Below are 111,985 nucleotides of genomic sequence, written 5' to 3'. Positions count from 1 at the left end.
CCGTACCACGCCTTTTGTCATTGATTACGAACATCAGACGCTGCGCGCCGTAAACAACGGCAAGCCCGCCCCGGCGGCGGGCTGGTTCAGCCAGGTGGAATGGCGAGAAGGCGCGGGCCTGTATGCCACCGGTGTGGAGTGGACGGATAACGCGGCGGCCATGATTGCCGCCGGTGAGTACAAATTTATTTCCCCTGTTTTTGCCTACAACAAGCGCGGCGAAGTGCTGGAGCTGTTACATGCTGCGCTGACCAATACCCCGGCGCTCGACGGTATGGACGCGGTCATGCTGGCTGCGGCCAGCCGTCTGGCGAGTCTGTCAACTGAAACGGAGAACACAACGGTGGATGAAGAACTGTTAAACGACTTGCTGTCCAGTCTGCGCTGGATGCTTAACCTCCCGGTTACCTCAACGGCGGAAGATATCAAAAACGAGCTGCAAAAGGTCGTTGACATGATTTCGAACGGTCAGGGAACGGCGGCGGCATCCGTCAGCCTGCTGGCCCTGCTGAATCAGAAAGACGAGCAAATCGCCAGCCTGTCAGCCAGTGCCTATGACCCGTCAAAACACATTTCCCTTGCGGCCTTTGAAGAACTTCAGGGGCGTTATGCCGCACTGGCGCAACAGTCCGGTGAGGCCGAAGCCGGGGCACTGATTCAGGCGGCGCTGTCTGACGGGCGACTGCTTCCGGCGCAGGAAGACTGGGCGAAAGATTACGCCAGCCGCGATATCAACGGCTTTAAGTCCTGGCTGGATAACGCACCAAAACTTGTTGCACTCAGTCAGACCCAGACCGGCGGTAAACCACCCCAAACGCCGTCGCCTGCCCCGGCGCAGATTAAAACCGGTGATGACATCGATGTCGATATCGCCATTTGTTCAATGATGGGCGTTGATCCAGAGGATGTCGCCCGTTACGCAGGAGACAAGTAAATGGATCGCAATACCCCCTATCGTGACGGCGAGCTGAACCCGGTGCCGGTTGCCGCTGCGACCGAAATTTTTGGCGGCCATATGGTGGCCGTTAACGCATCCGGTTATGCCGTTCCGGCCAGTGCCACGGCCTCACAGATTACGCTGGGCGTGTCTGATGGCTGGGTGGATAACAGCACCGGCAGCGATGGCGACGCCACCGTTCTGGTGCGTTGCGGCAAAGCCTTTCTGATGGCGAACAGCACCTCAGACCCGGTCACGCAATCGCAGGTCGGCAAGGTGTGCTACGTGGAAGACAGCGTGACCGTGGCAAAAACCGACAACAGCAGCGCCCGCCCTGTCGCCGGGAAAATAATCGGCATCGGTGACGATGGCGTCTGGGTTCATTTCAGTTAAGGAGCAAAACGTGATAGTCAACGTTAAAAACGTCAAACAGATTTTTATCAATCTGAAGGCCACCTTCCAGAAAGCCTTCGACCAGTCACCAACTGACTGGCAGAAGGTGGCAATGGAAGTGCCATCAAACGGCAAGGAGAACGACTACAGCTGGTTAAGTCGTTTCCCGAAAATGCGCGAGTGGATTGGTGACAAGGTCGTTAAATCACTGGCGGCATTTAACTACACCATCCGTAACAAGGACTGGGAAGCCACGGTTGAAGTCGATCGTAACGACATCGAGGACGACCAGATTATGGGCTATGCCCTTCAGGCGAAAGGGGCCGGACAGTCGGCGGCAGAGCTACCAGCAGATATTGTGGCGTCCCTTATCAGTAACGGTTTTACCAATCCCTGTTACGACGGCCAGCCGTTCTTTGATACCGACCACCTGGTCGCCGGTAAATCGGTGTCCAACAAAGGCACCAAAAAACTCAAAGTTGGCTCGCTTGCCGAGGCGAAAGCCTCCTACGGTGCCGCCCGTACATCCATGCGCAGCCTGAAAGATGACGAAGGCGCATCCCTTAAAATTCGCCCGAATCTGCTGGCTGTGCCACCGGCACTGGAAGATGACGCGAACTACCTGATGACCGCCGAGAAGTTCCCGGACGGTACGCCGAACCCGTACCGCAATACCGCCGAAGTGCTGGTGATGCCGGAGCTGGCGTCGGATTCTGCGTGGTTCCTGTTTGACACCACCAAACCGGTGAAACCGCTGATTTATCAGCTGCGTAAAAAGCCTGTTTTTGTGGAGCAGACGGACTACAACAGCGACAACGTGTTCAAGAGTAAGAAGTTCCTGTTTGGTGCCGAAGCGCGCTGTAACGGCGGTTACGGCTTCTGGCAGATGGCATTTGGTTCTGATGGTACGACGGAGTAATGCATGGAAAAGGTGATTGAAATTACCGCCCGCCGTGAGGGTTTTCGCCGCTGCGGTGTGGCACACAGCGCAACCACGAAGGAATGGCCTGCGGATGCGTTCACCCCGGAACAGCTGGCGGTGCTGAAGGCTGACCCCATGCTGATTGTGGTGGAGCGCGATAAAGCGTCCGGCCAGAACGACGCGGCCCGGGGTGATGAGCTGGCCGCACAGCTGGATGCCGAGCGTCAGAAAGTCAGCGAACTGACGGCGCAACTGGAAGAAGAACGCCAGAAAGTCAGTGAACTGACCGCACAGCTGAACGCCGCACAGAAAACACAAAAAGCGGACAAAAAGGAGAAGTAACCCATGTCTTACGCCACACCGGAACAGTTCATCAGGGCGTTCAGTGAACGCGAGGCGCGCACACTGACGGATGAAGACATGACGGGATTCATCGACGAAGAAAAGCTGGCCTCCGCGCTTGCACGTGCCAGTGCCTGGATTGATGGCTATCTGGTGGGGCGTTACCGGACCCCGTGGCCTGACAGCCCGGGGATACTGGTGGGTTACTGCTGCGATATCGCCCGTTATCACCTGGCGACCGATTACCGTATCTGCTCAGAAGAAATTCAGATGCGCTACCGGGATGCCATCCGCTTTCTGGAGAAAGTCGCGGCAGGACAAATCAACCTCGGACGGGATACGTCCGGCAGCGTGATCCAGTCATCGTCACAGGTGCGTATCCGCTCCGGCTCCCGTCAGTTCGGGCGTGAGTCCACGCGGGGAGGTGCATTCTGATTACTGACATTGAACGGGCGCTGGTTGAGCGTCTGCGCTGTGGTCTGGGGCATATGGTGCAGGATGTCCGCACCTATGCCGGTGAACTGGATGAAGACCCGGGCCGGATTGTTCGCAGCCTTCCGGCAGCCTGGGTGACGTTCGGCGGCATCGTGAAAACCGAACGCTATTCCACGTCACGCCGGAAATACATTGCCACCGGACGCTTTGTGGTTGTGGTGGGTGATTACAACACCCGCAGCGAACAGAGCGCCAGACAGGGAGGCACTGTCCGGGATGAAGTCGGGACAAACCAGCTTGTTGAATCCGTCCGTCGCCTGCTGACCGGTCAGGATTTGGGGCTGGAGATTGATTATTTCGAACCCGGGCGGGTCAGGACGCTGTTTAACACCGGCGTGGCAGAGCGGGCAATGTCCGTATTTGCCTGTGAGTTCGATACCCGCTGGGTGGAGCACGCGCTGGAGAACGGCAAATGGCCGGAGCGCGGCGCAGAAGCGGACCGCCTCTTCAACCGCTACCACGGCAGGCTGTCAGACCCTGACCCGGAACTGCTGAACCTTGGCATCCTGTACCAGATGCAGGACAGCGACGCTGAAATATCAGGGCTGACTGAATTAAGAGAGCAACAGCATGAACAAAATGAAGGTTAAGGCGGCTCCCGGGATGAAGTTCCCGATGGAGGATAACGCCCGGAAATACATCACCACGGAAGCAGTGACCGTTGAGAACACCGCTTATTACCGGCGCGCCGTTCAGGACGGTGACCTGATTCTGGTGAAGGATGAGCCTGAAACCACCGTGACGGCTGAACAGGACGCCGTGCAGGTAAAAGCGAAGGCGAAGAGAGAGAAACAGGTGGATTCCGATGAGTGAAATTCAGTTTGACACCATTTCGGGCGGCATCCGTAAGCCCGGTGTGCATTTTGAGTTCAATACCCGGCTGGCCGTTAACACGCTGCCGGGTAACGAACAGCGTGTTCTGGTGATTGGCCCGATGCTGTCAGGCGGCACCGCCACGCCCCTGAATGCGGTTTCCGTGTATTCCGAAGACGAAGCGGATTTGTATTTCGGGGCCGGTTCGCTGGCCGCTGCAATGGCGCGCGCGGCTATTAATGCCAACAGCTATCTGCAACTGGATGTTATCGGTATTGCAGACAGTGGCGCAGGAAAGGCAGCAACCGGCGCGGTTACCGTCAACGGTACGGCAATCAGCAGCGGCACACTGTCGGTATGGGTTGCTGGTGAGCAGGTCACGGTGGATGTGGAAACCGGCGATGAACCGTCGAAAATCATTCCTGCACTGGTGGAGGCAATGACGCAGACGCCATCGCTTCTGGTCACGGGGGAATACAAATCAGAAGCCTCTCAGCTGACGGTGACCACCCGGACCAAAGGAGCCTGGGGGAATGACATTACCCTGTCAGCATCCACCACGGCAGGTGGTCTGACCGTGAGCGCCACGCCGATGGCGAACGGTGAAATGGACCCGGATATTCAGCCCGCACTGGATGCGGTCTTTGCCGCCGGTCACAACATTCTGATTTGTCCGTTCAGTACCACGCCAGCCCTTGCCGCCCTGAAGCAGCATCTGGAGAAAACCGGGAACGCGATGGAACAGCGCGGCGCGATTGGCTGTGCGGGCTGGACGGGCAGTCTCGGAAACGGGATCACCCTGGCAGCCGGTGTGAACAGCGGGCGCGTGTCCGTCCCCTGGTATCGCGGCTCCGTGAAGCTGCCAGCGGTACTGGCTGCCATCTACGGCGCTGTGATGGCGGGCGAGGAAGACCCGGCGCGTCCGCTGAACTCGCTGGCGCTGTCCGGGCTGGATGTGGTCGCCATGTCACAGCGTGAAAGCCGTAACGAGCAGGAAAACGCCCTGCATAACGGCCTGACGCCGGTTGAGGTTGGCCCGGGTAACACGGTGCAGATTGTGCGTGCGGTCAGTACGTACACGGTTAACGCACAGGGCGTGACTGACGTCTCGTTACTGGATATCACGTCCATCAGAACGCTGGACTACACCCGCAAGGCGTGCCGCGAACGCATCAGCCTTCGCTTCCCGCGCGAAAAACTCAGCACCCGCACTATCGCAAAAGTGGAAAGCGAACTGTATGACGTGCTGATTAAGCTGGAGGAAGCGGAAATTCTGGAGAACGTGGAAGCGAACAAGGCAAAGCTGCGCGTTCAGCGAAACGGGAAAGATGCAAACCGTCTCGACTGCGTGGTTCCGGCGGATGTGGTTAACGGCCTGCATGTGTTTGCCGGTCGCATCGACATGATTTTGTAAGGAGCGCGGTAAATGTCCATTAAAGAATATGTCGGCTCGATTGTGCTGGAGGTGGACAGCCAGGAAATCGAGATCACCGACTTCGATGTTCAGATCAACACCGGGCGAAAGCTGGTCAAGACCATGAACAAAACTGGCAGGGCAAAAGGCTTTGCCCGTGGCATTGCCACTTACGATATTTCAGTTTCGGCGGTTATCCCTGATACCAACGAGCCGGACTGGGAAAATCTGGAAGGTGTGAAAATTTCAATTTATCCGCTCAGCAACAGCGGCAAGCGCACCTCCTATCTGGACTGCTTCACTGTTGAAGTGGGTGAGAAATACACCGTCGACAGTGAAGCGAAAATTGATATCAAAATGGCTGCACTCAGGAAGGTGACAGGATGACTTTGATTAATACACAGACCGGCGAACTGTCTGATGGCGTGGTATTTAACGGCACCGTTCATAAAAACTTTGAGCTGCGTCTGCCGGTCATGCGTGATAACGGGCAGGCACTGGAAGAAACCGAAGAACGCTTTCAGACGGTGGACGGCTTCGCGGCAGATTATTACTACCGTTGCGCAGTGATGGCGGCAACGCTGGTCCGTCTTGGGGATATCCCGCAGGAAGAACTGACGGCGGATCTGTTGCACGACAACATGACGCCGGACGATTTTAATATTCTGCTGGCATCACGCAACGTCCTGAAGGTAAAGCGGAACGGCGGGAATCCCGGCTCGCCGGACTCCGGCTCGCAGTCCTTATCCTCGGGCGCTACGGAATAACCGAAGAGCAAATCATGACCATGAGCCGTCCCGAGCTGGACGGCTGGCTTGCCGCCGTTGACAGGCTGAACGGCGGCGGTTCAGGAAGAAAGGACACCTCACAGACCACCCGCCAGTCATTTAAATCCCTCAGAAAGAAACGCAGAAAAGGTAAGCAGAAAAATGGCCGGTAATTTCAAAGTTGGCATGACCCTGACTGCGAAGGACGAAGCCTCGCAGGTTCTGGAAAAGGGACAAAAACAGGTTATCAAAGCCACCGAAGGTGTAACAAAGGCAACACGGAAGGCAGGCGCAGAGCAGAAGCGTACCGAGCAGGAAAGCATTAACAGCACGAAAAAGGCCGCAAAAGAGATACAGCGTGCCGCCCGTGCCCGGGAAACGCTCGGTATTCGTGCAGAACGTGAAATCCGGCGTGAAATTTATCAGACAGTTGCCAGCTATAACCGTCTGGCCCGCGCCGGTTTTGAATCTGCGCAGGAGCAGGAGCGCGCCATGCAGGCCGCCCGGGAAAAAGCCCGGGCACTCAAGCGTGAACTGGATGGCGTCACTCAGGCTCAGATGAAGATGGCGAAAACACCTGTTATCCCGGAGCCGGGGCGTTTTGCACGTGCGGCAGCATTTGGCGGGAATGCCGTGACAATAGGTGGTGGTATCGCGGCAGGTGCTGCCATTATGGCGCAGCCGGTCAAAAAGCAGATGAGCTACGAACGCCAGCTGGCAATGATGGCCAATACCGCCTTCAGTGATGGCGGACTGGAGGGGCGCAAAGCCGGTCTTGAGCAGATGAAAAGCAGCATCCGTAACGCGGTGACCTATGGTGGCGGCACAAAAGAGGATGCAGCCGAAACACTGGATGCCCTGCTGAAAGATGGCGGTATTTCATTTGACACAGCCAGCAAGTGGCTGCCTGAACTGATGAAATACGCCACGGCTTCCGGTGCATCAGCGACAGACCTGGCTAATGTGATGCTTAAGGGCAAAAAGACTTTTGGATTCAGGGATGAAGATATTTCCACCGTTCTGAATATGGCAATTGCAGCGGGCAAAGAAGGCAGCTTTGAACTGAGCGACATGGCCCGATGGTTATCTTCGCAACTGGGGTCAGCGTCAGCTGCGGGGATGAAAGGCAAAGATGATTTCGTCAAGATTCTGGCACTGAATGAAGCTGCTGCCATCACGGCGGGAAGCAGTGATGAGGCCGGAAATAACGTGTTTAACCTGCTGGCTAAACTGACCAGCCACGATATTGAAACAGCGGCAAAGAGCATTGATTACAACGGTAAAGGAATTGATTTTTCCGGTACGCTGGTTCAGGCGCGCGAGCATGGGCTTGATCCGATAGATGCGCTGTCCAGCCTGATAGACAAAATCGTTGCCAGCGATAAACGCTTTCAGGAGTTGCAAAAGAAACTGGCCTCCGCCCGGGATAAAGGTGAGCAGACGGCTGTTTACGATTCGATGGCAAAACTCCTTGAAGGCTTTGGTGTCGGGAAACTGGTTGCAGACCAACAGGCGTTAAAAGCGTTGCTGGCTTACCGTAACAACCCTGAATACCGCAAGAAGGTTGAAGATGCGGTTAATCAGCAGCGCACCCTGCCGGAAGGTCAGCGCGCGGGTGATGTGGATTTTAACTTCATATCCGGCCTCAATGACTTTAAAACCGAACAGGCTAAAAACACGCTTGAATTTTCACAAATGGATGGTGTGAAAAAACTGGCTGATGCATCCGGGACTGTGGCCGATGCCATAAGCTGGGCGGGTGAAAAATTTCCGGGGCTGACCACAGCAGTGGTGACAGCTACCACAGCCATTAAAGCGATGACAGCAGCGGCCGTCACGTTTGCGGGGCTGAAACTTATTACCGGTAATCCAGTGTCCGGAGGAGCAGATAAGCCCGATGATACTGGGGATACTGCATCCAAAGTTAAAGATATCAGTGAAGTCGCTTCCGGCAATCAGGGACGTCTGGGAAAAATAATGGGCGCTGCCGGAAAAATTGCAACCATTTACGCAGGCTATGAGGCCGCAGAAGAACTTTATGGGGCTGTTGTTGGCGATACCATCAAGAACTTTACAGATAATCATGGTTTGTTTTTTGCAGACGATGGCTCCTTGTTCTTTACCCGTGAAGGAATGCTTAAACGGGATAATGAGCTGAAAGCCGCAGCTGATGCTCTGCCATCACCGGAGCAGGTGAACAAAGCCGCCGGAAACACAACGCCTGAATCAGCATCAAAGCAACCCGGACGCATCACCCAGCCGGAATACCTCACGCACTGGGGACCACCTGCCAGCCCCATTAATTTCACCACACAACTGGTGCTCGATGGTCAGGTCGTGGCGGAGGCAGTGAACAAATACAACCTTCAGGACGGCAACAGAGGCACGGGAGGAACTTACTGATGGGCTGGGCTGAAAACCTGCAAAACGCCTCCTTTCGTGGCGTGCAGTTTGATGTACTGAACACGGATGAACAAATCAGCCGCGACCATGCGGTCTATGAATACCCGTTTGTTGACGGGGCGGATTTGCACGACCTCGGACGCAAGGCGCGACCGTTCCGCATGACGGCGTTCCTGTGGGGGGAGTATTACGAATATAAACTCGAAAAGCTGATCGCCGCCCTGGACGAAGGCGGCGATGGTGAGCTGATTCATCCGGTTTACGGCTCCGTACCGTCGGTGATTGTGACCGGCTACAGCATTCGCCATGACGCAGAAAGCCCGGACAGCTGCACCATCGACATGAGCTTTCTGGAGAACCGCACCGGCAGCGCGTTGTTCAGCACCCCGTTACCGGAGCTGTTTGCACAGCAGTTATTTGAAGAACTGGATAAGTTACTGGCACAGTTAAGCGAATTATTTGACGCTGTTACGGCCCCTTTAAAGACCATTAACAGCGTGATTAAAAAAATCCAGACGGTACGTGCCACGCTGGTGAATACCCTGCTGATGTTCAAAAGCGATTTTCTCTCATCCATCGACAATATGATGTCACTGGCCAGCGAACCCGGAAAGTTTATCGGCGGGCTGGCAGAGGTGCTGGAAATCCACACGTCAGATGTCGGGCACGCGGTGCCGGTGCTGGAGCGTACTGATTCCGCCACCACGACCGGACTGACCGGGGAAGACAGCGTCGCCAGTTCTGCGACAGTGATGACCTGCTGGAATGAGGTGATGGCAGATATGGATGAGCTGGTCGCGCTGCCGGTCGCACTGGTCAGCGGCGATAAAACGCCGTCTGTGGCACTTCCGCCGGATGCGTCCGTGGAAGACGTGCAGGACGTGAAAGCGGCTTATGCGGTTCTGGCAGCCTCAGAGCTGGCCAGCGTGGCGACGGCGATACTGTCAGATGAGGCCCAGTCAGAGCAGCTTATACCGGCGGATATCGGGCGACTGGTCGGGGATGTGCGCACCCGCTTACAGGCCGCCATCACGCTGTTCCGTGAACGCTATGAAGGCGAACGCGAACGGATAACCGAAACCGCATCACCGCTGGGGCTGATGTACCCGGAAATTATTCAGAGCATGAAGAACGTGGCGGCATCCGTGCAGGATGTCGGTCTGCTGGTTCTGTCACGCCTCCCACCGCTGACGCAGAAACAGGTGCAGGCGGATAGCTGTCTGCTGTTGCTGGCGTGGCAGTGGTACGGCGACTACAGCCGTGCGGCAGAGCTGCAACGTCTGAACCCGCAGCTGCGTGACCCGAACAACATAACCGCCGGGATGGTGATTAATGCCTACGCAAAATAACGACGACAAAATCAGCCTGGTCATTGCCGGAAGGTCGCATTCTGACTGGAGCAGTTATCGTATTGACAGCGATTTCCTGAAAGCCGCCGACGGGTGGCAGCTTCAGCTGGGACTGCCTGAAAAGGTGTTCCCGGCGGATATCGTCCGGGGTGCGCCAGTCCGTTTGCAGGTGGGAGACGAGACGGTCCTCAGTGGTCGCGTGGACAGCGTGCGCCGCAGTGTATCCCGTCAGAGCTGCACGCTGACCCTGTCCGGGCGTGATGATGCCGCCATCCTGGTGGACTGTGCCGCACCGGTGTTCAGCGCCAACCAGCTGACACTGGACGAGGTCATCGACAGGATAGTCAGACCGCTGGGGATACAGCGCATCCGTATTCAGGCGTCCGGTGTGTCACGTAATGACAAGGTCGTTATAGAGCCGGGGATGCGTGCGTGGGATGCACTGGCTAAAGCTGCCGCCGGTCGCGGCTTATGGCCGTGGTTTGAGCCTGACGGGACGCTGGTTGTGGGTGGCCCTGACTACACCACCACGCCGGTGGACACGCTGATTATGAAGCTGGACGGCACCGGGAACAACGTGATGGAGCTGGACGATACCCGGTCCATTAACGGCTGTTTCTCCGAGCTGACGGTGCTGGCCCAGAGCCACGCCCGCCGCGCAGACAGCAAGAAACAACTGGCCGTGGTGCCGCTGGATATCTGGAACAAGGACGGCAGCGTGCGCACATTATCCGGGCAGGACAGCGGTAATACGGACAATGGTCAGACAGGCATTCATAACATGAAAGCCGTGGCCACCGACCCCACCGTGGATTATTACCGCCCGCAGATAATCACCCAGGGCGACACCAGTAACATGGAGCAGGTGAACTGGCGCGCCAAAAAAATGATGAGTGATGCCCGCCTGTCGGGGCTGAATATCGTCGCACTGGTTGCAGGTTATCGCACGACGGACGGTGTCCTGTGGCAGCCCGGCCAGCGTGTGCGAATTGTCAGCGAACCCCACGGCATTGATTCCATCTTTTTCCTGATGGGGCGTGAGTTCAGCGGAGGCCGGAGCGGGCAGACAACCCGGCTCCGCTTTAAGGAGGATGGCGTGTGGATACCAGATGCCTTCCCGCGCGAGAAGAAACGCCATCACCGCAGGGGCAAAAAGAAAAAAGAGGTCGCCATTGTTAAGGTCTGGGAGAAATGATGTGGGACAAGGTTAATCAGCGCATACAGCAGGCACTGGCCGCCGTTCGCCAGGCATTCAGGGTGGTGACCGGTACGGTGGACAGTTCGACCAAAGTACAGTTGCTTCAGCTGAACGGGCTGGCAGGCGAACAGCTGGACGGTGCGGAGTATTTTCAACATTACGGCCTCACCACATCCCCGCCGCCCGGCTCGATGGGTATTGCCGTTCCGCTGAATGGTAATACCTCCCATACCGTCGTCGTGGCCACAGAGCACGGCGCATATCGCCTGACGGAACTGAAACCCGGGGAAGTGGCCCTGTATACCGACGAAGGCGCGAAAATTGTGCTGAAGCGCGGACGTGTGATTGAAACGGAGTGTGATATTTACCGGGTGAAATGTAATTCGTTTGAAGTTGAAGCAAAGGACAGCGCTGGTTTTATTACTCCCCAACTTACCGCAAGTGAGCAATTAATTGCTGAAGGGAAAATATCCGGTAATGGGGGTATGGCCATTAAAGGCGGCAAAGGAAAATATACTGCCACCTTTGAAGGCAATATCAACCACACAAGCGGTGTGATTACCTCCGTTGACGTCACCATTAATGGCGTTAAAATCGGAACGCACAAACACCCGACCCCACACGGCATGTCTGACACGCCGGTTAATTAAGTGCTGAACACCCTCACCTGATTCTGACCTGTCCATGCTGCCAGACTGGCGGCATGGACCAGACGATTTCACCTGCAACCGGCGACTACGAACGCCGCCGGATTTATACACTCCATAACGCGGTTTATCTGCGACTGGCGACACCGCTTGGCAGTTACTGGGCGGATGCGTCGCTGGGGTCACGCCTGCACGAACTGAAGCGGGAAAAAGACGTTTCCCGTGTTCACAGGCTGGCGGCGCAGTATGCCAGCCAGGCACTTCAGCCCCTGCTTGATGACGGGCGGGCAAAATCCATTACCGTTGACACGAAAGCGGGCCAGCGAGGCTGGCTGTTGCTGTTAATCACCGTCACGGATAACGCGGGCACACCGCAGACGTTTGAACACCCTGTGAGGATTATGTAATGCCGTTTCCTGTTCCGGGCGTTGCTGAAAACACAGAACGCCAGCTACGTGATATCGCTAACGCCCTGCCGGGAGAAACCATCGACACCGGCGCTGACAGCGATTACCGCATTCGAGCAAATGCCGTATCCGGCGTGGCGGACGGACTTTATATGCATCAGGGATGGATCCTCCGTCAGGTGTTTCCTGACACGGCAGACCCTGAATATCTGGAGCTGCACTGCCGTACGCGCAATGTTTTTCGTAAAAAAGCAACGGCCTCATCCGGTCCGGTAGTGATTACCGGCACACCCGGTAAGACGCTGCCAGCCGGTGCGGAAATTCGTGGTGAAGGTGTCAGCGTGGCCACCACAGCAGACTGCACCATCGGTGATGAAGGCAGCGCAGAGGTGACGGTAAAAAGCACCGCCACGGGTGTACAGACGAACGCATCCGCAACGCAGACGGCAACGCTGGTCAGCCCGCCGGAAGGCATCAACAGCACGGTGACGATTAAATCCCTGACCGGTGGAACGGACAGGGAAAGTGACACCGACCTGCTGGCGCGTTATCTGGATATCCTGCGCAGGCCGCCCGCTGGCGGTAACAAATATGATTACAAACGCTGGGCGCTGGAAGTGGATGGCGTTACCTCAGCATATGTGGAGCCGTTACGTCGTGGGTTGGGGACGGTTGATGTGGCCATTACGTCAGCCAATGACCTCCCTTCGCAGGAACTGATTAATGCCGTGCTGGCACATATTGAGGAAGTCCGCCCGGTCACAGCGAAGGACACAATGGTACTGGCCCCGACGAAAAAAGCCGTTGATTTCGTTGTTCGGGTAAAAACCAGCGGCCTGACCGTTGAGCAGATAAAACCGCAGATAACTGACGTTATCACGGATTTTATGAACCGGCTGGAGCCGGGGCAGGAATTAATAATTTCACAACTGGAAACCCAGATTTCATTAATTTCCGGTGTCAGTGACCGGCGAATCATTACGCCAGCAGACAACGTAAAAGCCATTATTAACGCGTCAACGTGGGAATGGCTGCGCCCGGGAAATATTGATATTCAGTATTTTCCACGTGAGGGGTGATTTTATGAATATGGTCGATTTATTTCGCGCCATGCTGCCACCTGTCAGTTATGACCTGAACGGGAAATATATTTCCGCAGAACTGACAGCCGAGGCTGACGTCATGGAGGCCGTGAAGGCCTCAGCGGCGCGCGTTCTGGCACAAATCACCCCGTTGCAGGCATCGATGACGCTGTCCGACTGGGAGCGCGTGTACAGTGTTGTCCCCCGTGAAGAGGCAACACAACAGGAGCGGCGGCAGAACATTCTGGTAAAAATGGCAGCCACTGGCGGACTGTCAATCCCTTACTTTAAGAGCCTTGCCGCCAGTCTGGGCTATACCATCACCATTACGGAGCCGCGACCGTTCCGGGTGGGGATAAACCGCTGCGGCGACCGTCTGCTGATACCGGAAATCCGCTGGGCGTGGCAGGTCAACGTTATCGGGACAAAAACACCGGTCTACCGGTTCAGAACGGGCGCATCGGCAACCGGCGAACCTCTGACGGCCTTTGGTGAATCCATTTTAGAAAACACGTTTAAAGACCTTAAACCGGCTTTTACAGACTGTTATTTTACGTATGAGGTGGAGGAATAATGCAGAATTTAATGCCCCCGGTGAATACGCCGGATAAGTTATTTCATGATGGTGACCCGACTCAGGGAATTGAGGGAACCATCGTTACTGCTGAATTTATGAATAATCATCAGGCAGCAACGCGTGATTTGCAGCAGGAGGTGATTAACGTCCTTAAAGAGGCTGGCGTCACCCCTGACCCGGAAAAACAAAACCAGCTGGTTGAGGCGCTGACCTCGTTTATTGGTCAGAAAGTCCCGGATGCATCACTGACGCAAAAAGGCGTGGTGCAGCTTAACAGTGCTGTTAATAGTGAATCAGAAACAGAAGCTGCCACACCAAAAGCGGTCAAAATTGCGATAGATAACGCAAACGCCAGACTGGCAAAAGACCGTAACGGCGCAGACATCCCGAATAAACAGTTGTTTCTGGATAACATCAGCGGTGTGCCAAAAGCACGCAAGGTCAACGGTATGGCCCTGACTTCGGATATCACCATCAGCAGCATCAGCGGCAACGCCGGAACAGCAACCCGCCTTCAGAACGCCCGCAGAATCAACAATGTGCTGTTTGATGGCTCCAGCGATATCACAATCACCAGTACCGATTCTGGTGCTGTGCGTAATTTCCAGTATACCAACGAGGTGTTTCATAATCCCGGCGGTACTGAAATTACATGGACATTCCGGGCACCTTCCGGCTGTCAGTTGTCAGGCATTTATGTCCAGGAAACGGGAGATAATACAGCAGACAATATCGGTGGTGTGTATTACAAATCCGCGCAGATTTATATCAATGGCTCATGGCGCACCGTATCCGGTTAATTAAGGAGAAAATAATGGAACTCAGAAACGTCACGCGTTATTACCCGGAAGAAATGCCTTATGGTGAAAACATTCAGTATTTCCGCAGTGAAGACGGACAGGATTTTTATGAATCACTGGATAAATTCACGAAGAAATACAAATTGTGTATTCACCCTGAAACCGGCGTGATTTATTCGATGGCGGAAGACGTGTCCCGTCTTTATCCGGCTGGTTTCACTATTGTGGAAGTGGACGAACTGCCGGAGGGTTTTGGCATTGAAGCCTGCTGGTATTACCGGGATGGCGAAGTGCTGCCGGTTCCGGTTGATTATTCGCAACTGGCAGAAAAGCAACGCCAGCGTCTTCTGGCTGAAGCCAGGGACATCACCTCCGACTGGAAAACCGAGCTGGGACTGGGCACCATCAGCGACGATGACAAAGCCCGTCTTACGCAGTGGATGGCATATATCAAAGCGGTGAAGGCGCTGGATTTAAGCCTGGTCAGTGATAAATCTTCCTTTGATTTAATTCAGTGGCCGGAAAAACCTGACGTGTAAAACAGTAACGGTCGCTGTCTGGTGACCGTTTTCAGTTCAGAAGGCTTTATGTCTGTATTAATTTCAGGAGCGCTGATTAATGGCGCTGGCATTCCGATGGCGGAATGCAAAATTTATTTAGATGCACTGGTTAATACCAGTGAAGTGGTTATTGAATCATTTGCGGTTATTGAAACCGATGCGGCGGGACAGTATGCCTTTGAAGCACAAAAAGGCAAATACACCGTACACATCAAACAAAAGAACGGCCCTAAGTGCTGTGTGGGTGATATTTCGGTTTACGATGACTCAAAGCCCGGCACACTGAATGATTTTCTGACCGCGCTGGATGAAGGCGACCTCAAGCCCGACGTGGTGAAACGCTTTGAGGAAATGGTGGCGCAGGCGCAGCAGAGCGCGGAAGCAGCAGCGGAAAGCGAGCGACAGGCCGGGCAACATGTCGCTGATGCGCAGAAGATAAAGGAAGACTGCGAGACGCTGGCGGATAACGTACAGCAGAATGCAGAAGCCGTTGCCGAAGACAAAAATCAGGTGGCGTTGCTGGCGTCATCTGCCACACAGGATGCGGCCCGCGCAGAGCAGGCTGTCAAGGATGCCGACACGATAGTCCGGAAAGCGGTCGATAAACTTGCTGATGCCGCAACGCTGACCGGCGAGGCAAAGGCCAGTGCCGAAGCTGCCGCACAAAGCGAACAGAATGCGGAAAATCACGCTGATAATGCAGCACAAAGCGCACAGCAGACCGCGCAGGATGTGGAGGCAACGGTCACCGCACGTGATGATGCGGAACGTTTTGCGGGTGAGGCAGAAAACAGCGCACAGACATCAGGCACAGCGCGGGACGAATCAGTCGATGCCGCCGAACGTGCCCGCCTTTATCATAATGCCGCATCATCAGCTGCAACCAGCGCGGAAAATGCAGCAAATGCTGCACTCGGGCATGAAAACAGCGCCGCTGAATACGCCCGACAGGCTAAAGCCAGCCAGGATGCAGGTGCAGACAATGCGCAGGAAGCGAAACAGTACAGGGATGAGGCGCAGCAGATAGTTGATGACCTGAATGCAACAAATGCCTCCACGACAGAAAAAGGTCTGGTGCAACTGTGTAGTGATACGGACAACGACAGCGAGGAACTGGCTGCCACGCCAAAGGCTGTCAAAACCGTCATGGACGAGACGAAAACAAAAGCGCCACTGGACAGCCCGGCCTTCACCGGCACCCCAACCACCCCAACCCCACCGGATGATGCAGCCGGTCTGGAAGCAGCGAACGCAGCGTTTGTGCGCAAACTGCTTGCTGCGCTGGTTGGCTCATCGCCGGAAGTTCTGGACACCCTGAACGAGCTGGCAGCGGCGCTGGGCAATGACCCGAACTTTGCGACGACAATCACAAACGCGCTGGCAGGCAAACAACCGCTTAATGACGTCTTAACGGCAATCAGCGCACTGACGCAACGGGCAGATAATCTTCTGTACTTCAATACGGACGGGAATGCCTCACTGTCTCTGCTGTCAGAGAAGGGCCGCGCATTGCTGGCGCATGACACGGCTGAAGCCATGCGCACGGAGCTTGAGCTGAGCGCGGCTGCGACGATGGAACCCCAGAGTGATATCCGTGACCGCACACCGGGCAGGCTGGCCCTGTCCGGGATGTATGGGTTTGGACAGGCATTCACCAGCGCCGAAGCTCTGTCATTTAACGGACAGGCTGATTTCGTTATATGGCTGCAGACAGTCACCCCGGGGCGTTATGCGGTCAGTATTGCGGACTCCTCCACGCTGCTGGTGGGCACCACGAAATTTAACGGTATCATTGATGTGATGTGGTCACCCTCTGATAACGATGGTTCAGACTCAGCGCGTAAATTCAAAATGCTGCTGTACTACAACCAGTATTACGAGGATGAGCACAGCATACATTGTATGCGTTATCGCTACAGTGGTAACAGCTGGAATGCAACATCAAGCCTTATTGTGTATGACGGCAACTCCCTGGCATATCTGATGTCCTCAACCGCCGGTAATGGTCCGTTCTCATATTACCAATACCCGGCCGTCGGTGTGCCGATTATGGCGGTATATCAGGGAGAAAGTTTTGGTGAAAATGCTTCTCTGGGACTCGGTGATACTGTGCCGGGTTCCCGTCTTGGTCCTCTGGCCATGAGTGCACAGGTTAGTGATACAGGGACATACGCATCCTCACCGCAGGTTGTGATTGGCGGTGCCGGTGAATACAACTTCCCCGGTCGTTACACGGCGCTTTCGGGCCTGGGTAACAATTATGGTACTCAGCGTGGCTTTATCGGTCTTTTTGTACGCATTGAGTAATGAGGAAATCAGGCATGAAAATCAGAGCGGTGAAAGGCATCAGAAACGCACATTATCTTGAAAATGGTGCGGTTGACTGCGAGGTGTTATTTGAAGGTGAAACGGAGTTCGCCCTGTATACTGCCATACAGGATGATATGGCCCCGACAGGCCAGCATGTCTGGCAGGAGCTGCAAAGCGGGAAATGGGGCGAAATCGCCCCGTTCACCGTCACGCCGGAACTTATTGCAGCGGCAAAGGATGCCAAAAGGCGGGAAATTGAGGCATGGCGCGACAGTCAGGAAAACGTTGAGTTTATTTTCACGTTTGATGGCCGTCGTTTTGATGGCGGAAAAACCTCGCAGTCACGCCTTGCCCCCGTGGTTGCAACAGCACAGGCCGGACTGCTTCCGGATGGTTTTTTCTGGACTGATGCGGATAATAACAACGTCGTACTGACCAGGGAGAAACTTATTGCGCTGAACGATGCCATGATGGTGGCCATGGTGGCGGAGGGCTTTAAAATCCACGAACGTCAGCGGAAGATGAAAGAGGAACTGAGTAGCCTGGAGGATTTACGCTCAATCAGAGCGATGGCGATTAGTGGTAATTAGCGGTCAATTCTGGGCTTTTGGGTTGCGCGCTCCCCGCCCGGAATTGCGCGTCAATTAGCCCAGAAAAAAACGCGAAGTTACAATTGGCGTAAACCAGCGTTCTCCACCGATGATAATTTTCTGATTAAGAATAAACATCCATAACCTCATTCAAAACGTCCCTGTAGTGCAACACCACAGGGGAAATAACGGAAAATCAACTAATCGCCTCAGCACTGGCTTTTGCGATCACGGCAGCCGGAGAGGCTTTTTTTCTGGTTATCGTAGGCGCTTCATCTGCTGCGGTAATACTCAGTTGAACCTGGATAATGTCGGTATTACCACCGTCAGGCCATTCACCTGACACCTGAACCTTCGGAAAACTGAAAGTGTATGCCCCCTCTCCATTCGAAAGCGTGAAGCTGAACGGAACTGTTTCTCCAGTCAGTGTTTTACTCCAGATTTCCCACGCAGCTTTAGACCATGAAAGCGTCACCGTACCGGACGGTGTAAAGGTAGTAGGAATATTTGCTCCTGCATAAGGCGAGCCAGTCCCGATACAACGCTGAGTCTGGAGTTTGTTATCGAACTGAATATCAAAACTGTCGATACAAAAACCGTTACCTCCGGCAACACCATTCAGGCTTACTGCTGAAACCTCCTTAAACGAATAACGTAGCTCTCCTGCGCTATCCACAGGTTCGCCTGTGATAAAATTCGTATCATCGGCCTTTGATTCCCAGTCCAGCCCGGCAAAGGTTACGGTCGCCGTAATATCACCATCGTTAGGGATCTGCATTTTCCATGACCCCACCTGCGCTCCTCTGATGACAGAGGCAATTCCGACATCGGACGCATAGGTCGCCAGAGAAAATGTTATTCGCTCATTTCCCATTGTCAGAGAATCGCCTGACCATTCCGCGCCGAAACAGGATGCAAGAAAATCATCATGTTGACCCCAGCGAAATTTGGTACCAACATCACCGCCAACATCCACAGTGCCAGGCGTTGCCCCCTGAGCCATCCGGGAGCCGCCGATCTCATTATTTTCGCCTTTATTCTGGGTGGGTTTTACTCCCCAGCTTGTGCGTTTTAATAAACTCCAGTCACCACTTGCTGGCGTGGTGCCTGCAACTGTCTCCCGGATAAATGCCGAGATAACCTTTGCACCTGAACTCACAGGAGCCTCCTATGTCATTAATTGCGCTAGAGTGCGCGATATGGAATTTGAAGATTAAGCTGGAACCAGCCATTCTTTTCGCCAACAGCTATTGAGGAAACGGCCAGGTAACTGAGACGATCATCATCCTGAAACTCAAACAGCTCCCGCAAGGTATCGGCTGAACCGCCCCGGAAATCCTGGAGACTAAACTCCCTGAGAAAGAGGTAAACAGGATGACTAAAAATACTCGTTTTTCCCCCGAAGTCCGTCAGCGGGCGATTCGTATGGTTCTGGAAAGTCAGGATGAATATGACTCACAGTGGGCGGCAATTTGTTCCATTGCCCCAAAGATTGGCTGTACGCCGGAGACTCTGCGTGTCTGGGTTCGCCAGCATGAGCGGGATACCGGGGGCGGTGATGGTGGGCTCACCAGCGCTGAACGTCAGCGTCTGAAAGAGCTGGAACGTGAAAATCGTGAACTGCGCCGCAGTAACGATATCCTTCGCCAGGCTTCCGCTTATTTTGCGAAGGCGGAGTTCGACCGCCTCTGGAAAAAATGATGCCACTGCTGGATAAGCTGCGTGAGCAGTACGGGGTCGGACCGGTATGCAGCGAACTGCATATTGCCCCGTCAACGTATTACCATTGTCAGCAACAGCGACATCATCCGGATAAACGCAGTGCCCGTGCGCAGCACGATGACTGGCTGAAGAGAGAGATACAGCGCGTATACGATGAAAATCATCAGGTGTACGGTGTGCGTAAAGTCTGGCGTCAGTTGTTACGGGAAGGAATCAGGGTGGCCAGATGTACAGTGGCGCGCCTCATGGCGGTTATGGGACTTGCCGGTGTTCTCCGGGGTAAAAAGGTCCGCACTACCGTCAGCCGGAAAACCGTTGCCACAGGTGACCGCGTAAACCGTCAGTTCGTGGCAGAACGTCCTGACCAGCTGTGGGTGGCTGATTTTACTTACGTCAGCACATGGCAGGGCTTCGTCTATGTGGCGTTTATCATTGATGTGTTTGCCGGATACATCGTGGGGTGGCGGGTCTCATCGTCTATGGAAACGACATTCGTGCTGGATGCGCTGGAGCAGGCGTTGTGGGCCCGTCGTCCGTCTGGCACCATCCATCACAGCGATAAAGGCTCTCAGTATGTGTCACTGGCCTATACGGAGCGACTAAAAGAAGCCGGATTACTGGCATCAACAGGGAGTACAGGCGACTCGTATGACAACGCGATGGCTGAGAGCATCAATGGTCTTTACAAAGCGGAGGTAATACGTAAGCGACTCGTCAGAACCGTATTGATATTTACTGAGAGCTCAGATCAACTTTCCAGGGCAACAGATCGCGTACCCGGTTTGCCGGCCAGTCCTGGATATGTTCAATGACGTAACGCAGCCACTTTTCTGGCTCCACATTGTTCAGACGGCATGTGCCGATCAGCGAGTACAACACCGCCGCATGTTCACCACCGCTGTCGGAACCCGCGAACATCCAGTTTTTCCGGCCTACGGCCACTCCCCGTAAGGCGTTCTCTGCGATGTTGTTGTCGATTTCCACCCAGCCATTACTGCAGTACACGTTCAGTGCATCCCACTGTTTCAGCAGGTATGCGAACGCTTTTGCCGTATCTGAGTGACGCGACAGTGTTTTCATCTGTTGCTGTATCCAGTCATACAGTGACTGCATCAGTGGCGCGGCTCTGGCTTTTCTTGCCGCCAGACGCTGTTCTGCTGAACAGCCCCGGACCTCTGCCTCGATGGCATACAGTTCACCGATACGCTGCAGGGCTTCCGTGGTGATGTAGGTGGGCGCTCTTGCATGCACATCGTGGATTTTTCTCCGGGCATGAGCCATACACGCGGCTTCCGTTATTCTGCCGGATTCGTATAACGCCCGGTAACCACCGTAAGCATCGGCCTGAAGCACACCGCTGTAACCGGCCAGGTGATTTTGTGGATGGATACCTTTCCGGTCCGGACTGTACGCGAACCAGACCGCCGGGGGCATCTGTGAACCGGCGTTACGGTCATCACGGACGTAGACCCACAGCCGGGCTGTCCGGGTTTTACCGCTGCCCGGCTCCTGGACCGGGACGGGGATATCATCAGCATGGACTTTACCGGGCATCAGCACATACTGGCGCAGGACGTCATACAGCGGCTCCAGCAGTTCAGCAACAGCACCTGTCCAGCGCCCCAGTGTGGCACGGCTCAGCTCCACTCCCTGACGACGGTATATTTCTGACTGGCGGTATAACGGCAGATGGTCTGCATATTTCCCGGTGACAACATGGGCCAGAAGCCCCGCTCCGGCATAACTGCGTGCAATGGGTTTTGAAGGTACTGGTGCCTGCACGATATGGTCGCACCGGCAACAGGCCTGTTTCGGACGTTGTGTTTCGATAACCTTAAAGGCGCTGCTGATAAGCTCCAGTTGCTCTGACACATCACATCCCAGAGAACTGAGTTCACCACCACAGGCAGGACAGCATTCCTCTTCCGGCCGGATAACCCGGGTTTCACGGGGAAGTGAGGCCGGTAACGGTTTACGGGCTGAAGACTGGCGCAGGGCGGATGGCAGTACCGGGTCATATTGCTCACCCAGCGTTTCCGCCATTTCTTCCTGAAGTGCGCTGATTCGCTCCTGTGCTTCCTGTATCTGCCGTTCGGTTTTTGCACGAAGTTTTTCTGAGCTTTTACCGAACTGCATACGTTGCAGTTTCGCAACCAGCGCCTTCAGCCGGTTGATTTCGGAAGCATAAGCCGCCACCCGCTGTGAGAGCAGGCGGTTGTATTCAGCCATCTGGCGGATGGTGTCCTGTTGCGTCTGCAACAGTGCCCGCAGGCGGGCGTTCTCATGAGCAAGTGAGGTGTCCATATCCTCACTTTACAACGGGTTATATGCGGATTCCAGCGCGTTCCGTTCGTTTCGGGTGCTTCCAGTTGATACCTTCAAGAAGCATGGATAACTGAGCCGGAGTAAGGTGCACCTTGCCGTCACGGGTGACTGGCCAGACGAAGCGGCCCCGCTCCAGGCGTTTGGTGAAGAGGCACAGTCCGTCACTGTCAGCCCACAACACTTTTATCTGGTCACCCCGGCGTCCGCGGAAGATGAACAGGTGTCCGGAGAACGGGTCATCCTTCAGGACGTTCTGAACTTTTGATGCCAGGCCGTTAAAGCCATTTCGCATATCGGTGATACCTGCAACCAGCCAGATACGCGAACCTGCAGGGAGAGATATCATCAGTGGCTGCTCCCTTTTATTTCGCGGATAAGTGTCTGTAATAACGCCGGCGTCAGTTTACCTTTAAGCCTGAGAGTTCCGGCCGGCAGAACCAGCTCACAACACAGACTGTCGGACGGTGTATTTATCTGCTCTGGTTCCTGTGCGGGGGCCGGGATTTTATTATCCGGCTCCGGCGTTAACGTCACGGGAAGCAGTGCCGGCATATTTTTTCCGGAAGGCAGCAGGCCACCTTTCCGGTATTGATGGCGCCAGTTGAAGAGCAGGTTATCGTTGATTCCGTTTTCCCGGGCGATCTGCGCCACACAGGCTCCGGGCTGCAGTGACTTCTCCACTAAGGCGATTTTAAACTCATAAGGGAAGTTGGGCCGCCGGGGACGTTTTTTTACCACGGGGGCTTCGGATATAACGGTGCTTTCAGGACGTACGACTGGTACCGTGGAAAATTGTCCGTAAAGGCAGGCATCAAGTTCCTGCTCCGACATGCCTGCGGGCAAAGGCCACGAAAGGCCAGCTCTCCGAAAGCGCACGAACATACTACAAACTGTTGATTTTGGTACACCCAGGCGACGCCCGGCCACAACCCGGGGTAAATGTTCTTCAAAGTGAAGACGTAAAGCTTCAGTGATCCAGGTCCGGTGTTTCATACGATAGTGTCCATTAAAAATGATGGACATTATTTTTGTAGAGCCGGAGGAAACAGACCAGACGGTTTAAATGAGCCGGTTACGGTAATACACCGTAAGAGCTGGAAAAACCGTGCAGAAGTGGAACTGGCCACACTAACGTGGGTGGACTGGTATAACAATCGACGATTGCTGGGAAGGCTGGGCCATACTCCTCCGGCAGAAGCAGAAAAAGCTTATTATGCTTCCATCGGAAACAATGATCTGGCAGCCTGAGTTCACAGATAAAACACTCTCCAGGAAACCCGGGGCGGTTCAGTATTCAGCAATATATTCCTGCTGCAACGCCCCCCAGTCCGGTCTGTTCATCAGTTAGTCCTGATTTTTATCCACCCTGAGTAACTCACGCAGAGCAAAGGCATCCCCTTTTCTGGCAAGCTTAAACAATGCGGCTCGTAGCTCGGCTTCACCTTTCGCTCTTCCCTTACGGATGGATGCGTAAAAATTTGTCATTGCTTCCCGATTTTCTTTCAGTCGGTTCAGATCAACATCCAGAACATCAGCGATTTGTTGTGCGGTCATCCGGCACGCAGCCAGAGACTCGACTTTCGAATACGGAATCATTTGTCACCCCCATTGGTATGCAGGGTGTCTTCTTCCTGTATTTTTCGTTAAGGATTTTTACTGCAGCGTTGTTCCAGGTGACCTGATGGTGAATGCGTTTATGGCTGGCCCCCATCAGTGAGATTTTTACGCACGAGGGCGCATACATGACGGAGTAAAAACTTTTAACGTAGGTTCCGGAATCCAGATACAGCTCGGTCATTCCGCCGCTGTTTTTCTGCGTCTGTTTCTGTCCCAACTGGACAGCACCAATCGTCATAAACAATTCACCACGGCGACCGAGATTCGTGTAAGTATTCACATCCTCGTTAATGCGCCCCATGAATGAGAACGGTCGCTCAACCGAACAGATAAAGCTGTTCATTGCCTTGCGTTTCACCCATGAAGCATGGCCGCCATTGTCACCAAGAAAATCCCCGCCCTGCGACATAGCGATGGAAAGCGCAGGAATTGATTCGTAATACGCCAGCATTTCAGAAAGGATTGCGTCCAGTTTCCTTATCGGGAAATAGGCCTGGTCATAGTTGTGATCCACCCGAAACTGGAACTCATGATAATCATCATCGAACTGAATGAAGTATTTACACCCGACCTGTTTTGCCAGGTCGAAGCAGGCATTACGTGCGTAAAAAATTGAGCGACGGTCACCGAAATTATCGGCTTCGTCAAAACGACTGGCGATATCGGCTTTAGAAAACACCAACACCTGTTTACCAAATTCAGCTATGTACTGATGCCGGGTTTTATCTTCATCATCAACGACGATAAAAATTTTACCGGTATAGCCAGCTCGACGTAATGTTCGGTAAGTCAGAACTTTGTCCGGTCGCCCGTGAGTCAGAATAAAGGCGCAAAAATCATCACGCATATTCCTCCTCCCCGCCGTGCATGCTCTCCACCATGCGTTGCGTCATCCGGACAAATCCATTTTCAATGGCCTGCTGATAATCAATGATCACCAACGCCGACTCCTCAAAAAGATGCTGAATTTCAGCGGGGGCGTGAACGTAATAGTCCGCAATTCTGCTGAAATCAAACACCGTGTGACGCTCTGCTGCACACAGGAGGAATTTTTCGATATCAGGATCAAGGGACGCCGAACGTATCCGGCTGACCAGCTCCTGAGTTTTCGTATCGTCGTACAGTTCGCCGATATCCGGTTTATCGCCTGACGGCTCATAAACAGGCGTATCAATTTTCGTCGTGTACGGCTCCTCCTCAATTCCGATGCCCGGCAAAACTTCCGTCAACAGTTCGTCAATATCTGTTTGGCTGAATCCTGTCAGGGAGATATCAAAATCAGCATTGATTAACTCTGAAAGTTCCATCCGTAACAGCTCTTCATCCCAGCCAGCGTTAAGCGGCAGACGATTATCTGCCAGGCGATACGCCTTTTTCTGATCCTCCTTCAGGCCAGACAAAACAATGACCGGAACGGAATCCATTTTGAGCACTTCAGCCGCCATAACGCGACCGTGACCAGCAATAATTTCGCCCTTTTCGTCAATCAGCACTGGATTAGTCCAGCCAAATTGCTTAATGCTTTCTACCAGTTGAGCCACCTGCTCAGGGCTGTGGGTCCTGGCGTTGTGCGCATATGGAGACAGTTTTTGTAACGGGAGATAGACGATCTTCAATTTCTCGCTCATACAGCCTCGCATTATGAATAAAAAAGCTCACCAGCAGCCAGTGCGCTGGGTGCGCAGCGGGGGCTGATGATGAGCCAGGCATTATCGCAGCCCCTCGCTGAAGGGCTGCTTTAATGCCTGTTACTCACGAATCAATCGAATCTTGTTACCATTTATTTCGATGCGTGAATATTTAGCATTGCCATTAACATATGCAACAATCACTTTCTCACCTATAGGTTTCCACATAATTACCTCCAAAATCCCAACCTTCTGAAAAACTGGTTTAGAATTGACAATAAAAAACCCGCCGAAGCGGGTTTAACTAGACTTAATTATTTAATCAAGCTGGATAATATCGCTCAGCACCGGATTCATAATAGGCCCTTCAATGTTCTGTCCTTTAATACTAACAGGAATCGGCATTTCAATATGAATTGGCACATCCATACGTCCATTTACAGGATGAACAAATGATAAGCGCATAGCGCCGTTTTCTATCCCAACAAAATTACCAATTTGCATGCCATAAAGGCTAAACATCTTCCCTGCCGCAGGTCCAGTTCCACCATTCTCTAAATAATAAGCAATGCTTTTCATATTTTCTCCAATTGTTGCGTACGCATGGAGAATTTATCACCGAGAACAAGCTAACTAATTGATAATGATCATTTATTTTGACGCAGCATCGAACACCATCAATAAGATGACAGACCTGCGAAGCCGTATCGAAAAGCTGTCGAATCTTATCCAGGCTAACGCATCACACCGATAAAAAAGGCACCAGTATCGCTACCAGTGCCCATTTCCCGGCATTCTGTGTGTCCAGTGCTTTCGCGTCATGTCACCACCAACGCACAGTCCAAATCATAATAGCAACCGCCACAAGGCGAATCGCAAAGGCTGCATCCCTTGTTAGATAAAGGCTCGCGGGAGTTTCCACTTCTATACCTTTCATAATGGACAACCTCAAAAAGAATCTTTTATACTTTCCCTCGAGGATTTTCTCCGTACTTACTTATCACAATTTCCTCTCTGACGTACCCCCCGGACTGTTCCAGCAGTCGGGGGTTTACTTTTTATTCACTGGTATGAGTACGACATCGGGCTATTTCATCCCGGGCTTTACTGTCGCCGCGACAGATGCAACGCACCGTATCGCCGTTCAGCGTGATGATATAAGCCTCATCCGTTTTTTCTACCTGCAGACATGGAATATTCCCGTCCCAGCAATGCTCCACCTGAGCAGCAAGGTCAGTATTGCGCGGTTAATATCCCAGACGGTACATATTCCCCAAAACATAAATCTCCTCGACCTGACGCCCGTCTGCCGTTAATCGGCGAACAATGACAACATTTGTCCCGTTTCGTCAGCAAGCACCGTATTCGACCAGCCGAATTCGCTTTTAGAAAAAACTCCGCATTAATAATCAAGCCAGGACACTAAATGCAGCCAGATATTAAAATACACAACACATTCATACAATTTAACACCTTCTAATACTCAACAAACCCCAATAAAAACTACAATTAGCTATTCCGCTGCTAATTCAATTGCCCATACGTGATTAGGAGTATATGCTTCGCTCGCACAGATATTTACCCTAACATTAGAAAGCACCGCAGCCATTGCTATTTTCCTCATCTCATTGCTCAGATAATTCTCGGGATAGTACTGCCCCCCAGGAATGAATCTGGTTTTTCCTGTAGAATCGGTTATATAAATACCCTTACTGTCCTTGTTGGTATCAGATGCTAGTTTTACCAACTGAACACTCTGTACAAGTTTGGCCGTAGTAGAAGCGCATTTATCCTTAAAAGTTTTACTTACGCCAGCATATGTTGGTAGTGATGCAATATTTAAGGCAATAAACAACAACGCAATTGACTTTTTAAAGTTCATCTTTATTTTCATTGTTTTGTAAATCATCCTCAATACTTTGTAAAATCATAAGGGAAGAACGAATTCGCATAAATCTTTTAAAAGCGACCAAATCATTTTGAGATAATATATTTGTATAAGAATCGCAGGCATCTAAATTTCTAACCATGTAATCTTGCTCGCATTGTTCCGGAGCAAATGCACTCCATGGCAGCTCTCGCCATGCAGCAAAACCCTCTGGAAATCCTGCGAGATGATAGCCATCATGATTAGGGGCAACCGATAAGCCTTGAAATAAATCTCCTCTGTAATGCCTGTTTCGCTGCATTCCCCCTTCTATCGCACCAAAAGATACTCTATACCAGCCTATAATTTGTGATAAGGGAATCCCTCCTAATGCAGCAAATTCATTTTCACTGGGATATGGACTATACCGCCCTAACACACCATTCACATCAAATAAATTGGGTGCTGGTGCAACTACATATATGTAATATTCATTATAACTGCCAAGTATATTCTGCCCGATTAAATGAGCCTGTCTCAAAGTTGTAGTTGTAGATACATACCCATCGTTATATCTAGTGTTCCCCGTTACTGTTCCGCGAGCATGCTCATACAGATTGATGTTAATTGGAGTTCCGCGCTCATAAGCCTCCTGCTGCCCTCTTGGTAAAAGCCCTCCCGCACGTCTTATTTCATCTGGTGTTCTGGAGTCTGCTCTAAAGAAATCGTTTGCTGAGACAGAAAATGATATAAAAACAAAAAACAACAATACATGCTTAATCATTTTAATTTTTCACAACACCCTATCCATTTAAAAAATATTATTAAAGGTGATTTTTTATAATCTATCTAAATCCAGCTATACAATGACGCGTTGTTTCAGCCAGCCGTAGACAAATGACTGGTTGGCTTCTCGCTTCTCTGCCAGCTCCAGATAGAGTTCGCCCTGGGTACAGTTCAGCGCGGTCAGCATCACCAGTTCGCCATCCCCGCCACGTTTCGACAGATAGGCGCGTAACGCATTAATGGTGCGTGGCCCGATAAGACCATCGACATCCATATCCGGATATAACGTCCCCTTTTGATTAAACACATTCAGCCAGCGCTGAAGCATTTTTGATGCTACCGACGGCCCCATGTTTACGCCGGTATCACACAGTTCTGCGGCAATATCCGGAGACAGGTTTGCCACCTGGTCAAAACGTGGTCCGTACCAGTAGTCCGCCTCAAGAATTTCCAGCGCCTGCCCGCGCGTCAGGTTACGCATATCCCCCAGGTATCCATGCGCCCTGGCAACTTTTTCAGTAATTCCCCACTTTGTCGGCCCACCTTTATCATCAGGATGGTTAACGTAACCTCCCTCTTTTCCCAGAACTTCGTCAAAAATTTCATCTTTAGACTTCATATCAGCGCCTTCGTAATGACAGGAGTTTAGAAACATTTCCGCGTGCGCATATCACCAGCGCACAGAATAGCAGATTGACCGCCACCACCAGCCAGTTAGCTGGTAACGGATGACCATACAGATGACGGAGTGGTGCAAAGGCATAAAACAGCATCAGCAGCCAGGCCAACCATGAGATGAGCGGTTTATATGTCGCGCCTTTCCGGCGATAGAAAAAAAGTGTCAGCACGATAATTGTGCATGACGCCCCATTGAGCAATTGAGGAAGATTACCTAGCATTTCCACCTCCTCCGCCCCTCAGGCGGGATAACAGACCGGATACCAGTGATGCAATATCCTGTTGGTGAATAAACGACAGAATCTTTACCGATACCACAGAGACCAGCACCGCACACAGCGCATCCGCCGAAGTACTGTCATAACCTGTTTTTGCTGCGATCCAGGCCGACAAAACTCGAGCGCCAAGTACTCCTACGATAAACGACACCAAAAAATGCGCAGCCACACGCCAGGCTGAAAGTGTCTGTGGCATAGTGGCTACAAACAATGCCCCAGCAAAAGCCCCAAACACAATCCCGAAATCCGTTCCCGTGAACAAGCCGAATGCAGTTGCACTGCCTAGCGCCACACTTATTCCGGAACTGGATAAGGGGTCAGACATATTTGTTCTCCTTTCAAAAAGCACCTCTTCGGTCTAAATTTTTCATCACATAAATCATTTCTATATCTTATCTGTAAGAGATTAATCTCTCCCCCGCCATTAACAATCAAAAAATTAACTGATGTCTCATCCAATGAATGAGAAAAGATTATTAAGTAGACTATTTACGTGTATTTTTGAAAGACCAAGAATATAACAGAAGAACTACGATAAGACATCAGAATAATGAGAGACAATTCATACAACTGTACATCAATCCTGAACAACCCCAGTAGTCTCTTATGACCAAATTAGAGAACTGCCCTCTATATTACCAGCCATCTCAAAAAATTGAAGAAACCCTACTTATAATAAAGCACCTTCTACAATAGTTTTACCAACTCCATATACAGTTACATTTCAAATATCTTTTAAATAAAATACCCTTGTCAAAAACGAACGTGACAAGTCACACATCACCAATTATGAACTGGTGATGTGTGAACCGTTACCCTTACCCCCCTGGTGTTAAAAGTGCTTGAATAACCGGTCTTGCATCGTAAAAACTCATATAATCGGTGTAATCGCCAACACTTCTGCTTTCACGACTATGATCTCGAGAACCACGTAGTGAGAAGCATGCAGTTAATAAGGAACCGAACGCATTAATCCTTTCCCGTACACTTACCTGAGGGACAGGAATATTAGGGATTACTCCCGGATTAGAATCCGTGTGGATATTTAAAAATCTGGCGTTAGTTGTTCCTTGACCATCACTTACAATCCCAGTAGTTCTGTCATAAGTCAACTGTACAGCTTCTGCTATATTTTCTGTTGGGATTTGCCCATCCGCAACAATCTCACTTTGTTCTCTCATCATAATTTCTTCAAACCGCGTAAACTCAACACCCCGTTCTCTCAATTGTTGTACTGATGGAGCAAGTGAATAAAAAGCGTTATTGGCTCTTATTCTATATCGGTACAACTGACCATGAAATAATGAACTAGAAAAATATTGCCTGGCAATATTATAGGTTTCATTAATGTCAGATGTTGTAGCAATAAAGGCACTATCCCTAGACCCAGCTGCGCATGAATCCCCACGAATGTGTTGCTGTAAATTCCTGTTATCACCATGTGATCTAAAGCCATCTCTGAATACTACATCAGGAGGTCGTGAATCAACGCGATAAACAAACTGAACAGCGGATGAATCAAAAGAAAATAAAATCAATAACAGGCCGACTATAATATTCATTTGTTCACCATACTATTTTAACTACCTGAAGGCTTCCTTACTGGGCCGAAGCAATAATCATCCCGAGAGCATGTAGAAAATCCAGCTATCGCATTTTGTGTTATTTGTGCAAAACCAGCATGAGACCATGTACGTGAGTCATAATACAATCTAATTTTTTGCCCTGTAGAATAATAATACATTGCTTGATTATAAAATGTGTCATAAGCACCGGACCAAACAGAATACCCACGAACCAGACATGCCTTGAAATCAAGTCCAGTCTTAGCAACCTCAACACAAAAATAAGGTTTTAGGTCAACAACGCCGGTATGAATATCTTTAATTATCACATCAGAGTACATGCCATTTTTATTTCCACCGGTCCAGTCAGTGTTTCCCGAACCTGCAGCATCAGAACTAACATCAGAACTAACATCAGAACTAACGTCTGCATTAGCATTAGCATTTATAGAAAGCAACGACACAAATAACACTGCAATTAACGACTTCAACTTCATTTTATATACCTCAAAATTAAAACACATCCAAGCTATTAAAAATCACTACAGAAATTACACTCTCATACTGCTAACCTACACCAATATCAATACCCCCTGCTTATATAAGTTCCAGAACTGAAAATCGACACAACCGAAACTCACACTATATATAAATTATTTTTCGCTCAAGAAATGATCATCCTGGATGGTATAGTTCAATCCGCCCCATAAAAAGAACCAAAAACATAAGAGCAAGTAAAATTATACATCCAGTTTATAAGTCAATAATTTTAAGTGGTATATATGTATTGATAAAATTAAAGGATAGCCCTTATTTTTATTTGAAGAGGTTGAATACAAAAAAAACCACACGTGGTGGTTTTTTTCTCGCAACCTTTATAGCAATGAGGTCGCTTATAAGAACGGCATCTTAATCCAAAGATACCGTTTCTTGCGTAAAAAATCAAGCTTAATTTTGTGCAAAGGCATTACGCATAGGTGCATATAAAGCAAATTCAGCAATAGCCAACCAATTAGAGATACGCTTTTCACAAGTACTCATACACCATTCAGGATATATTTCGTTTAAACGCGTAGCCATTTTGCGCTTACTCATACCGTGCCCCTCATATCTCTGCCGTAAGATATAAATTAATCCGGGATGTTTACCAAGCACCTCACCAATAACCTTATCGATCAACAAAGCCTCTGTATCAGAACAGTGCACCAGCCAGCTCTTTTGCCTTCCATTAATAATTTCCAGCAGAAATGCTTCAAGTTGAGCTTTTTCAATACCCGATTTTTTCATACTGCGCAGTGCTTCATTGATAGCTGATTTCGTCATTGTGTGCGATACAAGCAACCTGTTAAACATACTCCCAATTTTCCCCCCACCAATATACGACCAGCGTCCCCACATGCGTAACTTTCCCTGAATCCACACACTTTCCAGTGTTGCGAGACGGAGATGTTCCCCGCTTTTTCCGATATTTGTTGGGTAAATCATAAATATCCCTCATTTCTCCAGATTTCTTGCGTGCGAAAAACACCTTCTGCATGCATCAGGTGCAATTCTTCTTTGGTGTAATCGCTGGTTTTTACCCGCCCATCGATTAGATCGTGACATGAGTTACAGGCAATCGCTGCCTGCATATCGTGTGGTTTTATCGCCATTCCACACGTCCCCGCCAGCCTGTAGTGCGCCAGCACAGATGTTTCAAGATTGTGATTGCAGTAACCGGGGATTCTGACTGTACACATATGGCCTTTAGCCGCTTTACGCAAATCCACCATTACGCAAACTCCAGCAGCTGCGCAGCAACATTTTCGAATTGTTCCGGAGAGGAAAATTTACGGAACAGGATCCAGTTCCAAAGCACATTCAGTACGGATTTATAAACCTGCTGAAACTCGGTATCGTCCATATTTGCAAACGCGATAGATCTTGCCCTGCGTCCACGGCTACCGTCCGGATAAAAATGCTCGGTGTAAAATCCGGCCTCAATAGTTACCCATTCACGGAAAGCATCAAATGACTTTAGCAATGCCGTATCACAGGTTCTGCGTATCGCAATGGTATTCAGATATTGTTCTGCGGCATCACTCAGGGCTGGCGTATGTTCCCGGCCGACCGAGTCACACAGATAATCAACGAAACCGGATACAAGTTTTCGTTCACGAGAGGTGATCGCCCCACCGACAGGAGTCCAATAATCGAATCCGAGTTGCAGGAGTTTGAAAAAACGCTTGTGAAATGCGTAGTTACGAACGCGCTTAAAATCAGCGTGTATCCACTCACCTATTTTTATTTGATGCAAGAATTCGCAACTCTCCGGTGTTGCCGGAAGCAGTAATCCAGAAGAGGTATGTTTGATCAGTTGTATATGTGCCATCGGCTTTCTCCGGTGGCACGGTGTTACTCAGCAGGGGGTCAACCCTGCGCTGAATTGTAGATGAGTTCAATCGTCTTCAAAAGCAGAAAAGCCAGCTTTTAATCCAATTTCTTTTAATGTCCGTAATGATGTGACAAATTCATCTTCACGCAACATAAATCCGTCCGTCACATGCCCATTCAAGAGATATATTAACATAGCCCCACTAGGCTGTTGCAAAGCCCGTGAGCAATGAATGCAGTAACAACTAATAATTTCCCCATTTTCAACGCGCACAGCATAGAGACCATCTTTATTAAAAATTTTGCGCAACTTCTTGAAATCCATAAATAGAAATTTTCCAGATTAATAGCGTTCCCCTGAAGGGTCCATCCCTCTTCTCCCTGCGCGCTAACTAAGCAAACACGATTCTATTTACAACAGTCAGTCCCTCAAGACTTACGGCTAAAAGAGTACACAAAAAGCTAATTTATCCACCACAACAAAAAACCCGCCGAAGCGGGTAAGTACGGGTGCGTTGAGGATGCCTGACACATCAGAGGTGGCGGGGGATTTCTCCCCCGCCAGGTCTCTTACTCCTCAGGTTCGTAAGCTGTGAAGACAGCGACCTCCGTCTGGCCGGTTCGGATTCGTACCTCGCAGAGGTCTTTCCTCGTTACCAGTGCCGTCACAACGACGGTTAAACAGATGACGATCAGGGCGATTAACATCGCCTTTTGCTGCTTCATAGCCTACTTCTCCTTGACCTTTTGGTCGGTAAGAGGCTAATCTACGTATGCAAAGCATAGATGTGGCCTCAGATTAATGTTAAGCGTCTTGCCGGACGCATAATGTTAACTGGGGCTTTTCTCTATCTGCCTTTTGGTGTTCATGCCTGAGGCAGATAGCCTCAAGCACCCGCAGCAATTCTACTTAAGTTAGATAAGTTTTTCTACGGTATTCTCTCTGCGTCCCGTAAATAAAGTCTCGGCTCATCATTTCTATCACAGGTGCGAGGAAAATATATAGCGCCCTCCATCAAGCATAACGAAATACATTTTCCATTCATCGCCATTCTTCAATTTAATACGAAGACTTTCCCCGCGAGTGTATTTATTAAACAACTGTTCCGATGTGCTAGTAAGAGGGATTTTTACCGTTATTACAACTACTGCACCACCATTTAATTCTCGAAGTTCAGCATCCGCACACACAAAAGATGAATAAATGTTATGCTCTGGGTAATCAACAAGTAACAGCATATTCATTCCTTAAATATAGCAACTAAAACAAACAACGATTTAACAGTCGGAATTTTTATATAACATAAGAACGTTGCAAGATCTATCCAGATGAAGTCCCTCCATCCCCCTGACTCATTACATGCTTTTACTATCTCACCGTAAAACATCCTCCTCGCTTACCAGCCCGTTCTGATTCAGATGCGCCATTACCTGATCAGGCAAACTGCTTAAACTATTGGCGTACTTTAATGAGCGGGACAGTCGCTTAATCCACATTGTCAGCTCAACAATGAGCCTGTTTTTGACCTCTCGCTCATCCAGAAGAACCATTGCAACCTCTGGATTAAAAGCTGCAATAAATTCAGCATTGGCATATGCCTGGGCACCTGTTTCAGTCAGGCAGTTAACATAACATTCTAATCACGCCGCCAGCATCTCCCTTCCATTTTTGACAAACAAAAACCCCTGTTATATTGCCGTGCTGGTTAACTGACGCATGCCCTACGATGTAGCGTCCTTTAGTTGCTTTCTCTGCTGCTTCACGCAGCGCCTGATAGTCAATCTCGCTCATTCATCGCCCCACTCATCACAATATGCTTCGACCGGAGTTTTTCCTGCTTCATAGTCATCACGCCATACTTCAGCATCAGCAGCACTTCCACTACGTAACTCTGCATATTCCATTAACAGTTCATGCCATTCTTCAAAACTGACGTTGTATTTAGTTGAACCAAAATCAGCCATTTTGTTCTTCCTCCTCGTCTTTTATTTCATGATATGAGTAATTTCAGTAGTTAAAGAAAATTTCTTTTGCTTCGTCATGAATTTCATCAGGTGTCGCGTCATCATCCACTTCGAATACATCCTCAAAATCTCCACCAGTTATTCCCGTTTCAATAGTTATTTTGAATTTTCGTATTTCACTACCGCCCTTTCGGACGGCCTCCTGATGTTTTGAGGGTGCAGGCATCCCTCCGGTTAAGGATTAAATTTTATTTGTAGTGCTAAATTTAATTATTAAGGCGTACGAAATTGTGTTCCGCACAAAGATCGTTAACCCGAACTTCAGCAAGTAAAGCATTGACAGCGACTACCCACGGATAGTTAATGTTGCTCACCACACAATCTCCTGAAATTTCCCTGGTAGAACGCAAGTACACGCTGCATAACCTCACTCTTCCGGCACTCACGACAAATTATGTTCTGTCGCCTGTCGTACCGACGTATTTCTCCGTCAGGTAACGAGCAGATAAGGTCAGGATCAACCATAACCGGTTCCTTCGACTTTGCCCTCGAGAGTTTTTTGCGGGCGTTTTGCCAGTCTTTACGTGCCTGCTCAGACGGGAATAACCCGTAGCCAGAGTTGTATACGTCACCACTCGAAACCAGCTCTTTGGCGAGAATACTTATCAGATATCTGGTTGCCCCTGTTTTAGCTTCCAGTTGTCGTAACGTCTCTCGCCCGCTCTGGCGTACGAGATCAACAATCTGCCCTTTAATTTTTTCTCGCTCTTCCTGTGTTAATACTTTTGCCATAAGCCCTCCCCAGGAATCACTTTTCCGACACAATACGACTGGAGGAATCGACAATCTGACGGACAATATCCTGGTGCTTGTTCAGCTCACGCAGCGCGGCGCAGACTCGCTCCCACTTCTGGACATAACTTTTCGCCCGGCGCAGTTCGCGGTTTGCCATTTGCAGCGATGGTATAATCAGGTCATTGGCTCGCGTTTCAGTGAACGATGGTAGTGACTGCACAATGTCCCCCACAGTATCTGTTTTAATTTCTTCCTGTGTTGCCGCTTCCTGTACTGGTAACGCAACACCGGCTGGCTGAGGAAAGCCTTTACCAGGTGTTTTCACTACCGATACAACTTTCGGCTCTGCTGGTAAATTACCGTCCGGCAGGCAGTAACGAAATTTACCGTTCTGATTTACGCGAATCAGACGACCTTTGCTGATGGCCATAGCCAGCGATGAGTTCACCCTGCGGGAAGTAATTCTGAATATCAGTGCAAGTTCATCAGCCGCTTTAGGGCCATGCTGTTCAATCGCCTCGATCAGCATTTGCGCTGTCACTTTAGAAGCCTGTGCTACAGATGCGTTTTCGTCGGTTTGAGTCAACCACCACATCGGGCCCTTGTTATCAGCTTCCCCACGACGCTTCAGTTTCCACAGCTCGTTAATCGCCTCATCCCGGGTCATTCCCAGACGTGCTGCCACTTCCTGGGAAGAGGCTTTTCCCATTGCTTTCAGTGCGTCAAAAACGGTCTCCATTAAAATTTCCTCCCGGTAAAAATTACTTCTCAATTCCTGGCTGACCAACATTCGGGCGCCAGCTCTCCCAGTTAAAATTCACCCATCGCCCGCCGTTCATGGTCATCCGATCCATAATCCTCTCGCCGAGCAATGTTTTCATGGCCTCATAGTTCAGGTTTGTCAGCATCCCCACGCTGCGGATCGACGCTGTCCGGCGATCAACAATCTGGTGCAGTACCACCTGCTCGTTTTTTGTCTCGCGCTGAATGCCAATTTCATCAAGAACCAGCAGATCCACTTCGCACAGTTCCCGCAAAAATTTTTCGCCTGATTGCCCGTCGTCATAGCTGGCGTGTAGAGCACTCATAACATCAGCCACGGTAACCACAATCACTGTCTGACCGTTTTTCAGCAAGCGATTCCCGATAGCCGCCGCCAGATGGTTTTTTCCGGTACCAGGTTTTCCGCTGAACGCAAAATTTGTACACCCGACCATCAGTTCATCGGCGATGGATTTCGCCTGGCTCAACGCGTATCGCTGGCCGTCGTTCTGCACCTGGTAATTCGAAAACGAGCATTTGCGGTGCAACGGCTGGATGCCGGAGCGATTCAGAATTTTTTCCACCCGCAACTGACGATTCTGGCGATTGATCTCCTCGCAACGTTTCTGGCCTTCTGCAAGTTGCCACTCGCGCCACTCCGCCACCGTCCTGAATGGCGCGGTTACATGTGGCGGGGCCAGTCTGCGGATACGTTCCAGAACGCCGCCTGTCGCAATATTTTTCATGGTCAGTTACCCCCTGAAGCCTGGCGGGATCGCACTGTCCGGAAACGAAACAGTGTTAACCTGTCGGAGCAACGTCTCAGGCCGAACACTTTTCGGCGCGAACAAGCCCTGGTATTCATTGGCGATGCTGTGTCGAATCACCTGCTCAGGGGTAAAACCCTGCTGGCGGAATTTTTCCAGTTCCCGTATCGCCCCGTTAGCGCCCTGCTCCGTTCGAATCGGTTTTCGCAATGCCTGCCTGAACTGGACCCACTCATTCCAGAGTGTTTCTGGCAACCAGTCGGGCAGAGCAATGGCCTCCGGCTCGAATTGTTTAGACGCTCGTTTTTGCCGAGGGGGATTTAGGGGGAGATCAGTATTTATATCTTCCTCTTCCTCTTCCTCTGGTAACGCTTTTTGATCCGTTTGTGTAACGCTGGCAGCGTTACCTTTTCGCTTCAGTTCGCGTATTTTTGTAACTCTCTCGTTTGTAACCGCCCGTTTTTTCGAGCTTTTTCCGTTATGACGCTCAAAGTTAGGTAGTGAAAGCACTCCATCACTTTCGACCAGCCATCCAACCTGAATTAACGCATCAGCAAAACCAGCCATAAAAGTGATACGGTCTATTGCACTTTTTGTAACGCCTCGAGCGTTACACTCTGCGTTACCATCAATCATTTGTTGATCCGCCCATGCCCAGAATCGAATGACCTTCCCTAATGCGGCATCTGGATCAATATTAAGAATCTCAGCAATCCTGAATATTTCCGGTTTATCCGGCGTAATAACTTCGAGCTTTATCCAGTTTGAAGCCATATTGTTTTCACCTTGTAACGCTCGCAGCGTTACATTTAACTGATACCGAACAAAACGCTCCGGCACGATTAATTTCAATCAATGCACTACGACAGAATCGCCGGATGATCCGCCGCGGCTGAAATGCGCTTTCCGGTAAACGGCCTGGACTGCATCATCATGCGCATCAATTGCCGTATTCAGCGCTTCCTGAGCCGCCAGTAATGCGCGACGTTCCAGGGTGTCAAAAACGCTGAGGCGGTGTCGCAGTTCGCGCGGAAGAATTGCCAGGATTGCTGGAATCAGCTTCTGGATTTTTTCCCTTTGCGCCTTTGTTTCACCTTTTAACCAGCGGTGATAGATGTTTTGCTGATTGTTCCAGTCCTTGCCTGGCGCCAGGGCTAATTCACTCTCCCCCTGACGCAAATATTCTTCAGTAATTGCGTTGGCAACCCACGCCTGACCTTTTTCGGCAGCCAGAGCTAACAACACTGATTCAATGTGCTCATGCCTGATTTTCATGAATACCCTTACCCGCCCGCTTTGCCTTACGATATTCGTCATAAACCTTGGGATCGTACTGAAGCTCTCCGCCAGATGCCTCTTGCAGACGCATCGCGCGACCTTCTGGGACCAGCTCCCCCCATGCAGCAATACTTGCCAGCCTTACTCCTGCGGCACTGGCAAGCTTTGTCTTGCTACCAAAAAAAATAATTGCATCAACTTTAAACATCAAAGCCCCCTTTGTTAGATATTCCTAACACTAATGTGCGCGGGATACCTAAGTCAAGAAAAATTAGAATTACCTAACTATGGATACAAAAACACTAGGCCAGCGAGCTCTGGCAAGACGAAAAGAATTACGCCTGACACAACGAGAAGTCGCACGTCTCGCTGGGGTTGCTCACGTCACCATTTCTCAATGGGAAAGAGATGAAACCCAACCTGTAGGGAAGCGACTGTTTGCTTTAGCGGATGCTCTGAAGTGCTCACCTACGTGGCTAATGTTTGGTGACGAAGACAAAACACCATTGCCAGCACAAGAGCTTCATGTGGAAAACGAGCTAACTCCCAGCCACAAAGAATTGATTGAATTATTCGATGCTCTACCATCCTCCGAGCAGGAAGCATTGCTGTCTGAAATGCGCGCTAGAGTTGAGAATTTCAATAGACTTTTCGAAGAAATGCTCAAAGCTCGTAAAAACAAATCTATAAAATAGCTTTCTTTTCAGTCTGTTATATCCCAACACACTTTTTGTTAGGTTGATCTAACAAAAAGTACTTGCCTGTCTTGTTAGGTTATTCTAAATTAACCACACCAAAACACCGCACGGTGTTCTCAGCAAACAGTTCCGCCACCCGGCGTTAAGGGGATACGAAGATGATCGCAGATGAAAAGCAGGGACTGGTGTTAAAAATAGATACCAGCCCCCTGAGACATCAGATTGAGAAGTTATACAAACTACTTGTTCCTGCGGTTTTTAACTGTCCGGATGATTTTATTGATTGTTTTATTAAAGTGTTCACTGAAATCAGAATCTTTGATTTCCGCAAAACAATCACCGCAGATAAAACGATCATTGTCAGAGCCAGAGTGCTCGTCGATCTCAATGTAGCGAGATCGGCAATGAGGACAGCGAAATTTAATATCCATAATTAATATCCTTACAGCAAATTACCATTTGTAAGGATATCACCTCACCTGATGTGGTTAAAAGCAGGTCGTAGGCTCCACGATACGGAGCAACTATGAAGCCAATTCCCCCAGCGTTAAGGGAAAATGAGGTCAACATGGATACTATCGATCTTAGCAACAACGAATCCCTGGTGTGTGGCGTGTTCCCCAACCAGGATGGAACGTTCACCGCCATGACGTATACCAAAAGCAAAACGTTTAAAACCGAAGTTGGCGCGCGTCGCTGGTTGGAGAAGTACACAGTAAGCTAACGATTAAAACGTCTGCTCCTACTGTTCCAGAATAACTTCATAAAGTGGGAGTATTTTTCGGTGACGAGATAATAAGAACAGTTTGCGCCATCACTCTGATGTTGAATGATGCCATTCCGTTCTAATTTTTTCATAACCGGGTTACGGCAAGGAGAAGTGATAATAAGATTTCCTGTTTTAAGGAAATCTTTAAATACAGCGATTTCTTTCTCAGATAAACGAAGCAATACTCGTTGCTCTGGTAGCAATGAATAATGTTTTTGAATATGTGCTCGCAATCTTGAGAAGGAAATGGCAACCACGAAAGAAAAGGCAAAAACTATAATCTGAAAGAGCCAGGGTATTTCAGTATAAGCATTAAATACGACAGCAAACTCTTTCGGTATCAGCCAGAGAGTGAGGCCAAAAATGATAATCGTGTACATAAGTCTTTCGAGTGGCTCGTTAGCAAAAAGTTTCAACAATGGAGTAAATACATCCAACATTTCAATAACTCTCGACTGTAAGGGTATTGAAATGTTAACACAAGCTCTCGCTGTAGGGGTATAGCCGAGACCACCGAAGCCCGGAGGTGGTGAAATAAAACCGGGCACAACACGAAGGCGCATTTCCGGTATCCATAAAGAGTCGGTCTTGTCTGTTAAATATAAATGGTGGGAGTGCGCCTCCGGTTGTGAATAACGACATTGCTGTGTGTAGTCTTTGGCGGCATCGGTTTTTTCTTGAAGTTCGACTGATGTCCGCCCTTTTTAAAGTGAATTTTGTGATGCGGTGAATGCGGCTAAGCGCACGCGGAACAGTTAAAAAACTCTATATTAGTTTGGGGGGGTATTTGTATCCGGTGTTAATTGTTAACTGGTTAACATCACCTGGAGGCACCAGGCACCGCATCAACAAAGTTCATTTGAAAAAATGGAGATGATTATGATTGCACATCACTTCGGAACTGATGAAATACCACGTCAGTGTGTAACCCCTGGCGATTATGTTCTTCATGAAGGTCGGACATATATCGCCTCGGCAAACAATATTAAAAAGCGAAAACTTTATATTCGTAGCCTGACTACAAAAACATGCATTTCTGACTGCATGATTAAAGTCTTCCTCGGTCGTGATGGTTTACCTGTAAAAGCGGAATCATGGTGATGGCTAAGAAAATCAAATGTGCTTACCACCTTTGCAATAAAGAAATTCAAGAAAGCAAAAGTATTAAAATACCACTTCATTTCATGCGTGGAGTTATCCCAACGACGGAAATGAAAAAATATTGTAGTGAAAGTTGCGCCGAAAAACACCAGATGGCACACGAACTTTAATTAACTGACTACTCGAAACTGAATTTATGCCAACAATGGCAGGGATTCGCTCAACCTTAATTAAGGAGAAAAACATGATTGCCAATTATGAATCCACTGTTGTTACTACTGATAACATTGTTCACGAGGTTTATCTGGAAGGAAAACGCATTGGCCACGTGATTAAAACACAAAATAAAGAAACCCCATTCACTGTGGTTGATATCGATGGTCCATCAGGCAACGTTAAAACACTTAACGAAGGTGTCAAAAAAATGAGTCTGGTGCACATTGGTAAGAATCTGCCCGCAGAAAAAAAAGCCGCATTTCTGGCAACGCTGATTGCAATGAAATTAAAAGGTGAAATCTGAAAGAAATAGCCTGCGTATGGCGCAGGCTATGAACAGTGTGTATCCGGCAAGATCATTCACTGAACAAAACGAATTTTAATCTGAGTTGAGGTTAAAAAACAATGAGCGCAAAACCACTCTTCCTGTTACGGAAAGCGAAAAAATCATCCGGTGAACCTGACGTCGTCCTGTGGGCAAGCGACGATTTTGAATCGACCTGCGCCACTCTGGACTACCTGATCGTCAAATCAGGTAAAAAACTGAGCAGCTATTTTAAAGCTGTTGCCACTAATTTTCCTGTCGTTAATGACCTGCCCCCTGAAGGTGAGATCGATTTTACCTGGAGTGAACGCTATCAACTCAGCAAAGACTCCATGACATGGGAACTAAAACCGGGAGCAGCACCAGACGACGCTCACCATCAGGAGAATGCCCAGGAAACCGAAGAACTGACGGGAGGGCAGGAAGAAAACACACTGGCAGGCGCTCACGGGGATTGCCCGGATTGCGAAGTCTCTGTAGCCACTTTGCGGTTTACGCAGCGTCTTCTGCACATTTTTACGTATGCAGCCGGGGATCGAAAATACCTGCATCATGCCACCCGTGAACAACGCAAACACATTACTGCTCTTGAGATGGATCAGGAAAACAGCTATGTCCAGAATCTGCTGTTGGCCATACGCAGCATGGCAGAACCGACAACTCTGGATAATGCCGCCCTGCTCCGCCTGACTGATGCAATTAAGGCAGTGTTCTCTATCACGAAAAAACATCAGCCCTATGAATTTAAGAATTTCATTTCAGCCTGGCTGGATACCGAACACATTGATCGCGGTCTTCTGACAAAAGAATGGCGAAAAGGGAATCGTGTTTCACGCATCACTCGCACGGCTTCCGGTGCTAATGCTGGCGGCGGGAACCTCACCGATCGCGGCGAAGGTTTCGTCCACGATCTGACGTCACTGGCGCGCGATGTAGCCACTGGCGTACTGGCCCGTTCAATGGACGTGGACATCTATAACCTTCATCCGGCACACGCTAAACGCATTGAGGAAATTATCGCTGAAAATAAACCACCCTTTTCTGTTTTCCGCGACAAATTCATCACCATGCCTGGCGGGCTGGATTATTCCCGCGCCATCGTGGTTGCGTCCGTGAAAGAAGCACCAATTGGGATCGAGGTCATCCCCGCACACGTCACTGAATATCTGAACAAAGTACTGACTGAAATCGATCATGCCAACCCTGATCCGGAAATCGTGGATATTGCCTGCGGTCGCTCCTCGGCCCCGATGCCGCAGCGAGTAACAGAAGAAGGAAAACAGGACGATGAAGAAAAACCACAACCATCTGGCGCAATGGCAGATGAACAGGCAACGGCTGAAACAGTGGAACCGAATGCAACTGAACATCATCAGAACACGCAGCCGCTGGATGCTCAGTCACAGGTAAATTCTGTTGATGCGAAATATCAGGAACTGCGGGCAGAACTCCATGAAACCCGGAAAAACATTCCATCAAAAAATCCTGTCGATGCCGATAAATTGCTTGCTGCATCACGTGGTGAATTTGTTGACGGAATTAGCGACCCGAACGATCCGAAATGGGTAAAGGGGATCCAGACTCGCGATTGTGTGTACCAGAACCAGCCAGAAACGGAAAAAACCAGCCCGGATATGAATCAACCTGAGCCAGTAGTGCAACAGGAACCGGAAATAGCCTGCAATGCCTGCGGCCAGACTGGCGGGGATAACTGCCCTGACTGTGGTGCGGTGATGGGCGACGCAACATACCAGGAAACATTCGATGAAGAGAGTCAGGTTGAAGCTAAGGAAAATGATCCGGAGGAAATGGAAGGCGCTGAACATCCGCACAATGAGAATGCTGGCAGCGATCCGCATCGCGATTGCAGTGATGAAACTGGCGAAGTCGCAGATCCCGTAATCGTAGAAGACATAGAGCCAGGTATTTATTACGGAATTTCGAATGAGAATTACCACGCGGGTCCCGGTGTCAGTAAGTCTCAGCTCGATGACATTGCTGATACTCCGGCACTATATTTGTGGCGTAAAAATGCCCCCGTGGACACCACAAAGACAAAAACGCTCGATTTAGGAACCGCTTTCCACTGCCGGGTACTTGAACCGGAGGAATTCAGTAACCGCTTTATCGTAGCACCTGAATTTAACCGCCGTACAAACGCCGGAAAAGAAGAAGAGAAAGCGTTTCTGATGGAATGCGCAAGCACAGGAAAAACGGTTATCACTGCGGAAGAAGGCCGGAAAATTGAACTCATGTATCAAAGCGTTATGGCTTTGCCGCTGGGGCAATGGCTTGTTGAAAGCGCCGGACACGCTGAATCATCAATTTACTGGGAAGATCCTGAAACAGGAATTTTGTGTCGGTGCCGTCCGGACAAAATTATCCCTGAATTTCACTGGATCATGGACGTGAAAACTACGGCGGATATTCAACGATTCAAAACCGCTTATTACGACTACCGCTATCACGTTCAGGATGCATTCTACAGTGACGGTTATGAAGCACAGTTTGGAGTGCAGCCAACTTTCGTTTTTCTGGTTGCCAGCACAACTATTGAATGCGGACGTTATCCGGTTGAAATTTTCATGATGGGCGAAGAAGCAAAACTGGCAGGTCAACAGGAATATCACCGCAATCTGCGAACCCTGTCTGACTGCCTGAATACCGATGAATGGCCAGCTATTAAGACATTATCACTGCCCCGCTGGGCTAAGGAATATGCAAATGACTAAGCAACCACCAATCGCAAAAACCGATCTGCAAAAAACTCAGGGAAACCGTGCACCAGCAGCAGTTAAAAATAGCGACGTGATTAGTTTTATTAACCAGCCATCAATGAAAGAGCAACTGGCAGCAGCTCTTCCACGCCATATGACGGCTGAACGTATGATCCGTATCGCCACCACAGAAATTCGTAAAGTTCCGGCGTTAGGAAACTGTGACACTATGAGTTTTGTCAGTGCGATCGTACAGTGTTCACAGCTCGGACTTGAGCCAGGTAGCGCCCTCGGTCATGCATATTTACTGCCTTTTGGTAATAAAAACGAAAAGAGCGGTAAAAAGAACGTTCAGCTAATCATTGGCTATCGCGGCATGATTGATCTGGCTCGCCGTTCTGGTCAAATCGCCAGCCTGTCAGCCCGTGTTGTCCGTGAAGGTGACGAGTTTAGCTTCGAATTTGGCCTTGATGAAAAGTTAATACACCGCCCGGGAGAAAACGAAGATGCCCCGGTTACCCACGTCTATGCTGTCGCAAGACTGAAAGACGGAGGTACTCAGTTTGAAGTTATGACGCGCAAACAGATTGAGCTGGTGCGCAGCCTGAGTAAAGCTGGTAATAACGGGCCGTGGGTAACTCACTGGGAAGAAATGGCAAAGAAAACGGCTATTCGTCGCCTGTTCAAATATCTGCCCGTATCAATTGAGATCCAGCGTGCAGTATCAATGGATGAAAAGGAACCACTGACAATCGATCCTGCAGATTCCTCTGTATTAACCGGGGAATACAGTGTAATCGATAATTCAGAGGAATAATTCAGCCTGGCGGTGTAATGCACCGCCAACTTGAAATATTTTTTATGAGAAAAATTATGAGATATGACAATGTTAAATCATGTCCATTTTGTGGTTGTCCATCAGTAACGGTGAAAGCCATTTCAGGATATTACCGAGCGAAGTGTAACGGATGCGAATCCCGAACCGGTTATGGTGGAAGTGAAAAAGAAGCACTCGAAAGATGGAATAAACGAACCACTGGAAATAATAATGGAGGTGTTCATGTATAAAATTACCGCCACTATTGAAAAGGAAGGTGGCACTCCTACTAACTGGACAAGATATTCAAAATCTAAACTAACGAAATCAGAATGCGAAAAAATGCTCTCAGGTAAAAAAGAAGCAGGCGTTTCCAGAGAGCAGAAAGTAAAACTGATAAATTTTAATTGCGAGAAACTTCAGTCCTCGAGAATTGCATTGTATTCAAATTAAAACTTCATAGCTTATTATTAATAATCAACATCGGGCGTCAATTTCAGTCTAACATTGGCGCCTGCCAGAGGTGATGCGATGGCACAAGTAATCTTTAATGAAGAGTGGATGGTTGAATACGGCCTGATGCTTCGCACTGGTCTGGGGGCCAGACAAATTGAAGCATACCGCCAGAATTGTTGGGTGGAGGGCTTCCACTTCAAACGAGTATCTCCTTTAGGTAAGCCAGACAGCAAACGAGGGATTATCTGGTACAACTATCCAAAGATAAATCAGTTTATCAAAGACTCATGATATGTCTAAATTACCAACAGGTGTCGAGATTAGAGGTAGATACATTCGCATCTGGTTCATGTTTCGAGGAAAACGATGTCGGGAAACATTAAAAGGCTGGGAGATTACAAACAGTAATATTAAAAAGGCCGGAAATTTAAGAGCGCTGATAGTTCATGAAATAAACTCCGGTGAATTTGAGTATTTAAGACGTTTTCCCCAGTCCAGCACTGGGGCAAAAATGGTGACAACGAGAGTCATAAAAACGTTCGGAGAGCTTTGTGATATCTGGACAAAAATTAAAGAGACAGAGTTAACAACAAACACAATGAAGAAAACAAAATCACAATTAAAAACACTCAGAATAATAATTTGTGAAAGTACCCCGATATCACATATTCGTTATAGCGATATCTTAAACTACCGGAATGAACTGCTGCATGGAGAAACGCTTTACCTGGATAATCCAAGATCCAACAAAAAAGGAAGAACCGTGCGCACAGTTGATAACTATATCGCCCTGCTCTGTTCGCTGTTGCGTTTTGCGTATCAGTCGGGATTTATATCAACCAAACCATTTGAAGGAGTAAAAAAATTACAGCGAAACAGAATAAAGCCTGATCCGTTATCTAAAACAGAATTCAATGCATTAATGGAAAGTGAAAAAGGACAGAGCCAGAACTTGTGGAAATTTGCCGTTTACTCAGGACTTCGTCACGGGGAACTGGCAGCTCTGGCGTGGGAGGATGTGGATCTCGAAAAGGGAATAGTGAATGTCAGAAGAAACCTGACGATACTTGATATGTTCGGTCCCCCAAAAACAAATGCCGGGATCCGAACAGTAACACTACTGCAGCCTGCTCTTGAAGCACTGAAGGAGCAATACAAACTGACCGGGCATCATCGCAAAAGCGAAATCACCTTTTATCATCGGGAGTACGGCAGAACCGAAAAGCAAAAACTGCATTTTGTTTTCATGCCCAGGGTGTGTAACGGAAAACAAAAACCTTATTACTCGGTAAGCAGTTTGGGGGCAAGGTGGAATGCAGCAGTAAAACGTGCTGGTATTCGCCGCCGTAATCCGTACCATACGCGGCATACTTTTGCCTGCTGGCTGTTGACGGCAGGAGCGAACCCGGCATTTATAGCCAGCCAAATGGGGCATGAAACTGCGCAGATGGTGTATGAAATTTACGGTATGTGGATTGATGACATGAACGACGAACAGATAGCCATGTTGAATGCGCGGTTATCGTAGTTGCAAAGTTTGCCCCCAATTTGCCCCATTTAGTACCAGAGAACTGAAATAATGCAAGAAAATCAACAAATTACAAAGAAAGAACAATACAACCTGAACAAATTACAAAAACGTCTGCGTCGTAACGTGGGCGAAGCCATTGCTGACTTCAATATGATTGAAGAAGGCGATCGCATCATGGTTTGCCTCTCCGGGGGTAAAGACAGCTATACCATGCTGGAGATTCTGCGCAATTTGCAGCAAAGCGCGCCAATCAATTTTTCGCTGGTGGCTGTTAACCTCGATCAGAAGCAACCAGGCTTCCCGGAACACGTTCTGCCCGAGTATCTTGAAAAGCTGGGCGTTGAATACAAGATTGTGGAAGAGAACACTTACGGTATCGTGAAGGAGAAGATCCCTGAAGGCAAAACCACTTGCTCACTGTGTTCTCGTCTTCGTCGCGGAATTCTTTACCGTACCGCAACGGAACTGGGAGCGACGAAGATCGCGCTGGGTCACCATCGTGACGATATCCTGCAAACGTTGTTCTTAAATATGTTCTACGGCGGCAAGATGAAAGGTATGCCTCCGAAACTGATGAGCGATGATGGCAAACATATTGTGATTCGTCCGCTGGCCTACTGCCGCGAGAAAGATATTCAGCGCTTTGCCGATGCAAAAGCGTTCCCGATTATTCCGTGCAACCTGTGCGGTTCACAGCCTAACCTGCAACGTCAGGTGATTGCTGACATGTTGCGTGACTGGGATAAACGTTATCCGGGGCGTATCGAGACGATGTTCAGCGCGATGCAGAATGTGGTGCCGTCGCATCTGTGCGATACCAACCTGTTCGATTTCAAAGGCATTACCCACGGTTCTGAAGTGGTTAACGGGGGTGATCTGGCGTTTGATCGCGAAGAGATCCCTCTACAACCGGCGGGTTGGCAGCCTGAAGAAGATGAAAATCAGTTGGATGAGTTACGACTGAATGTGGTTGAAGTGAAATAACCCGGATAGCGCCCGATGCGCAAGCTTATCGGGCTACTCTTATGGAGGCCGGATAAGACGCGGCCAGCGTCGCATCCGGCAATCCCGAAGAAGATGTTTACTCTTGCACCCTGCGATTCAACATTTCATTATTTTAATAACCACACCCGGCACGTTTTTCCTTTAATCTTCCCGCCCTGTAACTGTTTCCATGCTTTATGAGCAACAGCCTGACGCACCGCGACATAGACATGCGCCGGATGCACGGCGATTTTGCCAATATCTGCGCCATCAAGCCCGATATCTCCTGTCAGCGCACCTAATACATCACCCGGGCGCATTTTGGCTTTTTTCCCGCCATCGATACATAACGTTGCCATTTCTGCTTCCAGCGGCACAATGGAACTATTAACTGGCGGCGTTTGCCAGTTAAGTTTTATCTGCAACATGTCAGAAATGATATTGGCCCGCTGTGCTTCTTCCGGGGCACAGAAACTGATCGCCAGACCGCTATTTCCTGCACGCGCTGTACGACCGATGCGATGTACATGAACTTCAGGGTCCCACGCCAGTTCAAAGTTCACTACCAGCTCAAGCGATTTAATATCAAGACCACGCGCAGCAACATCCGTCGCGACCAGCACACGAGCGCTACCGTTAGCAAAACGTACCAGGGTCTGATCGCGGTCACGTTGCTCCAGATCGCCATGTAACGACAATGCACTTTGCCCTATGTCATTCAGCGCGTCGCAGACAGCCTGACAATCTTTTTTGGTATTGCAAAACACCACGCAAGAGGATGGCTGATGCAAACTTAATAACCGTTGCAACAGCGGAATTTTGCCTTTGCTGGATGTCTCATAAAATTGTTGTTCAATGGGAGGCAGAGCATCTGTTGAGTCAATTTCAATCGCCAATGGATCGCGTTGAACTCGTCCGCTGATTGCGGTGATGGCTTCCGGCCAGGTTGCCGAAAACAGAAGCGTCTGTCGAGATGCTGGCGCAAAACGGATAACATCATCAATGGCATCGCTAAATCCCATATCCAGCATGCGATCGGCTTCATCCATCACCAGCATATTCAACGCATCCAGTGATACCGTGCCTTTTTGCAGATGGTCCAGCAAACGCCCCGGGGTTGCCACGATAATATGCGGCGCATGTTGCAACGAATCACGCTGCATACCGAACGGTTGACCACCGCACAAAGTCAAAATTTTGGTATTTGGCAGAAAACGCGCCAGCCGACGCAATTCACCTGCCACCTGATCCGCCAGTTCACGCGTAGGGCACAGCACTAAAGCCTGGGTCTGAAATAGCGACGCATCAATTTTCTGTAGCAGCCCGAGGCCAAAAGCCGCCGTTTTGCCGCTGCCGGTTTTCGCCTGCACGCGAACATCTTTTCCGGCAAGGATCGCCGGAAGCGCGGCGGCCTGCACCGGCGTCATAGTTAAATAACCCAACTCATTAAGGTTCGTGAGTTGGGCGGGAGGCAAAACATTCAGGGTAGAAAAAGCGGTCACAATCTGTTCTCGTGGTCATCGACGCAAAAATTAGCAAGCGTGTATCCTCGCAGATCTACGCTCACGATGCGACAATTTAATCGGTTCTTCATCGGGTGGTGGGTCAGGCATGGGTTGCGGGCGAGGGATTGGATCGGGCACTGGAACAGGATCGCCAGGAATCGGTTCAGGGACAGGAATTTGCAAATAAATGAGTGTCGTCATATTTCCCTCCGGTCATTGGGTGGACTCTTAAAGGGTAGACGCTGATATATAACAGGCAAAAAAAAGCCGACTCATCAAAGTCGGCGTCGTACGAATCAATTGTGCTATGCAGTAATTCAAAAAAGGAAGTAAGACAATATGGAGCGCAACGCCCATCGCTTGACGTTGCATTCACCTGCAAGAGAGATATTGCCCTGAATGGGTAGAGAGTTTATTGACTTCGCTCAAACTTTGCGGCGTTTTTGTATACAGATAGTAGGGAAAATTGCTGTTGTTACAACCATTTACTACGATGCAACCATAAAGCAACACCACCAATAAGAACGACTAACAGAATACAAAAAATTGAAAATCCGAATTGCCACCCGCCACCTGGGATCCCACCAAGGTTGACACCAAATAACCCGGTCAGAAACGTACTGGGTAAAAAGACCATTGCCATTAATGACATTGTATAGGTGCGACGGGCTAAATTTTCCTGCATCACCTGAGCGATTTCATCCGCCATCACGCCAGTCCGTGCTATACAGGCGTCAATTTCGTCCAGGCCGCGCCCAAGGCGATCGGCAATATCCTGCATTCGGCGGCGTTGATCATCATTCATCCACGGCAGACGCTCACTGGCAAGACGAGCATAAACATCACGTTGCGGTGCCATATAGCGACGCATAACAATTAATTGTTTGCGCAGCAGCGCCAGAAATCCACGCGGTGGAATTTGTTGATCGAGGAGATTATCTTCAAGGTCGATAATTTTATCGTGCAGCTGCTCAATAAATTCACTGGAATGATCGGTCAACGCATCGCACACATCCACCAGCCATCCCCCGCAATCGGTCGGACCAGTGCCTTCTTCCAGATCGCTTACCACATCGTCCAGCGCCAGCACTTTGCGTTGTCGGGTCGAAACAATTAACCGCCCGTCCATATATACACGCATGGCGACCAGTTGATCGGGGCGTTCATCGGTGCTGCCGTTTATACAGCGCAATGTAATCAGCGTACCTTCACCGAGACGGCTGACTCGGGGCCGTGTGCTCTCGCCCGCCAGCGCATCACGTACGTTATTGGGAAGCAGCGGTGTTGTCGCCAGCCATTGGGCGCTATCATGGTGTACATAATTAAGGTGGAGCCAGCAGGGATGCGCTTCATCAATCACATCTGTATTTTCCAGCGGTTTAACGCCGCCTCTACCATCCAGCATCCAGGCAAATACTGCATCCGGGACATTAACGTCCGATCCCTTAATCGCTTCCACAGTGCCTCCATCATCAACGCATTATTTTGTAGTCTAGCCTTCTGGCCCTGTTACGCAACATCTCATCACCCCATTACCCTGAAATGATTAATAAAATTCTGTCTAAATTGAATACAAAAAGCAAAATGCTTTTCCATATACAAACCGTGTGAAGTGTTAAATAGCGTCTATCATTATCAGAATTATCTGATCATATGACGTGGCTTTTTTGCGATCGGATAGCAACAAAAATTGATAAAAATAACGGGATCTCAATGATTACGCACAACTTCAATACCCTGGACTTACTCACCAGTCCTGTCTGGATCGTTTCGCCCTTTGAGGAACAGTTAATTTATGCCAACAGCGCGGCGCGACTGTTGATGCAAGACCTCACGTTTAGTCAGCTACGAACCGGTCCCTATTCCGTCTCTTCACAAAAAGAACTACCGAAATACCTCTCCGATCTGCAAAACCAACACGATATTATCGAAATCCTCACCGTTCAACGTAAAGAAGAGGAAACAGCATTAAGCTGTCGGCTTGTTTTGCGAGAGCTGACAGAAGCAGAACCGGTGATTATTTTCGAAGGCATCGAAGCGCCGGCAACGCTGGGTTTAAAAGCCAGTCGCTCGGCAAATTATCAGCGCAAAAAACAAGGTTTTTATGCGCGCTTTTTTCTGACTAACTCTGCACCAATGTTGTTGATTGACCCCTCACGAGATGGCCAAATCGTCGATGCTAACCTCGCCGCGCTCAATTTCTATGGTTATAACCATGAAACGATGTGCCAAAAACATACCTGGGAAATTAATATGCTCGGGCGTCGCGTCATGCCTATCATGCATGAAATCTCGCATTTACCCGGTGGTCATAAGCCTTTGAATTTTGTTCATAAACTGGCGGATGGTTCGACTCGTCATGTGCAGACATATGCTGGGCCGATTGAAATTTATGGCGACAAGCTCATGTTATGTATTGTGCATGATATTACTGAGCAAAAACGGCTGGAGGAGCAGCTGGAACATGCTGCCCACCATGACGCGATGACCGGATTACTGAATCGGCGCCAGTTTTATCACATTACCGAGCCAGGCCAAATGCAGCACCTCGCCATCGCTCAGGATTACAGCTTATTGCTCATCGACACCGATCGTTTTAAACACATTAACGATCTCTATGGGCATTCTAAAGGTGATGAGGTGTTATGCGCCCTCGCCCGCACTCTCGAAAGTTGCGCTCGCAAAGGCGATTTGGTGTTTCGTTGGGGAGGCGAAGAGTTTGTCTTATTGCTACCAAGAACCCCACTGGATACCGCGCTTTCGCTGGCTGAAACTATCCGCGTAAGCGTGACAAAAGTGAGTATTTCGGGCTTACCACGCTTTACCGTCAGCATTGGTGTGGCGCATCACGAAGGAAATGAAAGCATCGATGAACTGTTTAAACGCGTTGATGATGCTTTGTATCGGGCGAAAAATGATGGACGCAACCGCGTGCTGGCTGCATAAGCCATGGATGCGTCTCGAGATCAACGACTGCGCTTAGCGTGGCGCTCCCAGTTTTCTTGCTTTGCCTGCGCCGTTTTACGTAGTGCGACGTAACACGCCCCGCTGCCGCCATGATGCGGTAGCGCGGTACAATATGCCTGGACATCATCAAATTCGGTCAACCAGCGCGCCACATAGCTGCGGACAATATTGGCATGCGATTTATCTTCCCGCCCTTTACCATGAATAATCAGCACATTACGCAAACCATCCGCCAGGGCTTGTTGAATGAAACTGAACACCATTTTGCGGCACTCTTCCACCGGCTGGCGCAAAAGATTCAGGCTCGCCTGTTGCGGATATTTACCACTGCGCAGCTTATCCAGCACCCCATGTTGCAACCCTTCCCGCCGAAACTCCAGCGGCTGGCTTAGCGGAATGATGTCGAGAAATCCGGTGGTGAGGAAATTATCAAGTTGCAGCGTGTCGATACGCTGCGGCGCACGTTGGTTACGCGTTGGATGCCAGTGGACATCTGTAGCACGTTTCAGCGGCTGGACATCTTCCATGGCGTCAAGAAACAGCGATTTGTCGTCAAGGTTCATGTTACATCCTCCCGCAATTAAGAGCGCGATATGATAACCAGACCGGGTCGGTCCAACAACGTATTACCCAAAATTCCAGTAATAAGTTCCAAATATTGCCGATATTTTAAGCAAAATGCTTATGCATGATTATTCATTCACGATATTAATAATGTAACTTATATTTTCGTGAAATCTGTCACTGAAGAAAATTGGCAACTAAAGGTTAAAACCGTTATAACACAGTCACCGGCGCAGAGGAGACCATGCCGGATTTAAGACGCGGATGCACTGCTGTGTGTACTGTAGAGTCTGGCGGATGTCGACAGACTCTATTTTTTTATGCAGTTTTAACTTTGCAGATAGCCGCATTCTCGCCGAAATTGCGTGATTAATGACGCGGTCAGTGGTGTCTGGCGACTATCACGCCGCTGAATCAAATAATAGGCCGCTTTCGGTAAAATTTCGATAACCGGCAACATCACCAGCCCCTGTCCGTGCAAGGGATCGCAGCCCATTTCTTCAGGTAGTATGCTGAGAAAATCGCTTTTTGCCACCAGACTGATACAGGCTGAAAACGTCTCGCAGACTACGCCGACCTGTGGCGTTTGCGCCTGATCGTCAAGCAATTCACTCAACTGTTTGTAGTAGCTGCCGTGTGGCGTCGGCATTGTCCAGCTGTAGTCCAGTAACTGTTTGATCGAACGGGCACCAATGGCGGGATGTCCCGGGCGGCAAAAGATCGCGAATTGCTTTTCCAGTAATTTCTCAAAAGTAAATTCGTGGTCGTAGGGTCCCTGATAATAGGTATTGATGGTGAAATCCAGTTCTCCCTGGCGCAATTCATTAATCATCGACACCAGTTGCCCTTCCATAATGCGTACTTTTACCTGCGGATGCTGCTGATGAAAACGAGATATGACAGCTGGCATCAGACTGCGGGAAATACTGGCCCCCATGCCGATATTAATTTGCCCTGCCAGTTGCCCTTGTCGTTGGCGAATATCCTCTTGCGCTGCGCGCAGCTCTTCAAGAATAAGACTGGCGTGCTGATAAAAACTTTCGCCGGCATCAGTTAACGTCACGCCTTTACTACGGCGAAAAAAGAGTTGTGCCGCTAACCCTTCTTCCAGCTCCTGAATAGATTTACTCAGTGCCGGTTGCGACATATTCAACATTCGGCTCGCTCCGCGAATGCTGCCCTGACGAGCCACTTCAACAAAAGCCCGAATTTGATGAATTTTTACCTGAAAAGCCATGACGCCACCGATAACCGTTATTTATCAGACCAAAGAAACTGGCATCTACTTTAATGCAGATGATTGTGTCAGGGTAATTTATGAACGGTTAAAACTGTGAAAAATCAGTTAGTGATAAGTAAAAACTATCACTACGTGAACCGGGTCACATTTTTTACTGATGACGGGAAAGGTTATGGAGTCTTTGAATCAATTTGTTAATTCGCTTGCCCCAAGATTATCGCACTGGCGACGTGATTTTCATCGCTATGCAGAGTCTGGCTGGGTGGAATTCCGCACAGCCACCCTTGTTGCAGAAGAATTGCACCAGCTCGGCTATTCACTGGCGCTGGGCCGCGAAGTCGTTAATGAAAGTAGTCGGATGGGACTACCTGATGAACTCACTCTACAGCGCGAATTCGAGCGCGCTCTTCAACAAGGTGCGTTAGCACAATGGATCGCGGCTTTTGAAGGTGGTTTCACTGGCATCGTCGCCACCCTGGATACCGGTCGCCCCGGTCCGGTGATGGCTTTCCGTGTCGATATGGACGCGCTGGATCTCAGTGAAGAACGGGATGTCAGCCATCGCCCCTACCGCGACGGTTTTGCGTCATGTAACGCCGGAATGATGCATGCCTGTGGTCATGATGGACATACCGCTATTGGGCTTGGGCTGGCGCACACCCTTAAACAGTTCGAGTCCGGACTTCACGGCGTCATCAAACTGATTTTTCAGCCTGCAGAGGAAGGTACGCGTGGCGCGCGGGCGATGGTCGATGCAGGTGTAGTGGATGATGTTGATTATTTTACTGCCGTGCACATTGGCACTGGCGTACCTGCGGGCACCGTGGTGTGCGGCAGTGATAATTTTATGGCAACAACCAAATTTGACGCGCACTTCACTGGTACCGCCGCTCACGCAGGCGCAAAACCACAAGACGGTCACAATGCCTTACTGGCGGCAGCACAAGCAACTCTTGCGCTGCATGGAATCGCCCCGCACAGCGAAGGGGCTTCCAGAGTAAACGTGGGCGTTATGCAGGCAGGAAGCGGTCGTAATGTGGTTCCTGCCTCGGCGTTGCTGAAAGTTGAAACTCGAGGGGTCAGCGACGTCATCAATCAATATGTTTTTGACCGTGCACAACAAGCGATTCAGGGCGCAGCAGCCATGTATGGTGTCGGCGTTGAAACTCGGCTGATGGGTGCAGCTACCGCCAGTTCTCCTTCGCCGAAATGGGTCGCATGGTTACAAAGCCAGGCGGCTCAGGTCGCGGGGGTCAATCAGGCCATTGAACGTGTTGAAGCGCCTGCGGGTTCCGAAGATGCCACATTAATGATGGCCCGCGTGCAGCGACATCAAGGGCAAGCCTCCTACATGGTATTTGGCACACAGCTGGCGGCAGGTCATCACAACGAAAAATTCGATTTTGACGAGCAGGTTCTCGCTATTACCGTCGAAACGCTGGCGCGCACCGCGCTTAATTTTCCCTGGACGCGAGGTATCTGATGCAGGAAATCTATCGTTTTATCGACGATGCGATTGAAGCCGATCGCCAACGTTATACCGATATTGCTGATCAAATCTGGGATCATCCAGAAACACGTTTTGAAGAGTTCTGGTCAGCGGAACATCTGGCTTCGGCGCTGGAATCTGCAGGCTTCACCGTTACCCGCAACGTAGGCAATATCCCAAATGCCTTTATTGCTTCGTTTGGTCAAGGCAAACCGGTTATCGCCCTGCTGGGGGAATATGACGCCCTGGCAGGTTTAAGTCAGCAAGCAGGGTGCGCGCAACCTACATCCGCGACGCCCGGTGAAAATGGTCACGGTTGCGGACACAATTTGCTCGGAACCGCCGCCTTTGCCGCAGCAATAGCCGTCAAGAAATGGCTGGAACAATATGGGCAAGGCGGCACGGTGCGCTTTTATGGTTGTCCTGGCGAAGAAGGCGGCTCGGGTAAAACGTTCATGGTCCGCGAGGGGGTATTTGATGATGTGGATGCGGCACTCACCTGGCACCCGGAAGCCTTTGCCGGTATGTTCAATACCCGCACGCTGGCAAACATTCAGGCATCATGGCGCTTTAAAGGGATCGCAGCACATGCTGCAAATTCCCCTCATTTGGGACGCAGCGCCCTTGATGCCGTAACGTTGATGACCACTGGCACCAACTTCCTCAACGAACATATTATTGAAAAAGCGCGCGTACACTATGCCATCACAGAGAGCGGCGGGATCTCGCCCAACGTGGTCCAGGCGCAGGCAGAAGTGCTTTATCTTATCCGCGCCCCCGAAATGACCGACGTGCAGCATATTTATGATCGGGTAGCCAAAATCGCCGAAGGTGCGGCATTGATGACCGAAACCACGGTTGAATGCCGCTTCGACAAAGCCTGTTCCAGTTATCTCCCTAATCGCACCTTAGAAAAGGCCATGTACCAGGCTCTGTCCCATTTTGGAACCCCTGAATGGAAATCCGAAGAACTGGCTTTTGCGAAACAAATTCAGGCTACGCTCACCCCCAACGATCGGCAAAACAGTCTGAATAATATCGCCGCAACCGGTGGAGAAAACGGCAAGGCTTTTGCACTACGTCATCGTGAAACGGTACTGGCGAATGAAGTCGCTCCATATGCCGCCACCGATAACGTGCTTGCGGCATCAACTGATGTCGGCGACGTCAGTTGGAAACTGCCTGTTGCCCAGTGTTTCAGCCCCTGTTTCGCCGTCGGTACACCGCTACATACGTGGCAACTGGTTAGCCAGGGGCGAACGTCTATTGCTCATAAAGGAATGCTGCTGGCGGCGAAAACTATAGCAGCAACCACACTTAATCTCTTCATTGATTCAGGGCTATTGCAAGAATGCCAACAAGAGCATCAGCAAGTTACGGACACGCAACCGTATCACTGCCCTATCCCGAAAAACGTGACACCGTCACCTTTAAAATAACAACAACAACGCAAACACAACAAACGAGGAATGCCCATGAGTATGTCATCCATACCGTCGTCCTCCCAATCCGGGAAGCTCTATGGCTGGGTCGAAAGAATTGGTAACAAGGTTCCCCATCCTTTTTTGCTCTTTATCTATTTGATTATCGTACTCATGGTGACGACGGCAATTTTGTCGGCCTTTGGCGTCAGTGCGAAAAACCCGACCGATGGTACGCCAGTGGTCGTGAAAAACCTGCTCAGTGTGGAAGGATTACACTGGTTTTTACCCAATGTGATTAAAAACTTTAGCGGTTTTGCCCCACTAGGCGCGATCCTGGCGCTGGTTTTAGGTGCCGGTCTGGCGGAGCGCGTCGGCTTACTGCCAGCGTTGATGGTTAAAATGGCATCGCATGTGAATGCTCGCTACGCCAGTTATATGGTGCTGTTTATTGCTTTTTTCAGCCACATTTCTTCCGATGCGGCGTTAGTGATCATGCCACCGATGGGGGCGCTGATTTTTCTGGCGGTGGGCAGGCATCCAGTTGCAGGTTTACTGGCCGCCATTGCAGGCGTCGGTTGCGGCTTTACGGCTAATTTACTGATTGTCACAACCGACGTGTTGCTGTCGGGGATCAGCACGGAGGCTGCGGCTGCGTTCAATCCGCAAATGCACGTCAGTGTAATTGATAACTGGTATTTTATGGCCAGCTCCGTAGTCGTACTGACGGTTGTTGGCGGCCTGATAACCGACAAAATCATTGAGCCACGGTTAGGTCAATGGCAGGGAAACAGCGATGAGAAACTGCAGACATTGACCGAAAGTCAGCGTTTTGGTTTACGCATAGCAGGTGTCGTATCGCTACTTTTTATTGCTGCGATTGCGCTGATGGTGATCCCGGTAAACGGTATATTGCGCGATCCGATCAACCACACCGTGATGCCATCCCCCTTTATTAAAGGTATCGTGCCACTGATCATTCTCTTTTTCTTTGTGGTTTCGCTGGCTTATGGCATCGCTACCCGCACAATTCGACGTCAGGCGGATTTACCGCATTTAATGATTGAACCGATGAAAGAGATGGCGGGATTTATCGTGATGGTTTTTCCCCTCGCCCAGTTTGTCGCCATGTTTAACTGGAGCAACATGGGGAAATTCATCGCTGTGGGGTTGACCGATATACTCGAAAGTTCAGGGCTTAGCGGCATCCCGGCGTTTGTCGGTCTGGCGTTGCTTTCCTCTTTCTTATGCATGTTTATCGCCAGCGGTTCCGCAATCTGGTCGATTCTGGCCCCCATTTTCGTACCGATGTTTATGCTACTTGGCTTTCACCCGGCATTTGCGCAAATCCTCTTTCGTATTGCCGACTCATCCGTATTGCCTTTAGCGCCGGTATCTCCTTTTGTTCCACTGTTTCTTGGATTCCTGCAACGCTACAAACCAGACGCGAAACTGGGTACTTACTATTCGTTAGTTTTGCCCTATCCACTTATCTTTTTGGTGGTATGGCTGCTGATGTTGCTGGCGTGGTATCTTGTCGGTCTGCCGATAGGTCCGGGGATTTACCCTCGTTTGTCTTAAGAGAGAACGGATGCTGAGATTACTTGAAGAAAAAATTGCCACGCCACTAGGTCCACTGTGGGTGATTTGCGATGAGCAATTTCGCCTGCGGGCGGTTGAATGGGAAGAGTACAGCGAACGCATGGTGCAGTTGCTGGACATCCATTACCGCAAAGAAGGCTATGAACGCATTTCTGCCACCAACCCAGGTGGTTTAAGCGACAAGCTTCGTGAATATTTTGCCGGTAATCTTAGCATTATTGATACTCTTCCCACTGCCACGGGGGGGACGCCATTTCAGCGCGAAGTCTGGAAAACATTACGCACAATCCCCTGCGGGCAGGTAATGCATTACGGCCAACTGGCTGAACAATTGGGCCGCCCCGGCGCGGCGCGTGCCGTAGGTGCGGCAAATGGATCGAATCCCATCAGCATTGTTGTGCCTTGTCATCGGGTCATTGGCAGAAACGGTACCATGACCGGATATGCAGGCGGAGTTCAGCGAAAAGAGTGGTTATTACGCCACGAAGGTTATCTTTTGCTGTAAACATTAAACAATTTGTGCCAGCTTGTTCACACTTTTATGTAAAGATACCCTTAACAACTTAAGGGTTTTCAAATAGATAGACATATATTTACATCTAATATCGGAATTCTCTGCTGTTAAGGTTTGCTTAGACTTACTTGCTCCCTAAAAAGATGTTAAAATTGACAAATATCAATTACGGCTTGAGCAGACCTATGATCCCGGAAAAGCGAATTATACGGCGCATTCAGTCTGGCGGTTGTGCTATCCATTGCCAGGATTGCAGCATCAGCCAGCTTTGCATCCCGTTCACACTCAACGAACATGAGCTTGATCAGCTTGATAATATCATTGAGCGAAAGAAGCCTATTCAGAAAGGCCAGACGCTGTTTAAGGCTGGTGATGAACTTAAATCGCTTTATGCCATCCGCTCCGGTACGATTAAAAGTTATACCATTACTGAGCAAGGCGACGAGCAAATCACTGGTTTCCATTTAGCTGGTGACCTGGTGGGATTTGATGCAATCGGCAGCGGTCATCACCCGAGCTTCGCGCAGGCGCTGGAAACCTCGATGGTATGTGAAATTCCGTTCGAAACGCTGGACGATTTGTCCGGTAAAATGCCGAATCTGCGTCAGCAGATGATGCGTCTGATGAGCGGTGAAATCAAAGGCGATCAGGACATGATCCTGCTGTTGTCGAAGAAAAATGCCGAGGAACGTCTGGCTGCATTCATCTACAACCTGTCCCGTCGTTTTGCCCAACGCGGCTTCTCCCCTCGTGAATTCCGCCTGACGATGACTCGTGGCGATATCGGTAACTATCTGGGCCTGACGGTAGAAACCATCAGCCGTCTGCTGGGTCGCTTCCAGAAAAGCGGCATGCTGGCAGTCAAAGGTAAATACATCACCATCGAAAATAACGATGCGCTGGCCCAGCTTGCTGGTCACACGCGTAACGTTGCCTGATTTTTCCGCATCACTCACTATCCTTCTGTCATATCATTAAATTTTTCTGATTTATTGATCTGGCAGAAGGTTCATCACTGTTTCATTCACCAGATATGGGTTAATCTTTTAATTACAAACTGCGTTGACAGTTGTTGTAAGGAGACCCTGTATGGCTATGTATCACAACATGCTCGTTGTTATCGATCCTAACCAGGACGACCAACCAGCATTGCGGCGAGCTGTTTATTTACATCAACGGATTGGTGGCAAAATTAAAGCCTTTTTGCCGATCTATGACTTCTCATACGAAATGACCACCCTGCTCTCCCCGGACGAACGTACCGCTATGCGTCAGGGCGTCATCAGCCAACGAACAGCCTGGATCCACGAGCAGGCAAAATATTATCTCAATGCTGGCGTTCCCATTGAAATTAAAGTGGTCTGGCATAACCGTCCATTCGAAGCCATCATTCAGGAAGTGATCAGCGGCGGGCACGATTTGGTGCTAAAAATGGCGCACCAACATGACCGTCTGGAAGCGGTGATTTTTACGCCAACGGACTGGCATCTGTTACGCAAATGCCCAAGCCCGGTGTGGATGGTGAAAGACCAGCCGTGGCCGGAAGGGGGTAAGGCGCTGGTGGCGGTGAATCTCGCCAGTGAAGAGCCGTACCATAATGCGCTCAATGAAAAACTGGTCAAAGAGACGATCGAACTGGCAGAACAAGTCAACCATACCGAAGTTCATCTGGTTGGCGCTTATCCGGTAACGCCAATTAATATCGCGATTGAACTGCCGGAATTTGACCCGAGCGTTTATAACGATGCCATTCGTGGGCAACATTTGCTGGCAATGAAAGCTCTGCGGCAGAAATTCGGCATTAATGAAAACATGACACACGTAGAAAAAGGTCTGCCCGAAGAGGTGATTCCTGATTTGGCGGAGCACTTACAGGCGGGGATTGTGGTTCTGGGCACGGTCGGACGCACCGGTATTTCAGCAGCATTCCTTGGCAACACGGCGGAACAGGTGATTGATCATCTTCGCTGCGACCTGCTGGTCATTAAACCTGACCAGTATCAGACACCCGTTGAACTGGATGACGAAGAAGACGATTAACGACTCTTCAATAACTGACAAGGCCCGAGTTATCGGGCCTATTTTTTACTTACTGCTCTTCGCCGCCAAGGAAATAAATACCCAACGGGATTGCCAGCAACACAGTAAAGACCAGGCTATAAACAAAAATCATCGATGACTGAATCACATACATTGATGTCGTCCACTCAGACAGCGGAATATTGTACTGTTCTATAACGCCGCCGATGGTCGCGCGAGTCACAACCGACGCCGCAATAATGAAAACCGCCAACAAACCAAAGAGAAATTTCTTCCCTTTCGCTGACTTCAGTTTCGCCATAATCATGATGTAATCCTTGTGCAGACAAATTTCTTGTTACCTAAACGTAACAATACCATGACATTTCACCGTTGTCTGCTCTGAAAACCTCACCTCTTAGCTGGATTTACAATCAACGCATTGATTAGTTAGCTAATGTTGCTACTTCCTTCCCTGACTATTGATGATCTGAATGAATTGTCGCGGTAAAATAGCCCCGCCAGGGGTTTCCGGCATGACGACAATTATCTGGAGGAGCCTGATAAAACAATGATCGCTGAACTGTTTACAAATAATGCGCTTAATCTGGTCATTATTTTCGGTAGCTGCGCAGCATTGATTCTGATGAGCTTTTGGTTTCGCCGCGGAAATCGTAAAAGAAAAGGATTTTTATTCCATGCGGTGCAATTTTTCATCTACACCATAATTATCAGTGCTGTTGGTAGCATCATTAATTATGTTATAGAAAACTACAAACTCCAATTTATCACTCCAGGCGTTATCGATTTTATCTGTACGTCCCTGATTGCTGTTATTCTGACGATTAAGTTATTTCTGCTGATTAATCAGTTTGAAAAACAGCAGATTAAAAAAGGTCGTGATATCACCAGTGCGCGGATTATGTCGCGTATCATCAAAATCACCATTATTGTGGTACTTGTTTTGCTTTATGGCGAACATTTCGGCATGAGCCTTTCTGGCTTGCTGACCTTTGGTGGTATTGGTGGTCTGGCTGTTGGTATGGCCGGTAAAGATATTCTGAGTAACTTCTTTTCCGGGATTATGCTCTATTTCGACCGTCCTTTCAGTATTGGCGACTGGATCCGTTCACCGGACAGAAATATCGAAGGTACAGTAGCGGAAATTGGCTGGCGAATTACCAAAATTACGACCTTTGATAATCGTCCGTTATACGTCCCGAACTCGCTGTTTTCGTCTATCAGCGTAGAAAACCCGGGGCGAATGACCAACCGACGTATTACCACGACAATCGGTTTACGTTATGAGGATGCGGCAAAAGTGGGAGCCATTGTCGAAGCCGTACGTGAGATGCTTAAAAATCACCCGGCCATCGACCAGCGACAAACCTTACTGGTTTATTTCAACCAGTTTGCTGACTCGTCATTGAATATTATGGTTTATTGCTTTACCAAAACCACAGTATGGGCTGAATGGCTTGCCGCCCAGCAGGATGTTTATTTGAAGATTATCGATATTGTACAGTCACACGGCGCGGATTTCGCGTTCCCAAGCCAGACGCTGTATATGGATAACATTACACCACCAGACCAGGGTCGTTAATTCAGACATCACTGGCGTTACCCACAAGGGTAACGCCAGTTCACATCAATGTTTCACAATATACATAGTCCGGCTATACGCCACATCTTCCGGGTTATTAATGGGATAACCTTTCAGCCACGGCTTGATTAATCGTCCATTGGTATATTGATAAATTGGTGCAATCGGTGCTTGCTCCATGAGGATTTTTTCTGCCGCATTGTAATCGGCATTACGCGCTTTAACGGTATTTTCCGTCGATGCCTGGGCCAAAACTTTGTCGTAGGCCGGGTTGTTAAAGCGTGAAATGTTGCCTGAATGCGTTGACGTTAATAATGTCAGGAAGGTGGAGGGTTCATTATAATCCCCCACCCACGAGGCGCGGATAACATCAAAATTACCTGTATTACGACTATCGATATAGGTTTTCCATTCCTGATTTTGCAGTTTGACATCTACACCAAGGTTCTTTTTCCACATCGATGCCACAGCAATCGCAATTTTTTGATGGTTTTCTGAAGTATTATACAAAAGCGTCAGCTTCAGCGGTTTTTGCGGACCATAACCGGCTGCGCTCAACAAAGTTTTTGCCTGCGCATTCAGTTCTTCCTGACTCATTTGTTCAAACGGCGAAGGCTCCGGCGTGAATCCGGCAGTAACATCTGGCGTAAAATGCCACGCTGGTTTTTCGCCCGTCCCCAACACTTTTTCGGTCATCAGGCGGCGATCTATCGTCATACTTAATGCCAGACGAACGCGCTGATCTGCCGTCGGCCCTTTTTGCGTGTTAAACGCATAATAATAGGTTCCGAGCTGCGGCGGTGTATAAACCTGCCCCGGAATATCCTTCAACAGCTTCTGATACATATTTTTGGGGAAGGATTCGGTGATATCAATATCCCCCGCGAGATAACGCTTAGTGGCTGCGGATTCCTGATTAATTGGCAGGAAGGTCACTTTTTGCAACACCGTTTTGGCGTTATCCCAATAATGGGTATTTGGCACCACGACCAGTTTTTCATTGACTACACGCTCTTTAAGAACATAAGCGCCATTGCCGACCAGATTTCCGGGTTTCGTCCACTCTTTCCCGCTTTCTACGTTAGCTTTTTGCACCGGGAAGAAGGCAAAATTGGCTGTTAAATTCACAAACCACGGCAACGGTTTATCAAGCTGGATTTTCAAAGTACGGGCATCAACCGCGGTGACGCCTAGCTGATCAGGCGTAGCTTTACCATCAATAATCGCCTGTGCGTTGTTGATTCCCGCCAGCGCGGCAAACCAGGCAAACGGCGACAACGTTTTTGGGTCAACCAGACGTTGCCAGCTGTAGACAAAATCCTGTGCCGTTACCGGTGTGCCATCCGCCCATTTTGCGTTATCGCGCAGGGTGAAAGTCCAGATACGGTTGTCATTACTTTTCCACTGAGTCGCAACGCCGGGGACAATCTCCCCTTTCTCGTTCTGATTCACCAGTCCTTCAAAAAGATCGCGAATGACCTGAATCTCTGGCAGACCCACGGCTTTAGCGGGATCCAGCGACGCAGGCTCATCTTTAATATGGCGCACCAGCTCCTGCTTCTCTGCCAGTACTGTGCCGCTCGGAACTTCTGCAGCATACGAAAGAGAAATGCTGCTGACCAACAGCGCACAACACGTGACTGAAACAGAGTGCTTCATAAGTTACCCTCAAACCTGCGTTAATAATCATGCGTAATTATTTGTTTCGCCTTAAAGAAATGCAAACAACTTCCGGCAAAAAAGTGATACGAGATCGATAACATAGCGTTGAAGAAAAGGATTTGATAATCCGCAAAATTTGCACAACACTGCCTGTAATACTTCCTGAACCAGAGACGATCATGACCGTAACTCGCCCACGCGCCGAACGCGGCGCATTTCCGCCCGGTACAGAACATTACGGACGTTCATTATTGGGCGCGCCTTTGATCTGGTTTCCGGCCCCAGCCGCCAGTCACGAAAGTGGTTTGATTCTGGCTGGCACCCACGGTGATGAAAACTCTTCGGTCGTGACCCTCTCCTGTGCTCTGCGGACATTGACACCTTCTTTGCGCCGCCATCATGTGGTGCTGTGTGTGAATCCTGACGGCTGCCAGTTAGGGTTACGGGCCAATGCTAATGGCGTGGATTTAAATAGAAACTTTCCGGCAGCAAACTGGAAGGAAGGTGAAACGGTTTATCGCTGGAACAGCGCCGCTGAAGAACGTGATGTCGTTTTACTGACAGGTGACAAACCTGGCTCCGAACCTGAAACTCAGGCGCTGTGCCAGCTTATACATCGCATTCAACCTGCCTGGGTGGTCTCATTCCACGATCCACTGGCCTGTATTGAAGACCCCAGACACAGCGAATTAGGTGAATGGCTGGCCCAGGCGTTTGAATTGCCACTGGTAACCAGCGTCGGTTATGAAACGCCTGGCTCTTTCGGCAGTTGGTGTGCAGATCTCAACCTGCATTGCATCACCGCAGAGTTTCCGCCCATCTCCTCCGACGAAGCCAGCGAAAAATATCTCTTTGCGATGGCAAACTTGCTGCGCTGGCATCCTAAAGATGCAATTCACCCGTTGTGAACTGAAGCGCCGGTTCCACATCTACCGCCAGCCAGGTCGGTCCGTCAAGATCGGCGAAACTGACCTGCGGCACCAGCGGTAAAGCGGCGCTAATGGCACGAGAGGTACACAACATGCAGCCCAGCATCAGACTAAAACCTTGTGCACGTGCTTCAGTCGCCAGCGCCAGCGCTTCCGTCAGGCCACCCGTTTTATCGAGCTTAATGTTAACCATCTCATAGCGCCCTTGCAGCGCCTTCAGATTGCTACGAGTATGACAACTTTCATCTGCACAAATCGGTAACGGATGAATAAAATTCTCCAGTGCCGCATCGTCCTGCGCAGGAAGCGGTTGTTCAAGCATCGCAACGCCTAAATCCGCCAATAGCTGGCAACGCGCCGCCAACCCTTCTGAACGCCAGGATTCATTTGCATCAACGATCAGCGTCGCATCGGGCACAGCTGTGCGAATTGCCACCATCCGCTCACTGATAAGATGGTTATCCAGCTTCACTTTCAGTAATTTCGCGCCTGCCTGCCAGAGTGTTGATGCACTATTGGCCATCTGATCAGGCGTACCGATGACTACCGTCTGGGCAGTGGTGACTGTCTCGGGAAGCGTTATGCCGATCAAATCAGCCAGCGATTGCTGCTGTTTTCGCGCCGCCAGATCCCACAATGCACAATCCAGCGCATTACGTGCTGCGCCGGCAGGGAGAATTTTTTGCAACTCCTCCCGTGTCAGCCCTTTCTCTAATTGCGGCACGACGCTCATAATTTGCGCCATTACCGAGGCATCACTTTCTCCATAACGCGGATACGGCGTGCATTCACCGGTGCCTTTAATACCTTCTTCTTCCAGTTCAACCACCACCACGCGCGCTTCACTACGACTTCCCCGAGCAATCACAAACGGGGTATGTAAGGGCCAGGCTTCCTCAAATACCTTAACGGTTCTCATCTTTACTCCTTGTTGTCGCGGTGGTCTGCAGATTAAGCGCAAATAGCGTTTGCTGTGTTATTGACAGTTAGCATAAACTAGGTGTGACGTTAACTATATGTAAACAGGAAAGATAATCATGTCACAAACCGTTCATTTCCAGGGCAACCCGGTTACAGTCGCCAATTCCATCCCGCTGGCGGGTAGCAAAGCGCAGACTTTTACTCTCGTGGCAAAAGATCTGTCTGACGTCACCCTCGGTCAGTTTGCGGGTAAACGCAAAGTGCTGAACATTTTCCCGAGTATTGATACCGGTGTTTGCGCCGCATCAGTACGTAAGTTTAACCAACTGGCAACCGAGATCGACAACACCGTTGTGCTGTGTATCTCTGCTGATCTGCCGTTCGCCCAGTCTCGTTTCTGCGGCGCAGAAGGTCTGAACAACGTTATCACCCTCTCCACTTTCCGTAACGCTGAATTCCTGCAAGCCTACGGTGTGGCAATTGCTGATGGCCCACTGAAAGGTCTGGCAGCGCGTGCCGTTGTGGTTATCGATGAAAATGACAATGTGATTTTCAGCCAGCTGGTTGATGAAATCACCACCGAGCCGGATTACGAAGCAGCTCTGGCTGTACTGAAAGCATAAGTTAATATGCCTGATGGTGTTGCACCATCAGGCATATTCGCGCTTACTCTTCGTTCTTCTTCTGACTCAGACCAAATTCCCGCAACTTATTGGCAATCGCGGTATGCGAAACGCCGAGACGTTTTGCCAGTTTGCGCGTGCTGGGATAATTGCGATAAAGCTGAGTTAATACCGAGCGTTCAAAACGGCTGGTAATTTCGTCCAGCGAACCTTCCATCGCATCTTCGCCCACGGCTACCGTTGCGGCGTCATAATCCGGCAACAAAATATCCTGAGGACGCAGCTCATAGCCGTCCAGTTGTGTCAGTGCGCGATAGATAGCGTTCTTTAACTGCCGCACATTTCCCGGCCACGCATAACGCGTAAGTACAGTATTCAGGTCAGCGGCCAGTTTCGGACGCGGCACGCCCTGCTCGTCGGCAAAGCGGGCGACGAACAGCTCGGTTAACGGCATGATGTCCTGCGGACAGTCACGTAACGGCGGCAGATTGAGCGTCAACACGTTCAGACGATAATAGAGATCTTCACGGAACACGCCTTTTTGCACCAGTTCGACCAAATTCTTCTGCGTAGCGCAAATAACCCTTACATCGACATGCACTTCATGATCTTCACCAACTCGACGGAAAGTACCATCATTAAGGAAACGCAGTAATTTCGCCTGCATCCTTGGCGACATCTCGCCTATCTCATCTAACAGCACCGAACCACCGTTCGCCTGCTCAAAGAACCCTTTTTTACCTTCCGGAGCATGACCAAACAGTTCACTCTCGACCGCATCTTCCGGTATAGACGCGCAGTTCAGCGCCAGATAAGGTTTGCCCGCTCGTGGGCTTGCCTGATGGCAGGCGTAGGCAAAGAGATCTTTACCTGTACCGGTGTCACCCGTAATCAGCAACGGCGCGCTTAGCATCGCCAGTTTCTGCGCCTGTTCGACAACATGCTTCATTTTCGGGCTGACGGCGACAATTTGACTGAAGGCACTGACGTCCTGTGCAGCGACATTCTGCAACTGACGACCCATACGAATCGTCGAGCGCAACATCACCACCGCACCGGTCAGAACGTGTTGATCATTTTCATCCTGAAGATAAACAGGCGTAATCTCCATCAGGAAATTCTGCCCATTAATAACGACATGCTCGTTATGCGAGTCTTGCGGTTCGCTTTCCAGCCAGCGTAAAAAATTAAAGCCGTTAATTAATTGCGCGGCGGTATGGTTGCGCAGGCGATCCAATTTTTGCCCAAAAAGCTGACAGCTCGCCGGGTTCGCCATATCCACTTTGCTTTTCATATCAACAGAAAGCACAGGCTCAGGCAACGCCTCCAGTAACGCGCTCAACGCCAGATGCTCACGTTCGGAAGGCATCCACGGAACAGTGCGCACATCGGTAACACCTGCAATACGGCGTATTTCGGCCATCAGACTGCTGAAACTTTCAAATTCCAGTTCGGCAAAATTGAGGTAGATTCGCCCAATGGGGTCAATCTCAATACCGCGTAAATCAATACCTCTTAGCACGAGTAGATCGAGTAATTCGCGGGTCAGACCGAGTCGGTCTTCACAAAAGACTTCCAGACGCATGGGAACCTTCACCTGAAAAAAGAACAATTAATATGATGATATGACACTATTTGGATAGCAGGAAGGTTTCTGTCAACAATCATTGACACAAAGACGGAAAAACGGGCACTTCGGCGTAAAGATATCCGGTCAGCACCCGATATTGCATTATTTTTCGCTGGGCGTTTTGCCTTTTTGCAGCGTCTCTTTCACCTGACCGATAAGCTGACGACGGAAATCCCCGAGGCGAGGTTTGTCATCGTCAATCCACGGCAGCGGGCGGCAAAGCTCCATAGCTTTAATCCCCAGTCGTGCCGTCAGAAGTCCAGCACCAATTCCCTGAGCTGCGCGGGTAGACAAACGCGCAGCGAGATCTTGCGACATCCAGTCCATCCCCACTTCGCGCACCAATTCGCTGGCTCCGGCAAAAGCGATATTCAGCAATACCAGCTTAAACAGGCGCAAACGGCTGTAATATCCCAGTTCAATGCCATACAGCGTGGCGATGCGATTGATCAAACGCAGATTGCGCCAGGCGATAAATGCCATATCCACCAGCGCCAGCGGGCTAACGGCGATCATTAACGTTGATTCCGCCGCTGAGCGACTGATTTCGCGCCGCGCCTGGGCATCTAAAACCGGCTGGACCAGATGAGCATACAGGCTGACCACTTCACGATCGTTCTGCGTTTCATGGATTGAGGCATACCAGCGTTGCAGTGCCGGATGCGACTGGTCGATGCCCGCCTGCTGCGCCAGTTTTTCGCAGAATGCACGGCCTTTACCCGTGCCGTGGCTGTGCAACAAATCGCGCGCTTCGTCGCGTTCATGGGCGCGCTGTCGCAAGCGCCATAAGCGCCGCCACTCTGTTACCACAGAACCTACGCCAGCGCCGATAATCAATGCCCCAGCGGCACAGCCGCCCAGGGCCACCCAGTCCTGAGTTTGCCAGGCGTTCATCGTCCACTGCACACCCTGACCAACAACGCTTGCACCAAACAGAGCCAACCCGCCCATCACCATTTTGCGCCACAGGCTGCGTTTCGGACGTAACGCTGCGTCCATCACCGCTTCAACTTGCCCCTCTTCTTCCTGCGCTTCGTCGAGCGTGGCCGGGGCAAAATTTTGCGCCTGATTTTCGTCAAAGGTCTGCTGCGCCCTGAATTTTGGATTCTGATCGACCTCCAGTGGACCGTCGAAATCAATACGTGGTTTTAACGGTTCGGTCATCGCAATTTATCTCCTATTAAAAATTCCAGCGCAGCATCAAGGCGAATATGCGGCAACGGTTTGTCGACATCCATTACCTGCGGGCGAAACGCCTCAAACTGGAAGCCTTGCTTATCCCAGAACGCCTGGCCAGGCAAACGTGCGGGAACTTCGCCAGGATACACAGTGAGCGGTGCGCCATCGCTGAGTCGATTACCGCGCAGCGCCGGGATTTTCTCACCGTTAACATCAATAATGCCGCTGGTGGTCGCCTGAACTGACGCCAGCCCCAGGCAGTCCATGCTGATCCCTTCGAACGCCGCATTTTGCCAGGCATCCTGAATCAGTTGTTGCAGTAATGAAACCATATTGGCGTGCTGATCGATGGTCACATGATCCGCTTTAGTGGCAGCAAACAATAGCTTATCGATAACCGGCGAAAACAAGCGCCGGAACAAGGTACGCTGCCCGTAGTGGAAGCTTTGCATCAGCTGCGTCAGCGCCAGACGCATATCATTGAATGCTTGTGGTCCACTGTTGAGAGGTTGCAGGCAATCCACCAGCACAATCTGCCGATCAAAGCGCAGAAAATGATTTTTATAGAATCCCTTCACCACTTTCTCGCAGTAATAATTAAATCGTTCGCGCAGCATTCCGGCATTGGTGTGCTTGTCGGCTTGTGCTAGTTTTGATTCGCCCCAGGCATCGACATCTGGCCACGGGAAGAATTGCAGCGCGGGCGCACCTGCCATATCGCCCGGCAAGACAAAACGCCCAGGCTGAATAAAGTGCAGCCCCTGCTGTTTGCAGTGGTGGAGATAATCGGTCCATGCGGCAGCAATGTCTGCAAGACGGTTTTCGTCGGCAGGTGCTAGTGGGTCCAGCCCTTCGCACATCATTCGCCATTTTGCCGACCATTCGCCGCGCTGACCATTGAGTAAGCCCGTCATCTGGCGCGACCAGCTTAAATAGTCCTGCGCCAACATCGGCAAGTCGAGTAACCATTCGCCAGGATAATCCACTATCTCCAGATACAACGTGGAAGTGTCTTTGAAGTGACGCAACAGCGAATCGTTCGATTTATAGCGTAGCGCCAGGCGAATCTCACTGACGCCGCGTGTTGGGGTCGGCCAGGCGGGAGGATCGCCATATAACTGCGCCAGCCCTTCATCGTAGGTGAAGCGCGGAATGCCAAAGTCACGCTGGGGAATGCGTTTTACGCCCAGCAGGCGCTCTTCACGCACCGCACTTAATAGCGGCAAGCGTGCTCCGGCATGAATATTGAGCAACTGATTGACCATCGCAGTGATAAACGCGGTTTTGCCGCTGCGGCTAAGTCCGGTTACAGCGAGGCGCAGATGTCTGTCGACACCCCGATTCACCAGCGCATTAAGTTCATTTTTAAGTCGCTTCATTGCTGTCCTGTGGACCAGAAAAAAATCATTCGTAAGGATATGAATGTGGGGGCCATGCCCTTGATTATCAACTGCCCGTGTTGTCATCTTGAGGCGAACTCCATAAGATGTGCAGCATTCACGTTCGGACGGAGTTCCTGACCTATGTCCCCTACTATTTATGATATTGCCAGGGTTGCCGGCGTATCAAAATCCACCGTATCACGCGTGCTGAATAAGCAAACCAATATCTCCCCGGAAGCGCGCGAAAAAGTGTTACGGGCCATTGAAGAATTACAGTATCAGCCAAATAAACTGGCCCGCGCGCTGACCTCTTCGGGCTTTGATGCCATTATGGTGATTTCTACCCGCTCGACCAAAACTACGGCGGGTAACCCGTTTTTCTCCGAAGTTTTGCATGCCATTACCGCCAAAGCGGAAGATGAGGGTTTCGACGTGATATTGCAGACGTCGCACAACCCGGCTGAAGACTTACAAAAATGTGAAAGCAAAATTAAGCAGAAAATGATTAAAGGCATTATTATGCTAAGTTCGCCAGCAGATGAGTCTTTTTTCGCCCAACTCGATAAATACGATATTCCGGTGGTAGTAATTGGCAAAGTTGAAGGTGAATATGCCCATGTTTATTCTGTCGATACCGATAATTTTGGCGACAGTATTGCGCTGACCGATGCATTAATTGAAAGTGGACATAAAAATATTGCCTGCATGCATGCTCCGCTTGATGTTCATGTTTCGGTTGATCGCGTTAATGGCTATAAGCAAAGTCTGGAAGATCATAATATTGCAGTGCGCAGTGAGTGGATCGTTGACGGCGGTTATACCCATGAGACAGCATTAAAAGCCGCACGGCAATTATTAAGTCAGTCACCGTTGCCTGAGGCAGTGTTTGCTACTGACAGCCTGAAATTAATGAGCATTTATCGTGCGGCGGCAGAGAAAAACATTGCTATTCCGCAGCAGTTAGCGGTGGTGGGTTATAGTAATGAAACGCTGTCGTTTATATTAACGCCTGCACCGGGCGGCATCGATGTTCCGACGCAGGAGTTAGGTCAACAAAGCTGCGAGTTATTATTCCGCTTAATTGCCGGAAAACCGTCACCACAAAATATTACCGTTGCCACGCATATGTCGTTGAAATAAATGCCAGCTACGTTGCCTGAATGCCGGATGCGATGCTGGCGCATCTTATCCGGCCTACATTTATAAACCGGATAAAGTACTCGCGCCGCATCCGGCAATTTAGCACATTATCAGAACGCGTAATTCACACCGACACCTGCATAATGGAATTTATCGCTGTCGCCTTCATCGTGATCCTGCCACTCAAACGCGTATTCCAGCGAAACGGAAAGACCATTCTGGAAATCATAACCGTAAAACAAACCAAGACGGTTAAAATCATGGCCTTCACGTTCGATATCATCCTGCCAGTCCCAGTTACTCCAGCGATCCAACCCAATGCGCGTATACGGTGTTACCGAGTGATTGCCGAGCGTCAGCGGTAAATAGGCGCGAATTTCTTGCGTGGAGAATTCACCGTTATTGCGGCTGTCGTCCATATTGAAGCCGCGCTCGAGATAATAGTTCACCCGCAAGGCAACCGTTTCGTTGAAGGTATATTGCAGACCCGTTTCCGTTTCGACACGGGTATCAGCATAACCGGTCGTATTCAGATCGTTGGCAAATTTATACATCGACAGCCAACCGTTGAAACGTAAATCGTCAGTCAGTTTCACATCCCAGTCTGGCGCGATTTTCCAGCGCAGCATATTTGCCGTGTCTTTACCCGGTTCATCAACGTAGTGATAACCATAGTTACGGAAACCACCGGTCAGGCCGAAACTGAAATCATCGCTTTCGAGAAACTGATAATGCACTTCGAGTTCCGGGCGATCAAACCAGGTTCCACGTTTACCCGCGCTATAATCTACCGGCCCTTCCTGGTAATAAGCCAGCGATATTCTCCACGGCCCATTGGCAGCATTAAAATAGACGGAAGGCTCCGCCAGCCCGTCCATATCTTCGCCATAACCCTCAACGTTTTCTATTTCGTACATCGCGCCGATATTAAAGTGCCAGTCTTTTTTTTCCTCAGCCTGTGCGCAGGCCATTCCCGCACACATCACCAGTGCGGTACAGGGTAATAACTTTTTCATTATTGTTCCTTGTATTATCCTGGGGGAATGCCTTCCCCCTGTATTTAGCGAATTGCTATTTCCGTTTCTGCATCAAAGAAATGACATTTGGTCATATCAAAATGAATAGTGACGTTTTCTCCTGCATGATAATCATTTAACGCACCGGCACGGACCACCAGCTCGTGCCCCCCAACCGTGGTGTAGAGCATAAATTCCGCACCGGTTAATTCCGCCACGCTAATTTTGGCGGAAATGTTATTTTCCTCTTGCGCATCCGGATGAATATCCTCCGGGCGTATTCCCATCACGATGGGCTTATGCAAACTTTCCTGCGTTTTCAGAACCGCTAATTTATCTTCGGGAATGGTTAATTTAAGCGTTTCCGTAACGAATTTATCGCCATCGATCGTGCCGCGAATAAAATTCATTGCTGGTGACCCAATAAATCCGGCAACAAACATATTCGCCGGTTGGTTATAGACCGTTTTCGGCGCACCGACCTGCTGAACAATCCCATCCTTCATAATGACAATCCGCGTCGCCATGGTCATCGCTTCGGTCTGATCGTGGGTCACGTAGATCATGGTGGTGTTCAGTTTCTGATGCAGTTTGCTGATTTCCGCGCGCATTTGTACGCGCAGCTTGGCATCCAGGTTAGAGAGCGGTTCATCCATTAAAAACACGCCCGCTTCGCGCACAATCGCCCGTCCAAGCGCCACACGCTGGCGTTGCCCGCCGGAAAGCGCACCCGGCTTGCGTTTCAGGTACTCACGCAGGCCAAGGATTTGCGCAGCCCAGTTAACCCGCTCATCTATCACCTCTTTGGCGATTTTTTGCATCTTCAGGCCAAACGCCATGTTGTCGTAGACCGTCATATGCGGATACAGCGCGTAGTTCTGGAAAACCATCGCGATATTGCGCGCTTTGGCCGGAACGTCATTCATTCGTTTGCCGTCGATCAATAGATCGCCGCCGCTGATCTCCTCAAGCCCGGCAATCATACGCAGCGTCGTCGATTTACCGCAGCCCGACGGACCGACAAACACGATGAACTCTTTATCGGCAATCTCCAGGTTGAAGTCCTTCACCACATGCACCTGGTTATCGTAGATTTTTTGAATATGTTGTAACGAAAGCTGTGCCATGTTGATTCCTTTGCTATACGTTTTGCCAGAAGGCCGATAACCGCGGCCAGGTCAGAGATTCCGTTGAGGGCAGCAACAGTTGCGCCCCGGTTAAGCCCGTGCCGATCCCCACCGAACGCATACCGCTGGCGTTAATGGCGTCTATGCCCGCCTGCGCATCTTCAATGCCAATGCAGGCCTGTGGAGGCACGCCCAGCCCGGCACAGGCGGCGAGAAAGATTTCCGGGTCCGGTTTCGAGTGTTTAAGTTGGGAAGCGTCCGCGCAGAAGGTGAAAAACTCGCGCAGTTCCAGCGCCGCTAAAATTGTTGGGGCATTCAGAGAGACGGAGGCCAGCCCTACGGAGATGCCTTGCGCCCGAAGATCTGCCAGCAAAGGCCGAATTCCCGGCAGAACAGCGTTAACCGTCAGTTCGCGCAGTGAGTGGACGTAGAGCAGATTTTTGCGATACGCCAGTTGCGCCCGCTCTTGTACGTTAAAGTCGCCCTCTTTGCCCCCATGTTGCAGAATGCGTCGCAGGGACTCATCGCGGCTGATCCCTTTTAACGTCTCGTTAAATTGCGCATCGATGCTGATGCCGATTTCGGCGGCAATCTGCTGCCACGCCTGGAAGTGCAGATGTGCGGTGTCGGTGATCACGCCATCCAGATCGAAAATTACCCCTTGTAGTTTCATTCATCCTCCTGATGCTTGGTAGCGGTCCCATTGAAGGGCAAAATAAAATCACCCAAACAGAAAACAGATTCTTCAGTCACGGAAATAAGCTGACCGTTCAACCGCAGTGAAACGGGCGCAGAAGTTCGAATCGCAATACGCTGCGCGTCGAGAGAGACCTGTAATTCGCAGCCCTGCCAGAACAGAGGGAAAGACAACTGTTGCCACTGCTCAGGTAACGCCGGATTGAGATGTAATTCGCCGTCGCGCACGCTGACTCCGGCAAAACCCTGAATCGCCCCCAGCCAGATAGCGCCAGTTGCGGCGGCATGGATACCGTCATCGCAGCTATGCGGATCAGCACCAAGATCGATTTCACTCCCCTCGCGCCAGAACGGGTAACTCTGCGCAGGCAAGCCACAACGCGCGGCAACAATGCCGTGGATCGCTTTACTCAATGACGAGTCGTGAATGGTGCGCGGTTCATAAAATTGCAGATTGGCGAGACAAGAGGCCGCTGAAAATTGTTCCGGTAGCATGTAATTGAGCATCACCACATCGGCCTGCTTGAGGATCTGCATCTCGTTCACTTCTGCGCGTGAATAATCCAGCAGAATGGTTTGTTTGCCTGCCGCCGCTTTGTATTTCGCCAGATCTATCACCGGTTTCGCCATAAACGAATCATCCTGCGGCAAAACGCCGTCGGGCTGAATTTCTGGCATCCACAGCTCTTTGAGGAACATGTCGGCACGATGAATAAACGCGTCGTCGCTACAGCCAAACTGGCGAGCAATATTCAGCGCCTGTTGGACGTTGTAGCAGGCCATATAACTGGTGTATGCGTTATTATTAACGTGTTCGGTATATTCGTCTGGCCCAATAACATCATGAATTTCCAGACGATCGTTAACCCTTACCGCGCGGCTAATCCAGAACTTTGCGGTCTCCAGCAGTAGCGCCATGCCTTCGTGAGCAATGAAGCTTTCATCCCCTGTTACCTGCCAGTATTGAATAACCGCCCAGGCGATATCGGCAACCAGATGATGTTCCGCCTGCGCTGAGGCCACTTTTTGCCGCAGCCCGGTACGAATGTTAATGGCGGCAAATTCCGGCGTTTCTTCTTCGCCGCTACGTGCGCTCTCCCACGGAAACAGCGCGCCCTGCCAGCCATTGCGTCGCGCTTTCTCCTGCGCGCCAGGCAAGTTGTGCCAGCGATAGCGCAGTAAACTTCGGGCAATCGTCGGTTCGCTAAACAGATGGAACGGCAGCAGAAACACTTCCGTATCCCAGAAAACGTGGCCTTTGTAGCCTTCGCCGGTTAAGGCTTTCGCCGCAATGCTGCTACGCTCGTCGTGGGCGGGCGTCATAATACGCAAATGATAAAGCGCATAGTCTAACGCCCGCTGATCGTGCGCATCGCTACTGTTTACCGTGATACGACGTTTCTGCCACCACTTCTGCCAGTTTTCTGTCGATGCTGCTAGAAGTTGGTCATAACTCTTTTGCCCGCACATTTCGAGCTGGCGAAGCGACGCACTGCCCCACTCGTCTAAAGCGGCTTGTCGGTCATCTCGCCAGTCAATCCACACCCGCTTTTGTAGGGTCAGTGTTTCACCTGTGCGAAGTTGCGCGCTGGTATGTTGCAGCAAACGGCGCTCTTTTGCGGTATAGCACTGCTGAACGTCACCACTCGCCTGACAGTGGCAACTGATTGCCACATCACTGCGCCCATCCTGGGTGGTGTAGATCCCCTGCATCAAATGCTGACCAAACACCCGGACCTGGGTTTCATCCAGATGCTGGCGACCGTGGTTGGTTTGCGTGGCGTTAATGCCTGTTGAGATCAGCACTGATGCCTCGGCGTCCAGCGGGGTAATACTGATTTCCAGCGCGATCAACGGCAGTTGATCTGTCGAAACAAAGCGACGGCTTTCAAGGGTGAACCCTGCGCCGTCGCTCGTGCGCCAGGTAACACTGCGGCGTAATTCTCCACTGGCAAAGTCAAGCTCACGCTGCCACGCTTCGCGGGATAACGAAAAAATCTCGCCGTTTAGGGTAATTTCCATTCCCACCACGTCTGGCAGATTCACCAGTTCGTTGATTTCTCCTTTCCCGGCTCGATGATAAAGCCCTGCCAGATACATGCCGCGCGTCTGCCGCGTGTAATCTTCTTCATGGCTGGCACGAAGCCCAAGATAGCCGTTCCCCTGCGCCATTAATGAGGCATATTTATTCAGGGTATGCTGGCTGAATTGGGGTTCCGTTAATGTTACTGGCCTGGTCATAATTCCACACGCATCCCTGTTTCTGCGGATTGATACAGCGCCGCCACCAGTTGCTGGATGATATACCCTTGCTCGGCGTCGGCAATCATCACTGGCATGCCCTGTACGTGATTGATAAAGGCTTCCATGCTGCGCAAATGACGGTTGTCGTCGGCCAGTTCCCGTTGCATCAGCGTCATTAATTCACCGTTGTTATCGGTATAGATATGCGCCGGAAACAGCGTGGCTCCCGCTTTATCGCCGCAAAAGCTGACGTTCATAATCGACTGTTCGCGGATGTTGAGTGCAAATGATGTCTCGAGCCAAAGAATGCCGCCGTTATGAAATTCAATGGTGCCAAACAGTGAATCTTCGACGCTGTAGGTTGCCGGGTCCCACTCACCAAATTGACCACAGCTCTTTTGCGGGCCGATCTTTTGAAAGCTATGCGCATTCACGCTTTTCACCGCCGGAAAGCCCAGCACATACATCGCGGCATCCAGCATATGAATGCCAATGTCGATCAGCGGGCCGCCACCCTGAAGTTCTTTATTGGTAAACACACCCCAACCGGGAACGCCGCAGCGACGCAGGGCGCGGGCGGTCGTGACGTAAATCTCCCCCAAAACGCCGTTGGTCACCTGTTCACGCAGTTGTTGCGTATCAAGGGCAAAACGATGGTGAAAGTCGTAGGCCAGCACCTTGCCCCGTTTGCGCGCGGTATCACACATCTCCCGCGCCTGTTCTGGTGTCATGGCGGGCGGTTTCTCGCACATCACATGGCAGCCTGCCTCCAGCGCCATCAGGGTATGCTCGTAATGAAAACGGTTAGGTGAACAGACGCTTACCACGTCAGGTTTTACCGCCAGCAGCATGGCCTGCGGATCGTCCCACACGGATGCGTTCCCGTATTTCTCTGCCAACGCCTGCGCCTGGGAAAGGCGGCTGTCACAGACAGCCACCAGTTCCAGATCGTTGCGGGTGCAGTAGTACGAAGCATGAACCTTATCCGCCACCTGGCCCGCGCCTATTATCGCGACCCGCAGCGGAGAGCTTGTCATTGCACTTTTCACAAAGACCTCTTAGCAGGTGCGCAACCAGGCCAAAGAATCACGGTACGCCTGAGCAGGATCTTCTGCCCGAATGCGCCCTTCATACACCACATAGCCCTGATAGTTATCGGCGCGCAGCTGTTCAAACAGCGCGTGGAAATCGAGGGTGCCGCTGCCCGGCTGATAGCGATGGTTATCGGCAATATGCACATGACCAAGCAGGTCACGGTTGTCATGCAGCGCCTGCGCCAGGTTATCCTCTTCGATGTTCATGTGATAGAAATCGCCGATAATCTGCACATGTTTAAGGTTGTTTTCGACGATGTAACGACGAGCATCGGCGAGCGTGTTGATCATGTGGTCCTGATAGCGGTTTAGCGGTTCGAGATACACCACCGTTCCGGTACGCGCGGCCACCTTTTCCAGGAAACGCAGGGAATCGCTCACCATTTGACGATCGCCGTCCAGGCTGCGCGGTGAGGTCATCGGCGGTAAGCGGAAGGTAAACATGCCCCACGCAGCCGGAACGACAATACCTTTACCGCCCACTTCCGCCAGCGCCTCAAGAATGCGCTCGATCTGCTTTAAACCATTAAGACGACGCTCTTCGATAAAGTCGCCAATCCAGCCGTCATAGCCGCCGCAGGCGGTGGTCACCGGTAAACCGGTTTCTTTGATCGCTGCTTTGACTTCTTCGAGATTGTTGACCAGCAGTTTGCCGTCAATCTCAAAACCATCAAAACCCATCTCTTTGATATAACGAAATTTCTCCAGAATATTTTCCGGAAAGAAGGCCTGATTCTGTGTGCCGATTTTCATTTTTCCGTCCTTAGAATTAAAAAGTTACGCCCATTTTGATGCTCTGTTCCGGATGCTGGTCGACATACTTCATGTAGCTTTCCGGGCTGTTAGCAAAGGTCACCACCGGGTCGATTAAATCTTCACAATTGAGATAACCGTTCATCAGCAGTTCCCAGCAGGTTTCTTCAATACGCTTGCGGCTCCAGCGCGGATAATCCGGGTTCGGTTCACTGCACGCACGAGAGAAGACAATTTTGGCGTTGTTGAAATGCGCTTCGCGTCCGAGGTTAAAACCTTCGGCAAATGGTTTGGCAAATGCGACATACGAGATGGTGCCGCCATAAGCCAGGCCGCGCAGTGCCGATTGCAGCGCGTCGGCGTAGCCGCTGGTTTCGATAATCACATCGGCACCCTGCTTGCCGGTCAGCGTTTTAATCTCTTTGCCTACATCCGTGCCAATGGGGTTAAGGCAGAAATCCGCCCCGTGGCGACGGGCAATATCACAGCGATGAGCGATAGGATCGACACCAATCACCACCGACGCGCCAGCGCGTTTTGCCAGTTGAATGGCAATTTGACCAATCGCGCCAAGCCCGACTACCACCACAAAATCGCCCACACGCACGTTGGCATCGCGCACGCCGCTCATGGCAAACTGCGCCGGGTCGTAACAGACGGCGTTTTTCCACGAGCTACCTTGCGGCATTTTGCGCAGTTTGTAGTTATTCACCGCGTTAATGATGACCGTTTCGGAAAGCGGGCCGTAGCCGCATACGCTGTCGCCCACCGCGTAGTCGGTAACCTCGCTGCCGCACTCGATAATGTCGCCAACCACCATGTTGCCAAGCTGGAACTTGCCAAACTCAATGCCGCGCGGCGCATCTGCCGGACGGGGGGTGAACATCTGCCATTCGCCATTAAAGTCTTCATTAATAAACGGGCTGGCGGCGCGGAAATCGACCACTTCCGTCCCGTGTTTCGGCGCGCCGAACCGCACGCGGATCTTCACTTCATTGGCTGAAATCGCCCTGTCTTCATACTCCACCAACGCGGCAACGCGCGGTGCTGTGGCTACTAACTTTTTCATGTAAAACTCCTTGTCAAGAAACTGGCCGCTTTAGCCCTTCACGCCACCGGCGGTCAAACCACTCTTAATAAAACGTTCCGAAAGTGCATACATAATCACCACCGGCAATGCGGTCACCAGCGAGGCCGCCATCATTCGGCCCCAGATGTAATCAGGGGTACTGAACAGCGCGTTCAGGCCTACCGGTAAAGTGAAATTGCTGGCGCTGGAGAGGAAAATCGAGGCAAACAGATAGTCGTTCCACGCCACCATAAAGCAGTAGACGAACACGGATATCAGCCCGGACATCGCCAGCGGTACCGTGATGCGGAAGATGATTTGCAGCCGGTTGAGGCCATCCATCATCGCCGCTTCTTCGATTTCATCGGGGATGGTGTCGAAGTAGCTTTTCAGCATAAACACAGCGGTAGGCAGGGTTTGCGTCACCATGGTGATGATCAGCGCCATCTCGGTGTCATAAACGCCAAGCGCGGTGATGATTTTGAACAGCGGCACCACCAGCAAAATGCCGGAGAACATGTACACCGTGTAAAAGCTGGCGTTGATGGTCATTCGCCCTTTAAAGCGCAGGCGGGAAAGCGCGTAAGCCCCGAGAATGCCGAGAAATACTGCTATCACGGATGAAACTACCGACACCACCAGGCTGTTACGGAAATAATCGACAAACGGGAAAATCACCGGGTTAAAAATGTCGACGTAATGCTCCAGCGTCCACTGCTGTGGCAGCAGCGTAGGATGCAGCGAGATCGCCTCTTTCGCGCTTTTGAACGAGGTCATCAGCATCACAAAAAAGGGAAACAGCGTGATGATGAGAAACAGCGCCAGCCCGCAGTAAAAACCGATGCGACTGAGTGTGCGTTTATTTGTTGCCATTGAGGTTCACCCGTTTTCTGGTCAGCAGAATGACAGCGAAAATAATGATGAAGAGCACCACTGAGATCGCCGCCGCTTTCCCTAAGTCATTAAAGGCAAAGGCGGTTTTGTAGAGATAGACGCCGAGAATATCGACCTTGGTCGTCAGCAAATAAACGTCAGCGAACATGTAGAACATCCAGATGGTACGCAGAGTCACCACCGTCGCCAGGACCGGCATAATCGCGGGCAGCGTGACGATGCGAAACCGTTGCCAGGCATTCGCGCCGTCCATCTCTGCCGCTTCGTACAGCGATTTATCAATGGTCTGCAAAATCGCCAGAAACGAGATAAAGGCATACGGGAAGTAGCGCCAGATGGCGAACAGCACCACCAGCACAAAACTACTGCCCGGGTTATCGAACCACAGCGGCGCCTGCTCATAGAGATGCAGAAGATCGACGCCGAGGTAGTTCACAATGCCGTAGCCGTTGTTGAACATGTATTTCCAGGCGAACACCAGCGAAATGGACGGCGTTACGTAGGAGAGGATTACCAACGAACGCGCGGTTTTGCGCAGGCGAAACTCGCGGTTGAAAAACATCGCCACCGCCAGGCCGAGCACGGTGCTACCTGCCACCACCAGCGCGGTATACCAGACCGTCATCCACAGCGAGTGCCAGAAGCCGGGATCGGAGAGAATACGCACATAGTTGCTCACCCCAACAAACGTTGCCTCGATGTTGGGATTGAGCGGCAGACGTAAAAAACTAATTTCGATATTCGACACCATTGGCCACGCCACCAGACCGCCCAGCAGTAATAAGCTGGGCGCGAGAAGCAGCAGCGCAAAGGGCATATCGGAACGACCTGAAAAAAGCCTGTTCATTGCGGATTCCTGTCCTGGGATTAGTGCTGTTCGATCAGTTCATCCAGCTTTTTCTGGCTCGCTTGCAGCGTGGTTGAGAGATCGGCTTTCCCCACGGTGACGTTATGCACCATTGAACTCACCACACCAGACCCCGTCACATCGCCCATGCGGGTAAAGTTTTTGTCCCCTACCGCACCAAAGACCTGAATGTTTGGCAGTTCGCTAATCAACTGATTCGGCAAGTCTCCCAGCGCCTTAATCACGTCGTTATCTTTCCAGGTGGCAGTCGTCACAACCGCTTTGTTCACCGGCAGCGCCGCGCCTGGCGACATCATCACCCAGTCGGCAATGTTGTCCGCCTGCTCCATAAAGGTGACAAATTTTTCTGCCGCTTCCGTCTCTTCGCTCTTTTGCCCGGCGGTAATGGTCAGCGAGGTCAACATGCCGTAGACCGCCGAGTTTTTCTCGGTTGGCACCACGAAACCGACATTTTTCGGGTCACCTTCTTTAATCACAGCCGGAAGGATATAGGTGGAGTAAATCGCCATCGGCGCGGTGCCGTTCATAAAGGCGTCTTTCACTTCCATAATGTCGTTAGAACCCGGCATGGTGTTGGCAGCAAGGTCGCGGTAATAGGTCAGCGCCTGCATCATCTCCGGCGTATCAAGGGTGATTTTGCCTTCGGCGTTAAAAACGTTGGCCTGATTGGATAACGCAAACTGAGAGAACGATTGTTCCGTCAGTACGCTTTCTGCCGTCGGCAGTGCAATACCGTATTTTTTATTCGCCGGATCGTTCAGTTTCTGTGCGACATCCAGCAACTGTTGCCAGTTTTTCGGCTCATCCAGCCCGGCTTTTGCCAGCACATCTTTGCGATACCAGATACCGCCAATCCATGCGCTGACAGGAACACCGGTCCAGGCGCTACCATCTTCGGTGCGCACAATCCGCAGAACGCCGTCATAAAACGCGCCTTCACCGACATTACTGATGACCGTAGCAACCGCTTTGCGATCGATAAGCTGTTCTTTGTCCATCACTTTCGCGTAGTCATGGCTGGTTTCGATCACTTCCGGCAGCGAGCCGCTACGGGAAAGGGTGATGACTTTGGTGTTATAGGCATCTTCTTCCACCGGCACTTGTTTAACAGTGATGCCTGGGTTTTCTTTTTCAAAACGCGCAATTAACTGACTAATTACCGCCTGGCGTTCCTGTTCCACCGAAGAATGCATAAACTCGATGGAAACATTCGTTTTATTTTCTTCTTTACAACCTGAAATCAGGGCGCAGGAAACCAGTGCTGATAACAGCACGATTTTTGATTTAATCATGAGATGTTCCTTTTTATTTAATCCACATAACCTGCCAGGGGCGCAGCGTTATTTCATTATCCACTATATCAACTTCACTAATCAGATCCCGACCGTGCAGGTCAGTAATATTTATATGCTGAATATTTTCACTGACATTAAACAACCCCGTCAGACAATCACCAGTTGCAGTGCTTCTTCGAATACGCATTACAGATGAATTAACCGTATCGATGGTAAAACTATTATCCGGATGAAATTCTTTATGCCGGCGACGAAGCGTAATTAAATGCGACAACTGATGATATACTGCGTGCCTGAGTGTCGTTTCATCGTTCAGTTCACTGGCTATCTCTTCACTACGATATTTCTTACGGTTAATCGCACGGTTATATCCCAGCTTTTCGACACCAGCGTAATCATTACGTGAACCCAGAATACTTTGAATATAGACAGCAGGCACACCGGGAAAGGTTAACAATATGGCATGAGCAAGAATAAACCGGGCACAGCGTTCTTCGTCACTGCAATCGCGATGGCTCAATGCGTCCATGTAGGTCACATTCATTTCATACGGACTGCGCGTACCATCGGGATTATTTTTCCAGTTTACTAATGCCCCTTCCTGCTGTAACGCCTCGACTAGCGCTAATATCTCGCTTTCAGGCAACAAGCCTCGCAGTGGGTTAAGTCCAATACCATCATGAGACGCGAGGAAGTTAAACCAGGTGGTTTTGCTGGAAGGCAACGTCAGACTTTGCGCCCACTGGCACAGCGCCTGGACGTTCTGTTTTTGCACCGCATGTAACACCAGCGGCGGCAGTGAGAACTGGTACACCATATGCGCTTCGTCATCGCCGTTGCCAAAGTAAGCAATGTTGTCTTTATGCGGGACATTGGTCTCAGTAATGATGACCGTCCCCGGCGCGACGCTGTCAGTAATGGCGCGTAACAGTTTGATAATTTGATGTGTTTTATCCAGGTGGATGCAACTCGTTCCCGGCTCTTTCCACATAAAGCCAACGGCATCCAGACGGACATACTCTGCGCCTTTTTCCAGGTAACACATCAGCACATCTACCATCGCCAGTAATACATCTGGGCTGCGATAATTGAGGTCAATTTGATCGTCGCTAAAGGTCGTCCATAAATGGCGCGTTGAATTATCGTGCATTTTAAACGGCGTTAATAAGGGTAACGCGCGTGGGCGAGTGACGGCGCTAAGATCGGTTTGCGGGTCAACAGCAATGAAAAAGTCTTCAAAGCCTGGCTTTTGTTGTAAATAGTTTTTAAACCATTCACTTTTAGCCGACATGTGGTTGCAGACAAAATCAAACATTAAATGACTGCATTCACCGAGTTGCTGAATATCCTGCCACTCCCCCGCTTCACTGGCGACCTGATGATAATCAATTACCGAAAAGCCATCATCAGATGACCATGGATAAAACGGCAATAAATGAACATGTGAAAAAATGCTTTGCAGCCAGTGATGGTAAAACTGATTAAATGTGGGTAGTGGTTTTAAATCATTACTGTGAAATTGATCGGCATAGGTAATTAACACGACATCACTTTCATCCCAGTGTTTTTTACGTCGCTGTGTAATTAATCTTTTCGCACTCTCAAGACGCGTTACAAGTTTCTGTAAATGAGTCGCGGTAAATGTTCCACCGTAGATTTCGTCCAGGTAATCCGTAATTTTCTGTTTCATGTTGCCTTTCCGTGGTAGCGGTCCCATGAGCCGAGAGACTACTCCGCAGAAAATAAACTGTCAATTGAGCACAAGGGTTTTAGTCACGCAGGAAATCATTTTTTACCAGGGAAAAAGCGTATTTGTGAACTGACGCAAATAATCTATGGGGATGTAAATAAGGTGTGACAGAAAAAGTAAACGGCGCATAAGCGCCGCTTAGGGTGGATTCTTTTAACCTTTGACCTTCGGCATTGCGATGTCTTTCAGGCCGCCAGCGTTCTCAACGTGGGTATATCCCATCTCGCTAAGGATCTCTTTTGCCTGCCCTGACTGGCGTCCGGCATTGCAATACACTTTCACGGTGTCGTTTTTATCCGGAACGGCGGTGGCAATGCGCTCTTTCACTTCCTTCAGGGGAATATTGATGGCTCCCTGAACGTGCTCTTGCTGATACTGCTCTGGAACACGAACATCGATCCAGTGTTCAGCGGCGAAAACGGGCAGTGAAAACACCAGTGTCAGAGCAAGTAAGCCTTTTTTAAACATGTAAGCGTCCTTCTATGGATGAAAATTGCCATCCATAATACGCCTTAGCTTTAACAATTTTTGCGAAACTCCCCTCACCTTTTATAACGCTGCGCCAGTTTATTGGCAGCCCGACTTAACAGCGGTTCCAGCGCCACGGCCAGCAACATTTTCAGCGGTCGGCGAGCAACTGATTTTATCGCCCAGCCAGCTACACCTGCCGGGCCATAGCGCAGTGCGGTAAGAAGTACCAGCTTGCCTGCTAATTTGAAACCAGGCTTCACCTTTTGCCCGGCCTGTTGCCAGCGAGTATTCATAACTTTCCTCACAGTTGACGGAAACGGCTACGTAACGTGAAAGTATCGGAAGTGACATAACGTTCCATCTCGCGTAAACGCGTTTCACTTGCCGCCAGTTCACGGTCGACATCATCCAGCAATTCGCTGCTGGAAGGTAGCTGCTCACCAAAGGCCATGTTGTCCGGCATTGGATCAAGCGCAAATGACAAAATGATGTAAGCAACCAGGGTAAACAGCGCCAGGCCGAAGAAAATCGACAGCACCACCAGGATACGTACCAGTTTTACCGGTACATCAAAATAGTTGGCAATCCCGGCGCAGACGCCACGTACCATGCCCTGCTGTGGAATACGCCATAATTTTTTATTGAGATTAATACCCGCCATTAGCGATCCCTCCAGTTCGGATGTTCTGCATCAAGAATGGATTCCAGTGCCTGAATACGTTCGCGCATCCGTTTTGCTTCATCAGCCAGTTGCGCTAATCGTTGCTGCTCACTTTGCGACAATTCACCGCGACCGGAACGATTGCTGTAATGCAGCCATAACCAGATCGGTAAAACAAACAGCACAAAAATGGTTAACGGAATAGCCAGAAATAGCGCGCTCATAAGGACTCCTTAGACGATGAGCGGCGGCGCGTTCGGACGCCGCCTGGATGTTATTATTGATTGTCTTGCTTCATTTTGGCTTTTAATTGTGCCAGTTGCTCGCTGATTGCATCATCGGCTTTCAGTTCGGCAAACTGATCGTCCAGCGATTTTTGTTTACCGAAGCTGTGGCTTTCTGCTTCCGCTTCCATCTGGTCAATTCGACGTTCGAAAGATTCGAAACGAGCCATTGCTTCATCCAGTTTGCCACTGTCCAGCTGACGACGCACATCGCGCGACGAGTTTGCCGCCTGATGGCGTAACATCAATGCCTGCTGGCGAGCGCGTGTTTCACTCAATTTGTTTTCCAGCTCGCCGATCTCTTTCTTCATACGCACCAGCGTATCGTCCACCAGCGTCACTTCATGCTCCAGGCTCTTAATCAGATCGGTCAGTTTCTGTTTTTCAATTAACGCCGCACGCGCCAGATCTTCTCTCTCTTTCAGCAGCGCCAGTTCGGCTTTTTCCTGCCATTCAACTTCACGCGCCGACGCTTGTTCAATACGGCGAGTCAGCTGTTTCTTTTCTGCCAGCGCACGCGCCGAAGTAGAACGCACTTCAACCAGTGTATCTTCCATCTCCTGGATCATCAGACGCACCAGTTTCTGTGGATCTTCCGCTTTCTCTAATAGAGCGTTGATGTTGGCATTTACGATGTCGGCAAAGCGAGAAAAAATACCCATAATGTTGTCCTCTTGATTTCTGCGTTCAGGATTGTCCTGCTGAACTATTAATACAATTTGCGTGCCAATTTTTTATCTTTTTGATTTATAAAGATCTGATTGAAGAATCAACAGCAACATGCCAGGATGAGTTAGCGAATTACACTAACAAGTGGCGAATTTCATCATGGCAGAATACAAAGATAATTTACTCGGTGAGGCGAACAGCTTTCTCGAAGTGCTGGAACAGGTTTCGCATCTCGCACCGCTGGACAAACCGGTGCTCATCATCGGCGAGCGCGGCACAGGTAAAGAGCTGATTGCCAGCCGTCTGCATTATCTCTCCTCCCGTTGGCAGGGGCCGTTTATTTCCCTTAACTGCGCGGCGTTAAATGAAAATCTGCTGGATTCCGAACTGTTTGGTCACGAAGCGGGCGCGTTTACCGGTGCGCAAAAACGTCATCCAGGGAGATTTGAACGTGCCGACGGCGGTACGCTATTTCTTGATGAACTCGCTACGGCACCGATGATGGTACAGGAGAAATTATTGCGCGTGATTGAGTACGGTGAACTGGAGCGCGTTGGCGGCAGCCAGCCATTGCAGGTGAATGTGCGGTTGGTATGCGCGACGAATGCCGATCTCCCGGCGATGGTCAATGAAGGTACTTTTCGCGCTGACCTGCTCGACCGGCTGGCTTTCGATGTAGTGCAACTGCCGCCCCTGCGCGAGCGCGAAAGCGACATTATGCTGATGGCAGAACACTTTGCCATTCAGATGTGTCGGGAAATCAAGCTGCCTCTGTTCCCGGGTTTTACGGAGCGCGCCAGAGAAACATTGCTGAATTATCGCTGGCCAGGAAATATTCGTGAATTGAAAAACGTGGTGGAACGTTCGGTGTATCGCCACGGCACCAGCGATTATCCGCTTGATGACATTATTATTGATCCCTTTAAACGGCGTCCGCCTGAAGACGCTATCGCCGTTTCAGAAACCACCTCGCTTCCAACGCTGCCGCTGGATTTACGTGAGTTTCAGATGCAGCAGGAAAAAGAGTTGCTGCAACTCAGTTTGCAACAAGGGAAATATAACCAGAAGCGCGCGGCTGAATTACTGGGGTTAACCTATCATCAGTTCCGCGCGTTGTTGAAAAAGCACCAGATTTAGCGAAGTTGGGCAATACAACTTGCCGGATGCGGCGTGAACGCCTTATCCGGCATACATAATGAATACGTCGTTTGCAGGCCTGATAAGCGCAGCGCATCAGACATTATTGCGTTGGGCTATTAATCGCTCAGCGCATCCTGCAATATTTTCATTGCCGCATCGAATTGCGCATCCGGGATGGTCAGCGGATACAGGAAGCGAATCACGTTGCCGTATGCGCCACAGGTCAGCAGGAGCAGCCCCTGCGCCAGCGCGCGTTGCTGGATTTTCTGTGCAATCGCCGCTGACGGCTCGCCCGTTTGCGGATCGTTAAACTCTGCCGCAATCATCGACCCCAGACCGCGTACCGCCGCGATGGCCGGAACGCTTTCTTTGGCATCAATCAACGTATTTGTCAGACGCTGGCCCAGTTGATTAGCGCGTTCACAGAGTGATTCTTTGTCGATAATGTTGAGCACCGCGTGCGCGGCAGCCACCGCCAGCGGGTTCCCGGCGTAGGTACCACCAAGCCCGCCCGGCGCGGGCGCGTCCATAATATTCGCGTTACCGACCACGCCCGAAAGCGGCATCCCGCCCGCGAGGCTTTTCGCCATCGTCATTAAGTCCGGCTTATCGGCGTAGTGATCCATGGCAAACAGTTTACCGGTACGCGCAAAGCCGCTTTGCACTTCATCGGCAATCATCACAATACCGTGCTCGTCGCACAGGCGGCGAATGGCGGCAACCAGCTCTTTTGGCGCAACGTTGAAACCGCCTTCGCCCTGCACCGGTTCGAAAATAATCGCCGCCACCTGCTTCGCTTCAATGTCCGATTTAAACAAGCGTTCGATGGCATCGAGGGAGTCCTGCGTTGAAACGCCATGTAAATCTGACGGATAAGGTACGTGATACACCGAACCGGGGAACGGGCCGAAGCCGATTTTGTACGGCGCGACCTTTCCGGTCAGCGCCATGGTCATATATGTACGACCGTGGAAGCCGCCGCTAAACGCAATCACGCCAGGGCGTCCGGTATGGGCGCGGGCGATTTTCACCGCGTTCTCCACCGCTTCCGCACCGGTGGTGAAGAACGCGGTTTTAGCCTGCCCGCTCACCGGGGCAAGGGCGTTGATTTTCTCCGCCAGGGTGACGTAGCTTTCGTACGGCACAATCTGATACGCCGTGTGGGTAAACTGTTGCAATTGCTGCTCCACCGCCGCGACCAGATCAGGGTGGCGATGCCCGGTATTCAGCACCGCAATGCCTGCGGCGAAATCGATATATTCGTTGCCCTCTACATCCTTCAGCGTGGCGTTTTCTGCCGACTGGGCGAAGAAGTTACACATCACGCCAACCCCGCGTGGGGTAGCAGAAAGACGACGCTGATGGAATTCATTGTTGCTCATGTTTCACACCTTTTGACTCTTCACTGTTAATCGGAAATTAAACGCCCAGACGATCGCGCAGGCTGTAATAAGCCGCGCCCATCGCGGTAAATGGCACGCGCAGCGTGCGCCCGCCGGGGAACGGGTAATGCGGCAGATTGGCGAAGGCGTCGAAGCGTTCGGCGTCACCGCGCAGCAGTTCAGCAATCAAACGCCCGGCAAGATGGGTACAGGTGACGCCGTGGCCGCTGTAACCCTGCATGTAATAGATGTTGGTATCAAGGCGACCGAACTGCGGCATGCGCGACAAGGTCAGCAGGAAGTTGCCCGTCCAGCGGTAATCAATTTTCACGCCCTTCAACTGCGGGAAGGTTTTCAGCAGTTTCGGCACCACAAGACGCTCAACATCATCCGGGTCACGCGCGCCGTACACCACGCCGCCGCCGTACAGCAGGCGGTTATCCGCGGTAAGACGGTAGTAATCGAGCAGGTAATTACAGTCTTCCACGCAGTAGTTTTTCGGGATCAGCGAACGGGCCAAATCATCCGACAGTGGTTCAGTGGTGATCACCTGCGTGCCGCACGGCATGCTGCGTTTCGCCAGCTCCGGCTCCACTTTATCGCCCAGATACGCATTCCCGGCGACAATCACATACTTCGCCGTCACCTGACCATTGGCCGTGCGCACAACGGCTGGCGTGGTGTGCTGGATCTGCGTCACCGCAGAAAGCTCATACACGCGTCCACCGTTAAGACGGATGGCGTCGGCTTCACCAATGGCGAGGTTCAGCGGGTGAATATGTCCACCGCTGTGATCCAGCAGCGCACCCGTGTAGCGATCGCTGGCGACTTCGCGGCGAATGGCGTTGGCGTCCAGCAATTCAAGCTGTTTGTTACCGTAGCGTTCCCAGTTCTCTTTCTGCTCTTCGAGTGTGGCGAGTTGTTTATCATTCATCGCCACAAACAGGCCGCCGGGGCGATAGTCGCAGTCAATCTGATAACGTTTGATACGTTCGCGGATGATCTCGCCACCCTCGAACATCATGCTGCCGAGCATACGGGCGGTATCCATGCCGTAGCTTTTTTCGATAACGTCGATGTCGCGGCTGTAGGAGTTCACAAGCTGCCCGCCGTTGCGTCCGCTTGCGCCGAAGCCGATGCGTGAGGCTTCAAGAACCACCACGTCAAAGCCCGCTTCCGCCAGATGCAGCGCGGAGGAAAGCCCGGTATAGCCGCCGCCGACCACGCAAACGTCGCAGGAAATCGACTCATTCAGCGTGTCGAATGGCGCGTATTTATTCGCACTGGCGGCGTAATAACTGCTGGTATGTTCGGTCATTTCAGGCCTCCAGGCTTATCCAGATGGTTTTCAGTTCGGTGAATTTTTCAAGGGCGTGCAGGGATTTGTCGCGACCGTTGCCGCTCTGCTTATAGCCGCCAAACGGCACGGTCATATCACCGTCGTTGTAGTTATTGACGAAGACGGAACCGGCTTTCAGGCGGCGACTCATGCGGTGCGCGCGGGAGAGGTCGCGTGTCCATACCGCCGCGCCAAGTCCGTACTGGCTGTCGTTGGCAAGCTGTAGCGCCTGTTCTTCTGATGTGAAACGCGTGACCACCAGCACCGGACCGAAAATCTCTTCGCGGCTTAAGGACGCATTCGGGTCTACATCCACAAAGATGGTCGGGCCGATGGCCGCAGCCAGCTCGGCGTTACGGCCATCCAGCAGCAGTTGCCCTTTGCTTTCGCCTTCCCGAATAAAGCTATGGACCGAGTCGGCGTGGGCGCAGTCGATTAAGGTGCCCATAGTGGTTGCGGGATCAAGCGGATGCCCCGGCTGCCAGTTTTGCGCCTGCTGTTTTAACAGGGCTAAGAACTCATCGGCGATGCTCTCTTCCAGCAACAGGCGCGTTCCGGCGATACACACCTGCCCCTGGTTGTAGAAGATGCCTGCTGCGGTGGCGCTTGCTGCCTGTTGTAAATCCGGACATTCGGCGAAAACGATGTTGGCGCTTTTGCCGCCCGCTTCCAGCCAGACGCGTTTCATGTTGCTGTCGCCTGCATCTTTCAGCAGCTGTTTCCCGGTACGGGTCGAACCGGTAAAGGCGATGGCATCGATATCGTTATGACGCGACAGCGCCTGCCCCGCTTCATGACCAAAACCCGTCACCACGTTCAACACGCCATCCGGCAGACCCGCCTCTTTCGCCAGCCCGGCGAGACGAATCGCACTGAGCGGTGATTTTTCAGACGGTTTTAGAATCACGCTGTTTCCCGCCGCCAGCGCCGGGCCGAGTTTCCAGCAGGTCAGCAGCAACGGGAAGTTCCACGGTACAATGGCAGCAATCACGCCCACCGGTTCACGCACGATCATCGCCAGGTCATTGCTACTGGTGGTCGCCACTTCGCCATACACTTTGTCGATTGCTTCGGCGTACCAGCGAATGGCGCGCGCCGCGCCGGGAATATCATCACGCAGGCTGTGACGAATCGGTTTGCCGGTATCGAGGGTTTCCAGCAGCGCCAGCTCTTCGGCGTGGGCTTCCATTAAATCAGCGAGTTTATTCAGCACCGCTTTACGTTTTGCCGGGGCAGCCTGCGACCAGTCGCCGCGTTCAAATACGCCGCGTGCTGCGCTCACCGCACGGTCGATATCGACGCTCTTGCCGCGGGCAATTTTCGCCAGCGGTGCCTGGGTGACCGGATCAACGGTTTCAAAAGTTCCATTTTCCGCCGCAGCAGTATATTCACCGTTAATAAATAAGCGGGTTTCAATGGCGAGACTTAACGCTTTATCCTGCCAGTAAGCCAGATGATGAAAATTCATTATGACTCCTGTTTCACGTGTATCAGATATATGCAGTTTGTGAACGTCAGGGCGCAGAGATCCCCGGGCCGTATGCCCGTTTATTTCTGGCGACATTCTTTATGGATTGCCGGGCGCATTGCGCTTACCCGGCTTACAGAACAAAAAGATTAAAACGTGGTGGGCGTATGGGCGCTGATAATTCGGCAAATACCTGCCGACGTATTACTGAAACTGTGCGGGATGCCGGTATTAATGGCATAACTTTGCCCCGCGACGAGGTGGTAATCCTGACCATTAATCGTCAGAACAATTTCACCTTCCAGTACAGTGCCTATTTCCTCACCCTGATGCTTAATTCTTTCCCCAGTGGTTGTACCCGGCTGGTAAGTTTCAAAGATCATCGCCAGCGTGCGATTCGGGTTACCGTTATGAACCAGCTTCATTGACACACCCTGACTGCCCATCTCAATTAAGTCGTCCTGATTAATGACGACCTGTGGCTCATCAGGTTTTTCCGGCTCGGAAAAGAATTCCGAGAGTGACAGACCATACACCTTCAGCAGCTTTTGCAGCGTACTGATGGCAGGGCTGACTTTATCTTGTTCTATCGTACTGATAGCACTATGAGTCAGCCCGGAGAGTTCGGCGGCACGACGTTGTGAAAGCCCCTGCTGCTGGCGGATTTCCGACAAGCGTTTTCCTGGCGCCAGTCCCTCATCACTCATATTTGCATTTCCTTAAACTGTAGTGGTCAGAGTCGCTGTTTTTCAGCGATATGGTGCTGACAAGCGGTGATAAAGCCCTCGAACAATATACGCGAAAGCGCGTACTCGCTACTGTTCCATTCCGGGTGCCACTGTACGCCCAGCGCAAAAGGATGATTGATGACGCTAACCGCCTCAACTAAGCCATCCGGCGAGCGAGCTTCAACACGCAACCGTGGGCTAACGACCTTCGCCCCTTGTCCATGCAGAGAGTTTACCCAAAAGTTGCTACATTCAGGTAACAGTGCAGACAGCAATCCCCCCTCTTCAACCTGAACTTCATGCGACGGTGCATATTGCTGTTCCACCGGCAGTTCGGGATCTTCCCGATGTTCCAGCAATTCAGGCTGTTCGCACAGCTTGCGATGCAACGAACCACCGGTTGCCACCACCAGTTCCTGTAAACCCCGGCAGATGGCGAAAATGGGGATGCGCCTTTCGAGTGCGGCATTAATTAACGCCATGCTCAGAAGATCACGCCCGGGATCGGCGTCAGGCTCATCGCCGTTTTCACCATATAGGTGCAGCTGCACATTGCTGGGACTACCAGGAAGATAAATACCATCGAGTTTCGGCAAAAGTTGTTCAAGTAATGACGGTTCCGCCAGCGCATGTGGCAGCGCAATTGGCAAGCCGCCTGCGTGGATGATGGCATTCAGGTACTTTTCTTGCAGAGTCTGGGTCGCATGACCCTTAAGCCTGTTCCTGCACATTACGACACCGATAACCGGATTGTTCATTATATTTTCCATGCTCAATCTCACAAAGTGGACTAAATTATCGCCATTACTGCGCTTTAAATGACCTTTATGTTCAATATTTTTTCAATCTAGCAGCGGGTTTTCATTTTTGCAAACTCAATTTAACATTTGACAAACATTTAGTTTGCATACAGATTCGAATGGTGGTCATTATATTTTACGCTTTGATAACGAGCGGAAAACAAACCAAAGGCGAAGAATCATGGAAACCAATATCGTTGAAGTAGAGAACTTTGTTCAGCAGTCAGAAGAGAGGCGGGGTAGCGCCTTTACGCAGGAAGTGAAACGCTACCTGGAGCGCTACCCGAATACGCAATATGTTGATGTTTTACTTACCGATCTGAATGGTTGTTTTCGTGGGAAACGTATTCCTGTTTCAAGCCTGAAGAAGCTCGAGAAAGGGTGTTATTTCCCGGCCTCGGTGTTTGCAATGGATATTCTGGGCAACGTAGTAGAAGAAGCGGGTCTGGGTCAGGAAATGGGCGAGCCGGATCGTACCTGTGTTCCTGTTCTCGGTTCCTTAACCCCATCTGCTGCAGATCCAGAGTTTATCGGTCAGATGCTCCTGACCATGGTCGATGAAGATGGCGCTCCCTTTGACGTTGAGCCGCGGAACGTTCTTAACCGCCTGTGGCAGCAGCTGCGCCAGCGCGGATTGTTCCCGGTTGTAGCGGTAGAGCTGGAGTTCTATTTACTGGATCGCCAGCGCGACGCTGAAGGGTATCTGCAACCGCCCTGCGCGCCCGGCACCGATGACCGCAATACACAAAGTCAGGTTTACTCCGTTGATAACCTCAACCACTTCGCCGACGTGCTCAATGATATTGATGAGCTGGCGCATTTACAGCTGATTCCGGCAGATGGCGCGGTCGCCGAGGCCTCGCCAGGTCAGTTTGAAATCAATCTTTACCATACCGATAACGTGCTGGAAGCTTGCGATGATGCGCTGGCACTAAAACGCCTGGTGCGTCTGATGGCAGAAAAGCATAAGATGCACGCCACTTTTATGGCGAAGCCGTATGAAGAGCACGCGGGCAGCGGGATGCATATCCATATCAGTATGCAAAATAATCGTGGCGAGAACGTGCTTTCTGACGCGGAAGGCGAAGATTCGCCGCTGCTGAAAAAGATGCTCGCCGGGATGATTGACCTGATGCCGTCATCAATGGCGTTGCTGGCACCAAACGTGAACTCGTATCGCCGCTTCCAGCCGGGGATGTATGTACCGACGCAGGCGTCGTGGGGCCATAACAACCGCACCGTCGCCCTGCGTATTCCCTGCGGCGATCGCCATAATCACCGCGTGGAATATCGCGTGGCGGGTGCCGATGCCAACCCGTATTTGGTGATGGCAGCGATTTTTGCTGGTATTTTGCATGGCCTTGATAACGAACTGCCATTACAGGAAGAAGTCGAAGGCAACGGGCTGGAACAGGAAGGCTTACCCTTCCCGATTCGCCAGAGCGATGCCCTGGGTGAGTTTATCGAGAATGATCACCTGCGCCGCTATTTAGGCGAACGCTTCTGCCATGTCTATCACGCCTGTAAAAATGATGAGCTGTTGCAGTTTGAGCGCCTCATCACAGAAACAGAAATTGAGTGGATGTTGAAAAACGCGTAATACCCCTTGCGGGGTTGTTTCAGCGGCCTGAGCGGAGCCAGGCCTGACATTTGCTGGTAATCCAGACATTTCCCGGATGTCGCGTTATGGAGCGCAGGCGGCAACGGGCTTCCGTTAACGATTAAGACTGTGACGAGGAAATGAGATGATGCCGATGATTAAATCCCCGCATGGCGAGGGAGGCTGCGTATGCGCCCCTCCTGCGACTGACTGGACTCCGCCCCCTTTGCTTCCCTTGCTAAACAGGTTTGATTTCAGGTCGATACGACCGCAAACCTTATTACGCAGGGGAGGCAGCAATTATGGCTATTAATTCACCACTGAATATTGCTGCGCAACCCGGCAAAACCCGTCTGCGAAAATCACTGAAATTGTGGCAGGTGGTGATGATGGGTCTGGCCTATCTCACGCCGATGACTGTGTTCGATACCTTTGGCATTGTTTCCGGCATTAGCGACGGTCACGTTCCGGCGTCCTATTTGCTGGCGCTGGCGGGTGTGCTGTTTACCGCGATCAGCTACGGCAAACTGGTTCGCCAGTTTCCGGAGGCCGGTTCGGCCTATACCTACGCGCAAAAGTCGATTAACCCGCACGTCGGATTTATGGTCGGCTGGTCATCGCTGCTGGATTATCTCTTTTTGCCGATGATCAACGTTTTGTTGGCGAAAATCTATCTCTCCGCCCTCTTCCCGGAAGTGCCGCCGTGGGTGTGGGTGGTAACCTTCGTCGCCATTTTAACCGCCGCGAATCTGAAGAGTGTCAACCTGGTCGCTAACTTCAATACCCTGTTTGTGCTGGTGCAGATTTCCATCATGTTGGTGTTTATCTTCCTGGTGGTTCAGGGGCTGCATAAAGGAGAAGGCGTTGGCACCGTCTGGTCACTTCAGCCGTTTATCAGCGAGAACGCGCACCTGATCCCGATTATTACCGGGGCGACGATTGTCTGTTTCTCGTTCCTCGGTTTCGATGCGGTGACCACGCTTTCGGAAGAGACGCCGGACGCCGCACGCGTGATCCCGAAAGCCATCTTCCTGACGGCGGTATACGGCGGCGTTATCTTTATCGCGGCGTCGTTCTTTATGCAGCTGTTCTTCCCGGATATCAGCCGCTTTAAAGATCCGGACGCCGCACTGCCGGAAATCGCACTGTACGTTGGCGGCAAGTTGTTCCAGTCGATTTTCCTCTGCACGACGTTTGTGAACACGTTAGCGTCTGGCCTGGCGTCACATGCCAGCGTGTCGCGTCTGCTGTATGTGATGGGGCGCGACAATGTGTTTCCGGAACGCGTGTTTGGCTATGTGCATCCGAAATGGCGGACTCCGGCACTGAATGTCATTATGGTCGGGATTGTCGCGTTGTCAGCGCTGTTCTTTGATTTAGTCACCGCGACAGCATTGATTAACTTCGGTGCTCTGGTGGCGTTTACCTTTGTGAATCTGTCGGTGTTTAATCATTTCTGGCGGCGTAAAGGAATGAATAAAAGCTGGAAGGAGCACTTCCACTATTTGCTGATGCCGCTGGTTGGCGCGCTGACGGTGGGTGTGCTGTGGGTTAACCTCGAGTCAACGTCACTGACACTCGGTCTGGTATGGGCTTCATTAGGCGGCGCATATTTGTGGTATCTGATCCGCCGCTATCGCAAAGTGCCGTTGTATGATGGTGACAGAACGCCGGTGAGCGAAACGTAATAGTCGGATGCGCGGCGCATTATCCTGCCTGAGGGTAATGCGCCGCGCCATTAACTATAAAAAGATGTATGACCCGGATCACGAGTGCTATCATCCGCCCTTATGCTTAGCGCATTAACCCCAGGGGCAAATAATGAACCACGATATCCCGCTAAAATATTTTGATATTGCCGATGAGTACGCGACCGAATGCGCAGAGCCTGTCGCAGACGCTGAACGCACACCGCTGGCCCACTACTTCCAGTTACTGCTCACCCGTTTGATGAACAATGAAGAGATCAGCGAAGAAGCCCAACATGAAATGGCTGCTGAAGCGGGGATTAATCCCGTACGCATTGATGAGATCGCAGAGTTTTTGAATCAATGGGGTAATGAGTAATTATTTCATTGCAGACGCTCGGTCAGTATCGTTGCCCGGATAAAGCGTTCACGCCGCATCCGGCTAAAAATGACACGCACTGCAGCGTGCTTTAATGGGTTTCTCACGATCGTACCGCTCTGCTCCTCGCTAAGTTGTTCTGTGAGTTATAGTTATAGAGAAATCACGGGTACGAATGTTGAACAGATGGCGAAACCACCTGAACAACGACCAACCACACGGCCCTCATTACGACCCCTGAACACAAACGGTAATGGCAAATGTCATTAAATATTAGTAAGATAGCCTCTTTACATAAAATCTCTTAATATTATGCGCCAGGTATTATCGTCTCTTTTGGTGATTGCTGGACTTGTGAGTGGTCAGGCAATCGCCGCGCCTGAATCCCCCCCGCATGCTGATATCCGCGACAGCGGTTTTGTCTATTGCGTCAGCGGGCAAGTCAACACCTTTAACCCATCCAAAGCGAGCAGTGGGTTAATTGTCGATACCCTTGCCGCCCAGTTTTATGATCGACTCCTGGATGTCGATCCCTATACCTATCGCCTGATGCCGGAACTTGCCGAAAGCTGGGAAGTGCTCGACAACGGCGCGACCTATCGCTTCCACCTGCGTCGCGATGTTCCGTTTCAAAAAACCGACTGGTTTACTCCCACTCGTAAAATGAATGCCGACGATGTGGTGTTTACCTTCCAGCGAATTTTTGACCGTAACAACCCGTGGCACAACGTCAACGGCAGCAACTTTCCCTACTTCGACAGCCTGCAATTTGCCGATAACGTTAAAAGCGTTCGCAAACTGGATAATCATACCGTTGAGTTCCGACTCGCCCAGCCAGATGCTTCTTTTTTGTGGCACCTGGCGACCCATTATGCATCGGTCATGTCGGCAGAATATGCCCAGAAGTTAGAGAAAGAAGATCGCCAGGAACAACTCGACCGTCAGCCGGTCGGCACTGGACCGTATCAGTTATCGGAATACCGCGCCGGGCAATTTATTCGCCTACAACGTCATGATGACTTCTGGCGCGGCAAACCGTTAATGCCGCAGGTGGTGGTGGATTTAGGCTCCGGCGGCACCGGACGTCTTTCGAAACTTCTGACAGGTGAATGCGACGTTCTGGCCTGGCCTGCTGCCAGCCAGCTATCTATTTTGCGTGACGATCCGCGCTTGCGTTTAACGCTGCGTCCGGGGATGAATGTCGCCTATCTGGCATTTAACACAGCCAAACCGCCGCTTAATAATGCCGCCGTGCGCCATGCGCTGGCTCTGGCGATCAATAACCAGCGCCTGATGCAATCCATCTATTATGGTACGGCTGAAACGGCGGCCTCTATTTTACCGCGCGCCTCGTGGGCCTATGACAACGAGGCTAAAATTACTGAATACAATCCGGCGAAATCGCGCGAACAGTTGAAGGCGTTAGGGCTGGAAAACTTAACGCTGAAACTTTGGGTGCCCACACGTTCGCAGGCGTGGAACCCCAGCCCACTGAAAACCGCCGAACTAATTCAGGCGGATATGGCGCAGGTTGGCGTAAAAGTGGTGATTGTGCCGGTAGAAGGTCGTTTTCAGGAGGCGCGGTTGATGGATATGAGCCATGATCTGACGTTATCCGGTTGGGCGACAGACAGTAACGATCCGGACAGTTTCTTTCGTCCGCTACTGAGCTGCGCAGCAATACATTCCCAGACCAACCTCGCCCACTGGTGCGATCCGAAATTCGACAGCGTGTTGCGTAAGGCGCTCTCCTCGCAGCAGCTGGCGGCGCGTATTGAAGCCTATGACGAAGCGCAAAGTATTCTGGCGCAGGAATTGCCCATTTTGCCGCTGGCCTCGTCATTGCGCTTGCAGGCCTATCGGTACGATATCAAAGGTCTGGTACTTAGCCCGTTTGGTAACGCCTCCTTTGCTGGGGTGTATCGCGAGAAACTGGATGAGGTGAAAAAACCATGATTATCTTCACCTTACGCCGCATTTTGTTATTGATTGTCACCTTGTTCCTGCTGACGTTCGTTGGCTTTAGCTTGAGCTATTTCACCCCACATGCGCCGTTACAAGGCGCGTCACTGTGGAATGCCTGGGTGTTCTGGTTTAACGGCCTGATCCACTGGGATTTTGGTGTTTCCAGCATTAACGGTCAACCGATTGCCGAACAGTTAAAAGAGGTCTTCCCGGCGACGATGGAACTGTGCATCCTCGCCTTCGGTTTTGCGCTGATTGTTGGCATCCCCGTAGGAATGATTGCCGGGATTACGCGCCATAAGTGGCAGGATAACTTGATCAACGCCATCGCCTTACTGGGCTTTTCAATCCCGGTGTTCTGGCTGGCGCTTCTGTTGACGCTGTTTTGTTCACTCACGCTAGGTTGGTTGCCCGTTTCAGGGCGTTTCGATCTGCTCTACGAAGTGAAACCGATTACCGGTTTTGCGTTGATTGATGCCTGGCTTTCGGACTCACCGTGGCGGGATGAAATGATCATTAGCGCAATCCGTCATATGGTATTGCCCGTGATCACCCTGTCGGTTGCGCCAACAACTGAAGTGATCCGACTAATGCGTATCAGCACTATCGAAGTGTATGACCAGAATTATGTAAAAGCGGCGGCGACCCGCGGTTTGTCACGCTTTACTATTTTGCGTCGCCACGTTCTGCATAACGCGTTACCTCCGGTTATTCCTCGCCTGGGCTTACAGTTTTCCACCATGCTGACGCTGGCAATGATCACCGAAATGGTCTTTAGCTGGCCGGGTTTAGGGCGCTGGTTAATTAACGCCATCCGCCAGCAAGATTACGCGGCCATTTCCGCCGGAGTGATGGTGTGTGGCTCACTGGTCATTATTGTTAACGTGATTTCTGATATTTTGGGTGCCATGGCTAACCCTCTGAAACATAAGGAATGGTATGCCTTACGATAGCGTATACAGCGAAAAGCGCCCGCCGGGCACGCTGCGTACCGCCTGGCGCAAATTTTATAGTGATGCCTCTGCGATGGTCGGTCTGTACGGCTGCGCGGGACTGGCTGTACTGTGTATTTTTGGCGGCTGGTTTGCGCCTTACGGCATCGATCAGCAATTTCTCGGCTATCAATTATTGCCGCCTTCATGGTCACGCTATGGCGAAGTTTCTTTCTTCCTGGGGACTGACGACCTCGGACGCGATGTTTTAAGTCGTTTACTGAGTGGAGCTGCACCAACCGTGGGGGGGGCATTTGTGGTGACGCTTGCAGCGACAATCTGTGGCCTGGTACTTGGCACCTTTGCCGGGTCGACGCACGGTCTACGCTCAGCAGTACTAAACCATATTCTGGATACCTTACTGGCGATCCCTTCTCTGCTGCTGGCAATTATCGTTGTAGCGTTTGCCGGACCGAGTTTGTCGCACGCCATGTTTGCCGTCTGGCTGGCGCTGCTGCCTCGTATGGTACGTTCGATTTACAGCATGGTGCATGACGAACTGGAAAAAGAGTACGTTATCGCCGCCCGTCTGGATGGCGCATCAACGCTGAATATTCTCTGGTTTGCTGTGATGCCAAACATCACCGCCGGGCTGGTCACCGAGATCACCCGCGCACTTTCGATGGCAATTCTCGATATCGCCGCGCTGGGCTTTCTCGATCTCGGCGCACAACTCCCCTCGCCTGAATGGGGAGCGATGCTCGGTGATGCGCTGGAACTGATTTATGTCGCCCCGTGGACTGTCATGCTGCCAGGTGCGGCAATTATGATTAGCGTGCTGTTGGTTAACCTCCTTGGCGACGGTGTTCGTCGTGCAATTATTGCGGGGGTGGAATAATGCCATTACTCGATATTCGTAACCTGACCATTGAATTTAAAACCGGTGATGAGTGGGTTAAAGCCGTCGACCGCGTAAGTATGACCTTAACCGAAGGTGAAATCCGCGGTCTTGTTGGCGAATCCGGTTCCGGCAAAAGTTTGATTGCAAAAGCAATTTGTGGGGTGAATAAAGATAACTGGCGTGTTACTGCTGACCGTATGCGTTTTGATGATATCGATTTGCTGCGTCTCTCCGCACGCGAACGGCGCAAGCTGGTTGGTCACAACGTGTCGATGATTTTCCAGGAACCGCAGTCGTGTCTTGACCCTTCAGAACGTGTGGGTCGCCAGTTGATGCAAAACATCCCAGCCTGGACCTATAAAGGCCGTTGGTGGCAGCGTTTTGGTTGGCGCAAACGTCGCGCTATTGAACTGTTGCACCGCGTGGGGATTAAAGATCACAAAGATGCGATGCGCAGTTTTCCCTATGAGTTGACAGAAGGTGAATGTCAGAAAGTGATGATAGCCATTGCACTGGCGAATCAACCGCGTCTGCTGATTGCTGACGAACCGACCAACTCAATGGAGCCAACAACCCAGGCGCAAATTTTTCGCCTGTTGACGCGTCTCAACCAGAACAGCAATACCACTATTTTGCTTATCAGCCATGACTTACAAATGCTTAGCCAATGGGCGGATAAAATTAACGTGCTTTACTGCGGTCAAACGGTGGAAACCGCGCCAAGTAAGGAGTTGGTGACAATGCCACATCATCCTTATACCCAGGCGCTGATCCGCGCGATACCAGACTTCGGCAGCGCGATGCCGCATAAAAGTCGCCTCAATACGCTGCCCGGCGCTATCCCACTGCTGGAACAGTTACCGATTGGGTGTCGTCTGGGGCCGCGTTGCCCGTATGCACAACGAGAATGCATTGTGACGCCACGTTTGACGGGGGCGAAAAATCATCTCTATGCCTGTCACTTCCCGCTGAACATGGAGAAAGAGTGAGATGATCGAAACGCTGCTTGAAGTGCGTAATTTAAGTAAAACGTTCCGTTACCGGACCGGCTGGTTTCGTCGTCAGACCGTAGAAGCGGTAAAACCTTTGAGCTTTACGCTACGTGAAGGCCAGACACTGGCGATCATTGGCGAGAATGGTTCTGGTAAATCCACGCTGGCGAAAATGCTGGCGGGAATGATAGAACCGACCAGCGGCGAGTTATTGATTGACGATCATCCGCTGCATTTTGGCGATTATTCCTTCCGTAGTCAGCGTATTCGCATGATTTTTCAGGATCCTTCGACCTCGTTGAATCCCCGTCAACGTATCTCGCAGATTCTTGATTTTCCACTGCGCTTGAACACCGATCTGGAACCTGAACAGCGTCGGAAACAGATTATTGAAACGATGCGGATGGTTGGGCTGCTACCGGATCACGTCAGTTACTATCCGCATATGTTGGCACCCGGGCAAAAACAGCGTCTGGGGCTGGCGCGCGCGCTGATATTGCGCCCAAAAGTCATTATTGCCGATGAAGCCCTCGCCTCACTGGATATGTCGATGCGTTCGCAGTTGATTAATCTGATGCTGGAGTTACAGGAAAAACAGGGCATTTCGTATATTTATGTTACCCAGCATATTGGGATGATGAAGCACATTAGCGACCAGGTACTGGTGATGCATCAGGGCGAGGTTGTCGAGCGAGGTAGTACTGCGGATGTGCTCGCCTCTCCGCTGCACGACCTCACTAAACGACTGATTGCCGGTCATTTTGGCGAGGCATTGACGGCGGATGCGTGGCGTAAGGACCGTTAATTTTCTGAATCAAGCTTGCAGAATATTCACCTCATTCTGACAGGGAAATTCATCCTGTCAGAATGAAGGGATGGATAAAATAAAAGCAAATGCCCGCGATTTAAGACGCAACCTCACCCCGCAGGAGCGAAAGTTCTGGCGATATCTTCGCAGCCGACGTTTTGCTGATTTCAAATTTCGCCGTCAACATCCGGTGGGGAATTACATTCTCGATTTTGCCTGTTGCTCTGCACGTTTAGCGGTAGAGCTTGATGGTGGGCAACATGATTCAGCTATCGCGTATGATACCAGGCGCACGCGCTGGCTTGAGTCCCAGGGCTGGACCGTGCTGCGTTTCTGGAATAACGAGATCGATCATAATGAAGAGGCGGTTCTGGGGGAGATTCTGCAGGAACTGAGCCGCCGGTCACCCTCACCCCAACCCTCTCCCTGAAAGGGCGAGGGGGCTGTATGTGCCTGTTTGTTGCTGCGCAGGCAAATGAACAAGCGGTGCCGGGGATCATTCTGCAGGAACTGAGCCGCCTGTTACCCTCTCCCTGAAAGGGCATGGGGGCTGTATGTGCCTGTTTGTTGCTGGGGTGACAACGCGCACAATCGGTCCCCTCGCCCCTCTGGGGAGAGGGTTAGGGTGAGGGGAAAAGCGCACACCCGTGCCCACATTCCTGCCAACTATAGCCACTCACACCCAGGTTGATTATAATAACCGTTTATCTGTTCGTACTGTTTATTCAAACGACGAATCGCCTGATTTTCAGGCAACAACAAGCATCAACAATAAGGATTAAAGCTATGGGTTTTCTTTCCGGTAAGCGCATTCTGGTAACCGGTGTTGCCAGCAAACTGTCCATCGCCTACGGTATCGCTCAGGCGATGCACCGCGAAGGAGCTGAACTGGCATTCACCTACCAGAACGACAAACTGAAAGGCCGCGTAGAAGAATTTGCCGCTCAATTGGGTTCTGACATCGTTCTGCAGTGCGATGTTGCAGAAGATGCCAGCATCGACACCATGTTCGCTGAACTGGGTAAAGTTTGGCCGAAATTTGACGGCTTTGTACATTCCATTGGTTTTGCACCGGGCGATCAGCTGGATGGTGACTATGTTAACGCCGTTACTCGTGAAGGCTTCAAAATTGCCCACGACATCAGCTCCTACAGCTTCGTTGCAATGGCAAAAGCTTGCCGCTCCATGCTGAATCCGGGCTCTGCCCTGCTGACCCTTTCCTACCTTGGCGCTGAGCGCGCTATCCCGAACTACAACGTTATGGGTCTGGCAAAAGCGTCTCTGGAAGCGAACGTGCGCTATATGGCGAACGCGATGGGTCCGGAAGGTGTGCGTGTTAACGCCATCTCTGCTGGTCCGATCCGTACTCTGGCGGCTTCCGGTATCAAAGACTTCCGCAAAATGCTGGCTCATTGCGAAGCCGTTACCCCGATTCGCCGTACCGTTACTATTGAAGATGTGGGTAACTCTGCGGCATTCCTGTGCTCCGATCTCTCTGCCGGTATCTCCGGTGAAGTGGTCCACGTTGACGGCGGTTTCAGCATCGCTGCAATGAACGAACTCGAACTGAAATAATCGTTCTGTTGGTCAAGATGGGCGGCGTTCTGCCGCCCATTATCTCTGTTATACCTTTCTGATATTTGTTATCGCCGATCCGTCTTTCTCCCCTTCCCGCCTTGCGTCAGGATAACGATTTCCTTTACGACCAAGGAGCGCCCATGGAACAACGCCACATCACCGGCAAAAGCCACTGGTATCATGAAACGCAATCCAGTACTGCGGAGAATGACGTTCTGCCTCTGGTCCCGGAAGCCGCAAAGGTTCGCGATCCCTTTCTGCTCGACGTGATCCTTGATGAAGAAACGCTGGCCCCCTTCCTTTCATGGATGGTCCCGGCGCGCATTCTTGCAGCGGAGTTGTTCCCTGACCAGCTTACTGTGACCCGTTCACAGACCTTCACCGCTTATGAACGCTTGTCGACGGCCCTGACGGTTGCTCAGGTTTGCGGCGTCCAGCGGTTATGTAACTACTATTCGGCGCGACTTACGCCGCTCCCCGGGCCTGATTCCTCCAGGGAAAGTAATCATCGGTTGGCACAAATCACGCAATATGCCCGCCAACTGGCCAGCTCGCCTTCTATTATCGACAACCGATCGCGCCAACATCTGAATGACGTCGGTCTTACTGCCTGGGACTGTGTGATAATCAACCAAATAATTGGTTTTATTGGCTTTCAGGCGCGGACAATTGCGACATTTCAGGCTTATCTCGGGCATTCGGTACGCTGGTTACCCGGTCTGGAGATACAAAACTACGCCGACGCGTCACTGTTTGCTGATGAATCAATACGCTGGCGAAGCAGCTATGAGGTGGAAAAACTACCTGAAGAGCACACAAAAAGTTCTAATGCAGAACTTTGCCAACTGACCGAAACACTCTCTCTCCACCCTATTTCACTTTCCCTTCTCGAAAAGTTGTTAAACAGCACACGGGTCAATACACAGCCGGATAATAAGCTTGCGGCGTTGTTATTCGCGCGTATTAATGGCAGTCCTGCCTGTTTTGCTGCCTGTATGAATTCATCAAATGAATATAAAAAAATCAGCCCCCTTCTGCGCAAGGGCGAAAATGAAATTAACCAATGGGCTGACCGTGATTCTGTTGAGCGCGCTACCGTTCAGGCGATACAATGGCTGACCCGAGCACCCGATCGCTTTAGCGCCGCCCAGTTCAGCCCATTACTCGAACACGAAAAATCATCAACGCAGATTATTAATCTGCTGGTATGGAGCGGGCTGTGTGGCTGGATAAATCGCTTAAAAATCGCGTTGGGTGAGACATATTAACCTTGCCGCGTCAGACAGATTCGCGTAAAACTGTCAGCCGCTCTAATGGCCACCAAAATAGACAATTATGTTTCAGGACAACCCGCTGCTAGCGCAGCTTAAACAGCAACTGCATTCCCAGACGCCACGCGCTGAAGGGGTGGTAAAAGCCACAGAAAAAGGCTTTGGCTTCCTGGAAGTCGACGCGCAAAAAAGTTATTTCATTCCGCCGCCGCAGATGAAAAAAGTCATGCATGGCGACCGAATTATCGCGGTGATCCACAGTGAAAAAGAACGTGAATCCGCAGAGCCAGAAGAACTGGTTGAACCGTTTCTGACTCGTTTCGTGGGTAAAGTTCAGGGCAAAAATGACCGTCTGGCCATCGTTCCTGATCATCCACTCTTAAAAGACGCCATTCCTTGCCGCGCAGCCCGTGGCCTGAACCACGAGTTTAAAGAAGGCGACTGGGCGGTTGCCGAAATGCGCCGTCATCCGCTGAAAGGCGATCGTTCTTTCTATGCTGAACTAACACAATACATCACTTTTGGTGACGACCACTTTGTACCGTGGTGGGTTACCCTGGCGCGCCATAACCTGGAAAAAGAAGCACCAGACGGCGTCGCTACCGAAATGCTCGATGAAGGTCTGGTTCGTGAAGATCTGACAGCGCTGGATTTTGTCACCATCGACAGTGCCAGCACTGAAGATATGGATGACGCCCTTTTCGCTAAGGCGTTGCCGGATGACAAACTTCAGCTGATTGTGGCGATTGCCGATCCAACCGCGTGGATTGCTGAAGGCAGCAAGCTGGACAAAGCCGCGAAAATTCGCGCATTCACCAACTATCTGCCTGGCTTCAACATCCCTATGCTGCCTCGCGAGCTTTCTGACGATCTCTGCTCACTGCGCGCCAATGAAGTCCGCCCGGTACTGGCATGCCGCATGACGCTCTCCGCTGATGGCACCATTGAAGATAATATCGAATTCTTTGCCGCCACCATCGAATCCAAAGCGAAGCTGGTGTATGACCAGGTCTCTGACTGGCTGGAAAATACCGGTGACTGGCAGCCTGAAAGTGAAGCAATTGCCGAACAAGTCCGTTTGTTAGCGCAAATTTGCCAACGCCGTGGCGAGTGGCGTAATAACCACGCACTGGTATTTAAAGATCGCCCGGATTACCGCTTTATTCTCGGTGAAAAAGGTGAAGTGCTGGATATCGTCGCCGAGCCTCGTCGCATTGCCAATCGTATCGTCGAAGAAGCGATGATTGCCGCTAACATTTGTGCGGCCCGCGTACTGCGCGATAAGCTCGGTTTTGGCATCTATAACGTGCATATGGGCTTTGATCCGGCGAATGCCGACGCGCTGGCGGCGTTGCTGAAAACCCATGGTCTGCATGTCGATGCCGAAGAAGTGCTCACGCTGGACGGTTTCTGCAAACTGCGTCGTGAACTGGATGCGCAACCAACTGGTTTCCTCGACAGCCGCATTCGTCGCTTCCAGTCATTTGCTGAAATTAGCACTGAACCCGGTCCTCACTTTGGCCTCGGTCTGGAAGCATACGCCACCTGGACTTCGCCAATCCGTAAATATGGCGACATGATCAACCACCGTCTGCTGAAAGCGGTTATCAAAGGCGAAACTGCGACGCGTCCGCAGGATGAAATCACTGTCCAAATGGCCGAGCGTCGCCGTCTCAACCGAATGGCAGAACGTGATGTTGGCGACTGGTTATACGCACGCTTCCTGAAAGACAAAGCCGGGACCGACACCCGTTTCGCGGCGGAAATTGTCGATATCAGCCGTGGCGGCATGCGTGTGCGTTTGGTTGATAACGGCGCTATCGCCTTTATTCCAGCACCTTTCTTACACGCTGTGCGCGATGAACTGGTTTGCAGCCAGGAAAACGGCACTGTACAAATTAAAGGTGAAACGGCTTACAAAGTGACCGACGTTATTGACGTCACCATTGCCGAAGTCCGCATGGAAACCCGCAGCATTATTGCACGCCCGGTCGCGTAATCTCCTTTCACGGCCCATTCCTCATGAATGGGCCGTTTATTTCCCCGCTCCACCTTCGCCATATCCCGGCAGATTTTTAACTGACTTTCGTTTGAAAACTGGCGTTTTTCCAAAACTGGATTACAAATAAATAGATAAAAAAAACAATGCGTTTAGCCGCCGTTAATTTCATGTAAGTCATGTTGTTCCTTTTATTTAACCGCGAACTCCGCTGTTAACCGGAGGATATGCATCATGAAAACCGTTAGGGAGTCCACAACGTTGTACAACTTTCTCGGATCGCACAATCCATACTGGCGGTTGACGGAAAGCAGCGATGTTTTGCGCTTTTCTACCACCGAAACCACAGAACCTGAACGTACGTTGCAGTTATCTGCCGAACAGGCTGCTCGCATCAGGGAAATGACGGTCATCACTTCCAGCCTGATGATGAGTCTGACCGTCGATGAAAGCGATCTTTCTGTGCATCTGGTAGGACGAAAAATCAATAAACGGGAATGGGCTGGCAACGCGTCGGCATGGCATGACACACCGGCGGTTGCTCGTGATTTATCACACGGGCTTTCCTTTGCTGAGCAGGTAGTTTCTGAAGCACATTCCGCAATAGTGATTCTCGACAGTCGGGGGAATATCCAACGCTTCAATCGGTTATGTGAAGATTACACAGGGTTGAAAGAACACGACGTCATTGGGCAAAGCGTGTTTAAACTGTTTATGAGCCGTCGTGAAGCTGCGGCATCCAGGCGCAATAACCGTGTATTTTTTCGAAGCGGCAATGCATATGAAGTCGAACTGTGGATACCAACACGTAAAGGCCAGCGGCTGTTTCTGTTTCGCAATAAATTTGTCCACAGCGGCAGTGGCAAGAACGAGATTTTTTTAATCTGTTCCGGCACCGACATTACCGAAGAGCGCCGCGCTCAGGAGCGACTGCGTATTCTGGCAAATACCGACAGTATCACCGGACTGCCGAATCGTAACGCAATGCAGGAGTTAATCGATCACGCCATTAATCAGGCAGATAACAATAAAGTTGGGGTTGTGTATCTTGATTTGGATAATTTTAAAAAGGTCAACGACGCTTATGGGCATTTGTTTGGTGACCAGCTATTACGCGAAGTGTCATTGGCCATTTTAAGCTGTCTCGAACATGATCAGGTGTTGGCGCGTCCAGGTGGCGATGAGTTTCTGGTACTGGCATCCAATACCTCACAAAGCGCGCTGGAAGCAATGGCATCACGAATTTTGACCCGCTTACGACTCCCCTTCCGCATTGGTTTAATTGAAGTTTATACCAGCTGTTCAGTGGGTATTTCACTCTCTCCCGAACATGGTTCGGACAGCGCGGCTATTATTCGTCACGCCGACACAGCAATGTACACAGCGAAGGAAGGCGGACGAGGACAATTTTGCGTTTTTACCCCAGAAATGAATCAGCGGGTATTTGAATATCTCTGGCTGGATACCAACTTGCGTAAAGCACTGGAAAACGATCAGTTGGTTATTCACTATCAACCGAAAATCACTTGGCGTGGCGAAGTACGCAGTCTGGAAGCTTTAGTACGTTGGCAGTCACCTGAACGTGGGTTGATTCCACCGTTGGACTTTATTTCCTACGCCGAAGAGTCAGGGCTAATTGTGCCTTTAGGCCGTTGGGTGATTCTCGATGTCGTACGCCAGGTGGCGAAGTGGCGGGATAAAGGCATTAACCTGCGAGTGGCGGTAAACATTTCTGCACGTCAGCTCGCCGATCAAACCATTTTCACCGCCCTGAAACAGGTTCTCCAGGAACTCAATTTTGAATACTGCCCTATTGATGTTGAACTGACGGAGAGCTGCCTGATTGAGAATGATGAACTGGCACTGTCTGTTATTCAACAATTTAGCCAACTAGGTGCGCAAGTGCATCTGGACGATTTTGGTACCGGCTACTCTTCACTTTCGCAACTGGCGCGCTTTCCGATCGATGCGATTAAACTTGACCAGGTTTTTGTTCGAGATATTCACAAACAACCTGTATCGCAGTCGCTGGTCCGGGCGATCGTCGCTGTGGCCCAGGCATTGAATCTTCAGGTGATCGCTGAAGGAGTGGAGAGTAAAAAGGAAGATGCTTTTTTAACCAAGAACGGGATCAATGAGCGGCAAGGATTTTTGTTTGCCAAACCGATGCCCGCCGTCGCCTTCGAACGCTGGTATAAACGCTATCTGAAGCGCTCATAAGTAGATGAATATATATACTTAGCGATGTATTCCGTCATTATATATCGTATTCCCGGATGATAATTAGCCGTTGCCGTTAAACACTTCTCTTTTAGCGGCAATTTTTGCATTATTCACTTTCCCCCTTTTGCTATAAGGATGTCCTTGATGTCTGAATTTGATGCCCAGCGCGTTGCCGAACGTATTGATATTGTGTTAGATATCCTTGTGGCAGGCGATTACCACTCTGCGATCCATAATCTCGAGATACTTAAAGCAGAACTCTTGCGCCAGGTTGCTGAATCTACGCCAGACATCCCGAAGGCACCGTGGGAGATTTAACAATCGTGCCTTCAGGTTTTCCTATTTGAGGATGCCCGGCGCGTCAGTATTTTTTTATTAAGTATTATAACGTTATAAGAATTACAGCGATGAATTCCCGACAACAAACTATTCTACAGATGGTCATTGACCAGGGTCAGGTTAGCGTAACCGATCTGGCAAAAGCCACTGGAGTTTCTGAAGTTACCATTCGCCAGGATCTCAACACCCTCGAAAAACTGAGTTACCTCCGCCGTGCACATGGTTTTGCAGTTTCGCTTGATAGTGATGACGTCGAAACCCGTATGATGAACAACTATACGCTGAAGCGTGAACTCGCCGAGTTTGCCGCGTCACTGGTTCAACCGGGCGAAACCATCTTTATCGAAAATGGCAGCAGCAATGCCCTGCTCGCCCGGACTCTGGGCGAGCAGAAGAAAAATGTCACGATCATCACGGTCAGCAGCTATATTGCACATTTGCTGAAAGACGCGCCTTATGAAGTCATTTTACTCGGTGGCGTGTACCAGAAAAAAAGCGAAAGTATGGTTGGCCCTTTGACACGTCATTGCATCCAACAGGTGCATTTCAGCAAGGCATTTATTGGTATTGATGGCTGGCAGCCTGAAACTGGGTTTACCGGTCGCGATATGATGCGTACCGATGTGGTCAATGCCGTGCTGGAAAAAGAGTGCGAAGCGATAGTCCTGACTGACAGTTCGAAATTTGGTGCTGTACATTCATACTCCATCGGCCCCGTTGAGCGATTCAATCGCGTGATTACCGATTCGAAAATACGCGCCAGCGATCTGATGCATCTTGAGCACAGTAAACTCACCGTTCACGTCGTTGACATTTAACCATTTCCCTTCTCTACGGATGATTTGCTGTTTTGCAAATCATCCGCTCTAAGATGATTCCTGGTTGATAATTAAGACTATTTACCTGTTATTAACACTCTCAAGATATAAAATTATTGTCAGCGATATAACAGGAGGTCATTATCACCTGCGTGATATAACCCTGCGCGCGAGCGGATTTCACGGAATAATTTCACCAGGCTTATTCTTAGCTATTATAGTTATAGAGAGCTTACTTCCGTGAATCATAAATTCAGGAGAGAGTATTATGTTTGTAACGAGCAAAAAAATGACCGCGGCTGTTCTGGCAATAACCCTGGCAATGTCT

Annotated in this window: 131 protein-coding genes, 4 pseudogenes and 1 other annotated feature (2 of these 136 running past the window's edge); of the genes and pseudogenes, 66 read left to right on the top strand and 69 right to left on the bottom strand. The window is 50.6% G+C overall.

Translation table 11 applies throughout. The annotated features are described in order from the left end of the window. The 22 genes in view from QUF14_RS08620 to QUF14_RS08515 are tightly spaced (at most 53 nt apart) and all read left to right on the top strand, a layout consistent with a single transcriptional unit that may run on beyond the window. On the top strand, positions 1-934 hold the 3' portion of the coding sequence (locus QUF14_RS08620) for a phage protease (RefSeq protein WP_042966148.1). Its footprint begins 182 nt before the window's first position; only the last 934 of its 1,116 coding nucleotides appear in the window; its start codon lies off the left edge, out of view; its stop codon occupies positions 932-934. Further along, on the top strand, positions 935-1,330 hold the full coding sequence (locus QUF14_RS08615) for a hypothetical protein (RefSeq protein WP_042966128.1): 396 nt from the start codon (positions 935-937) through the stop codon (positions 1,328-1,330). A gap of 10 nt (positions 1,331-1,340) precedes the next feature. Beyond that, positions 1,341-2,249: a Mu-like prophage major head subunit gpT family protein gene (locus QUF14_RS08610; RefSeq protein WP_141220721.1), complete on the top strand. Its 909-nt coding sequence runs from the start codon at positions 1,341-1,343 to the stop codon at positions 2,247-2,249. A gap of 3 nt (positions 2,250-2,252) precedes the next feature. Continuing rightward, positions 2,253-2,594 carry an HI1506-related protein gene (locus tag QUF14_RS08605; protein WP_001402713.1) on the top strand — a complete coding sequence of 114 codons (342 nt, stop codon included), beginning with the start codon at positions 2,253-2,255 and terminating at the stop codon, positions 2,592-2,594. Between the two features lie 3 nt (positions 2,595-2,597). Next, on the top strand, positions 2,598-3,029 hold the full coding sequence (locus QUF14_RS08600; protein WP_096913030.1) for a gp436 family protein: 432 nt from the start codon (positions 2,598-2,600) through the stop codon (positions 3,027-3,029). Beyond that, entirely contained in the window at positions 3,026-3,679 is a 654-nt protein-coding gene (locus tag QUF14_RS08595; protein ID WP_100733555.1) for a DUF1834 family protein, read from the top strand. The genes QUF14_RS08600 and QUF14_RS08595 overlap by 4 nt, the downstream gene beginning before the upstream one ends. A 13-nt stretch (positions 3,680-3,692) precedes the next feature. After that, entirely contained in the window at positions 3,693-3,902 is a 210-nt protein-coding gene (locus QUF14_RS08590) for a DUF2635 domain-containing protein (RefSeq protein WP_001371970.1), read from the top strand. Then, positions 3,895-5,316, top strand: coding sequence for a phage tail sheath C-terminal domain-containing protein (locus QUF14_RS08585; protein WP_047088858.1), 1,422 nt, complete (start codon positions 3,895-3,897; stop codon positions 5,314-5,316). The genes QUF14_RS08590 and QUF14_RS08585 overlap by 8 nt, the downstream gene beginning before the upstream one ends. Before the next feature lie 12 nt (positions 5,317-5,328). Further along, a complete protein-coding gene (locus QUF14_RS08580; RefSeq protein ID WP_000023097.1) occupies positions 5,329-5,703 on the top strand; it encodes a hypothetical protein in 375 nt (124 codons plus the stop codon). After that, positions 5,700-6,083: a hypothetical protein gene (locus QUF14_RS08575; protein WP_000172649.1), complete on the top strand. Its 384-nt coding sequence runs from the start codon at positions 5,700-5,702 to the stop codon at positions 6,081-6,083. Before QUF14_RS08580 ends, QUF14_RS08575 begins: the two co-directional genes overlap by 4 nt. Positions 6,084-6,097: 14 nt before the next feature. Continuing rightward, on the top strand, positions 6,098-6,256 hold the full coding sequence (locus QUF14_RS08570) for a hypothetical protein (RefSeq protein ID WP_000178828.1): 159 nt from the start codon (positions 6,098-6,100) through the stop codon (positions 6,254-6,256). After that, positions 6,246-8,486, top strand: a complete 2,241-nt coding sequence (locus QUF14_RS08565; protein ID WP_075842597.1) for a phage tail tape measure protein — start codon at positions 6,246-6,248, stop codon at positions 8,484-8,486. Before QUF14_RS08570 ends, QUF14_RS08565 begins: the two co-directional genes overlap by 11 nt. Next, positions 8,486-9,835, top strand: a complete 1,350-nt coding sequence (locus QUF14_RS08560; RefSeq protein ID WP_286333505.1) for a DNA circularization protein — start codon at positions 8,486-8,488, stop codon at positions 9,833-9,835. The genes QUF14_RS08565 and QUF14_RS08560 overlap by 1 nt, the downstream gene beginning before the upstream one ends. Further along, on the top strand, positions 9,819-11,030 hold the full coding sequence (locus tag QUF14_RS08555) for a phage baseplate assembly protein (RefSeq protein WP_286333504.1): 1,212 nt from the start codon (positions 9,819-9,821) through the stop codon (positions 11,028-11,030). The genes QUF14_RS08560 and QUF14_RS08555 overlap by 17 nt, the downstream gene beginning before the upstream one ends. Beyond that, positions 11,030-11,683, top strand: a complete 654-nt coding sequence (locus tag QUF14_RS08550) for a phage baseplate assembly protein V (RefSeq protein WP_042966138.1) — start codon at positions 11,030-11,032, stop codon at positions 11,681-11,683. The genes QUF14_RS08555 and QUF14_RS08550 overlap by 1 nt, the downstream gene beginning before the upstream one ends. Before the next feature lie 53 nt (positions 11,684-11,736). After that, positions 11,737-12,087, top strand: a complete 351-nt coding sequence (locus QUF14_RS08545) for a phage GP46 family protein (RefSeq protein ID WP_000372931.1) — start codon at positions 11,737-11,739, stop codon at positions 12,085-12,087. Further along, positions 12,087-13,166 carry a baseplate J/gp47 family protein gene (locus tag QUF14_RS08540; RefSeq protein ID WP_075842596.1) on the top strand — a complete coding sequence of 360 codons (1,080 nt, stop codon included), beginning with the start codon at positions 12,087-12,089 and terminating at the stop codon, positions 13,164-13,166. The genes QUF14_RS08545 and QUF14_RS08540 overlap by 1 nt, the downstream gene beginning before the upstream one ends. Before the next feature lie 4 nt (positions 13,167-13,170). Then, positions 13,171-13,743, top strand: a complete 573-nt coding sequence (locus QUF14_RS08535) for a YmfQ family protein (RefSeq protein ID WP_042966140.1) — start codon at positions 13,171-13,173, stop codon at positions 13,741-13,743. Further along, the gene (locus tag QUF14_RS08530) at positions 13,743-14,546 is read left to right on the top strand and encodes a phage tail protein (protein WP_042966141.1); all 804 of its coding nucleotides are present in this window, start codon (positions 13,743-13,745) and stop codon (positions 14,544-14,546) included. The genes QUF14_RS08535 and QUF14_RS08530 overlap by 1 nt, the downstream gene beginning before the upstream one ends. A gap of 14 nt (positions 14,547-14,560) precedes the next feature. Next, on the top strand, positions 14,561-15,085 hold the full coding sequence (locus tag QUF14_RS08525) for a tail fiber assembly protein (protein WP_042966142.1): 525 nt from the start codon (positions 14,561-14,563) through the stop codon (positions 15,083-15,085). A 48-nt stretch (positions 15,086-15,133) separates the two neighbouring features. Further along, complete coding sequence (locus QUF14_RS08520; RefSeq protein WP_286333204.1) at positions 15,134-17,413, top strand: prophage tail fiber N-terminal domain-containing protein; 2,280 nt, start codon at positions 15,134-15,136, stop codon at positions 17,411-17,413. A gap of 14 nt (positions 17,414-17,427) precedes the next feature. Continuing rightward, a complete protein-coding gene (locus tag QUF14_RS08515) occupies positions 17,428-18,006 on the top strand; it encodes a DUF4376 domain-containing protein (protein WP_105282975.1) in 579 nt (192 codons plus the stop codon). 196 nt (positions 18,007-18,202) lie between these two features. On the opposite strand, the gene QUF14_RS08510 is transcribed toward QUF14_RS08515, so the two are convergent. Then, positions 18,203-19,165 carry a phage tail tube protein gene (locus QUF14_RS08510; protein ID WP_001406952.1) on the bottom strand — a complete coding sequence of 321 codons (963 nt, stop codon included), beginning with the start codon at positions 19,163-19,165 and terminating at the stop codon, positions 18,203-18,205. Positions 19,166-19,191: 26 nt separating this feature from the next. Further along, positions 19,192-19,329 (bottom strand): annotated as a pseudogene (locus QUF14_RS28890) (phage tail terminator-like protein); the annotation flags it as partial. A 51-nt stretch (positions 19,330-19,380) separates the two neighbouring features. Between QUF14_RS28890 and QUF14_RS08505 the strand changes: the two are divergent. Then, positions 19,381-20,540, top strand: a protein-coding gene (locus QUF14_RS08505; RefSeq protein WP_502877367.1) for an IS3 family transposase whose coding sequence is annotated in 2 segments (ribosomal slippage) — positions 19,381-19,669 and positions 19,669-20,540 — 1,161 coding nt in all. Because the reading frame shifts where the segments join, the coding sequence is not laid out codon by codon here. Then, positions 19,662-19,778 (top strand) — a sequence feature (AL1L pseudoknot). Its footprint overlaps the gene before it by 117 nt. On the opposite strand, the gene QUF14_RS08500 is transcribed toward QUF14_RS08505, so the two are convergent. The 3 genes from QUF14_RS08500 to tnpA are packed head-to-tail and all read right to left on the bottom strand — an operon-like array spanning position 20,461 to position 23,076. After that, a complete protein-coding gene (locus QUF14_RS08500) occupies positions 20,461-22,032 on the bottom strand; it encodes an IS66-like element ISCro1 family transposase (protein WP_000381395.1) in 1,572 nt (523 codons plus the stop codon). The two genes, QUF14_RS08505 and QUF14_RS08500, sit on opposite strands and share 80 nt — an antisense overlap. A gap of 19 nt (positions 22,033-22,051) precedes the next feature. Next, positions 22,052-22,399: an IS66 family insertion sequence element accessory protein TnpB gene (gene tnpB / locus QUF14_RS08495; RefSeq protein WP_000624622.1), complete on the bottom strand. Its 348-nt coding sequence runs from the start codon at positions 22,397-22,399 to the stop codon at positions 22,052-22,054. Continuing rightward, a complete protein-coding gene (gene tnpA / locus QUF14_RS08490; protein WP_100733974.1) occupies positions 22,399-23,076 on the bottom strand; it encodes an IS66-like element accessory protein TnpA in 678 nt (225 codons plus the stop codon). Before tnpA ends, tnpB begins: the two co-directional genes overlap by 1 nt. A gap of 54 nt (positions 23,077-23,130) precedes the next feature. Between tnpA and QUF14_RS08485 the strand changes: the two are divergent. Beyond that, positions 23,131-23,301: pseudogene (locus QUF14_RS08485) on the top strand (IS3 family transposase); the annotation flags it as partial. Between the two features lie 96 nt (positions 23,302-23,397). Here the strand turns inward: QUF14_RS08485 and QUF14_RS08480 are convergent. From QUF14_RS08480 to QUF14_RS08345, 28 genes and pseudogenes are all read right to left on the bottom strand, one after another. Then, positions 23,398-23,607: a hypothetical protein gene (locus QUF14_RS08480; protein WP_000126790.1), complete on the bottom strand. Its 210-nt coding sequence runs from the start codon at positions 23,605-23,607 to the stop codon at positions 23,398-23,400. After that, positions 23,585-24,517: a GREB1-related protein gene (locus QUF14_RS08475; RefSeq protein ID WP_069901011.1), complete on the bottom strand. Its 933-nt coding sequence runs from the start codon at positions 24,515-24,517 to the stop codon at positions 23,585-23,587. Before QUF14_RS08475 ends, QUF14_RS08480 begins: the two co-directional genes overlap by 23 nt. Continuing rightward, on the bottom strand, positions 24,510-25,298 hold the full coding sequence (locus QUF14_RS08470) for a ParB/Srx family N-terminal domain-containing protein (RefSeq protein WP_286333503.1): 789 nt from the start codon (positions 25,296-25,298) through the stop codon (positions 24,510-24,512). The genes QUF14_RS08475 and QUF14_RS08470 overlap by 8 nt, the downstream gene beginning before the upstream one ends. A 318-nt stretch (positions 25,299-25,616) precedes the next feature. Further along, a complete protein-coding gene (locus QUF14_RS08465; protein ID WP_286333502.1) occupies positions 25,617-25,877 on the bottom strand; it encodes a hypothetical protein in 261 nt (86 codons plus the stop codon). Positions 25,878-26,121: 244 nt separating this feature from the next. Further along, positions 26,122-26,235: a hypothetical protein gene (locus QUF14_RS08460; RefSeq protein ID WP_286333501.1), complete on the bottom strand. Its 114-nt coding sequence runs from the start codon at positions 26,233-26,235 to the stop codon at positions 26,122-26,124. 121 nt (positions 26,236-26,356) lie between these two features. After that, positions 26,357-26,566: pseudogene (locus tag QUF14_RS29005) on the bottom strand (hypothetical protein). 245 nt (positions 26,567-26,811) lie between these two features. After that, a complete protein-coding gene (locus QUF14_RS08450) occupies positions 26,812-27,180 on the bottom strand; it encodes an enterotoxin (RefSeq protein WP_032218056.1) in 369 nt (122 codons plus the stop codon). Then, positions 27,170-27,949, bottom strand: coding sequence for an enterotoxin A family protein (locus QUF14_RS08445; RefSeq protein WP_001406937.1), 780 nt, complete (start codon positions 27,947-27,949; stop codon positions 27,170-27,172). Before QUF14_RS08445 ends, QUF14_RS08450 begins: the two co-directional genes overlap by 11 nt. Before the next feature lie 75 nt (positions 27,950-28,024). Next, the gene (locus QUF14_RS08440) at positions 28,025-28,570 is read right to left on the bottom strand and encodes a glycoside hydrolase family 108 protein (protein WP_111976297.1); all 546 of its coding nucleotides are present in this window, start codon (positions 28,568-28,570) and stop codon (positions 28,025-28,027) included. A 1-nt stretch (position 28,571) separates the two neighbouring features. After that, the gene (locus tag QUF14_RS08435; RefSeq protein ID WP_032218047.1) at positions 28,572-28,850 is read right to left on the bottom strand and encodes a phage holin family protein; all 279 of its coding nucleotides are present in this window, start codon (positions 28,848-28,850) and stop codon (positions 28,572-28,574) included. Continuing rightward, positions 28,840-29,232, bottom strand: a complete 393-nt coding sequence (locus QUF14_RS08430) for a putative holin (RefSeq protein WP_032218714.1) — start codon at positions 29,230-29,232, stop codon at positions 28,840-28,842. The genes QUF14_RS08435 and QUF14_RS08430 overlap by 11 nt, the downstream gene beginning before the upstream one ends. 493 nt (positions 29,233-29,725) lie before the next feature. Next, positions 29,726-30,469, bottom strand: a complete 744-nt coding sequence (eplA, locus tag QUF14_RS08425; RefSeq protein ID WP_089537915.1) for a subtilase family AB5 toxin catalytic subunit EplA — start codon at positions 30,467-30,469, stop codon at positions 29,726-29,728. Between the two features lie 17 nt (positions 30,470-30,486). Beyond that, on the bottom strand, positions 30,487-30,969 hold the full coding sequence (locus tag QUF14_RS08420) for a subtilase family AB5 toxin binding subunit (protein WP_137537605.1): 483 nt from the start codon (positions 30,967-30,969) through the stop codon (positions 30,487-30,489). Between the two features lie 451 nt (positions 30,970-31,420). Then, positions 31,421-31,957 (bottom strand): DUF1133 family protein, encoded by a 537-nt coding sequence (locus tag QUF14_RS08415; RefSeq protein WP_032218046.1) that lies wholly within the window; start codon positions 31,955-31,957, stop codon positions 31,421-31,423. Then, positions 31,954-32,244, bottom strand: a complete 291-nt coding sequence (locus QUF14_RS08410) for a DUF1364 domain-containing protein (protein ID WP_286333500.1) — start codon at positions 32,242-32,244, stop codon at positions 31,954-31,956. Before QUF14_RS08410 ends, QUF14_RS08415 begins: the two co-directional genes overlap by 4 nt. Beyond that, positions 32,244-32,843 carry a DUF1367 family protein gene (locus QUF14_RS08405; RefSeq protein WP_032218043.1) on the bottom strand — a complete coding sequence of 200 codons (600 nt, stop codon included), beginning with the start codon at positions 32,841-32,843 and terminating at the stop codon, positions 32,244-32,246. The genes QUF14_RS08410 and QUF14_RS08405 overlap by 1 nt, the downstream gene beginning before the upstream one ends. 66 nt (positions 32,844-32,909) lie before the next feature. Continuing rightward, positions 32,910-33,170, bottom strand: coding sequence for a hypothetical protein (locus QUF14_RS08400; protein ID WP_032218041.1), 261 nt, complete (start codon positions 33,168-33,170; stop codon positions 32,910-32,912). A 245-nt stretch (positions 33,171-33,415) separates the two neighbouring features. Further along, positions 33,416-33,571, bottom strand: a complete 156-nt coding sequence (gene hokD, locus QUF14_RS08395) for a type I toxin-antitoxin system toxin HokD (protein ID WP_001406927.1) — start codon at positions 33,569-33,571, stop codon at positions 33,416-33,418. 255 nt (positions 33,572-33,826) lie between these two features. Further along, the gene (locus QUF14_RS08390) at positions 33,827-34,084 is read right to left on the bottom strand and encodes a hypothetical protein (RefSeq protein ID WP_032218038.1); all 258 of its coding nucleotides are present in this window, start codon (positions 34,082-34,084) and stop codon (positions 33,827-33,829) included. Between the two features lie 135 nt (positions 34,085-34,219). Beyond that, positions 34,220-34,637 (bottom strand): annotated as a pseudogene (locus QUF14_RS28880) (ead/Ea22-like family protein). Next, the gene (locus QUF14_RS08380) at positions 34,634-34,810 is read right to left on the bottom strand and encodes a hypothetical protein (protein ID WP_032218035.1); all 177 of its coding nucleotides are present in this window, start codon (positions 34,808-34,810) and stop codon (positions 34,634-34,636) included. The pseudogene QUF14_RS28880 and the gene QUF14_RS08380 overlap by 4 nt, the downstream one beginning before the upstream one ends. Before the next feature lie 43 nt (positions 34,811-34,853). After that, a complete protein-coding gene (locus tag QUF14_RS08375) occupies positions 34,854-34,985 on the bottom strand; it encodes a DUF7167 family protein (protein WP_419470826.1) in 132 nt (43 codons plus the stop codon). A 185-nt stretch (positions 34,986-35,170) separates the two neighbouring features. Beyond that, positions 35,171-35,602, bottom strand: a complete 432-nt coding sequence (locus QUF14_RS08370; protein ID WP_032218031.1) for a DUF977 family protein — start codon at positions 35,600-35,602, stop codon at positions 35,171-35,173. Positions 35,603-35,618: 16 nt separating this feature from the next. Next, on the bottom strand, positions 35,619-36,344 hold the full coding sequence (locus tag QUF14_RS08365) for a DUF1627 domain-containing protein (protein WP_000450652.1): 726 nt from the start codon (positions 36,342-36,344) through the stop codon (positions 35,619-35,621). A 22-nt stretch (positions 36,345-36,366) separates the two neighbouring features. After that, positions 36,367-37,113, bottom strand: a complete 747-nt coding sequence (locus QUF14_RS08360) for an ATP-binding protein (RefSeq protein WP_000788982.1) — start codon at positions 37,111-37,113, stop codon at positions 36,367-36,369. Between the two features lie 6 nt (positions 37,114-37,119). Next, a complete protein-coding gene (locus tag QUF14_RS08355; RefSeq protein ID WP_057697085.1) occupies positions 37,120-37,908 on the bottom strand; it encodes a phage replication initiator YdaU family protein in 789 nt (262 codons plus the stop codon). A gap of 78 nt (positions 37,909-37,986) precedes the next feature. Continuing rightward, a complete protein-coding gene (locus QUF14_RS08350; RefSeq protein ID WP_032218026.1) occupies positions 37,987-38,409 on the bottom strand; it encodes a toxin YdaT family protein in 423 nt (140 codons plus the stop codon). Further along, positions 38,393-38,620, bottom strand: coding sequence for a dicB transcriptional regulator DicC (locus QUF14_RS08345; protein ID WP_047662222.1), 228 nt, complete (start codon positions 38,618-38,620; stop codon positions 38,393-38,395). The genes QUF14_RS08350 and QUF14_RS08345 overlap by 17 nt, the downstream gene beginning before the upstream one ends. A gap of 79 nt (positions 38,621-38,699) precedes the next feature. On the opposite strand from QUF14_RS08345, the gene QUF14_RS08340 reads away from it, so the two are divergent. The 3 genes from QUF14_RS08340 to QUF14_RS08330 all read left to right on the top strand — a co-directional run bounded on the left by QUF14_RS08340 (position 38,700) and on the right by QUF14_RS08330 (position 39,834). After that, entirely contained in the window at positions 38,700-39,107 is a 408-nt protein-coding gene (locus QUF14_RS08340) for a helix-turn-helix domain-containing protein (protein WP_047662223.1), read from the top strand. 161 nt (positions 39,108-39,268) lie between these two features. Further along, on the top strand, positions 39,269-39,547 hold the full coding sequence (locus QUF14_RS08335) for a hypothetical protein (protein WP_047671515.1): 279 nt from the start codon (positions 39,269-39,271) through the stop codon (positions 39,545-39,547). A 131-nt stretch (positions 39,548-39,678) separates the two neighbouring features. Beyond that, positions 39,679-39,834 (top strand): DUF1391 family protein, encoded by a 156-nt coding sequence (locus QUF14_RS08330; protein WP_052318727.1) that lies wholly within the window; start codon positions 39,679-39,681, stop codon positions 39,832-39,834. Here the strand turns inward: QUF14_RS08330 and QUF14_RS08325 are convergent. Beyond that, entirely contained in the window at positions 39,831-40,319 is a 489-nt protein-coding gene (locus QUF14_RS08325; protein ID WP_286333534.1) for a superinfection exclusion B family protein, read from the bottom strand. The genes QUF14_RS08330 and QUF14_RS08325 overlap by 4 nt on opposite strands. Before the next feature lie 439 nt (positions 40,320-40,758). On the opposite strand from QUF14_RS08325, the gene kilR reads away from it, so the two are divergent. From kilR to ttcA, 10 genes are all read left to right on the top strand, one after another. Further along, positions 40,759-40,980 (top strand): killing protein KilR, encoded by a 222-nt coding sequence (gene kilR / locus QUF14_RS08320; protein WP_000560226.1) that lies wholly within the window; start codon positions 40,759-40,761, stop codon positions 40,978-40,980. Next, on the top strand, positions 40,974-41,150 hold the full coding sequence (locus QUF14_RS08315; protein WP_032218016.1) for a YdaE family protein: 177 nt from the start codon (positions 40,974-40,976) through the stop codon (positions 41,148-41,150). The genes kilR and QUF14_RS08315 overlap by 7 nt, the downstream gene beginning before the upstream one ends. Before the next feature lie 74 nt (positions 41,151-41,224). Beyond that, entirely contained in the window at positions 41,225-41,500 is a 276-nt protein-coding gene (locus tag QUF14_RS08310; RefSeq protein ID WP_032218014.1) for a hypothetical protein, read from the top strand. A gap of 101 nt (positions 41,501-41,601) precedes the next feature. After that, complete coding sequence (recE, locus tag QUF14_RS08305) at positions 41,602-44,253, top strand: exodeoxyribonuclease VIII (protein ID WP_286333499.1); 2,652 nt, start codon at positions 41,602-41,604, stop codon at positions 44,251-44,253. Further along, positions 44,246-45,055 carry a recombination protein RecT gene (gene recT / locus QUF14_RS08300; protein ID WP_061359309.1) on the top strand — a complete coding sequence of 270 codons (810 nt, stop codon included), beginning with the start codon at positions 44,246-44,248 and terminating at the stop codon, positions 45,053-45,055. Before recE ends, recT begins: the two co-directional genes overlap by 8 nt. Positions 45,056-45,111: 56 nt before the next feature. Further along, on the top strand, positions 45,112-45,306 hold the full coding sequence (gene ralR / locus QUF14_RS08295) for a type I toxin-antitoxin system endodeoxyribonuclease toxin RalR (RefSeq protein WP_265751826.1): 195 nt from the start codon (positions 45,112-45,114) through the stop codon (positions 45,304-45,306). After that, entirely contained in the window at positions 45,299-45,508 is a 210-nt protein-coding gene (rcbA, locus tag QUF14_RS08290; protein ID WP_000276809.1) for a double-strand break reduction protein RcbA, read from the top strand. Before ralR ends, rcbA begins: the two co-directional genes overlap by 8 nt. A gap of 78 nt (positions 45,509-45,586) precedes the next feature. Next, positions 45,587-45,802, top strand: a complete 216-nt coding sequence (gene xisR, locus QUF14_RS08285) for an excisionase XisR (protein ID WP_000079604.1) — start codon at positions 45,587-45,589, stop codon at positions 45,800-45,802. A gap of 1 nt (position 45,803) precedes the next feature. Next, positions 45,804-47,039: a tyrosine-type recombinase/integrase gene (locus QUF14_RS08280; protein ID WP_000040852.1), complete on the top strand. Its 1,236-nt coding sequence runs from the start codon at positions 45,804-45,806 to the stop codon at positions 47,037-47,039. 51 nt (positions 47,040-47,090) lie between these two features. After that, entirely contained in the window at positions 47,091-48,026 is a 936-nt protein-coding gene (gene ttcA, locus QUF14_RS08275) for a tRNA 2-thiocytidine(32) synthetase TtcA (RefSeq protein WP_001157407.1), read from the top strand. Between the two features lie 128 nt (positions 48,027-48,154). Here ttcA and dbpA read toward each other — a convergent pair whose 3' ends face one another. From dbpA to ydaN, 4 genes are all read right to left on the bottom strand, one after another. Further along, positions 48,155-49,528 (bottom strand): ATP-dependent RNA helicase DbpA, encoded by a 1,374-nt coding sequence (gene dbpA, locus QUF14_RS08270; protein WP_100733964.1) that lies wholly within the window; start codon positions 49,526-49,528, stop codon positions 48,155-48,157. Positions 49,529-49,558: 30 nt separating this feature from the next. Further along, a complete protein-coding gene (gene ynaL, locus QUF14_RS08265) occupies positions 49,559-49,732 on the bottom strand; it encodes a proline-rich small protein YnaL (RefSeq protein WP_038813008.1) in 174 nt (57 codons plus the stop codon). Between the two features lie 274 nt (positions 49,733-50,006). Next, the gene (gene zntB, locus QUF14_RS08260; RefSeq protein ID WP_000387385.1) at positions 50,007-50,990 is read right to left on the bottom strand and encodes a zinc transporter ZntB; all 984 of its coding nucleotides are present in this window, start codon (positions 50,988-50,990) and stop codon (positions 50,007-50,009) included. 13 nt (positions 50,991-51,003) lie between these two features. Then, positions 51,004-51,051 (bottom strand): protein YnaN, encoded by a 48-nt coding sequence (gene ydaN / locus QUF14_RS08255; RefSeq protein ID WP_211180494.1) that lies wholly within the window; start codon positions 51,049-51,051, stop codon positions 51,004-51,006. A 193-nt stretch (positions 51,052-51,244) separates the two neighbouring features. Between ydaN and dgcM the strand changes: the two genes are divergently transcribed. Next, positions 51,245-52,477: a diguanylate cyclase DgcM gene (gene dgcM / locus QUF14_RS08250; protein WP_001355263.1), complete on the top strand. Its 1,233-nt coding sequence runs from the start codon at positions 51,245-51,247 to the stop codon at positions 52,475-52,477. A 20-nt stretch (positions 52,478-52,497) separates the two neighbouring features. Here the strand turns inward: dgcM and smrA are convergent, their stop codons facing one another. Both smrA and QUF14_RS08240 read right to left on the bottom strand, forming a co-directional pair. Next, on the bottom strand, positions 52,498-53,061 hold the full coding sequence (gene smrA, locus QUF14_RS08245; RefSeq protein ID WP_001046832.1) for a DNA endonuclease SmrA: 564 nt from the start codon (positions 53,059-53,061) through the stop codon (positions 52,498-52,500). A gap of 329 nt (positions 53,062-53,390) precedes the next feature. Beyond that, entirely contained in the window at positions 53,391-54,299 is a 909-nt protein-coding gene (locus QUF14_RS08240) for a LysR family transcriptional regulator (RefSeq protein ID WP_000885452.1), read from the bottom strand. 175 nt (positions 54,300-54,474) lie between these two features. Between QUF14_RS08240 and abgA the strand changes: the two genes are divergently transcribed. The 6 genes from abgA to uspE all read left to right on the top strand — a co-directional run bounded on the left by abgA (position 54,475) and on the right by uspE (position 61,368). Continuing rightward, positions 54,475-55,785, top strand: coding sequence for a p-aminobenzoyl-glutamate hydrolase subunit AbgA (gene abgA, locus QUF14_RS08235; protein WP_000444963.1), 1,311 nt, complete (start codon positions 54,475-54,477; stop codon positions 55,783-55,785). Continuing rightward, positions 55,785-57,230 carry a p-aminobenzoyl-glutamate hydrolase subunit AbgB gene (gene abgB / locus QUF14_RS08230; RefSeq protein WP_001156423.1) on the top strand — a complete coding sequence of 482 codons (1,446 nt, stop codon included), beginning with the start codon at positions 55,785-55,787 and terminating at the stop codon, positions 57,228-57,230. Before abgA ends, abgB begins: the two co-directional genes overlap by 1 nt. Positions 57,231-57,266: 36 nt before the next feature. After that, positions 57,267-58,793 (top strand): p-aminobenzoyl-glutamate transporter, encoded by a 1,527-nt coding sequence (gene abgT / locus QUF14_RS08225; RefSeq protein ID WP_000062976.1) that lies wholly within the window; start codon positions 57,267-57,269, stop codon positions 58,791-58,793. A gap of 10 nt (positions 58,794-58,803) precedes the next feature. Beyond that, positions 58,804-59,319: a methylated-DNA--[protein]-cysteine S-methyltransferase gene (gene ogt, locus QUF14_RS08220; RefSeq protein WP_000945011.1), complete on the top strand. Its 516-nt coding sequence runs from the start codon at positions 58,804-58,806 to the stop codon at positions 59,317-59,319. A gap of 194 nt (positions 59,320-59,513) precedes the next feature. Continuing rightward, entirely contained in the window at positions 59,514-60,266 is a 753-nt protein-coding gene (gene fnr / locus QUF14_RS08215; RefSeq protein WP_000611911.1) for a fumarate/nitrate reduction transcriptional regulator Fnr, read from the top strand. A gap of 151 nt (positions 60,267-60,417) precedes the next feature. Further along, positions 60,418-61,368 (top strand): universal stress protein UspE, encoded by a 951-nt coding sequence (gene uspE, locus QUF14_RS08210; protein ID WP_001252105.1) that lies wholly within the window; start codon positions 60,418-60,420, stop codon positions 61,366-61,368. Between the two features lie 49 nt (positions 61,369-61,417). Here uspE and QUF14_RS08205 read toward each other — a convergent pair whose 3' ends face one another. Continuing rightward, on the bottom strand, positions 61,418-61,675 hold the full coding sequence (locus QUF14_RS08205; RefSeq protein ID WP_000605090.1) for a DUF2534 family protein: 258 nt from the start codon (positions 61,673-61,675) through the stop codon (positions 61,418-61,420). Between the two features lie 243 nt (positions 61,676-61,918). On the opposite strand from QUF14_RS08205, the gene ynaI reads away from it, so the two are divergent. Continuing rightward, positions 61,919-62,950, top strand: a complete 1,032-nt coding sequence (gene ynaI, locus QUF14_RS08200) for a low conductance mechanosensitive channel YnaI (protein WP_000559880.1) — start codon at positions 61,919-61,921, stop codon at positions 62,948-62,950. Positions 62,951-62,995: 45 nt separating this feature from the next. Here the strand turns inward: ynaI and mppA are convergent, their stop codons facing one another. Then, positions 62,996-64,609 carry a murein tripeptide ABC transporter substrate-binding protein MppA gene (gene mppA, locus QUF14_RS08195; protein WP_000683032.1) on the bottom strand — a complete coding sequence of 538 codons (1,614 nt, stop codon included), beginning with the start codon at positions 64,607-64,609 and terminating at the stop codon, positions 62,996-62,998. Positions 64,610-64,791: 182 nt separating this feature from the next. Between mppA and mpaA the strand changes: the two genes are divergently transcribed. Continuing rightward, positions 64,792-65,520, top strand: a complete 729-nt coding sequence (gene mpaA, locus QUF14_RS08190; RefSeq protein ID WP_000219116.1) for a murein tripeptide amidase MpaA — start codon at positions 64,792-64,794, stop codon at positions 65,518-65,520. On the opposite strand, the gene ycjG is transcribed toward mpaA, so the two are convergent. After that, a complete protein-coding gene (gene ycjG, locus QUF14_RS08185; RefSeq protein WP_001355260.1) occupies positions 65,495-66,460 on the bottom strand; it encodes an L-Ala-D/L-Glu epimerase in 966 nt (321 codons plus the stop codon). The two genes, mpaA and ycjG, sit on opposite strands and share 26 nt — an antisense overlap. 118 nt (positions 66,461-66,578) lie before the next feature. On the opposite strand from ycjG, the gene tpx reads away from it, so the two are divergent. After that, on the top strand, positions 66,579-67,085 hold the full coding sequence (gene tpx, locus QUF14_RS08180) for a thiol peroxidase (protein WP_000084379.1): 507 nt from the start codon (positions 66,579-66,581) through the stop codon (positions 67,083-67,085). Between the two features lie 43 nt (positions 67,086-67,128). On the opposite strand, the gene tyrR is transcribed toward tpx, so the two are convergent. From tyrR to QUF14_RS08165, 3 genes are all read right to left on the bottom strand, one after another. Continuing rightward, positions 67,129-68,670, bottom strand: coding sequence for a transcriptional regulator TyrR (gene tyrR, locus QUF14_RS08175; RefSeq protein ID WP_100733963.1), 1,542 nt, complete (start codon positions 68,668-68,670; stop codon positions 67,129-67,131). Between the two features lie 147 nt (positions 68,671-68,817). Beyond that, positions 68,818-69,879: a YcjF family protein gene (locus tag QUF14_RS08170; protein WP_000138728.1), complete on the bottom strand. Its 1,062-nt coding sequence runs from the start codon at positions 69,877-69,879 to the stop codon at positions 68,818-68,820. Next, positions 69,876-71,273, bottom strand: a complete 1,398-nt coding sequence (locus QUF14_RS08165; protein ID WP_000825801.1) for a YcjX family GTP-binding protein — start codon at positions 71,271-71,273, stop codon at positions 69,876-69,878. The genes QUF14_RS08170 and QUF14_RS08165 overlap by 4 nt, the downstream gene beginning before the upstream one ends. Before the next feature lie 144 nt (positions 71,274-71,417). Here QUF14_RS08165 and QUF14_RS08160 point away from each other — a divergent pair, with 144 nt between their 5' ends. Then, complete coding sequence (locus tag QUF14_RS08160) at positions 71,418-72,416, top strand: LacI family DNA-binding transcriptional regulator (protein WP_000075352.1); 999 nt, start codon at positions 71,418-71,420, stop codon at positions 72,414-72,416. Positions 72,417-72,526: 110 nt separating this feature from the next. Here QUF14_RS08160 and ompG read toward each other — a convergent pair whose 3' ends face one another. The 16 genes from ompG to pspA form a co-directional block, all read right to left on the bottom strand. Then, entirely contained in the window at positions 72,527-73,432 is a 906-nt protein-coding gene (ompG, locus tag QUF14_RS08155; protein WP_100733962.1) for a monomeric porin OmpG, read from the bottom strand. A 44-nt stretch (positions 73,433-73,476) separates the two neighbouring features. Then, entirely contained in the window at positions 73,477-74,559 is a 1,083-nt protein-coding gene (locus tag QUF14_RS08150) for an ABC transporter ATP-binding protein (protein WP_000057969.1), read from the bottom strand. Between the two features lie 13 nt (positions 74,560-74,572). Continuing rightward, positions 74,573-75,232, bottom strand: a complete 660-nt coding sequence (gene pgmB / locus QUF14_RS08145) for a beta-phosphoglucomutase (RefSeq protein ID WP_000775806.1) — start codon at positions 75,230-75,232, stop codon at positions 74,573-74,575. Next, the gene (locus tag QUF14_RS08140) at positions 75,229-77,496 is read right to left on the bottom strand and encodes a glycoside hydrolase family 65 protein (protein WP_100733961.1); all 2,268 of its coding nucleotides are present in this window, start codon (positions 77,494-77,496) and stop codon (positions 75,229-75,231) included. Before QUF14_RS08140 ends, pgmB begins: the two co-directional genes overlap by 4 nt. Beyond that, positions 77,493-78,548 (bottom strand): D-glucoside 3-dehydrogenase, encoded by a 1,056-nt coding sequence (gene ycjS, locus QUF14_RS08135; RefSeq protein WP_000833583.1) that lies wholly within the window; start codon positions 78,546-78,548, stop codon positions 77,493-77,495. Before ycjS ends, QUF14_RS08140 begins: the two co-directional genes overlap by 4 nt. A gap of 9 nt (positions 78,549-78,557) precedes the next feature. Beyond that, entirely contained in the window at positions 78,558-79,346 is a 789-nt protein-coding gene (gene ycjR / locus QUF14_RS08130; RefSeq protein ID WP_000690245.1) for a 3-dehydro-D-guloside 4-epimerase, read from the bottom strand. A 16-nt stretch (positions 79,347-79,362) separates the two neighbouring features. Next, positions 79,363-80,415 (bottom strand): D-guloside 3-dehydrogenase, encoded by a 1,053-nt coding sequence (gene ycjQ / locus QUF14_RS08125; protein WP_100733960.1) that lies wholly within the window; start codon positions 80,413-80,415, stop codon positions 79,363-79,365. A 30-nt stretch (positions 80,416-80,445) separates the two neighbouring features. Beyond that, positions 80,446-81,288 carry a carbohydrate ABC transporter permease gene (locus tag QUF14_RS08120; RefSeq protein ID WP_000224670.1) on the bottom strand — a complete coding sequence of 281 codons (843 nt, stop codon included), beginning with the start codon at positions 81,286-81,288 and terminating at the stop codon, positions 80,446-80,448. Continuing rightward, on the bottom strand, positions 81,275-82,156 hold the full coding sequence (locus QUF14_RS08115; protein WP_001080777.1) for a carbohydrate ABC transporter permease: 882 nt from the start codon (positions 82,154-82,156) through the stop codon (positions 81,275-81,277). Before QUF14_RS08115 ends, QUF14_RS08120 begins: the two co-directional genes overlap by 14 nt. Before the next feature lie 20 nt (positions 82,157-82,176). Further along, positions 82,177-83,469: an ABC transporter substrate-binding protein gene (locus tag QUF14_RS08110; RefSeq protein WP_000597475.1), complete on the bottom strand. Its 1,293-nt coding sequence runs from the start codon at positions 83,467-83,469 to the stop codon at positions 82,177-82,179. A gap of 13 nt (positions 83,470-83,482) precedes the next feature. Next, complete coding sequence (locus tag QUF14_RS08105) at positions 83,483-85,162, bottom strand: sugar phosphorylase (protein ID WP_100733959.1); 1,680 nt, start codon at positions 85,160-85,162, stop codon at positions 83,483-83,485. A 213-nt stretch (positions 85,163-85,375) separates the two neighbouring features. Then, positions 85,376-85,690 carry a thiosulfate sulfurtransferase PspE gene (gene pspE / locus QUF14_RS08100; protein WP_000473128.1) on the bottom strand — a complete coding sequence of 105 codons (315 nt, stop codon included), beginning with the start codon at positions 85,688-85,690 and terminating at the stop codon, positions 85,376-85,378. A 74-nt stretch (positions 85,691-85,764) separates the two neighbouring features. Beyond that, the gene (pspD, locus tag QUF14_RS08095) at positions 85,765-85,986 is read right to left on the bottom strand and encodes a phage shock protein PspD (RefSeq protein WP_001295585.1); all 222 of its coding nucleotides are present in this window, start codon (positions 85,984-85,986) and stop codon (positions 85,765-85,767) included. A gap of 8 nt (positions 85,987-85,994) precedes the next feature. Next, on the bottom strand, positions 85,995-86,354 hold the full coding sequence (pspC, locus tag QUF14_RS08090) for an envelope stress response membrane protein PspC (RefSeq protein WP_000907386.1): 360 nt from the start codon (positions 86,352-86,354) through the stop codon (positions 85,995-85,997). Next, positions 86,354-86,578: an envelope stress response membrane protein PspB gene (pspB, locus tag QUF14_RS08085; RefSeq protein WP_001274958.1), complete on the bottom strand. Its 225-nt coding sequence runs from the start codon at positions 86,576-86,578 to the stop codon at positions 86,354-86,356. The genes pspC and pspB overlap by 1 nt, the downstream gene beginning before the upstream one ends. A 53-nt stretch (positions 86,579-86,631) precedes the next feature. Continuing rightward, positions 86,632-87,300 (bottom strand): phage shock protein PspA, encoded by a 669-nt coding sequence (gene pspA, locus QUF14_RS08080; RefSeq protein WP_000511033.1) that lies wholly within the window; start codon positions 87,298-87,300, stop codon positions 86,632-86,634. 166 nt (positions 87,301-87,466) lie between these two features. Between pspA and pspF the strand changes: the two genes are divergently transcribed. After that, positions 87,467-88,444: a phage shock protein operon transcriptional activator gene (gene pspF / locus QUF14_RS08075; protein ID WP_000852835.1), complete on the top strand. Its 978-nt coding sequence runs from the start codon at positions 87,467-87,469 to the stop codon at positions 88,442-88,444. A gap of 119 nt (positions 88,445-88,563) precedes the next feature. On the opposite strand, the gene puuE is transcribed toward pspF, so the two are convergent. The 5 genes from puuE to puuD all read right to left on the bottom strand — a co-directional run bounded on the left by puuE (position 88,564) and on the right by puuD (position 94,134). Then, positions 88,564-89,829 (bottom strand): 4-aminobutyrate transaminase, encoded by a 1,266-nt coding sequence (gene puuE / locus QUF14_RS08070; protein WP_000069238.1) that lies wholly within the window; start codon positions 89,827-89,829, stop codon positions 88,564-88,566. Between the two features lie 37 nt (positions 89,830-89,866). Further along, positions 89,867-91,147: a gamma-glutamylputrescine oxidase gene (gene puuB / locus QUF14_RS08065; protein WP_088542049.1), complete on the bottom strand. Its 1,281-nt coding sequence runs from the start codon at positions 91,145-91,147 to the stop codon at positions 89,867-89,869. Position 91,148: 1 nt separating this feature from the next. Next, positions 91,149-92,636, bottom strand: coding sequence for an aldehyde dehydrogenase PuuC (gene puuC, locus QUF14_RS08060; RefSeq protein ID WP_001009166.1), 1,488 nt, complete (start codon positions 92,634-92,636; stop codon positions 91,149-91,151). A 149-nt stretch (positions 92,637-92,785) separates the two neighbouring features. Next, on the bottom strand, positions 92,786-93,343 hold the full coding sequence (puuR, locus tag QUF14_RS08055) for an HTH-type transcriptional regulator PuuR (RefSeq protein ID WP_001278727.1): 558 nt from the start codon (positions 93,341-93,343) through the stop codon (positions 92,786-92,788). A 26-nt stretch (positions 93,344-93,369) separates the two neighbouring features. Beyond that, the gene (gene puuD / locus QUF14_RS08050) at positions 93,370-94,134 is read right to left on the bottom strand and encodes a gamma-glutamyl-gamma-aminobutyrate hydrolase (RefSeq protein ID WP_100733958.1); all 765 of its coding nucleotides are present in this window, start codon (positions 94,132-94,134) and stop codon (positions 93,370-93,372) included. A 211-nt stretch (positions 94,135-94,345) separates the two neighbouring features. On the opposite strand from puuD, the gene puuA reads away from it, so the two are divergent. The 13 genes from puuA (at position 94,346) to rnb (ending at position 108,277) form a co-directional block, all read left to right on the top strand. Then, positions 94,346-95,764 (top strand): glutamate-putrescine ligase, encoded by a 1,419-nt coding sequence (gene puuA / locus QUF14_RS08045; RefSeq protein ID WP_024212194.1) that lies wholly within the window; start codon positions 94,346-94,348, stop codon positions 95,762-95,764. Positions 95,765-95,912: 148 nt separating this feature from the next. Continuing rightward, on the top strand, positions 95,913-96,077 hold the full coding sequence (locus QUF14_RS08040) for a YmjE family protein (protein ID WP_123058307.1): 165 nt from the start codon (positions 95,913-95,915) through the stop codon (positions 96,075-96,077). Beyond that, a complete protein-coding gene (gene puuP / locus QUF14_RS08035; protein WP_001355256.1) occupies positions 96,067-97,452 on the top strand; it encodes a putrescine/proton symporter PuuP in 1,386 nt (461 codons plus the stop codon). Before QUF14_RS08040 ends, puuP begins: the two co-directional genes overlap by 11 nt. Positions 97,453-97,585: 133 nt before the next feature. Further along, positions 97,586-97,831, top strand: a complete 246-nt coding sequence (locus QUF14_RS08030) for a YmjA family protein (protein WP_001015099.1) — start codon at positions 97,586-97,588, stop codon at positions 97,829-97,831. 312 nt (positions 97,832-98,143) lie between these two features. Beyond that, positions 98,144-99,787 (top strand): ABC transporter substrate-binding protein SapA, encoded by a 1,644-nt coding sequence (gene sapA, locus QUF14_RS08025; RefSeq protein ID WP_001250205.1) that lies wholly within the window; start codon positions 98,144-98,146, stop codon positions 99,785-99,787. Continuing rightward, positions 99,784-100,749 carry a putrescine export ABC transporter permease SapB gene (sapB, locus tag QUF14_RS08020; protein ID WP_000583271.1) on the top strand — a complete coding sequence of 322 codons (966 nt, stop codon included), beginning with the start codon at positions 99,784-99,786 and terminating at the stop codon, positions 100,747-100,749. The genes sapA and sapB overlap by 4 nt, the downstream gene beginning before the upstream one ends. Further along, a complete protein-coding gene (gene sapC, locus QUF14_RS08015; protein ID WP_001146166.1) occupies positions 100,736-101,626 on the top strand; it encodes a peptide ABC transporter permease SapC in 891 nt (296 codons plus the stop codon). The genes sapB and sapC overlap by 14 nt, the downstream gene beginning before the upstream one ends. Further along, on the top strand, positions 101,626-102,618 hold the full coding sequence (sapD, locus tag QUF14_RS08010) for a peptide ABC transporter ATP-binding protein SapD (RefSeq protein ID WP_001128858.1): 993 nt from the start codon (positions 101,626-101,628) through the stop codon (positions 102,616-102,618). The genes sapC and sapD overlap by 1 nt, the downstream gene beginning before the upstream one ends. 1 nt (position 102,619) lies before the next feature. Continuing rightward, complete coding sequence (sapF, locus tag QUF14_RS08005; protein ID WP_000573406.1) at positions 102,620-103,426, top strand: peptide ABC transporter ATP-binding protein SapF; 807 nt, start codon at positions 102,620-102,622, stop codon at positions 103,424-103,426. A gap of 70 nt (positions 103,427-103,496) precedes the next feature. After that, a complete protein-coding gene (locus tag QUF14_RS08000; RefSeq protein WP_000357889.1) occupies positions 103,497-103,859 on the top strand; it encodes a DUF559 domain-containing protein in 363 nt (120 codons plus the stop codon). Between the two features lie 356 nt (positions 103,860-104,215). After that, positions 104,216-105,004 (top strand): enoyl-ACP reductase FabI, encoded by a 789-nt coding sequence (gene fabI, locus QUF14_RS07995; RefSeq protein WP_000506490.1) that lies wholly within the window; start codon positions 104,216-104,218, stop codon positions 105,002-105,004. Between the two features lie 143 nt (positions 105,005-105,147). Beyond that, on the top strand, positions 105,148-106,275 hold the full coding sequence (locus QUF14_RS07990) for a carboxymuconolactone decarboxylase family protein (RefSeq protein ID WP_100733957.1): 1,128 nt from the start codon (positions 105,148-105,150) through the stop codon (positions 106,273-106,275). A 67-nt stretch (positions 106,276-106,342) separates the two neighbouring features. Continuing rightward, positions 106,343-108,277, top strand: a complete 1,935-nt coding sequence (gene rnb / locus QUF14_RS07985) for an exoribonuclease II (protein WP_000484993.1) — start codon at positions 106,343-106,345, stop codon at positions 108,275-108,277. Positions 108,278-108,353: 76 nt separating this feature from the next. Here the strand turns inward: rnb and QUF14_RS07980 are convergent, their stop codons facing one another. Beyond that, positions 108,354-108,458, bottom strand: a complete 105-nt coding sequence (locus QUF14_RS07980; protein WP_000221855.1) for a hypothetical protein — start codon at positions 108,456-108,458, stop codon at positions 108,354-108,356. 53 nt (positions 108,459-108,511) lie between these two features. On the opposite strand from QUF14_RS07980, the gene pdeR reads away from it, so the two are divergent. Continuing rightward, entirely contained in the window at positions 108,512-110,497 is a 1,986-nt protein-coding gene (gene pdeR / locus QUF14_RS07975) for a cyclic di-GMP phosphodiesterase (RefSeq protein WP_000859969.1), read from the top strand. Here the strand turns inward: pdeR and ymiD are convergent. Then, positions 110,479-110,607 (bottom strand): protein YmiD, encoded by a 129-nt coding sequence (gene ymiD / locus QUF14_RS07970; protein ID WP_213054491.1) that lies wholly within the window; start codon positions 110,605-110,607, stop codon positions 110,479-110,481. The two genes, pdeR and ymiD, sit on opposite strands and share 19 nt — an antisense overlap. A gap of 37 nt (positions 110,608-110,644) precedes the next feature. Here ymiD and QUF14_RS07965 point away from each other — a divergent pair, with 37 nt between their 5' ends. The 3 genes from QUF14_RS07965 to osmB all read left to right on the top strand — a co-directional run. Continuing rightward, entirely contained in the window at positions 110,645-110,818 is a 174-nt protein-coding gene (locus QUF14_RS07965) for a YciZ family protein (RefSeq protein ID WP_001288368.1), read from the top strand. A gap of 89 nt (positions 110,819-110,907) precedes the next feature. Continuing rightward, positions 110,908-111,657: a DNA-binding transcriptional regulator YciT gene (gene yciT / locus QUF14_RS07960; protein ID WP_001088605.1), complete on the top strand. Its 750-nt coding sequence runs from the start codon at positions 110,908-110,910 to the stop codon at positions 111,655-111,657. A gap of 268 nt (positions 111,658-111,925) precedes the next feature. Next, positions 111,926-111,985: the 5' portion of an osmotically-inducible lipoprotein OsmB gene (gene osmB, locus QUF14_RS07955; protein ID WP_000498253.1), read on the top strand. 159 nt of this gene lie beyond the right edge of the window; 60 of the gene's 219 nt are visible here — the first part of the coding sequence; the start codon lies at positions 111,926-111,928; its stop codon lies off the right edge, out of view.

This window comes from Escherichia sp. HH091_1A (assembly GCF_030295175.1).
Classification (GTDB): domain Bacteria; phylum Pseudomonadota; class Gammaproteobacteria; order Enterobacterales; family Enterobacteriaceae; genus Escherichia; species Escherichia coli_F.
The sequence above is the reverse complement of the archived record's forward strand: the minus strand, read 5'-3'. Positions and strand labels throughout refer to the sequence as shown.

Bases quoted from the DNA above. Each gene is read 5' to 3' on its own strand.
- QUF14_RS08615 (WP_042966128.1), top strand. From the start codon at position 935: ATGGATCGCAATACCCCCTATCGTGACGGCGAGCTGAACCCGGTGCCG.
- QUF14_RS08605 (WP_001402713.1), top strand. From the start codon at position 2,253: ATGGAAAAGGTGATTGAAATTACCGCCCGCCGTGAGGGTTTTCGCCGC.
- QUF14_RS08600 (WP_096913030.1), top strand. From the start codon at position 2,598: ATGTCTTACGCCACACCGGAACAGTTCATCAGGGCGTTCAGTGAACGC.
- QUF14_RS08590 (WP_001371970.1), top strand. From the start codon at position 3,693: ATGAAGTTCCCGATGGAGGATAACGCCCGGAAATACATCACCACGGAA.
- QUF14_RS08585 (WP_047088858.1), top strand. From the start codon at position 3,895: ATGAGTGAAATTCAGTTTGACACCATTTCGGGCGGCATCCGTAAGCCC.
- QUF14_RS08580 (WP_000023097.1), top strand. From the start codon at position 5,329: ATGTCCATTAAAGAATATGTCGGCTCGATTGTGCTGGAGGTGGACAGC.
- QUF14_RS08575 (WP_000172649.1), top strand. From the start codon at position 5,700: ATGACTTTGATTAATACACAGACCGGCGAACTGTCTGATGGCGTGGTA.
- QUF14_RS08570 (WP_000178828.1), top strand. From the start codon at position 6,098: ATGACCATGAGCCGTCCCGAGCTGGACGGCTGGCTTGCCGCCGTTGAC.
- QUF14_RS08565 (WP_075842597.1), top strand. From the start codon at position 6,246: ATGGCCGGTAATTTCAAAGTTGGCATGACCCTGACTGCGAAGGACGAA.
- QUF14_RS08560 (WP_286333505.1), top strand. From the start codon at position 8,486: ATGGGCTGGGCTGAAAACCTGCAAAACGCCTCCTTTCGTGGCGTGCAG.
- QUF14_RS08555 (WP_286333504.1), top strand. From the start codon at position 9,819: ATGCCTACGCAAAATAACGACGACAAAATCAGCCTGGTCATTGCCGGA.
- QUF14_RS08550 (WP_042966138.1), top strand. From the start codon at position 11,030: ATGTGGGACAAGGTTAATCAGCGCATACAGCAGGCACTGGCCGCCGTT.
- QUF14_RS08545 (WP_000372931.1), top strand. From the start codon at position 11,737: ATGGACCAGACGATTTCACCTGCAACCGGCGACTACGAACGCCGCCGG.
- QUF14_RS08540 (WP_075842596.1), top strand. From the start codon at position 12,087: ATGCCGTTTCCTGTTCCGGGCGTTGCTGAAAACACAGAACGCCAGCTA.
- QUF14_RS08535 (WP_042966140.1), top strand. From the start codon at position 13,171: ATGAATATGGTCGATTTATTTCGCGCCATGCTGCCACCTGTCAGTTAT.
- QUF14_RS08530 (WP_042966141.1), top strand. From the start codon at position 13,743: ATGCAGAATTTAATGCCCCCGGTGAATACGCCGGATAAGTTATTTCAT.
- QUF14_RS08525 (WP_042966142.1), top strand. From the start codon at position 14,561: ATGGAACTCAGAAACGTCACGCGTTATTACCCGGAAGAAATGCCTTAT.
- QUF14_RS08520 (WP_286333204.1), top strand. From the start codon at position 15,134: ATGTCTGTATTAATTTCAGGAGCGCTGATTAATGGCGCTGGCATTCCG.
- QUF14_RS08515 (WP_105282975.1), top strand. From the start codon at position 17,428: ATGAAAATCAGAGCGGTGAAAGGCATCAGAAACGCACATTATCTTGAA.
- QUF14_RS08500 (WP_000381395.1), bottom strand. From the start codon at position 22,032: ATGGACACCTCACTTGCTCATGAGAACGCCCGCCTGCGGGCACTGTTG.
- tnpB (WP_000624622.1), bottom strand. From the start codon at position 22,399: ATGATATCTCTCCCTGCAGGTTCGCGTATCTGGCTGGTTGCAGGTATC.
- tnpA (WP_100733974.1), bottom strand. From the start codon at position 23,076: ATGTCCATCATTTTTAATGGACACTATCGTATGAAACACCGGACCTGG.
- QUF14_RS08480 (WP_000126790.1), bottom strand. From the start codon at position 23,607: ATGACCGCACAACAAATCGCTGATGTTCTGGATGTTGATCTGAACCGA.
- QUF14_RS08475 (WP_069901011.1), bottom strand. From the start codon at position 24,517: ATGCGTGATGATTTTTGCGCCTTTATTCTGACTCACGGGCGACCGGAC.
- QUF14_RS08470 (WP_286333503.1), bottom strand. From the start codon at position 25,298: ATGAGCGAGAAATTGAAGATCGTCTATCTCCCGTTACAAAAACTGTCT.
- QUF14_RS08465 (WP_286333502.1), bottom strand. From the start codon at position 25,877: ATGAAAAGCATTGCTTATTATTTAGAGAATGGTGGAACTGGACCTGCG.
- QUF14_RS08460 (WP_286333501.1), bottom strand. From the start codon at position 26,235: ATGAAAGGTATAGAAGTGGAAACTCCCGCGAGCCTTTATCTAACAAGG.
- QUF14_RS08450 (WP_032218056.1), bottom strand. From the start codon at position 27,180: ATGAACTTTAAAAAGTCAATTGCGTTGTTGTTTATTGCCTTAAATATT.
- QUF14_RS08445 (WP_001406937.1), bottom strand. From the start codon at position 27,949: ATGATTAAGCATGTATTGTTGTTTTTTGTTTTTATATCATTTTCTGTC.
- QUF14_RS08440 (WP_111976297.1), bottom strand. From the start codon at position 28,570: ATGAAGTCTAAAGATGAAATTTTTGACGAAGTTCTGGGAAAAGAGGGA.
- QUF14_RS08435 (WP_032218047.1), bottom strand. From the start codon at position 28,850: ATGCTAGGTAATCTTCCTCAATTGCTCAATGGGGCGTCATGCACAATT.
- QUF14_RS08430 (WP_032218714.1), bottom strand. From the start codon at position 29,232: ATGTCTGACCCCTTATCCAGTTCCGGAATAAGTGTGGCGCTAGGCAGT.
- eplA (WP_089537915.1), bottom strand. From the start codon at position 30,469: ATGAATATTATAGTCGGCCTGTTATTGATTTTATTTTCTTTTGATTCA.
- QUF14_RS08420 (WP_137537605.1), bottom strand. From the start codon at position 30,969: ATGAAGTTGAAGTCGTTAATTGCAGTGTTATTTGTGTCGTTGCTTTCT.
- QUF14_RS08415 (WP_032218046.1), bottom strand. From the start codon at position 31,957: ATGATTTACCCAACAAATATCGGAAAAAGCGGGGAACATCTCCGTCTC.
- QUF14_RS08410 (WP_286333500.1), bottom strand. From the start codon at position 32,244: ATGGTGGATTTGCGTAAAGCGGCTAAAGGCCATATGTGTACAGTCAGA.
- QUF14_RS08405 (WP_032218043.1), bottom strand. From the start codon at position 32,843: ATGGCACATATACAACTGATCAAACATACCTCTTCTGGATTACTGCTT.
- QUF14_RS08400 (WP_032218041.1), bottom strand. From the start codon at position 33,170: ATGGATTTCAAGAAGTTGCGCAAAATTTTTAATAAAGATGGTCTCTAT.
- hokD (WP_001406927.1), bottom strand. From the start codon at position 33,571: ATGAAGCAGCAAAAGGCGATGTTAATCGCCCTGATCGTCATCTGTTTA.
- QUF14_RS08390 (WP_032218038.1), bottom strand. From the start codon at position 34,084: ATGCTGTTACTTGTTGATTACCCAGAGCATAACATTTATTCATCTTTT.
- QUF14_RS08380 (WP_032218035.1), bottom strand. From the start codon at position 34,810: ATGGCTGATTTTGGTTCAACTAAATACAACGTCAGTTTTGAAGAATGG.
- QUF14_RS08370 (WP_032218031.1), bottom strand. From the start codon at position 35,602: ATGGCAAAAGTATTAACACAGGAAGAGCGAGAAAAAATTAAAGGGCAG.
- QUF14_RS08365 (WP_000450652.1), bottom strand. From the start codon at position 36,344: ATGGAGACCGTTTTTGACGCACTGAAAGCAATGGGAAAAGCCTCTTCC.
- QUF14_RS08360 (WP_000788982.1), bottom strand. From the start codon at position 37,113: ATGAAAAATATTGCGACAGGCGGCGTTCTGGAACGTATCCGCAGACTG.
- QUF14_RS08355 (WP_057697085.1), bottom strand. From the start codon at position 37,908: ATGGCTTCAAACTGGATAAAGCTCGAAGTTATTACGCCGGATAAACCG.
- QUF14_RS08350 (WP_032218026.1), bottom strand. From the start codon at position 38,409: ATGAAAATCAGGCATGAGCACATTGAATCAGTGTTGTTAGCTCTGGCT.
- QUF14_RS08345 (WP_047662222.1), bottom strand. From the start codon at position 38,620: ATGTTTAAAGTTGATGCAATTATTTTTTTTGGTAGCAAGACAAAGCTT.
- QUF14_RS08340 (WP_047662223.1), top strand. From the start codon at position 38,700: ATGGATACAAAAACACTAGGCCAGCGAGCTCTGGCAAGACGAAAAGAA.
- QUF14_RS08335 (WP_047671515.1), top strand. From the start codon at position 39,269: ATGATCGCAGATGAAAAGCAGGGACTGGTGTTAAAAATAGATACCAGC.
- QUF14_RS08330 (WP_052318727.1), top strand. From the start codon at position 39,679: ATGGATACTATCGATCTTAGCAACAACGAATCCCTGGTGTGTGGCGTG.
- QUF14_RS08325 (WP_286333534.1), bottom strand. From the start codon at position 40,319: ATGTTGGATGTATTTACTCCATTGTTGAAACTTTTTGCTAACGAGCCA.
- kilR (WP_000560226.1), top strand. From the start codon at position 40,759: ATGATTGCACATCACTTCGGAACTGATGAAATACCACGTCAGTGTGTA.
- QUF14_RS08315 (WP_032218016.1), top strand. From the start codon at position 40,974: ATGGTGATGGCTAAGAAAATCAAATGTGCTTACCACCTTTGCAATAAA.
- QUF14_RS08310 (WP_032218014.1), top strand. From the start codon at position 41,225: ATGATTGCCAATTATGAATCCACTGTTGTTACTACTGATAACATTGTT.
- recE (WP_286333499.1), top strand. From the start codon at position 41,602: ATGAGCGCAAAACCACTCTTCCTGTTACGGAAAGCGAAAAAATCATCC.
- recT (WP_061359309.1), top strand. From the start codon at position 44,246: ATGACTAAGCAACCACCAATCGCAAAAACCGATCTGCAAAAAACTCAG.
- ralR (WP_265751826.1), top strand. From the start codon at position 45,112: ATGAGATATGACAATGTTAAATCATGTCCATTTTGTGGTTGTCCATCA.
- rcbA (WP_000276809.1), top strand. From the start codon at position 45,299: ATGTATAAAATTACCGCCACTATTGAAAAGGAAGGTGGCACTCCTACT.
- xisR (WP_000079604.1), top strand. From the start codon at position 45,587: ATGGCACAAGTAATCTTTAATGAAGAGTGGATGGTTGAATACGGCCTG.
- QUF14_RS08280 (WP_000040852.1), top strand. From the start codon at position 45,804: ATGTCTAAATTACCAACAGGTGTCGAGATTAGAGGTAGATACATTCGC.
- ttcA (WP_001157407.1), top strand. From the start codon at position 47,091: ATGCAAGAAAATCAACAAATTACAAAGAAAGAACAATACAACCTGAAC.
- ynaL (WP_038813008.1), bottom strand. From the start codon at position 49,732: ATGACGACACTCATTTATTTGCAAATTCCTGTCCCTGAACCGATTCCT.
- dgcM (WP_001355263.1), top strand. From the start codon at position 51,245: ATGATTACGCACAACTTCAATACCCTGGACTTACTCACCAGTCCTGTC.
- smrA (WP_001046832.1), bottom strand. From the start codon at position 53,061: ATGAACCTTGACGACAAATCGCTGTTTCTTGACGCCATGGAAGATGTC.
- QUF14_RS08240 (WP_000885452.1), bottom strand. From the start codon at position 54,299: ATGGCTTTTCAGGTAAAAATTCATCAAATTCGGGCTTTTGTTGAAGTG.
- abgA (WP_000444963.1), top strand. From the start codon at position 54,475: ATGGAGTCTTTGAATCAATTTGTTAATTCGCTTGCCCCAAGATTATCG.
- abgB (WP_001156423.1), top strand. From the start codon at position 55,785: ATGCAGGAAATCTATCGTTTTATCGACGATGCGATTGAAGCCGATCGC.
- abgT (WP_000062976.1), top strand. From the start codon at position 57,267: ATGAGTATGTCATCCATACCGTCGTCCTCCCAATCCGGGAAGCTCTAT.
- ogt (WP_000945011.1), top strand. From the start codon at position 58,804: ATGCTGAGATTACTTGAAGAAAAAATTGCCACGCCACTAGGTCCACTG.
- fnr (WP_000611911.1), top strand. From the start codon at position 59,514: ATGATCCCGGAAAAGCGAATTATACGGCGCATTCAGTCTGGCGGTTGT.
- uspE (WP_001252105.1), top strand. From the start codon at position 60,418: ATGGCTATGTATCACAACATGCTCGTTGTTATCGATCCTAACCAGGAC.
- QUF14_RS08205 (WP_000605090.1), bottom strand. From the start codon at position 61,675: ATGATTATGGCGAAACTGAAGTCAGCGAAAGGGAAGAAATTTCTCTTT.
- ynaI (WP_000559880.1), top strand. From the start codon at position 61,919: ATGATCGCTGAACTGTTTACAAATAATGCGCTTAATCTGGTCATTATT.
- mppA (WP_000683032.1), bottom strand. From the start codon at position 64,609: ATGAAGCACTCTGTTTCAGTCACGTGTTGTGCGCTGTTGGTCAGCAGC.
- mpaA (WP_000219116.1), top strand. From the start codon at position 64,792: ATGACCGTAACTCGCCCACGCGCCGAACGCGGCGCATTTCCGCCCGGT.
- ycjG (WP_001355260.1), bottom strand. From the start codon at position 66,460: ATGAGAACCGTTAAGGTATTTGAGGAAGCCTGGCCCTTACATACCCCG.
- tpx (WP_000084379.1), top strand. From the start codon at position 66,579: ATGTCACAAACCGTTCATTTCCAGGGCAACCCGGTTACAGTCGCCAAT.
- tyrR (WP_100733963.1), bottom strand. From the start codon at position 68,670: ATGCGTCTGGAAGTCTTTTGTGAAGACCGACTCGGTCTGACCCGCGAA.
- QUF14_RS08170 (WP_000138728.1), bottom strand. From the start codon at position 69,879: ATGACCGAACCGTTAAAACCACGTATTGATTTCGACGGTCCACTGGAG.
- QUF14_RS08165 (WP_000825801.1), bottom strand. From the start codon at position 71,273: ATGAAGCGACTTAAAAATGAACTTAATGCGCTGGTGAATCGGGGTGTC.
- QUF14_RS08160 (WP_000075352.1), top strand. From the start codon at position 71,418: ATGTCCCCTACTATTTATGATATTGCCAGGGTTGCCGGCGTATCAAAA.
- ompG (WP_100733962.1), bottom strand. From the start codon at position 73,432: ATGAAAAAGTTATTACCCTGTACCGCACTGGTGATGTGTGCGGGAATG.
- QUF14_RS08150 (WP_000057969.1), bottom strand. From the start codon at position 74,559: ATGGCACAGCTTTCGTTACAACATATTCAAAAAATCTACGATAACCAG.
- pgmB (WP_000775806.1), bottom strand. From the start codon at position 75,232: ATGAAACTACAAGGGGTAATTTTCGATCTGGATGGCGTGATCACCGAC.
- QUF14_RS08140 (WP_100733961.1), bottom strand. From the start codon at position 77,496: ATGACCAGGCCAGTAACATTAACGGAACCCCAATTCAGCCAGCATACC.
- ycjR (WP_000690245.1), bottom strand. From the start codon at position 79,346: ATGAAAATCGGCACACAGAATCAGGCCTTCTTTCCGGAAAATATTCTG.
- ycjQ (WP_100733960.1), bottom strand. From the start codon at position 80,415: ATGAAAAAGTTAGTAGCCACAGCACCGCGCGTTGCCGCGTTGGTGGAG.
- QUF14_RS08120 (WP_000224670.1), bottom strand. From the start codon at position 81,288: ATGGCAACAAATAAACGCACACTCAGTCGCATCGGTTTTTACTGCGGG.
- QUF14_RS08115 (WP_001080777.1), bottom strand. From the start codon at position 82,156: ATGAACAGGCTTTTTTCAGGTCGTTCCGATATGCCCTTTGCGCTGCTG.
- QUF14_RS08110 (WP_000597475.1), bottom strand. From the start codon at position 83,469: ATGATTAAATCAAAAATCGTGCTGTTATCAGCACTGGTTTCCTGCGCC.
- QUF14_RS08105 (WP_100733959.1), bottom strand. From the start codon at position 85,162: ATGAAACAGAAAATTACGGATTACCTGGACGAAATCTACGGTGGAACA.
- pspE (WP_000473128.1), bottom strand. From the start codon at position 85,690: ATGTTTAAAAAAGGCTTACTTGCTCTGACACTGGTGTTTTCACTGCCC.
- pspD (WP_001295585.1), bottom strand. From the start codon at position 85,986: ATGAATACTCGCTGGCAACAGGCCGGGCAAAAGGTGAAGCCTGGTTTC.
- pspC (WP_000907386.1), bottom strand. From the start codon at position 86,354: ATGGCGGGTATTAATCTCAATAAAAAATTATGGCGTATTCCACAGCAG.
- pspB (WP_001274958.1), bottom strand. From the start codon at position 86,578: ATGAGCGCGCTATTTCTGGCTATTCCGTTAACCATTTTTGTGCTGTTT.
- pspA (WP_000511033.1), bottom strand. From the start codon at position 87,300: ATGGGTATTTTTTCTCGCTTTGCCGACATCGTAAATGCCAACATCAAC.
- pspF (WP_000852835.1), top strand. From the start codon at position 87,467: ATGGCAGAATACAAAGATAATTTACTCGGTGAGGCGAACAGCTTTCTC.
- puuE (WP_000069238.1), bottom strand. From the start codon at position 89,829: ATGAGCAACAATGAATTCCATCAGCGTCGTCTTTCTGCTACCCCACGC.
- puuB (WP_088542049.1), bottom strand. From the start codon at position 91,147: ATGACCGAACATACCAGCAGTTATTACGCCGCCAGTGCGAATAAATAC.
- puuC (WP_001009166.1), bottom strand. From the start codon at position 92,636: ATGAATTTTCATCATCTGGCTTACTGGCAGGATAAAGCGTTAAGTCTC.
- puuR (WP_001278727.1), bottom strand. From the start codon at position 93,343: ATGAGTGATGAGGGACTGGCGCCAGGAAAACGCTTGTCGGAAATCCGC.
- puuD (WP_100733958.1), bottom strand. From the start codon at position 94,134: ATGGAAAATATAATGAACAATCCGGTTATCGGTGTCGTAATGTGCAGG.
- puuA (WP_024212194.1), top strand. From the start codon at position 94,346: ATGGAAACCAATATCGTTGAAGTAGAGAACTTTGTTCAGCAGTCAGAA.
- QUF14_RS08040 (WP_123058307.1), top strand. From the start codon at position 95,913: ATGCCGATGATTAAATCCCCGCATGGCGAGGGAGGCTGCGTATGCGCC.
- puuP (WP_001355256.1), top strand. From the start codon at position 96,067: ATGGCTATTAATTCACCACTGAATATTGCTGCGCAACCCGGCAAAACC.
- QUF14_RS08030 (WP_001015099.1), top strand. From the start codon at position 97,586: ATGAACCACGATATCCCGCTAAAATATTTTGATATTGCCGATGAGTAC.
- sapA (WP_001250205.1), top strand. From the start codon at position 98,144: ATGCGCCAGGTATTATCGTCTCTTTTGGTGATTGCTGGACTTGTGAGT.
- sapB (WP_000583271.1), top strand. From the start codon at position 99,784: ATGATTATCTTCACCTTACGCCGCATTTTGTTATTGATTGTCACCTTG.
- sapC (WP_001146166.1), top strand. From the start codon at position 100,736: ATGCCTTACGATAGCGTATACAGCGAAAAGCGCCCGCCGGGCACGCTG.
- sapD (WP_001128858.1), top strand. From the start codon at position 101,626: ATGCCATTACTCGATATTCGTAACCTGACCATTGAATTTAAAACCGGT.
- sapF (WP_000573406.1), top strand. From the start codon at position 102,620: ATGATCGAAACGCTGCTTGAAGTGCGTAATTTAAGTAAAACGTTCCGT.
- QUF14_RS08000 (WP_000357889.1), top strand. From the start codon at position 103,497: ATGGATAAAATAAAAGCAAATGCCCGCGATTTAAGACGCAACCTCACC.
- fabI (WP_000506490.1), top strand. From the start codon at position 104,216: ATGGGTTTTCTTTCCGGTAAGCGCATTCTGGTAACCGGTGTTGCCAGC.
- QUF14_RS07990 (WP_100733957.1), top strand. From the start codon at position 105,148: ATGGAACAACGCCACATCACCGGCAAAAGCCACTGGTATCATGAAACG.
- rnb (WP_000484993.1), top strand. From the start codon at position 106,343: ATGTTTCAGGACAACCCGCTGCTAGCGCAGCTTAAACAGCAACTGCAT.
- QUF14_RS07980 (WP_000221855.1), bottom strand. From the start codon at position 108,458: ATGACTTACATGAAATTAACGGCGGCTAAACGCATTGTTTTTTTTATC.
- pdeR (WP_000859969.1), top strand. From the start codon at position 108,512: ATGAAAACCGTTAGGGAGTCCACAACGTTGTACAACTTTCTCGGATCG.
- ymiD (WP_213054491.1), bottom strand. From the start codon at position 110,607: ATGCAAAAATTGCCGCTAAAAGAGAAGTGTTTAACGGCAACGGCTAAT.
- QUF14_RS07965 (WP_001288368.1), top strand. From the start codon at position 110,645: ATGTCTGAATTTGATGCCCAGCGCGTTGCCGAACGTATTGATATTGTG.
- yciT (WP_001088605.1), top strand. From the start codon at position 110,908: ATGAATTCCCGACAACAAACTATTCTACAGATGGTCATTGACCAGGGT.